The organism is Streptomyces sp. NPDC005761, assembly GCF_040630635.1.
GTDB lineage: Bacteria > Actinomycetota > Actinomycetes > Streptomycetales > Streptomycetaceae > Streptomyces.
Genome location: NZ_JBEXXX010000003.1, coordinates 57,469 through 158,972, shown reverse-complemented (window position 1 = coordinate 158,972; position 101,504 = coordinate 57,469). Strand labels below are relative to the sequence as shown.

The following is a 101,504-nucleotide window of genomic DNA, read 5'->3' as shown; positions in this document are numbered from 1 at the left end:
GCCGCTCGCGGACATCGCGGGGAACCGACCCGGGGCCGCCGGGTGGCGGCCGGGTCAGCCGCCGCTCGCGGACATCGCGGGGAACCGACCCGGGGCCGCCGGGTGGCGGCCCGGTCAGCCGCCGCTCGCGGACATCGCGGGGAACCGACCCGGGGCCCGCCGGGTGGCGGCCGGGTCAGCCGTCGCTCGTGGGACGGACGGTGATGCCGTGCCGCTCCAGCAGGGCCGCGGTGACCCCGTCGCCCTCCCTCAGCTCACCGGCGAACGTTCCGTCATGAACCGTGCCGCGCCCGCAGGAGGGGCTGCGCGCCATGAGCAGCGCCTCGGTGCAGCCCGCCCCCCGCGCGGCCTCCAGCGCCCGCCGGGCGCCGTCCACGAACGCCTCGGTCACATCGTGTCCGGTGTCGTCCACGACGCGGGCAAGGCCGTCCAGCACGTCGTGCCCGTCGCCCCCCACGATCTCGGCGGGGCGGCGGGGCGTGGGCAGTCCCGCGGCGACCTCGGGGCAGAAGGCCACGGGCCGTCGCCCGTCCAGGGCGGTGACCATTTCCGCCGAGGCCTTGCCACGCCCGTCGAACCGGCAGGGCACACCGCGCAGACACGCGCTGACCAGTACGGATTCCATGTTCACGCCCCTCGTCACGGCTCGGAGTCGCACAACAGAGAAAGCCCCCGTCCGAGGGACGGGGGCCTTGCTATGTGGCGGCGCCAGGGTTCGAACCTGGGTAGGCTGAGCCGGCAGATTTACAGTCTGCTCCCTTTGGCCACTCGGGCACACCGCCAAGGGATGTCGCCGTGGGACCCCGCCTTGCGGCGGCGCTCTGTGGCAACGACGTAAACGATACCTGATGCCCAGGGGTGCTACGCCACTGGATTGACCAGCGGCCGGGACGGGCTCGGGTGGCTAGGCTTTGTCGACGGCGTGGTGCCCGCGGGGTGCCGCGACCGCCCCTGTAAGCGATTCGTTTCCGTACCCCGATACAAGGAGCCACACGTCATGGCCGACTCCAGTTTCGACATCGTCTCGAAGGTCGAGCGGCAGGAGGTCGACAACGCCCTCAACCAGGCCGCGAAGGAGATCTCCCAGCGCTACGACTTCAAGGGCACCGGGGCGTCGATCTCGTGGTCCGGCGAGAAGATCCTGATGGAGGCGAACGGCGAGGAGCGGGTCAAGGCGATCCTCGACATCTTCCAGTCCAAGCTGATCAAGCGCGGCATCTCGCTGAAGTCGCTGGACGCGGGCGAGCCGCAGCTGTCCGGCAAGGAGTACAAGCTGTTCTGCACGATCGAGGAAGGCATCTCCCAGGAGAACGCCAAGAAGGTCGCGAAGATCATTCGTGACGAGGGCCCCAAGGGCGTCAAGGCCCAGGTCCAGGGCGACGAGCTGCGGGTCAGCTCGAAGAGCCGGGACGACCTGCAGGCCGTGCAGGCGCTGCTGAAGGGCCAGGACTTCGACTTCGACGTCCAGTTCGCGAACTACCGGTAGGACGCGGTGGTCCGGGCACGGGGTGGGATGTACCGCTCCGGGCCCGGACTGCATGTCCAAATCCCGCCGGTCACGGCGGTTGGGGCGACGCAGACTGGTCCGTGGCAGCCGGCGATCCGGTGGGCCGACGGACGAGGAGAGGGAAGAGTCATGACCATGTACGCGACGGTCGACAGCCCGCTGGGTGAGCTGCTGCTGGTCGGCGAGGGCGCCGCGGGGACCGCGGACGTCGCGCTCCTCTCGCTCTCCCTGCCGGGCCAGAAGGGCGCGGCGGTCGTCATGGACGGCTGGCGGCACGAGCCCTCGGTGTTCGAGGGGGTCGCGGCACAGCTGCGGGAGTACTTCGAGGGACGGCGGACCCGCTTCGACCTCCGGTACGCCGACGGCCGGGGCACGGATTTCCAGCGCCGGGTGTGGGCCGCGCTGGACGGTGTTCCGTACGGGGAGACGGTGTCGTACGGGCAGATCGCCGAGCGGGTCGGCTCCCCGGGGGCGGGGGTCAGGGCCGTGGGGACGGCGATCGGCCGCAATCCTCTGCTGGTCGTGCGTCCGTGTCACCGGGTGATCGGTGCGGACGGGGCGCTGCGGGGCTACGCGGGCGGCCTGGAGCGCAAGGAGCAGCTCCTGGGGCTTGAGGGCGCCCTGGCGGCAGGCTGATGACGGGGCTCTTCCCGCGGCCGCGGGCCGTGGTCGCGCCGGGCGCCGTACACGTACCGGAGTGGCTGTCGGCCGAGCAGCAGCGGGAGTTGGTGGCGGCGTGCCGTGAGTGGGCGCGCGGGCCCGTTCCGCTGCGGCACACGGCGCTGCCGGGCGGCGGGGTGATGTCCGTGCGGACCGTGTGCCTGGGGTGGCACTGGCAGCCGTACCGGTACACCCGCACGGCGGACGACGTGAACGGTGCGCCGGTCGCGCCGTTCCCGGAGTGGCTCGCGGAGCTGGGGCGGGCGGCGGTCACGGAGGCGTACGGGACGGAGAGTCCGGTACGGGCGTACGCGCCCGAAGCCGCGCTGATCAACTTCTATGACGACGCCGCACGGATGGGCATGCACCAGGACAAGGAGGAACGGTCCGGTGCGCCCGTCGTGTCGCTCAGCATCGGCGACACCTGTGTCTTCCGCTTCGGCAATACGGAGAACCGGGGGCGGCCCTACACGGACGTGGAGCTGGCCTCCGGGGATCTGTTCGTCTTCGGCGGGCCGTCACGTCACGCGTTCCACGGAGTGCCGAGGATCCGTCCGGGAACCGCCGTTCCCGGGACGGGGATGACTGGTGGCCGGCTCAATCTGACGCTGCGCGAGACGGGGCTCGGCGGCCCGGGCGACGGCTGAGGTCAGCGTCGTTCGCGGGAGTTGCCGAACAGCAGCCGGTAGCCGATCAGCAGGACGAGGGAACCGCCGATGGCGGAGACCCAGGTCGCCGGGTCGAAGAAGTCCTCGTTGTCGATCGTGCGGTCCAGGAAGCGCGTCGCTATCCAGCCGCCGAGGAAGGCGCCCACGATCCCGATGAGGGTGGTCCCCACGAGGCCGCCGGGGTCGCGGCCCGGGAGCAGGATCTTGGCGATGACGCCCGCGACAAGTCCAAGAATGATCCAGCCAATGATGGTCATGCGCGCCAACCTACCCGTCACTCGGTCCTGGAATCCAAGACGTTCGTGCCGGTCGGGCGGTTGCGGGGCCAGGCTGTGAACTGCCTGGCCCCGCCCGTCGCAGGGATGGGCTACCAGCCGGCGAACTCGTCGTCGGTGCTCACGATCTCCTTGCCGAAGGGCATGAGCGAGACCGGGATCAGCTTGAAGTTCGCGATGCCCAGGGGGATGCCGATGATCGTGATGCACAGGGCGATGCCCGTGGTGATGTGACCGATCGCCAGCCACCAGCCGGCGAGGACCAGCCAGAGCACGTTGCCGACGCAGGAGGGCGCGCCCGCGTCCCTGCGGTCGACGACGCGGTGGCCGAAGGGCCACAGGGCGTAGAGGCCGATACGGAAGGCCGCCAGGCCGAACGGGATGCCGATGATCGTGATGCACAGCAGGAGTCCCGCGAGCAGGTAGCCGAGGAACATCCAGAAGCCGCACAGGATCAGCCAAATGACATTCAGGATTGTCTTCATGGGCGATGACCTGCCATCTGCTCTAGTCGGGCGATGCGCTCCGCCATCGGCGGGTGGGTCGAGAACATCTTGGACATGCCCTGCCCGGGGCGGAACGGGTTCGCGATCATCATGTGGCTCGCGGTCTCGATCCGGGGCTCGGGGGGCAGCGGAAGCTGTTTGGTGCCGGCGTCCAGCTTCCGCAGGGCACTGGCCAGGGCCAGTGGGTCGCCGGTCAGCTGGGCGCCCGAGGCGTCCGCCTCGTACTCCCGGGAGCGGCTGACGGCCAATTGGATCACGGACGCGGCGAGCGGGCCCAGGATCATGATCAGCAGCATGCCGAGGAGGCCGGGGCCCTCGTCGTCGTTGGAGCGTCCGATCGGGATGAGCCAGGCGAAGTTGACCAGGAACATGACGACGGAGGCGAGTGCTCCGGCGACGGACGAGATCAGGATGTCCCGGTTGTAGACATGGCTGAGCTCGTGTCCGAGGACGCCGCGCAGTTCCCGTTCGTCCAGGATCTGGAGGATGCCGTCGGTGCAGCAGACCGCGGCGTTGCGCGGGTTTCGGCCGGTCGCGAAGGCGTTGGGTGCCTGGGTCGGGGAGATGTAGAGGCGTGGCATCGGCTGGCGGGCCGCGGTGGAGAGTTCACGGACCATGCGGTAGAGCTGGGGCGCCTCGAACTCGCTCACCGGGCGGGCACGCATGGCCCGCAGCGCCAGCTTGTCGCTGTTCCAGTACGCGTAGGCGTTGGTGGCGAGGGCTACGAGGAGCGCGACGATCAGGCCCGTACGTCCGAAGAAGCTGCCGATGACGATGATGAGTGCGGACAGGCCCCCGAGGAGTACGGCGGTTCTCAGCCCGTTGTGCCGGCGGTGCACGGTACGCCCTCCAAATGGTGCAGCAGGGGAACCCTTGCTTGGTGGTGCTCCACTCCCCAGTGGAGCCTCCCGTACTGGTCAACGCCAGGCGAGGAGAGCTAGTTCCCTTGTGCTCACGGCCGCGGGGCCCGGCCGCTCCGGGTGTTCGTGCCGGAGCGGGCCGTAGGCCGTACGGGTGGAGGTGTGCGGCCGGGTCAGCGCTGGACGGGCAGTTTCGCGAGCGCGAGAGCCTCGGGGTCGGGCTCGACCTCGCTGGTGCAGTGGGCGCAGCGGGAGGCGACGGCGGGGATCGAGGTGTAGCAGCGCGGGCAGTCACGCAGGGCGGCCTTGATGTCGACCTGCTCCTGCTCCTTCTTGGTGGTGAAGCGGTCCTGGACCTTGGCCATGGGCACGACGACACAGAAGTAGAGGACCGCGGCGGTGATCAGGAAGGCGATGGCGGCGCTGACGAAGAGGCCGTAGGGGAACTTCACCCCGTCGACGTTGAAGGTGGCCTTGCTGAAGTCGCCGGTGCCGCGGGTGATGACGCCGATCAGCGGCACGATGAACGCGTTGCTGAACCCGGTGACGACCGCGGTGAACGCAGCTCCGACGGCGAGGCCGATCGCCATGGAGATCACGTTTCCGCGAAGGATGAAGTCCTTGAACCCGTTCAGCACTGCCTCTGGCTCCTCTGTTGCGATGTGCAGGTTGTATGCGCCGCGCGCGGGCATGACCCTGCCCTGTGCGGGCTGCCCGGGGCAAACCGATCTTGCGGTCGTCGGCGGAGGGCGTCAGAACAGATTGACGTCGGCGAACCTGAGGACGGTCTGCGGGGCGCCCGACAGGGCGATGCCGGCGACCGCGGTGAGGATGATCGCGGCGGTGAGCGGCGCCGGGGTGCGGTGGCGGGCGACGGGCTGCTCCGTACCGTCCTCGGCGGGGCTGCGGAACAGGGCCGCGGTCCACTGAAGGTAGTAGTAGAGCGCGATCACGACGTTCACCGCCATGACGACGGCGAGCCAGCCGAGTCCGGCGTCGACGGCCGAGGAGAAGACCGTGACCTTGGCGAAGAGGCCGATGATGCCCGGCGGCAGTCCGGCCAGGCAGAGCAGGAAGAAGCCCATGGCGAGTGCCGCGAGCGGGCGGGTGGCGTACAGGCCGCGGTAGTCGGCGATGCGGTTGCCCGGGCGGGTTCGGGCGACCAGCGCGGCGACGGCGAAGGCGCCGAGGTTCACGACGGCGTACATCAGCGCGTACGCGACGGTGGAGCCGATCTGGCGGTCTCCGGCGTACGCGGCGGCGGCGATCGGTACCAGGAGGTAGCCGGCCTGGGCCACGGACGACCAGGCCAGCAGACGTACGGCGCTGCGGGCGCGGGTGGCGCCCTGGCGCAGTGCGGCGACGTTGCCGACGGTCATGGTCAGCGCGGCGAGGACGGCGAGGGCGGCGCCCCAGACGTCGGCGTACGACGGGAAGGCGACGACGGTGACGAGGATGAGGCCTGAGAAGCCGACCGCCTTGCCGACCACCGAGAGGTAGGCGGCGATCGGCAGGGGGGCGCCCACGTAGGTGTCGGGGACCCAGAAGTGGAAGGGCGCGGCGGCCGTCTTGAAGGCGAAGCCGACGAGGGTGAGGGCGACGCCTGCCTGGGCGAGGGTGGAGAGCTGACCGGGGACGTCGTCGAGGCGGGCGGCGATCTCCGTGAGGTGGAGGGTGCCGGTAGCCGCGTACACGAAGCTGACGCCGAGGAGCATCACGGCGGTCGCGACGACGGAGGAGAGGAAGAACTTCAGTGCGGCCTCGGAGGAGCGCCGGTCGCCGCGCTTGATGCCTACGAGGGCGAAGGCGGGCAGCGAGGCGACTTCGAGGGCGACGACGAGGGTGGCCAGGTCGCGGGCGGCGGGCAGGAGGGCGGCGCCCGCGGCGGAGGACAGGAGCAGGAACCAGAACTCACCGGCGGGCAGCTTGCGGGTGTCGCCGATGGAGAGCAGTGCGGTGAGCAGGGCGCCGCCGAGGACGAGGCCCTGGATGACCAGGGTGAAGTGGTCGGCGGTGTAGCTGCAGGCGCGGGTGCCGGTGGTGAGGCAGAAGGTGGAGCGGTCACCGTCGTGCAGCGGGATGAGAAGGGCGAGGGCGGCCACGAGTCCGGCGACGGCCCCGTAGCCGAGGAGGGGCTTGCGGGCCGCGGGGACGAAGAGGTCGGCGACCAGGACGACGAGGGCGACGGCCGCGACGGTGACCGGGGGCGCGATCGCGAGCCAGTCGACGGACTGGACGAGTCCGGTGCCGCTCTCGGCCGCTTCATGCACGAGGCTTGTTGCGCCGGCGGCGCTTTCGGCTGCCACGATCACGACTTGCCTCCTGCGAGGAGCTTCTGCACGGCCGGGTCGGTGAGGCCGAGGAGGACGGCGGGCCACAGGCCGGCGAGGACGGTGAGGGCCGCGAGGGGGGTCCAGGCGGCGAACTCGTAACTCTGGACGTCGGCGATCGGGTGCGGTTCCTCGTGTTTGGCACCCATGCAGACGCGGCGGACCACGACGAGGAGGTACGCGGCGGTGAGCAGGGTGCCGAACGCTGCGATGGACATGAAGGTCAGGAAGGCGGCGCGGTTCAGGCCCTCGGCGGGGTCGAAGGCGCCGAACAGCGCGAGCATCTCGCCCCAGAAGCCGGCGAGTCCGGGAAGGCCGAGGGAGGCGACCGCGGCGAACGCGAGGAGGCCGCCGAGGCGGGGCGCCCGGCCGTAGAGCGCGGCGCCGGTGGCTCCCGCGAGGGTGTCGAGGTCGGCGGTGCCGTACCGGTCCTTGACCGCGCCGACCAGGAAGAACAGCAGGCCGGTGATGAGGCCGTGGGCGATGTTGGCGAAGAGCGCGCCGTTGACGCCGGTGGGGGTCATGCTCGCGATGCCGAGGAGGACGAAGCCCATGTGGCCCACCGAGGAGTACGCGATGAGCCGCTTCAGGTCGCCCTTGGCGCCGGGCCGGGCGAGGGCCAGGCAGGCGAGCGATCCGTAGATGATGCCGACGACGGCGAACGCCGCGAGGTAGGGCGCGAACGTGCGCATGCCGTCGGGGGCGATCGGGAGCAGGATCCGGACGAATCCGTACGTGCCCATCTTCAGCATGACGCCGGCGAGGAGGACGGAGCCGACGGTCGGGGCGGCGGTGTGCGCGTCGGGGAGCCAGCTGTGGAGGGGCCACATCGGAGTCTTCACCGCGAGACCGATGCCGATCGCCAGAACGGCAATGACCTGCACGGACGAGGTGAGGCCGCGGCCGTTGTCAGTGGCGAGTGCCACCATGTCGAAGGTGCCGCTCTTCAGCCCGATGAGGAGTAGGCCCAGCAGCATGACGACCGAACCGAGCAGTGTGTAGAGGATGAACTTCCAGGCGGCCGCCTGCTTCTGCGCACCGCCCCAGCGGGCGACGAGGAAGTACATCGGGATGAGCACCATCTCGAACGCCAGGAAGAACAGCAGCAGATCGAGGACGGCGAACGTCGCGAGGGTGCCGGACTCGAGGACGAGGATCAGCGCGACGAAGGCCTTCGGGGAGGGGCCCGCGGCCCGCGGCGTCAGCCGCTCATGTTGCAGCTTGAAGTAGCTGTAGAGCGCGCAGAGGAAGGTCAGGAGCGCGGTCAGTACGAGAAGGGGGAGCGAGATGCCGTCGATGCCGAGATGGATGCGGACGTCGAGCGCCGGGATCCAGCTGATGTCGGTGGTGGCCTGCATCTTCGACGGGTGGTCGTGGTCGAAGCCGGCGGCCAGCACGATCGCCGCGACGAGGATCACGCCGGTGACGGTGACGCCGTGGCGGAGCACGGCCTGGTCGGGGTTGCTGCCCTTCAGCCCGGGCGGTGCCGGGAGCAGAGCGGCCACGGCTCCGACGAGCGGGGCGACGACGACGAACGCCAGAAGGAACTGCATCACGGATGCGCTGATATCGATCACGGCTCACGACCCGGCATTGACGTTGGCGAAGACGACGGCGGCGACCGCCAGGACCAGCGAACCGGCGAGCAGCGCACTGAGGTAGGTCTGCACGTTGCCGGTCTGCGCCCGGCGGACTGCGGTGCCCAGCCAGCGTGCGCCGGTGGCGGAGCCGCGTACGTAGGTCTCGACGACCTCCCGGTCCAGGAAGCGGACGAGACTCGCCGCGGCCTGGACGGGGCGGACGAACAGGGCCGCGTACAGGGCGTCCAGGTGGAAGCCGGTGGCGGCGTGGCGGTGGAGCGGGCCGAGCAGCAGGCGGCCGGGGTCGGCCGGGTCCGGGGCGTCACCGACGTCGCCGTAGGCGGCGATGCGGCTCTCCATGGCTTCGATCTCGACGAGGGCCGGTTCCGCGTCGGGGTGGGCGACGACCGCACCCATGGGGGTGCGGGCGGCGAGTGCCGTGGTGTGGCGCCAGGCCCCGTAGGTGACGAGTCCGCCGACGAGGCCGACCCCGGTGGACAGGACGGCGGTGGTCAGTGACGGGGTGAGGCTGTGGCCGTCGAACCAGTCGGTGATCACGCCGACGGTCAGGCCGAAGGCCATGGTGGGGATGGCCAGTACCCACAGGACCGAGGTCATGGCGACAGGCTGCCTGCCGTGGTCGGGGGCCTCGGCGCCGCGGCCGCGGAAGGTGAGGAGCCAGAGGCGGGTGGCGTACGCGGCGGTGAGCACGGCGGCCAGGAGGCCGGCGACGAGGACGGTCCAGCCGGCGGCGGCCGGGGCGACGTGCCGGTCACCGAGGGCGGTGTGCTCGGCGGCGACGAGGACGGCTTCCTTGGAGAAGAAGCCGGCGAACGGCGGGATGGCGGCCAGCGCGAGGAGGGCGACCGTCATCGTCCAGTAGGCGTCGGGGATGCGCTTGGCCAGGCCTCCCATGCGGGACATGGCGGCCAGTGAGTTGGTACCGGCGGCGTGGATGACGACGCCCGCGGCGAGGAAGAGGACCGCTTTGAAGGCGCCGTGCGAGATGAGGTGGAAGACGGCGGCCCCGCGGTCACCGACGGCCAGGGCGCCGGACATGTAGCCGAGCTGACCGATGGTCGAGTAGGCGAGGACGCGCTTGATGTCGTCCTGCGCGAGGGCGGCGAGTCCGGAGCCGATCATCGTGACGGCGGCCATCACGGCGAGGACGACGAGTGCGGCGCCCGATTCGGCGAAGACGGGAAGGAGCCGGGCCACGAAGTAGATACCGGCGGCCACCATCGTCGCCGCGTGGATCAGCGCGGAGACGGGGGTGGGGCCGGCCATGGCATCGGGCAGCCAGGTGTGCAGCGGGAACTGCGCGGACTTGCCCGCGACACCGGCGAGGAGGAGCAGGGCGATCAGGGTGGGGTGATCGAGGCCGCCGTGGGCGACGGCACCCAGGATGCCGGTGATGCGGAAGGTGCCGGTGTCGGCGGCGAGGGCGAACAGGCCGATGAGGAAGGGGACGTCGCCGAGTTTGGTGACCAGGAAGGCCTTGAGGGAGGCGGCGCGGGCCTCGGGCGTCTCCCAGTAGTGGCCGACCAGGAAGTACGAGCAGATACCCATGATCTCCCAGCCGACCAGGAGCACCATCAGGTCGCCGGAGTAGACGACGAGCAGCATCGCGGAGGTGAAGAGGGAGACCAGGGCCGCGTACGAGGGGTAGCGGGGATCGTCGCGCAGATAGGCGGTCGAGTAGATCTGCACGCAGCTCGCGACGAGGGCGACGAGGACGGCGACGAGGACGGCGAAGCCGTCGAGGTGCAACGCGAGATCGATCGGCACCGAGCCGGTGGGGGTGAGCTGGGTCGCGGCGTCGATGGCCCGCCCGCCGCCCTGGCGTGCTGCGACGACGGCCGCGATGACGAGGGTGGCGAGGGCGGGCAGCACGGCGAGCGGCCGGACGAAGCCCGGTGCGCTGCGGCCGAGGAGGAGGCCGGCCCCCGCACCCAGGAACGGGAGAAGGGGGACGAGGACGGCGAGGGTCGTGGTGGTCACGCGGTGGCCTCAGCCTTCTTTGCCTTCCCTGCCGAAGCAGTGGCCTGGTCTTCGGGGGCGTCGGCGTCACTCTCGTCGTCCGGGAGTTCTTCGGCGTCGTCGGTCTCGGCGGTGTCGCGGAGGCGGTCGATGTCGGAGCTGCCGCGGTTGCGGTGGACGGCGAGGACGATCGCCAGGCCGATGCCGATCTCCGCCGCCGCGATGGCGATGGTGAACAGGGTGAGGGCCTGGCCGGCATGCAGGGCGTCGCGGAGCCAGACGTCGAAGGCGACCAGGTTGAGGTTGACGGCGTTGAGCATCAGCTCGACGGACATGAGGACGAGGATCGCGTTGCGGCGTGCGAGTACGCCGTACAGCCCGGTGCAGAAGAGGAGGGCGGCGAGCACGGCGGGATAGGCGAGGTGCATCAGCTCCGGTCCTCCCGGCTCGTGCCTGCTCGGTCGGCCGCGCGGCTCTTGCCCGCTCGGCTCTCATCCGTGCGGGTCTTGGTTCCTGGGCTCCTGCTCTCGCTGCTCGTGGTCTCGCGGCCCTTGCGGGACAGGACGATCGCGCCGACGAGGGCGGCGAGCAACAGGACGGAGAGGGCTTCGAAGGGCAGCACCCAGTGCCGGAAGAGGAAGGAGCCGGTGGCCTCGGTGGAGCCCTGGGCCGGGCCGTCCAGGTCGATCCAGGTGGTCCGGAAGGCGTCGACGACGACCCAGACGAGGGTGCCGGCCGCGGCGACGGCCACCGCGAGGGCGGCCCAGCGGTTCTCCGAATCGGCGTCCGGGGAGCGGCCGATGGGGGCCCTGGTGAGCATCAGACCGAACAGGAGGAGCACGACGACGGAACCGACGTAGATCAGTACCTGTACCCAGGCGATGAACTCCGCGGTGAGCAGGAGGTACTCGACGGCGAGACCGCCGAGCGCCACGATCAGCCAGAGGGCGGCGTGCACCAGCTGCCTGGTCGTGACGGTGACGAGGGCCGCGCCGAGGGTGGCGATGCCGACGAGGACGAAGGCGATCTCGACCCCGGTCGGGGAGAGGAAGCCGGGGTGGCTCGCGGCAGCGGTGAGAGCGGGGGCGGCTTCGGTGACGATCATCGCTCCTGTCCCTCCTCAGTGGCTCCGCGCTCTGCCGCTTCCTGTTCGCGCTGGGTGCGGAGCTTCTCCGCCGTCTTGCGGGCGGCGGCGATCTCCTTCGGCTCCTCGGCGGCCGGGTCGAGGGCCGGCGGCTCCGGAACCGTCCACATCCAGTCGCGCAGTTTGTCGCGCTCATGGGTGAGTTCGAGGATGTCCGTCTCCGCGTACTCGAACTCCGGCGACCAGAACAGCGCGTCGAACGGGCACACCTCGATGCAGATGCCGCAGTACATGCAGAGCGAGAAGTCGATCGCGAACCGGTCCAGCACGTTGCGGCTGCGCTCGCGCCCGCCCGGGGCCGCGGCGGGCATCGTCTCCTTGTGGGAGTCGATGTAGATGCACCAGTCGGGGCACTCACGTGCGCAGAGCATGCAGACCGTGCAGTTCTCCTCGAACAGCGCGATGACGCCCCGGGAGCGGGGCGGGAGTTCGGGCTGGGTGTCCGGGTACTGGGCGGTGACGGTCTTCTTCGTCATCGTCCGCAGGGTGACGGCGAGGCCCTTGGCCAGACCTGAGCCGGGGATCGGAGGCACTAGTTGATCGCCACCTTCACGATGCCGGTGAGCGCGATCTGCGCCAGGGCGAGCGGGATGAGGATGGTCCAGGCGAGCTTCTGGAGCTGGTCCTCGCGCAGCCGCGGATAGCTCACCCGCAGCCAGATGACGACGAAGGCGAGGATGCCGGTCTTCAGGAGTGTCCAGACCCAGCCGAGTCCGTCGGCGCCCAGCGGGCCGTGCCAGCCGCCGAGGAAGAGGACGGTCGTCAGTCCGCACAGGACGACGATGCCCGCGTACTCGGCGAGCAGGAAGAGCGCGAAGCGGAGGCCGGTGTACTCGGTGTAGGCACCGAAGATGATCTCCGAGTCGGCGACCGGCATGTCGAAGGGCGGGCGCTGCAGTTCGGCGAGCCCGGCCACGAAGAAGACCAGTGCTCCGACGATCTGCCAGGGCAGCCACCACCACTCGAAGGCATCGAGGATGCCGGGGAGCGAGACGGTACCTGCCGCCATCGCCACGGACGCGGCGGCGAGCAGCATCGGCAGCTCGTACGCGAGCAGTTGCGCGGCCGTACGGAGGCCGCCGAGCAGGGAGAACTTGTTGGCGGACGCCCAGCCCGCCATGAGCGAGCCGAGCACGCCGATGCCCATCACGGCGAGCACGAAGAAGATGCCCGCGTCGACGACCTGGCCGACCGCGCCCTCACCGGGCCCGATCGGGATCGCGACGATGACGAGGAGATACGGCAGCAGCGCGACGGCGGGCGCGAGCTGGAAGACCCGGCGGTCGGCCTCGGCCGGGACGATGTCCTCCTTCTGCGCGAACTTCACGCCGTCCGCGACGAGCTGGGCCCAGCCGTGGAAGCCACCGGCGTACATGGGGCCGAGGCGGCCCTGCATGTGGGCCATCACCTTGTGTTCGGCCTGCCCCACGATGAGGGGGACGACCATGAACACCGCGAAGACAATGACGAGGCGGAGGGCGACGTCCAGTACGTCGTTCACTCGGGGTCGCCTCCGGCCGGGGTGTTGGGGGGTTCTTGGCCCTCAGGGTCCTTGAGGGGCTGCTCGGTGGGGGGTTCGCGGTCGGGGGTGCCGGTGTGCGATTCCGCGGGGGTGCCGTCGCCCGATTCCTCGGGGGTGCGGCCGCGCGGGGCGTCGGGGGTGCCGCTGCGCGGGGCTTCTCCCCTGCCCGCCCCTTCCCGAACCGGGGGCTCCGCCCCCGGGCCCCCGCTCCTCAATCGCCGGAGGGGCTGGGAATCACCGGACTCGCCGGACCCGCGGGGATCAACGGACTCACCGGACTCGCCGGACTCGCCGGAGGGCTCATCGAACGCCGGTCGGGCGTCGTGCCACGGCGCGTCCGCGGGCGCGGGCGCAGTCGTGGCCGATGCCTCCGGGGTCGCGGGCGCGGGCGCAGTCGTGGCCGATGCCTCCGGGGTCGCGTCCGGGCCCGTCCCCGGGGCGTTCTGGCTCGCCGAGCCCTGCGATGCGCTGCGGGTACGGCGCGCGGGCGCCGGGGCCGGGGTGGGGGGCGTGGCGTCGCGCGGGGGCGCCGGGTCCGTAGCCGGGGTGGTGGGCGTGGCGTCGCTTGCGGTGCGGGTGCGGCGGGCCGGGCGGTCGGCCGCGGGGCGGGCCGCACGTGCCGGGCGCGCGGGCGCCGGTGGGAGCTGGCCCTTCAGGGGGCCCCATTCGTTCGGGTCGGGGACGCCGGGCGGCAGCATCGTGCGGCGCTTCGGGCCGCCGTGCTCCGACTCGCCCGGCTCCTTGGCTCCCGGCCAGGCCTTCGCCACGCGGGCCGCCAGGACGAAGTCCTTGCGCAGGGGGTGGCCCTCGAAGCCCTCGGGCAGCAGCAGCGGGACCAGGTGCGGGTGGCCGTCGAAGCCGATCCCGAACATCTCGTGGGTCTCGCGCTCGTGCCAGGCGGCGCCTGCGTACACGTCGATCGCGGTGGGCAGGACGGCCGCCTCGTGCGGAACCGTCGTACGGACCAGCAGCCGGCGGACGCTGCCGCCCGCGGCCGGCAGCGCGGCGACATGGGCGCAGACCCGGAAGCCGGTGCCTGGTTCGTCCACCGCGCTCAGCCAGTCGAAGTAGGTGCAGCCGAGCCGGTCGCGCGCCGTTTCGAGGGCGGCGATCCAGGACGTGGGCGGCACGTCCACGGTCAGCAGCTCGTAGGCCTGCTCAGCCGTGGCGCCTTCGCCGAAGATCTCGGTGACGGCGTCCGGCAGCCGGTCGTAGGTCTCGGTGCTCTCGGAGGCGGTCACTTCGCCTCCTCCCCCGGCGAGTCCTGCGAATCCGGCAAGTCCTGCGAACCAGGCGACTCCTGCGAACCCGGCGTCGGGGGTGCGGCGACGAGGCCGCTGCGGAGCGCGGCCGTGGAGGGGCGGCTGTCGCCGCCCGTCGCGTAGCGCTCGCCCAGCGACTCGCGCGCGATCTTCTCCTGGAGCTTGAGAATGCCCTGGAGCAGGGCCTCCGGCCGCGGCGGGCAGCCGGGCACGTAGACGTCGACCGGGATGATCTGGTCGACGCCCTTCGTCACGGAGTAGGAGTCCCAGTACGGGCCGCCGCAGTTGGAGCAGGCGCCGAAGGAGATGACGTACTTGGGCTCGGGCATCTGCTCGTACAGCCGCTTCACCGCGGGCGCCATCTTGTCCGTCACCGTGCCGGAGACGATCATGAGGTCGGCCTGCCGGGGGCCCGGGGCGAAGGGGATCACGCCGAGCCGGATGAAGTCGTGGCGCGCCATGGAGGCTGCGATGAACTCGATGGCGCAGCAGGCGAGTCCGAAGTTGAAGACCCAGAGGCTGTAGCGACGGCCCCAGTTGAGGACCACCTTCATCGGCTCGGGCGCCAGCCGGGACAGCACGCCCAGCCGCTTCGGTTCCGGGAGGAACGTGGGTACGGGGCCGGATTCGGCGCCCGACTCGGAGGACGGCGGGCTCGTCACGTCCATTCGAGGACGCCCTTCTTCCATGCGTAGAGCAGTCCCACGGCCAGGAAACCGAGGAAGATGAACATTTCCACCAGCGTCGTCGCGCCGTATCCGGGCGCGGCGAAGACGGTTGCCCAGGGGAACAGGAAGATCGAGTCGACGGCGAAGATCACGTACAGGAAGGCGTAGACGTAGTAGCGGACCTGGGTGTGTGCCCAGCCCTCCCCCACGGGGTCCACGCCGCATTCGTACGTGAGGAGCTTCTCCGGTGTCGGCACCACCGGGCGCAGCAGCCGGCCGGCTCCGAAGGCGACGGCGACGAACAGCACACCGATCACCGCGAGCAGTCCGACCACCGAGTAGCTGTGGAAGTAGTCCGACGCGAGCACGGTCGATCGCGGCAGTTCCGTCGCGTAGGCCAGGTCCGTCACGTCTCGCAGGACCGTCACGTCGGGCAGCTCCGTCACATCCGGCAGGCCCGCCACGTCCGTCACGTCCGCCCCCTCGCTCCCTCAGAACCTGTCCGACGATCTGTACGCACGGGAGTCTAGGCCCTGTAAAGGGACGGTAAGCAGTTGCGTCGGGCAACTGGTAGGGATATCCCTACTTCGCCCCCACCCACGAGCCCCATGGCGTCCGGGGGCCGGGCCCGGCAGGCTGGTCGCATGACCATGAGCCCCCAGGTACCCGACCACGACGGGCCGCCTCCTGTCCGCTTCGCCTTCGACCCGTGGACGTGGAAGGAGATCGCGCATCTCCTGGCCAATCTCCCGATGGCGATCGCCGGTTTCGTCTACACCGTGCTCATGGTCTCCATCGGCGTGGGGCTTGCGGTCACGGTGGTCGGCCTGCCGCTGCTGGCGATGGGGCTCCAGGGCGCCCGGCTGCTGGGGCGGGCCGAGCGGGGCCGGGCCCGGGGGCTGCTCGGGCTGCGGATCGAGGAGCCGAGCCCGATGGCCCGGGTCCGCCGGGACAAGGGGTTCTTCGCCTGGCTGTGGTCGAGCCTGAAGGACCCGGTCGGCTGGCGCTCGGTGCTGTACTCGTTCATACGGCTGCCGTGGGGCGTGGTCACGTTCGTCGTGACGCTGGTGAGCCTCTTCGTCCTGTGGCCGGTGCTCCCCTATACCGCGCGGCTGCTGACGAACGCCGACCGCGGAATGGTGCGCGGTCTGCTCTCCCCCTCCGACGAGCTGGAACGCCGGATCGCGGAGCTGGAGTCGGACCGCGGTGTCGTCGTGGACACGGCCGCCGCCGACCTCCGCCGCATCGAACGGGACCTGCACGACGGCGCCCAGGCCCGCCTCGTCGCCCTCGCCATGGGTCTCGGTCTGGCCAAGGAGAAGCTCACCGACGACCCGGAGGCCGCGGCCAGGATGGTCGACGAGGCCCATGGAGAGGTGAAGGTCGCCCTCCAGGAGCTCCGCGACCTGGCCCGCGGCATCCACCCCGCCGTCCTCACCGACCGCGGACTCGACGCCGCGCTCTCCGCGATCGCCTCCCGCTGCACCGTCCCCGTCACGGTGGGGGTGGAGCTGCCGGGGAGGCCGGCGCAGGCCATCGAGGGCATCGCCTACTTCACCGTGTCCGAACTGCTGCAGAACGTCAGCAAGCACGCCCGCGCCACCCGCGCCTCCGTCGACGTATGGCGGTCCGCGGACCGGCTCATGCTCCAGGTCACCGACAACGGGCGCGGCGGTGCCTCGATGGACGGCGGTACGGGGATGTCGGGCCTCGCCGAGCGGCTGGGCGCCGTGGACGGGCTGTTCGTGCTCGACTCCCCGGCCGGCGGTCCGACGACCGTCACCGCCGAGCTGCCCTGGCGCGACCGGGAGAGCGAGAAGAGCGCGGTCGGCCCCCGTACGGCCTGACTCCTGCCGGGTGACGGTCCGGGGTGGGGAAAACCCCCGGCCGAAGAGGGAGACCGCCCTCATGGTGCGGGGGCGTGCGGCCCCGCACTCTTGAAGCAGACGTACGGCACGCGGTTGCGGCCCCGCAGCCGCAGATGAAGCAGCAGAAGCAGACGCAGAGAAACGGACGGAACCCCATGGCCACGGCATACGGACCGGACACACGGGACCCCCAGCGGCCGGGTAACGGTCCGGGGGGCCACCTCGCGACGGGGCGCGTCCTGCCGGCCGCGCTGCGAGCCCCCTTCGAGGCCAGGACCTGGCGCGAGTTCGCCTACCTCATGCTGAGCTTTCCGATCAGCACCGTGCTGTTCTGCTTCGCCGTCACCATGACCTCGCTGAGCGCCGGGCTGCTCGTCACCTTCCTGGGGGTCCCCCTTCTGGCCGCCGGACTGGCCGCGTGCCGCGGCTTCGGCATGCTGGAGCGGGCCAGGGCGCGGGGGCTGCTGAAGCTCGACGTGGCCGACCCCGCGCCGGTACGGGGCCGGACCGGCGGTGTGATGTCCTGGGTGGGGGCGGTCCTGAGGAGCGGGGTGTCCTGGCGGCACCTGCTCTACTCGCTGCTGCACTTCCCGTGGGCGGTCTTCGCCTTCTGCGTCTCGCTGTCCCTGTGGGCGTGGGGCTGGGCTGCCCTGACGTACCCCTTGTACGCCTGGGCCTTCCCCGCATACGCGGGGATCGACGGGATTCAGCTGTACGGCGACGGCACGCACAGCGTCTACCTCGACTCGCCCGTCGAACTCGCTCTGACCAGTGCCGCCGGGCTGGCCGTCGTCCTGGGAACGGCGTGGGTCATCCGTGGTCTGGCCGCGGTGGACCGGCTGATGGTGACCGGGCTGCTGGGCCCGTCGCGGCTGGCGACGCGTGTCACGGAGCTGGAGTCGGACCGCGGTGTCGTCGTGGACACGGCCGCCGCCGACCTCCGCCGCATCGAACGGGACCTGCACGACGGCGCCCAGGCCCGCCTCGTCGCCCTCGCCATGGATCTGGGACTGGCCAAGGAGAAGCTGACCGACGACCCGGAGGCCGCGGCCAGGATGGTCGACGAGGCCCACGGAGAGGTGAAGGTCGCCCTCCAGGAGCTCCGCGACCTGGCCCGCGGCATCCACCCCGCCGTCCTCACCGACCGCGGACTCGACGCCGCACTCTCCGCCATCGCCTCCCGCTGCACCGTCCCCGTCACCGTCGAGGTCGACCTGACGTCCCGCCCCGCTCAGGCCATCGAGGGCATCGCCTACTTCACCGTGTCCGAACTGCTGCAGAACGTCAGCAAGCACGCCCGCGCCACCCGCGCCTCCGTCGACGTATGGCGGTCCGCGGACCGGCTCATGCTCCAGGTCACCGACAACGGGCGCGGCGGGGCCGACCTGACGTCGGGCAGCGGTCTGGCCGGTCTGACGGAGCGGCTGGACGCGGTGGACGGAGTCCTCGTCGTCGAGTCCCCTGCGGGCGGGCCGACGAAGGTCACCGCCGAGCTGCCCTGGCGCGGCTGATCTCACCCGCATCCCGTATTCCGTACCGTTCGCCGGGCGCCCGCACCAAGGGCCGCCCGGCGATCCGGTGTCCCGGCCTGCCGGGCCGGCCCGGCACGAGGCAACCCTGCAAAGGTTCGCGACGTCACTGCCGATACTGGGATGCTGGACGGCGTACGGGCGGGACAGCGAACAAGCGGACAGTGGGGGATTCAGCGTCGTGGTGGAGGACAGGGTGCGCGTAGTCATCGCCGAGGATTCGGTACTGCTCCGGGAAGGACTCACCCGGCTGCTGACCGATCTCGGGCATGACGTCGTCGCGGGCGTCGGTGACGCGGAGGCGCTGATCAAGACGGTGGGCGACCTCGCGGGGCAGGACGCACTGCCCGACGTGGTGGTCGCCGATGTGCGGATGCCGCCGACGCACACCGACGAGGGTGTGCGGGCGGCGGTGCGGCTGCGCAAGGAGTATCCGGGGATCGGCGTGCTGGTGCTTTCGCAGTACGTCGAGGAGCAGTACGCCACCGAACTGCTGGCAGGGTCCAGCCGTGGAGTGGGGTATCTGCTGAAGGACCGGGTCGCCGAGGTCCGCGAATTCGTCGACGCGGTGGTCCGGGTGGCTCAGGGCGGTACGGCGCTGGACCCCGAGGTCGTGGCGCAGCTGCTGGGCCGGAGCCGTAAGCAGGACGTGCTGGCCGGCCTGACGCCGCGCGAGCGCGAGGTGCTCGGCCTGATGGCCGAGGGGCGGACGAACTCGGCGGTGGCCAAGCAGCTCGTCGTGAGCGACGGCGCGGTGGAGAAGCACGTCAGCAACATCTTCCTGAAGCTGGGACTGTCCCCCAGCGTCGGGGACCACCGGCGGGTGCTGGCCGTGCTGACCTATCTGAATTCCTGATGCCGCACCACGTAATCTGACATCCTGTCAGATATCTTTAGAGGCACTCCTTGCACCGCCCCGACCAGGCAACCGGCGACTCGCTCCACGCTGACTCAACCAAAGGTCCGACAAGGAACCGAGTGGCTGATGAATCATGACGGAACAGCGCCGAGAAGCGTCTCAAAACGCCGTCCACCATGTGATCGGCCAGAGGAAGGCGACCCTTACAGACGTAGGGTGGGGCTGGGGACCGCCGGCGGGCCGGATGGTTCCGAGCCGCCGCGCCGAGGGAGGTCCAGTAAGTGACCAGCCAGGTCAGTAGCCCAGCCGAACAGGCCGATGAGGCCAGTGAGGCACTCGTAGGGGGACAGCGTGCCCCCCAGTCCGCAACAGCAGGCCCCGGCGAGAAAGAGATCCGCCGCCTGGACCGGGTGATCATCCGCTTCGCGGGTGACTCCGGAGACGGTATGCAGCTCACGGGTGACCGTTTCACCTCGGAGACCGCGTCCTTCGGGAACGACCTCTCCACGCTGCCGAACTTCCCCGCCGAGATCCGCGCCCCCGCAGGAACCCTGCCGGGCGTGTCCTCGTTCCAGCTCCACTTCGCCGACCACGACATCCTGACCCCCGGCGACGCCCCGAACGTCCTGGTGGCGATGAACCCGGCCGCGCTCAAGGCCAATATCGCCGATGTGCCGCGCGGCGCCGAGATCATCGTCAACACCGATGAGTTCACCAAGCGGCCGATGGCGAAGGTGGGTTACGCGACCAGCCCGCTGGAGGACGGCTCGCTGGAGGCGTACCACGTCCATCCGGTACCGCTGACCACGCTCACCATCGAGGCGCTGAAGGAGTTCGGGCTCTCCCGCAAGGAGGCCGAGCGCTCCAAGAACATGTTCGCGCTGGGCCTGTTGTCGTGGATGTACCACCGGCCCACCGAGAACACGGAGAAGTTCCTGCGGACCAAGTTCGCCAAGAATCCGCAGATCGCCGAGGCGAACGTGGCGGCGTTCCGGGCCGGCTGGAACTTCGGGGAGACCACGGAGGACTTCGCGGTCAGCTACGAGGTGGCCCCCGCCTCGCAGGCCTTCCCCGCCGGCACGTACCGCAACATCTCGGGGAACCTGGCCCTGTCCTACGGCCTGATCGCCGCGGGCCGGCAGGCGGATCTGCCGCTGTACCTGGGCTCGTACCCGATCACCCCGGCCTCGGACATCCTGCACGAACTGTCCCGGCACAAGAACTTCGGCGTGCGCACCTTCCAGGCCGAGGACGAGATCGCCGGGATCGGCGCCGCGCTCGGCGCGGCCTTCGGCGGCAGCCTCGCGGTCACGACCACGTCGGGGCCTGGCGTGGCGCTCAAGTCCGAGACGATCGGGCTCGCCGTATCCCTCGAACTTCCGCTGCTCATCGTCGACATCCAGCGCGGCGGGCCCTCCACCGGGCTGCCGACCAAGACCGAGCAGGCCGACCTGCTCCAGGCGATGTACGGGCGCAACGGCGAGGCCCCGGTGCCGATCGTGGCCCCGAAGACCCCGGCGGACTGCTTCGACGCGGCGCTCGACGCCGCCCGGATCGCCCTGGCCTACCGCACCCCGGTCTTCCTGCTCTCCGACGGCTACCTGGCCAACGGCTCCGAGCCGTGGCGCATCCCGGAGGTCGACGAACTCCCCGACCTGCGCGTCCAGTTCACCCAGGGCCCGAACCACGAGCTGGCCGACGGCACCGAGGTCTTCTGGCCCTACAAGCGCGACCCTCGGACGCTGGCCCGCCCCTGGGCCGTCCCGGGTACACCCGGTCTCGAACACCGCATCGGCGGCATCGAGAAGCAGGACGGCACCGGCAACATCTCGTACGACCCCGCCAACCACGACTTCATGGTCCGCACCCGCCAGGCCAAGGTGGACGGCATCGAGGTCCCGGACCTGGAGGTCGACGACCCGGCAGGGGCGAAGACGCTGGTGCTCGGCTGGGGATCGACGTACGGCCCCATCACCGCCGCCGTCCGGCGGCTGCGCGCCGCAGGGCACCCCATCGCGCAGGCCCATCTGCGCCACCTCAACCCGTTCCCGCGGAATCTCGGCGAGGTGCTGAAGCGTTACGACAAGGTGGTCGTCCCCGAGATGAACCTCGGGCAGCTGGCCACGCTCATCCGGGCCAAGTACCTGGTGGACGCGCACAGTTACAACCAGGTCAACGGCATGCCGTTCAAGGCCGAGCAGCTTGCGACGGCCCTCCAGGAGGCCATCGATGCCTGAGACCAACGAACTGCTCCAGCTGGTGCCGAAGACCGAGGCCAAGCAGTCCATGAAGGACTTCAAGTCCGACCAGGAAGTGCGCTGGTGCCCCGGTTGCGGTGACTACGCGGTCCTTGCCGCGGTGCAGGGCTTCATGCCCGAGCTGGGACTGGCGAAGGAGAACATCGTCTTCGTCTCCGGCATCGGCTGCTCCTCCCGCTTCCCGTACTACATGAACACCTACGGGATGCACTCGATCCACGGCCGCGCCCCGGCGATCGCCACCGGACTCGCCTCGTCCCGGCGGGACCTGAGCGTCTGGGTGGTCACGGGGGACGGCGACGCGCTGTCCATCGGCGGCAACCACCTCATCCATGCGCTGCGCCGCAACGTGAACCTGAAGATCCTGCTGTTCAACAACCGGATCTACGGGCTCACCAAGGGGCAGTACTCCCCCACATCCGAGGTCGGCAAGATCACCAAGTCGACGCCGATGGGTTCGCTCGACGCGCCCTTCAACCCGGTGTCACTGGCGATCGGTGCGGAGGCCTCGTTCGTCGCCCGCACCGTCGACTCCGACCGCAAACACCTCACGAGCGTGCTGCGCGCGGCGGCCGACCACCCCGGTACGGCGCTGGTGGAGATCTACCAGAACTGCAACATCTTCAACGACGGCGCGTTCGAGGTCCTGAAGGACAAGGACCAGGCCCAGGAGGCGGTCATCCGGCTGGAGCACGGGCAGCCGGTCCTCTTCGGCACGGACGACTCCAAGGGTGTCGTACGGGACTCGCTGACGGGTGATCTGAAGGTGGTCGCCGTCACCGAGGAGAACCGTTCGCAGATCCTCGTCCACGACGCGCACGCCGCATCGCCGACCACCGCCTTCGCGCTCAGCAGGCTGGCCGATCCGGACACCCTGCACCACACCCCGATCGGGGTCCTGCGCGATGTCGAACGGCCGGTCTACGACACCCTCATGGCCGACCAGCTGGACACGGCCGTCGAGCAGCACGGCAAGGGTGACCTCGGCGCACTCCTCGCGGGCAACGACCACTGGACGGTCGCCGGTTAGAACCCGCTCGGCCCGAAGCGCCGGCCCTTCCCGTCACGGGGAGGCCGGCGCTTCGCCGTGGGCGCCCCCGGACGAGCCCGATCAGGCGGTACGGCCCTCCTTGCGCGCGTCGTACGCGGTGCGCGAGGCGTCCACCGCGTCCAGGCTCCGCTCCGACCAGCGGGCCAGGGCCCACACCTGCTCGGCGGCTTCGCGGCCCAGGCCGGTGAGGGTGTAGTCCACCCGCGGCGGGATCACCGGCTTGGCGTCCCGGTCGACGAAGCCGTCCCGCTCCAGGGTCCGGAGCGTCTGCGCGAGCATCTTCTCGCTGACTCCGCCGACCTCGCGGCGCAGTTCGCTGAAGCGGTACGGGCGCTCCAGCAGGGCGGCGAGCACCAGGACGCCCCAGCGGCTGGTGACGTGTTCGAGGACCAGCCGGGAGGGGCACATCGGCTCCCGCACGTCGGGCCGCCCGGCCGGCCGCCCCTGGGAAAGCACCTCAGGCCGTCGCTCCACGTTACTTACGCTCATACCAGTACCTTACTTCAAAGTGGGTACTTTCGTTTGGTTAGTGCCGCCCTTAAGGTGAGCGTCAGAACGCATGAACAGGAACATGAGCACCTGAAGAGGAGAAACACCCCATGAGCATCGTCGTCACCGGAGCCACCGGAGAGCTCGGCCGCCTCGTCGTCGAGCAGCTGCTGACCACCGTCCCCGCCGACGGGATCGCCGCCGTCGTCCGCGACAAGGAGAAGGCCGCCGACCTCGCCACCCGCGGCGTCGAGCTCCGGATCGCCGACTACAACCACCCCGAGACGCTGACCGAGGCTTTCCGGGCCGGCGACCGGGTGCTGCTCATCTCCGGCAGCGAGGTCGGCAGCCGCGTCGCGCAGCACGCCGCGGTCATCGACGCGGCGAAGGCGGCGGGCGTGGCCCAGCTCGCGTACACCGGCGTCCTGGGCGGCCCCGCAGCGGACTTCCGGCTGGCCCACGAGCACAAGGTGACCGAGCAGCTGATCCTCGACTCCGGCCTGCCGTACACCTTCCTGCGCAACGGCTGGTACACCGAGAACTACACCGCGAACCTGGCCCCCGTCCTGGCGCACGGAGCCGTCGTGGCCAACGCGGGCGAGGGCCGGGTGGCCTCGGCCACCCGCGCCGACTACGCCGCCGCGGCCGCCGCCGTCCTGACCGGCGAGGGCCACATCGGCAAGGCCTACGAGCTGAGCGGGGACGTCGCCTGGTCGCTCGCGGAGTACGCCGCCGAGATCACCGAGGCCTCCGGCAAGGAGATCGTCTACAAGGACGTCCCGGCCGCCGCCCACCAGGACATCCTGGTCGGCGCCGGTGTCCCCGAGTCCTTCGCGGCGATCCTCACCGACGTGGACGAGGGCATCCGGCGCGGGCTGCTGGCCGGCACCAGCGGCGACCTGGCCCGACTGATCGGCCGGCCGACGACTCCGCTCGCCGAGACCGTCGCCGCGGCGGTCGCAGCCCGGTAGCGGCTCGGGCGCGACACGCCCTCGCAGGCACTCGTGCACAGAGCACGCCACGGGGCCCGGAGCCCGGTGTCATGACCGTCTGGCGATACGGCAATGACACCGGGCCGCGTCGGCGCTACCTTCGTCAGGTTGACGAAGCCGTCGACGGACACCTGCCAGGAGGGGCCCGTGAAGGGAAAGAACGAACAGCGGGCCGGGCTCCTGTCCGGCGTGACGGCGTACGGGCTGTGGGGGATCGTCCCGCTCTTCTGGCCCCTGCTGAAGCCGTCCGGCGCGGTCGAGATCCTCGCCCACCGCATGGTCTGGTCCCTCGGCGTCGTCGGCATCGCCCTGCTCGCCCTGCGTCGCTGGGCCTGGATCGGCGAACTGGTCAGGCAGCCGAAGAAGCTGGGCCTGATCACCGTCGCCGCGGCCGTGATCACCGTCAACTGGGGCCTGTACATCTGGTCCGTCAACCACGGGCACGTCGTCGAGGCCTCCCTCGGCTACTTCATCAATCCGCTGGTGACCATCGCCATGGGTGTCCTGCTCCTCGGCGAACGACTGCGCCCCGCGCAGTGGGTCGCGGTCGGCACGGGCCTCGCGGCGGTGCTCGTGCTGGCGATCGGTTACGGGCAGCCGCCGTGGATCTCGCTGGTCCTGGCCTTCTCCTTCGCGACGTACGGCCTGGTGAAGAAGAAGGTCGGCATGGGCGGCCTGGAGTCGCTCACGGCCGAGACGGCGGTGCTGTTCGTGCCCGCGCTGGGCTACCTGGTGTGGCTGGGCGCACAGGGAGACTCGACCTTCACCTCCGAGGGCCCCGGCCACGCGGCGCTGCTCGCGGCGACCGGCCTGGTGACCGCCGTCCCGCTGGTCCTGTTCGGGGCGGCCGCGATCCGCGTACCGCTCTCCACGCTCGGCCTGCTGCAGTACCTTGCGCCGGTCTTCCAGTTCCTCCTCGGAATCGTGTACTTCCACGAGGCGATGCCCCCGGAGCGGTGGGCCGGCTTCGCGCTGGTCTGGCTGGCCCTCGCCCTGCTGACCTGGGATGCGCTGCGGGCGTCACGGCGCACGCGGATGCGGGTGCAGGCCGCGCGACTGGCCGCGGCCAGGCAGGGGGACCCGGTGACGGCGGAGGCCGTACCGGTGGTGACGGAGACCGCCACCACCACCCACACCGTTACCTAGTTGCTTTTTTAACTCGGTTGCGTTTCCCTGGGGTCAACGGACACGCACCCGAGGAGCACGCATGCCCACTTCCCCGACCACCGTGCTGATCGTCGGCTCCGGGCCGACCGGCCTGACCCTGGCCATCGATCTCGCCCGGCGGGCCGTCGACGTGACGATCATCGACAAGACGCCGCAGTTCCCGCGCAGCTCACGGGCCAAGGGCCCCAACCCCCGCTCCCTGGAGGTCCTGGAGGACCTCGGCGTCGTCGAGGAGGTGCTGGCCGCCGGGTCCGCACCACTGCCGATGCGCAAGTACCGGGGCGGGGTGGCGATCGCCGACGCCGCCCCCTTCGCCGACGCACGCCCGACACCGGACTCCCCCTACGACCGGCCGTGGATGATCGCCCAATGGCGCCTCGAGGAGGCGTTGCGGAACCGGCTCGCCGCCTACGGGGTTCGGGTCGGACTCGGCCGCGAACTCGTGGGACTGGCACAGGACGACACGTCCGTGACCGCCACGCTCGCCGACGGCGAGGAGATCGAGGCACGGTACGTCGTCGGCTGCGACGGCGGCCACAGCGCGGTGCGCAAGCTGCTGGGCGTCCCGTTCGAGGGCAAGACGGACGAGACGCAGATGATGGTCTGCGGAGACGTCGAGGTGCAGGGACCGGACCGCGGGTTCTGGCACCAGTGGTTCGACGAGGACGGGGCCGTGATGCTCTGCCCGATCCCCGGCACCCGGTCGGGCTGGTGGTTCCAGGCCGGCCCCGAGACCGACGCCTCCGGCACCCCCGTACCCCCGTCACTGGAAAGCTTCCAGCGGCTGTTCGCCACACACACGGGACTGCCGGGCGACCTGCTGTCGGAGGCCACGCTGCTCTCGACCTACCGCGTCAACGAGCGCATGGCCGACCGCTACCGGGTGGGCCGGGTGTTCCTGGCGGGTGACGCCGCGCACGTGCACTCGATCGCGGGCGGGCTGGGCATGAACACCGGCATCCAGGACGCGTACAACCTCGGCTGGAAGCTCGCCCGGGTCGCCTCCGGCCAGGCCGATCCGGCTCTGCTCGCCACGTACGAGGAGGAGCGGCTGCCCGTCGCGGCGGATGTCCTGGACCTCAGCGCGGAGCGGCTGCGGGCCACGCTGGAAGCGATCAAGGAGCCGGGCGGCGGGCTGGACACGGCGATCACCCCGCGCACCAACGGCCTGGGCGACGGCTACCGGTGGAGCTCGCTCGCCCGTCTCGGCGCCACATCCCGGTTGCGGGCGGGCGACCGCGCCCCCGACGCGCCCTGCCGCGACGTGGCCACCGGCGCTCCCCGCCGGCTGTTCGAGGCCTTCGCGGGCCCGCACTTCACCCTGCTCGGTTTCGGTGCGGGCACGGCACCCGCGCTGCGGGAGGCATCGGCGGCGCACGAGGGCGAACTGCTCGCGTACGGGGTGGACATGGGCGGCACGCCGGGCCTGGCCGACGACGGCGGCCACGCCCGCTCGGCGTACGGCATCGGGCCCGGCGAGGAAGCCCTGGTCCTGATCCGCCCGGACAACCACGTCGGACTGATCACCTCTGCCGGAGACCTCCGGGAGGTCGGGCACTACCTCCGCGCTGCGGCATTGGAGCGAGCTTGACATCATCACGGCGGGTCATCGCACGCTGACGCACGGTTTATAATTTCCTCACACTTATGACCCGACCTCTGCGCACCTACGGGACGTCACGCACGCTCCTGCGCACCGCGACCACCACCGCCGCCCTGTCCGCCCTGACGCTCCTCGCCTGCGGTATCGCTCCCACCGCAGGCGCGGACGACACGGTGCAGACCGTCCACCCGTCGGGCCTCGGCCCGGCGGGTCCCTGGTTCCGGCTCCAGGAAACGACCCCCGACCGGGACCCCGGCATCCACGAGGTCTCCCCGAAGCCCGACCCGGTCCATCTCAACGGCAGCCTCCACCTGGCCATCGGCCCGGGCGAACAGGCCCAGGCCGCTCACAACTTCAACGCGACCTGGACGCCCGAGCCCATGCAGCCACTGCTGGACGCGGGCATCTCGTACTGGGCGTACACCTCGACCGAGGGCTCCACCGCCACCAACATCGGCGCCAACCTGCAGCTCCCCGCATCCTGCGGCGGGTTCACCACCCTGTCGTTCGAACCCGGCAGCAACACGGACGTGCGGGGCGAGGCGCTGAAGCCGGACACCTGGCAGAAGTACCGGTTCACCGGTGACTCCGTGATCCGGACCTCGAACGCCGTGACCGGCATCCCGGCGGGCGGAAGCGCCCCGCTGTCGCACTTCATCGCAGAGTGCGAGGGGGCGTACGGGGTGATCGCCAACATCGGCCGGCTCGGCGACGCCGTGAACGGGAAGCTCAACACGTACGTCGACAACATCACCGCCGACGGCACCACCTGGGACTTCGCCGTCACCGGCCGAGCGACGGCCGCGCTCACCGTCCCCGAGAGGATCGAGGCAGGGGACGGCCCCCGCCCGGCGGACGCCTCCTACACGGACCCGGCCGACGGACCGCAGTACCCCGGCATCGGCACGCACCTGACGCTCAAGGGGCCGGCCGGCCTCCGGGCGGACCAGCTGACGGTCATGTCCGAGGGCTCCGAGGTCCCCCTGGCCCAGGGGACGGACGGGACACTCACCGGCGAACTGCGGACCAACCTGCGGGCGGGCGGCACGCTGGAGCCCGGCGGAAAGGCCGGCGCCGCGTTCACCCTCGCAGCCGCCGAGGGCGCACCCACCGGACCGCTCGACGTGACGACCGAACTGACCGTCGTCATCGCCGGTGTCGACGGGCCGCAGCGCACCGGCGTCAGCGCGACGGACCGCACCCGGATCACCGCACGGGACGTGGAGGCCAGTCCGTCGCCCAGCCCCACGCGCCCCCACCACCCCAAGCCCACCCCGTCCGGCGGCCACGGCAACGGCGGCGGCCACTGGGGCGGCGGCCACGGGAACGGAAGCGGTGGCAGCGGAAACGGCGGCAGCAGCGGTGGCCACGGGAACGGCCCGATGCCCGACGGCCCGGTCGACGCCGGTGACGGCTCCACCGCCCTGACCGGTGGCGGATCGTCCGGCTTCTCCGGTATGGGTATCGCGGCCGGCGCGGCCGGGCTGCTGGCAGCGGCGGGCGCCGCTCTCGGCGGGCTCCGCACCGTCCGGCGCCGACGCGGTTGAGCGCGCGCACCCCGCGGGAACGGCCGTCGCGGCGGCCGTTCCCGCGCCTGATCGCGGCGGCCGGGCTGATCCCGGCCGCCGCGGCGGCACTCGTCCTGCTCCTGGGCTCGCCCCTGACGGAGCCCGGCGCCACCCCCGCCGCCCCCCGGCCCGGCGCCGCCCCCTCGACGGCGGCGCCCCTGCCCGGCGCCCGGCCCCTCCGCGTCGACATCCCCGCCCTCCACGTCAGCGCGCCCCTGGTGGACCTGACCCTCGACAGCCGCGGCAAGCTCGGCGTGCCCGACCCGGCGGAACGCAATCTGGCCGGCTGGTACCGGGAAGGGGTGGCCCCGGGCTCCCCCGGCACCGCGATCGTGGTGGCCCACGTCGACACCCCGACCGGCCCGGCCGCCTTCGCCGGACTCGACACGCTGGCCGCCGGCGCGACGGTCGACGTGCGCCGGGCGGACCGGACGGTGGCGGCCTTCCGCATCTACGCGATCGAGGAGTACGAGAAGAGCGACTTCCCCAGCGCCCGCGTCTACGGCCCGACGAAGGACGCCCAACTCCGCCTGCTCACCTGCGGTGGCGACTACGACCCCACGGCGGGCGGCTACCAGTCGAACGTGGTGGCCTTCGCCCGGCTGGTGTCGGTTCGGCCCGCGGAACCGGGCGTTGCGGGCGAGAATGGCTCGCATGACTCTTGAGTGGAAAGTCGTCGTCGACGCCGCGGACCCGCACGCCCAGGCCGGCTTCTGGTCCGCGGCCCTCGGCTACGAGATCGAGGACAACAGCCCCCTGGTCGAACGCCTCCTGGGCCTCGGAGCCGTGCCCGACGCCATCACGACCACCGCCCACGGCCGGAAGGCCTGGCTCGACCTGGCTGCGGTACGGCATCCGGACGACCCCTTCGAGGAGGAGAGCGGGACGGGACTGGGGCGCCGGCTGCTCTTCCAGCGCGTACCGGAGCCCAAGACGGTGAAGAACCGCCTCCACCTGGACCTCCACGCCGGGCCGGACCGCCGTGACGCGGAAGTGGCCCGGCTGGAGGGTCTGGGCGCGAAGGTACTGCGCAAGGTGGCGGAACCGGGCGGGACATGGACGGTGCTCAGCGACCCCGAGGGCAACGAGTTCTGCGTGCAGTAGCGGGCGGCAGGCGAGTACTCCTCCCCCGCCGGCCGGCCGTCGTCGAACTACTCGCGGGCCTGCCGGGCGTTCACCGGGGAAGGCGCGTCGCCGCCGTCCGCGCCCAGGCCCGCGAGAAGGCGAAGCCCGTCCTCGGTGGGGCTGCCGGGAGCAGCCGACAGCACCAGCAGCTCCATGCCCGACCCGTCCGGGAGCGCGAAGTTCTCCTGGTGCAGCTCCAGCAGGCCGACCAGCGGGTGCCGGTACGCCTTGCGGCCATGGGTGCGGGCGCGCACGTCCGCCCGTGCCCAGAGACGGCGGAAGCGCTCGCTGCCCATCGCCAGCTCGCCGATGAGCGAGGCCAGTCGGGGGTCCTCGGGGTACTTGCCGGCGGCCAGGCGCAGGTGTCCGACCACGTCGAGGGTGCAGGTCTCCCAGTCCGCGTAGAGGCCGCGCCCGGTCTCCTCCAGGAAGATGTGCCGCGCGGTGTTCAGGCCCGGCACGGGCCGGCCGTAGAGGAGCCCGGCGAGGCGGTTCCCGGCGAGCACGTCCAGCCGGTGATCCATGATCAGCGCCGGCGCGTCGGGGACCAGGTCGAGCACGCGCAGCACCTCGGGCCGGACCCGCCCGCCCGGCACCTTCGCACGGCGGCGGCGCTGCCGGGCGAGCCGGTGCAGGTGCCCGCGTTCGGTCTCGTCGAGGCCGAGGACGCGGGCGAGCGCGTCGAGGACCTGGGCGGAGGGCTGGGTCGCGCGGCCCTGCTCCAGGCGGACGTAGTAGTCGACGCTGACTCCGGACAGGTGGGCGACCTCTTCACGGCGCAGCCCCTCGACGCGGCGGCGGCTGTCGGCCGGAATGCCGACAGCCGCCGGATCGACCCGGGAACGCCGGGTCCGCAGGAAGCCCGCGAGATCGTCCATTCCTCCAGTATCACCTCGGTGCCGCCCACGAAGGTGGCCCTGCCGATACCAGGAAGTCCGGTCCGACGGTAAGGGCACCCCTGAACGCCGGGAGCCCCGGCGTCTTGAATCGAAGGAGCCAGGTCCCCTTCGAAGGAGTCCCCATGAAGACGCTGATCGTCCACGCCCACCCGGAGCCGAAGTCGCTCAACAGCTCGCTGAAGGACCTCGCGGTGTCCACCCTGGAGGCCGCAGGACACGAGGTACGGGTGAGCGATCTGTACGCGATGGGCTGGAAGGCGGTCGTGGACGCCGCGGACTACGGCCCCGACGCCTCGAACCCGCTGAGGGTCGCCCGGGACTCGGGCCGGGCCTTCGACGCCGGGACGCTCACCCAGGACGTCCGCGCCGAGCAGGAGAAGCTGCTGTGGGCCGACACGATCATCTTCCAGTTCCCGCTGTGGTGGTACTCGATGCCCGCGATCCTCAAGGGCTGGGTGGACCGGGTGTTCACCTTCCACTTCGCGTACGGGGTCGGCGAGCACAGCGACACCAAGTACGGCGAGCGCTTCGGCGAAGGCACGCTCGCCGGCAGGCGGGCCCTGCTGTCGGTGACGGTCGGCGGCCAGGAATCGCACTACGCCGCGCGCGGGATCAACGGCCCCATCGACGACCTGCTGTTCCCGATCCAGCACGGCATCCTCTACTACCCGGGCATCGAGGTGCTGCCGCCGTTCGTGCTCTACGGCACCGACCGGATGACCGGCGACGACTTCCCGGACGCCGCCAAGGCCTGGGAACAGCGCCTGCTCACCCTGGAGTCGACCGAGCCGATCGCGTTCCGGCGACAGAATTTCGGCGACTACGAACTCCCCTCCCTGCACCTGAAGGACGGCCTGGAGCCCGAGGGCCGCGCGGGTTTCGGACTGCACGTGCGCGGCTGACCACGGGCGGAAGGGCTCCGGACACGGCGGGTTCGGCACCGTCCGACCGTCACCGCAGGTCAGGGCCGTACAGCGGAAATCGTGGAACCATAGGCTTGGGCCATGCCTTTCCCACCCGCATATGCCCTCGTCGCCACGGACCTGGACGGCACCCTGCTGCGCCGCGACGACACCGTGAGCGCCCGCTCCCGCACCGCGCTCGCCCTCGCCGCAGCCGCCGGGGCCCGGCATCTCGTGGTCACCGGGCGGCCTGTCCCGGGGGTGCGGGACCTGCTCGCGGGGCTGGGGTACCGGGGGCTCGCGGTCTGCGGCCAGGGCACGCAGCTGTACGACGCCGGGGCGGGGCGCATCGTGCGCACGGTCACGCTGGACCCGGAGTCGGCCCATGCCGCGCTCGGCAAGATAGAGGCGCAGGTGGGGCAGGTGTTCGCGGCGGTGGATCAGGCCGGGGCCGACGGGCAGACGCTGATCGAGCCGGGCTACCTGATGCCGCACCCCGCACTGCCGGCCCAGCGGGCGCTGCACCGGGACGAGTTGTGGGCCGCCCCGGTCATCAAGGTACTGATCCGGCACCGGGAGCTGGACGACGATGTGCTGGCAGCGGCGGCGCACGCGGCCGTCGGGGATCTGGCCACCGTGACGCACTCCGGCCCGGGAACGGTCGAGCTCCAGCCGTACGGCGTCGACAAGGGCGCCGGGATCACGCTGGCCGCCGAGCACCTGGGGCTGGACCCGGCCACCGCGATCGCCTTCGGGGACATGCCCAACGACCTGCCGATGTTACGCAGTTGCGGCTACGGGGTGGCGATGGCCAACGCCCACCCGCTCCTGCGGGCCGCTGCGGACGAGGTGACGCTGTCCCATGAGGACGACGGGGTCGCGGTGGTCCTGGAGCGGGTGTTCGGCAACTGACCCACGCCTCCCTGGCCGGCTGCGACGGTCCGCACGGGATCGTCGCGTGCTGCTCGTCCGGGTCCCGGGCATGAGCCGGCCGAAGAGGTGTCGGTCGCCGCCGACCTCCGGTCAGCCGGCCGGGAGCCGGTCTTGCAGAACGGGCGCCGGCCCGCCGGCCGTTCCCCGGACGGAGGCGTCAGGTGCTTCCGGGTCCTGGCCGGACGTGTCGGCCGGTGTGGTGCCGCTGCCTCCCCGTCAGCCCCGCGCCGCCCCCACCGACCGCAGCACGTGGTCGACCAGGTCCGCCACCGTCTGCGCGTCCTGCATCGGCTTGCGCAGGACATGGCGGTAGTAGACCGGGCCGTAGAGCATCTCCACCGCCAGCCTCAGATCGGCACCCGGCGGAATCTGGCCCCGTTCCTGGGCGCCGCGCAGCCGGCCGACCGCTGCCTCGAAGCGCGGGTCGATCAGTTGCGTGCGGACCGTTTCGGCCAACTCGTCGTCGTGGTGGAGCTCGGAGAGTATTCCGGCGTACGCGGGGCCGAATGGCGGTTCGGCGAGGAACTTCACCGCGCCCGTCACATGCGTGCGCAGGTCCGTGGCGATGTCGCCGGTGTCCGCGAAGGGGGTGGCGGTGACCAGGGCCTCCGTGAACGCCTCCAGCAGTACCGCGCTCTTCGACGGCCACCAGCGGTAGATCGTCTTCTTGCTGACGCCGGCCCGGGCCGCGATGGCCTCGACCGTGACGCGGCCGTATCCCTTCTCCGTACAGAGGTCGAGGGCGGCCTCCAGCGTCGCCCTGCGTGAGCTCTCGCTCCGGCGCAGCGAACTCGGCGATGTGATCATTCGGTGAGCATAGGTCTGTTCGAGCCAATCCTTGTTGACAGCCCGTCGCCAATAGTCGAACAATGCTCAGGCGGGAAACGGAACGTACCGTGTCGGCTCGTTCCTTGCCTTTCGCACCGTTCGTGCCGTTCGTGCCGCGACGAGCCGATCGGGGGACGGCTCGCCGGCCGACGGTACGGGTGCCGGACCCCCGTCAGGCGGTGATGTCCTTCCCCGTGAACCGCGCCCAGGCCGCCGAGCCGAACACCGCCGCGTACAGCGCCTGCAGTTCCAGGTTCTTCAGCACCTCGTCCCAGTAGAAGGGCTCGCGCAGCAGGTCCGAGAAGGACAGCCAGTAGTGCGGGAAGAAGTACGGGGAGACTCCGCTCAGCTGCGGAATGGCGTTCAGGATCTGCACGGTGATCAGCACCCCGACCGTCGCCGCCATGGCCGCGATCCCGCTGCTGGTCAGGGTCGACACGAAGAGCCCCAGCGCCGCGAAGCCGACCAGGGATGCCGCGACGGCCACCGCGACGAGCCCTGCCCGCAGCAGCCCCTCACCGAAACCGATCCGGGTCCCGGAGATCGTCGTGAGCTCGTCCACGGGGAAGAGCAGCGCGCCCACGGCCAGCGCGGAGGCTGCCACGACGAGGGTCGCGACCAGGCAGAAGACCAGGGTGGCGGCGTACTTGGCGAGCAGCAGCCGGGTCCGGCCGGCCGGTGCGACCAGCAGGTAGCGCAGTGTTCCCGCGCCGGCCTCGCCGGCGACGGAGTCGCCCGCCACGACGCCCACCGCCATCGGGAGGAAGACCGGGAGGACCGCGGCGAGGGAGGCGAAGACCAGGAAGAGGCCGTTGTTGGTCACCTGGGACAGGAACGCGGGCCCCGACCCGCCGCCGTCGGGCCCGGCGGGCGAACCGTCGGCCGTCTCGATGCGGACCGCGATCCCGATCAGTACGGGTACGGCGGCCAGCACGCCGAGCAGGGCGAGGGTGCGCCATCGGCGCAGGGTGGTGGTCAGTTCGGAGCGCAGGATGCCGAGCGTCCACAGCGGGTTGTGCCGGTCCGTGGCGGTCCCGGCGGGTGCGAGTTCAGCCTGCGACATCGAATCCCTCTCCGGTGAGTGCGACGAACGCGTCCTCCAGCGAGCCCCGTTCGACGCCGAAGGAGCGGACCCGGACCCCGCCGTGGACCAGTGCGGCGTTCAGGTCAGCGAGTTCGACGGAGCCGGCCGGGGGGTCGGCCCGTACCCGGTCGCCGTCGAGGGTGATGCCGGTGATTCCGTGCTCCTTCAGGATGCGGGCGGCGTCGGCCGGATCCGGTGTGGTGACGGCGAGCCGGCCGAGCGCGCCCGCGGCGAGGTCGGCGACGGGCCCCTGGGTGAGCAGCCGGCCCCGGGCCATGACCGCAGCGTGGGTGCAGACCTGCTCGATCTCGTCGAGGAGGTGCGACGAGAGGAAGACCGTGGTGCCCTCGGCGGCCAGCTCCCGGACCAGGGCGCGGATCTCCCGCATGCCCTGCGGGTCCAGACCGTTGGTCGGCTCGTCCAGGACGAGCAGCCGGCGCGGCCGGAGCAGAGCGGCGGCGAGGCCGAGCCGCTGCTTCATGCCCAGTGAGTAGGCCCGGGCCTTCTTGCCGCCCGCCGCGGCCAGCCCGACCCGCTCCAGGGCGTGGCCGACGCGGGCACCGCGGGTGCGGGGGTCGGCGGTGGGGTCGGCGCAGTCGAAGCGCACGAGGTTGTCCCGGCCGCTCAGGAACCCGTACAGCGCGGGGCCTTCGATCAATGCCCCGACCTGCGGCAGTACGGTGCGGACCGCGCCCGGCATGGGGCTGCCCAGAACGCTCGCGGTGCCGGACGTCGGGTCGATCAGGCCCATCAGCATCCGGATGGTCGTGGTCTTGCCCGAGCCGTTGGGCCCGAGGAAGCCGAAGACACTGCCGCCCGGGACGGTGAGATCGAGCCCGTCGACGGCGAGCTGGCCGCCCCGGTAGCGCTTGGTGAGACCCCGGGTCTCGATCACGGGCACGGTCTCGGCCCCTGTCATGTGTGCTCCCCCCAGATCGCGTCCGCCCCGCCCCACCGTACGGCGGGGCGGGGCGGTGCCGGTGCGCGCAACGGCGTACGAAGTGGTGTCAGCCGGCCGTGTTCGCCGCGTTCACCAGCGCGTCCTTGGTGACCGCGCCGACGTACACCCGGCCGTCGTCCGTCATCAGGGCATTGACCAGGCGGGTCTTGAAGACCGTGCCCGAGCCGAACTTTCCGGTGACCTTGTCGCCGAGGGCGTCCAGGAACTGCTGTGCCCCGGCCGGCATCTCACCCGATCCCTCCGACGGGAGGGTCGCCCCGTCGGGGGTCTTGATCTCGGCGACGGTGGTCCAGCCCTTGCCGATCACGTTCATGCCGTTCATGCCCTCGAGCGCGCTCAGGTCGCCCTTCGCCTTCTCGGCCCCGGCCTTTCCACGGCCCTCCGCCTCGTCCGCCTCGGTGACCTCGGCGCCCTTGGGCGGGGTGAAGTCGAACGAGGACGCGTCGGGCTTCGTGAAGTCGACCGAGGTGAACCCTGCGTCGATCGCCGCCTTGCCGCCGCTGCTGGGCCGCAGGGTGAACTTGAGCGGTACGCCGTTCTCCGCGTCCACCGCGACGGTGACCGAGCCGATCGTGGAGCCGCTCTGTTCGGGCTTGATGACCAGCCGGTACGCGTCGCGCCCGGCGACCTGCGCGGTGCCGTCGACCGTGACGGACGTCGTGCCGTCGGCGGTCTTCAGCGCCTGCTCGGCCAGCGCCTTCGGGGTCGTGGGCACACCGTCGGGAGCGGCCCGATGCTCGCCGCGGCCGGCCTTGTCCTCGGCGTGGTGGACGGCGTTCGACTTGCTGTCGTAGGCCCAGACCTGGTCCCCGTTGCGGATCAGGCTGTACTCGGACGCGTCGTCCAGGACGGACACGCGCTGCTTGTCGGGGCCGTCGGCGGCCACACGGAGGGTGTGCGTGCCGGAGGCCAGCTCCGTGAGCTTCTTCTGCGGGTCGGCGCTCGCCGCGCCCTTCTCTCCCGCGCCGTCCGGGACGAAGGAGCCGGCCAGACCGCCCAACGACGGGATGCCGAGGTCAGTGGTGATCTTCACCGTGCCGGACAGCTGCTCCGTGTCCGAGGCGGCGATCCTCTCGATGAGTTCCTGCGCGGTGATCTTCGGCAGATCGGGGTCGCCCGAGCTGGCGAGCGCCGGGACCAGCCCGATCGTCGCGGCCGCCACCCCCGCCACCGCGACCGGGACGATGTAGCGCACCGCCTTCCGGCGGCCCACGCCCCCTGCGCCCTGCGCTGCCGTGCCGTTGGTGTCTGCGCTGTCGTTCGGTGCCATGTGTGCCCTACCTCCGTGGTCGGCGGCTTCCGTCCGGATGCACTCGTCCACTCCGTGCCGCCATTCTCACCCGTTTTGGTCGGGAGTGGTTGTTCTCCATCTGACCAAATCGGGCGGCTCCAGGCGTCAGCCCGCGGGAGCAACTCCGCGTACCTCTCCGGGATGACAGCGCGGGGGCGTTCCTCCGCCAACCAGTAAGGGTCGCGGCAGGAGGCGTTCAGCCCGCGCGGTGCACCACGGCGTCGCACATCTCTTCCAGCGCTTCCTTGGCGTAGCACAAGGGCAGCGGCATCAGGGTGGCCCGCGCCTCCTGCGCGTACCGGACCGTGTCACGTCGTGCCTGGTCGAGAGCCGGGTGGGCGCGCAGCCGGCGCAGTGCCTCGTCGAGCCTGCCGGGCTCGTTCAGGTCGCCGTCGAGCAGCTCGACGAGCTCCAGGTCGTCCGGCTTGCCGTCGGCAGCGGCCTGCGCCCTCAGGTGGAGGACCGGCAGGGTCGGGATGCCTTCGAGGAGGTCGGTGCCGGGTGTCTTGCCCGACTCGTGGGAGTCGGAGGCGATGTCGAGGACGTCGTCGGCGAGCTGGAAGGCGACGCCGAGGCGCTCGCCGTACTGGGTGAGGATGTCGGTCGTCGACTCGTCCGCCCCGGCCATCATCGCGCCGAAGCGGCAGGCCACGGCGATCAGCGATCCGGTCTTGCCGCGCATCACGTCGAGGTAGTGCTCGACCGGGTCGCGCCCGTCGCGCGGGCCGGCGGTCTCCAGGATCTGGCCGGTGACCAGGCGCTCGAACGCCTCGGCCTGGATGCGGACGGCCTCGGGGCCGAGGTCGGCCAGGATGTGCGACGCGCGCGCGAAGAGAAAGTCGCCGGTCAGCACGGCCACCGAGTTCCCCCAGCGGGAATTGGCGCTGTCCACGCCCCGCCGGACGTCGGCCTCGTCCATCACGTCGTCGTGGTAGAGCGTCGCGAGGTGGGTCAGCTCGACGACCACGGCGGCGGGCACGACGCCCGGGGCGTCGGCGTCACCGAACTGGGCGGCCAGCATCGCCAGCAGGGGACGGAACCGTTTACCGCCGGCGCGCACCAGGTGCTGCGCGGCCTCCGTGATGAAGGGGACCTCGCTCTTGGTGGCATCGAGCAGCCCCGACTCGACAGCAGCCAAACCGGCCTGGACACCGGCTTCAAGCGCCTGGTCCCGCACGCTCAGTCCGAACGGCCCGACGACGGTCACGAGGGGATCTCCTGTCTGCTGACGATCACACGGAATGTCGATGTGTCGCTGTCATCACTCAAGTCAGCGTATCCGGTCCCCTTTGGATCACCGTGGGCGCCTTCCCGCCACCGCCGGTATGTTCGGGATCAGCTCATACGATCAGGAGTTGTCCCTTTGTCCCACACCGCCGCAGACACGGAACCGGACCAGCCCCCTCCCGTCGACGACCACGCCTTCTTCGGCCAGCCGCGGGGTCTGATGACCCTGTCCGGCCTGGAGGTCTGGGAGCGGTTCTCGTTCCTCGGCATGCAGGCGATCCTGGTCCTCTACTTCGCCGACTCGGTCGCGAACGGCGGCATGGGGATGGAGGCGGGTACCGCCGCCTCGGTCTCCGCCGCGTACGGCACCCTCGTCTACCTGGTCTCCGTGGCCGGCGGCTGGCTGGCCGACCGGATCCTCGGCTCGTACCGCGCCGTCCTGTACGGCGGCATCCTCATCGCCTGCGGGCACTACGCCATGGCGGTGCCCACCGACGTCATGACCTGGGTCGGCCTGGGCCTGATCAGCGCCGGAACGGGCCTGCTCAAGCCCAATGTCGCCACCATGGTCGGCAAGCTCTACCGCACCGACGACGAGCGCCGCGACGCCGGCTTCGCCCTCTACTACATGGGCATCAACATCGGCGCGTTCCTCGGCCCGCTGGTCACCGGCTGGCTCGGTGACCATGCGAGCTGGCACTGGGGCTTCTCGGCCGCCGCCTTCGGTATGACCCTCGGCCTGATCCAGTACGTCCTGGGCCGCCGTCACCTGGCCGGGCGAAAGAACGCCGCCGAGTTCGCACTGGCCCCGGGCCCCATGCGCCGGGCCCTCCGGCTCATCGCCGCCGGCGTCGTCGTGGTCGCCGCCGTCGCCACCGCACTGGCCCTGGCGGGCTGGCTGACGATGGACCGCTTCGTCGACCTGCTCACCCTCGTCTCCGTGATCGCACCGGTCGTGTACTTCGCGGTGATGTTCAGGAGCCCCCGGGTCACCGCGGAGGAGCGCGGCAGACTGCGCCCCTACGTGGTGCTGTTCCTGGCCTCGGTCGTGTTCAACTTCATCCTCTTCCAGGCGTACTCGACGATGATCCTGCTCGCGTCGACCAACGCCCGCACGGAGATCTTCGGCTTCCACTTCCCGTCGAGCTGGTACGCCTCGGCGCTCGGCGCCTTCGAGGTGGCTCTGGCCCCAGTGGTCGCCGCCGTCTGGGCGAGGATGGGGCCCCGCCAGCCGCACGCGTCCAACAAGATCGCGATCGGGGTCATCCTCGGCGGGCTCTCGTTCCTGCTGATGGTCCTGCCCACCTCCGGGCACTCCGACGACACCTACCGGATGGCCGCCTGGTGGATCGTCGGCTCCTACCTGCTGCTCGGCCTCGGCGACGTGCTGCTGGAGACCTCCGGCATGTCCGCGACCACGAAGCTCGCCCCGAGGGCGTTCGCCAGCCAGACGATGGCGCTCTGGTTCCTCTCCCTGGCCCTCGCGAACGGCATCCAGGCACAGATCGTGAAGCTGTACGGCGAGGTCTCCAACCCCGTCTACTTCGGTGTCAACGGCGCCGTCGCGGTGGTGGCCGGTCTGGCCGTCATCGCCGCCGCCCCCTGGCTCAGGCGCACCATGCACCCCGTCCACTGAGGAACGAGGTATCCCCCCATGCACGTCCAGACCACGTTCCCCTACGAGACGACCCGCGAAGACCTCTACATCCCGCTGCCCGGAGGCACCCAGCTCTACGCCCGGATCTGGCGGCCGGTCACGGACGAGCCCGTCCCCGCGCTGCTGGAGTACCTGCCCTACCGGCTGAGTGACTGGACCGCGCCGCGCGACTGGCAGCGTCACCCCTGGTACGCGGGCCACGGCTACGCCTCCGTCCGGGTCGACGTGCGCGGCCACGGCAACAGCGAGGGCATGCCGGGCGACGAGTACGACGCCACGGAGCTCGCCGACGGGGTCGCCGTCATCCACTGGCTGGCGCAGCAGGAGTGGTGCTCGGGCCGGGTCGGGATGTTCGGGATCTCGTGGGGCGGCTTCAACTCGCTCCAGATCGCCGCGCTCGCCCCCGAGCCGCTGAAGGCGATCGTCACCGTGTGCTCGGCCGACGACCGCTACGACAACGACGTCCACTACATGGGCGGATCGGTCCTGGCCGTGGACATGCACGCCTGGGCGGCGACCATGCTGGCCTTCGTCTGCCGGCCGCCGGACCCGGCGGACGTCGGCGACGACTGGCGGGAGATGTGGCTGAACCGGCTCGAGGCCGTGGACCCCTTCATCCACACCTGGCTGGCCCATCAGACGCGCGACGACTACTGGAAGCACGGCAGCGTCTGTGAGGACTACTCCGCGATCGAGGCCAGCGTCCTCGCGGTCGGCGGCTGGCACGACCCGTACCGCGACACCGTGCTCCGGCTCGTCGAGCACCTCGACCCGGCGAAGGTCCGCGGCCTCATCGGCCCCTGGTCGCACCAGTACCCGGACCGTGGGCTGCCGCCCGGGCCCGGCATCGGCTTCCTCCAGGAGACCCTGCGCTGGTGGGACCAGCACCTGAAGGACGAGGACACCGGCGTCATGGCGGAGCCCCTGCTGCGGTCCTGGATCAGCGAGTCGCACCGGCCCGCCACGGTCTACGAGACGCTGCCCGGCCGCTGGGTCGGGGACACCGGCTGGCCCTCGGAGAACGTGGCGCCGGTCGCGTACGCCCTCCAGGGCGGACCGCAGATCGTCCACTCACCGCAGCAGACCGGGCTGGACGCCGGACGGTTCTTCCCGTTCGGCAACGACGCCGACCTGCCGCCCGACCAGCGTGACGAGGACGCCAGGTCGGTGTGCTTCGAGTTCCCCGTGGAGGGCGCCCCGATCGAGATCCTGGGCCGTCCCCGGGTGAAGCTGCGGATCCGGATGGACGTCCCGCGCGGCCAGGCCGTCGCCCGGCTCTGCGACGTGGCCCCGGACGGCTCCTCCACCCTCGTCACCCGCGGCGTCCTCAACCTCGCCGCCCGCAACGGCCGGGACCGCACCGAGGACTGGCCGGTCGGCTCGACCGAGGACGTCACCTTCGAGCTGAACGGCATCGGGCACACCTTTCCGCCCGGCCACCGGATCAGGCTCGCCGTCTCCTCCTCGTACTGGCCCTGGATCTGGCCGCAGGCCGGCTCGGCGGGCTTCACCCTGCACGCCGACGGCAGCGTCGTCGAGCTCCCGGTGCGCAGGCACACCGAGGACCCCTCGATCCGCTTCGAGGAGCCCGAGCAGTCCGAACCGCTCGGTGTCGTCTTTCCCGCCACGCTCGACGAACAGCGCCCCGAGCGGCTGATCGTCCGGGACGTCGCCAAGGGCGAGTGGCGGATGGAGGTCGACCCGCGGTACGGCGGCACGCGCGTCTACCCGGACGGCCTGGAGTTCACCGAGGACGCGGTGGAGACGTACACGATCCAGGAGAGCGATCCGCTCTCCGCGCACACCCGCTCCGACTGGACGATCCGGCTGCACCGGCCGGAGATGCCGTGGGACGTGCTGATCGAGACGCGCTCCGAGATCTCCGCCGACGCGGACGACTTCATCACCTCCAACGAGGTGGTCTGCAAGGAGGGCGGCGAAGTCGTCTTCCACCGGACCTGGGAGAAGCGCATCCCGCGCACGGCCGGATAGGCGGCACCACGACGGACCACAGCGTCACTTTCCAGGGCATTGGGGATGGTTCAGGCACTGCCGCGCGGGGATGTCCCCCACGTAACGTGTCCCCCAAGCGACCTGGAAAGCGAGGCAGCAACAGATGCCCGAGCAGAGCAGCCCGCTCGAACTGGCCGAGGGCGATCCCTTCGGTCCGCACCACCTTCCGTACGGTGTCTTCTCCACGCCCGACCGGCCCGGCGAGCGGCGGGTCGGTGTGCGCATCGGCGGCCATGTGCTGGACGCCGGGGCAGCCGCGCACGCACTGGGTTCGCCCTATGCGCAACTGCTGGCCCAGCCCGACCTGATGGCCCTGCTCGCGGCCGGCCGCACCGCCTGGAGCGATGTGCGCCGCGCCCTGACCGCCTGGGTGACGGTGCCGGCCCACCGTGCGGACATCGAGCCGTTGCTGCACCCCGTCGACTCCGTGACGCTCCACCTCCCCTACCGGGTCGCGGACTACGTGGACTTCTACGCGAGCGAACACCACGCCACCAACGTCGGCCGCATCTTCCGCCCGGACGGCGACGCGCTCACGCCCAACTGGAAGCACCTGCCGATCGGTTACCACGGCAGGGCGGGCACGGTCGTGGTCTCCGGTACGGACGTGGTGCGCCCCTCGGGACAGCGCAAGGCCCCCGCCGACCCGGCTCCCGTCTTCGGTCCGTCCGTCAAGCTGGACATCGAGGCCGAGGTCGGATTCGTCGTCGGCGTCGGTTCGGAGCAGGGACGGCCGGTGCCGCTCGCCGACTTCCGCGAGCACGTCTTCGGTCTGTCGCTGCTCAACGACTGGTCGGCGCGGGACATCCAGGCCTGGGAGTACGTCCCGCTGGGCCCCTTCCTCGGCAAGTCCTTCGCCACGTCCGTCGCGGCCTGGGTGACACCGCTGGAGGCCCTGGACGCCGCCCGGACCGCGCCGCCCGCGAGGGACTTCCCGCTGCTGCCCTACCTCGACGACACGGACGAGGAGGAGCCCGGCGGTTTCGACCTGCGGCTCTCCGTCGCGATCAACGGCCAGGTCGTCTCGGAGCCCCCGTTCTCCACCATGTACTGGACGGCGGCCCAGCAGCTGGCGCAGATGACGGTCAACGGCGCCTCGCTGCGCAGCGGTGACCTGTACGGCTCCGGCACGATCAGCGGCGCCGAGCCGGCCCAGCGGGGCTCCCTGCTCGAACTCACCTGGAACGGCCGCGACCCGCTGGAACTCCCCGAGGGCAAGCGGACGTTCCTGGAGGACGGCGACACGGTGACGCTGACGGCGTGGGCTCCGGGCCCGGACGGTACCCGCGTCGGCCTCGGCGAAGTCACGGGACGAATCGTGCCCGCGGCATGACCCAGCCGCCCGGACCCACCCTGCCCGAGGAACTGCTGCTGCTCGCGCTGGACCCCCGGCGCGGCAGGCCGTACTGCCGCAACCGGTTCCTGGAGTACGCGATGGCCGGGGCCGCCCTGGCGGAGCTGGAGCTCCAGGGACGGATCACCGAACAGCGCGGCGAGATCCAGGTGGTCAACCCGTTGGAGCCGGCCGACCCGGTGCTGGCCGCGTTGCTGCGGAGTCTGCCCGCGCCGGGCAAGGGCCGCTCGGGCGTGACGACCCGGGGCTGGGTCCGGGACGCCGGCCGGCCGGCCGCGGACATGTGTCTGGAGTCCCTGGTGCAGCGCGGTGTCCTGATCCAGGAGACCCGCCGCTTCCTCGGCCTGCTGCCCTACCACCGCCACCCGGCGGGCCCGCAGAGCTACGCGGGGCCGGTGCGGGAGCGGTTCGCGGCCGCCGAGCGGGCCGGGCTGCCCGACCACCGCAGCCGCGCACTGGCCGCACTCGTGGCGGCGGCCGGCCTCGATCCGCACGTGCCCGGGGCCGGGTTGTCATCCCGCTCGGCGATGCGGTCGCTGATCCACGAGCGGTGGCCCGCCCACGCGGTGTACCGCAACGTCCGCCAGGACAAGTCGGATGCGTCCGGAAGGCGGGCGGCGGGAGGGGCGCCGATGAACACGGGCAGCGGTTCCTGACACCACGCCGGTGGCGGATCTTTCTGCCGGCTATCACATCACCGCAGGTCAAAGGCGTTGCGCCAGGGCCCCGAAGTGGCGCAACACTGCGGCAACACCATCTGCCCCACGGCGTCGGTATGGTCCACCGCATGCCAGCCGAACGCATCCGTGAGCACACCGTGCCCGTCGCCGCCGCCCGCCGGCGCCGACTGCGCGCGGACGGCGCCCGGCTCCTCGCCGACCTGCTGCGCCACCAGGTGCGCACGGGCGCGTTCCCGGGTGGTGTCCTGCCGTACGAGGACACGATCGGCACCGACTACCGCGTCTCGCGCAACACCGTCCGCCAGGCCCTCGATCTCCTGCGCGGCGAGGGAATCGTCGAACGGCAGCCGGGCGTCGGCACCGTCGTCGTCGGCGAGCGGTACCCGCATGCCCTGGACCGGCTCCAGGGACTGGCCGAGACCCTCCACGAACACGGCAGGGTCACCAACGAGGTCCGTACCGTCGGGCCCGTCCCCGCACCCGCGCCCGTCGCCCGGCGGCTGGGCGTGGCGGAGCACACCGACGTGCTCTACATCGAGCGCCGCCGACTGCTGAACGGACTGCCGCTCTCCCTCGACCTCACCTACGTCCCGATGGACCTCGGGGCCGGGCTGCTCGGCGCCGACCTGGAGAACACCGATGTGTTCAGGCTGCTGGAGTCCCTGGCCGGGCAGCCGCTGGGCTGTGCCGACATCACCCTGGAGGCCGTCAACGCCGACGCGCACTCCGCCGCCGTACTGGAGATCCCGCGCGGCTCCGCCGTCCTGATGCTGGAGCGCCTCACCCATCTCGCCGACGGGCGCCCCGTCGACCTGGAGTTCATCCGCTTCCGCGGTGACCGCATCAGCATGAACGCCCTTCTGCACCGGTCCTGCTGACCAACCTCCCTCTCGAACACCCCCTTCCCTGGAGCCCCGCCATGCCTCTGGCGCCCCAGCGGGCCGACGTGCCCGTGACGATCGACGAGTCGAAGTGCATCGACGGCTGCACGCTCTGCGTCGACATGTGCCCGCTCGACTCGCTCGCGATCCACCCGGACAGCGGCAAGGCGTACATGCACGTCGACGAGTGCTGGTACTGCGGCCCGTGCGCGGCCCGGTGCCCGACCGACGCGGTGACCGTCAACATGCCCTACCTCCTGCGCTGAAAGGCCCGACTCCCATGCGAAGCAAGGCATTCGGCGCCCTGGCGGGCGCCGCGCTGCTCGTCACCCTCACCGCGGGCTGCGGTGGCGGGGCGAGCGCCGACGACAGCGGCACGGTCACGGTGACCGTCGGCTACCAGTCCAGGACGATCAACACGGTCACGGCCGGCACGCTGCTGCGCTCCCTCGGTTACTTCGAGGAGGAGCTGCGCAGCCGCGGCGAGCGGGACGGCGTCACGTACAAGGTGAAGTGGCAGGACTACGCCACCGGCGCCCCCATCACCGCGCAGATGACCGCGGGGAAGATCGACATCGGCTCGATGGGCGACTTCCCGCTGCTGATCAACGCGGCCCGGGGCACCCAGCTGAACCGCCCCACCCGCCTCGTCTCGGTCACCGGCTACAACCTGGCCGGTGGGCTCAACACGGTGGTGACCGCCCGCGACTCGAAACTGGACTCCCTCACCGGCCTGCGCGGCAAGAAGGTCTCCACGAGCGTCGGCTCGGCGGCCGACGGCACGCTCGTCCGCGCTCTCCAGCAGGCCGGACTCGACCCGGAGAAGGACATCCGCAAGCTCAACCAGCAGCCTGCGGTGGGCGCTTCGGCCCTCCAGGCGGGCAGCGCGGACGCCCTCTCGCAGTTCGTCGCCTGGCCCGGCCTGCTGGCGTTCCAGGGCCGCGCGAAGGCGCTGTACGACGGCGCCGAGCTGAACCTGCCGACCTTCCACGGTGTCACGGTCCGCCAGGACTTCGCGAAGAAGCGGCCTCCCGTGGTGGAGGACTTCCTGCGGGCGCAGGGCCGTGCGACGGAGTATCTGCACGCACACCCGGTGGCGGCCTCCGAGTCGGTCGCGAAGGCCACCGGCCTGCCGGCCGAGGTCGTCCACCTCTACAACGGCGCCCAGGGCATCGCCACGTTCGACACCACGCTGAAGCCCGCACTGATCGCGGCGCTGAAGAAGGACGTCCCGGTACTGCGTTCGGCCGAGCTCGTCGGCGACGTCGACGTGGACGCCTTCGTCGACGACAGCTACCTCAGGCGGGTGTACGGATCCGGCTACGCCAAGGCCCTCGCCGCCGGCCCGCCCGCCCGGCGCGGGGGTGAGGTGTGGCTGAAGGCCGAGGACACCACGACGGCGTTCGCCACCCCCGCCGAAGTGCTGCGGTACGTGGCCACGCACCGCGACGCGGTCCGGACGGCGTACGTCCCCGACGCGTCGACCGGCACCCTCTGGTTCGCGGACCGGGCGGTGTGGGTCTCGGACGGTGACGCGCTGCGGCCCTACGTCACCGGGTCCGCCGCCCGCGCCGACGTGAAGGCCCACCCCGGCGCCCGAACGGTCCCGTACGCCACCGCGCTCGCCCTGGCCCGGGGCGCGTCATGAGGGGCCGGTGGTCCCTCGTGCGACGTACGCTCTCGCTGGCCGCGGCGCTCGGTCTGTGGCAGGCGCTGACCGCCTACGACATCAATCTGTGGCTGCGCTTCGAGCAGTTCCCCACGGTCACGGAGGTGGCCCGGGCCTACGCGGACCGGATCACGGGCGACGCGTACTGGCAGGACCTCACCGACAGCCTGACCAGGATCGTCACCGGGTTCGCGCTGGCCGCCGTCCTCGGCGTCACCGTCGGCACGGCCGTCGCCCGCTCGCGGCTCGCCGCCGATCTCCTCGGCCCGGTCCTCGAGGTGCTGCGTCCGGTCCCGGCGATCGCGCTCGTCCCGGTCGCGATCCTGCTCTTCCCCAGCAACGAGCAGGGCATCGTCTTCATCACCTGCACCGCGGCGTTCTTCCCCGTCATGGTCTCCACCCGGCACGCGGTGCGGGCCCTGACGCCGGTGTGGGAGGAGGCCGTCCTGACGATGGGCGGCGGCCGGTGGCGCGTCCTGTGGTCCGTCGTGCTGCCCGGGGCGCTCCCCGGCATCCTCGGCGGGCTGTCCGTCGGCATCGGCGTCTCATGGATCTGCGTCATCTCGGCCGAGATGATCTCCGGCGAGTACGGCGTCGGCTACCGCACCTGGCAGGACTACACGGTCGTCGACTATCCGGGCGTCTTCGTCGGCATGGCCACCATCGGTCTGCTCGGCTGGCTGACCTCGACGGCGGTGGAACTGCTGGGCCGCAGGCTGACCCGTTGGCTGCCCCGTACGGAGAACCGTCCGGTCGCCCCGGCACGCCGCGGGCCCGCCCCGGCGGCGACCGCCGCCCCCTCGGTCCGTACGGCACAGGAACGGGTTCGATCATGACCACCACCCCCCGCGGACTCCACCTCACCCTGCGCGGCGCCACGCTGGGCCGGGCCGGTGCGCCCGTCCTGGACGGGATCGACCTCGACATCGTCCCCGGCGAGATCCTCACCGTCGTCGGCCCGTCCGGCTGCGGGAAGTCGACGCTGCTGCGCACCCTGGCGGGGCTGCTGCCGGCACTCGGCGGCGAGGTGAGCGAGGACGGCGAACCCGTCACCGCGCCCCGCGCCGAACGGGCCCTCGTCTTCCAGGACGACGCGCTGCTGCCCTGGCGCACCCTCCGCGCCAACGTCGAACTGCCCCTGGCCATCCAAGGGGTGGCCCGCGCCGAACGACGGGAGCGGGCCGGGGACTGGCTGGCCCGGGTCGGCCTCGCCGAGCACGCCGCCAAGCTCCCGCACCGGATCTCCGGCGGCCAGCGCCAGCGCGTGCAACTCGCGCGTGCCCTGGCGGCCGGGCCCCGCGCCGTCCTGATGGACGAGCCGTTCGGCGCCCTCGACGCCCAGACCAGGGCCGGAATGCAGCAGCTGCTCGTCGACGTGCTCCGGGGCACCGGCGCCACGGTCGTCTTCGTCACGCACGACGTGGACGAGGCACTGTTCCTCGGTGACCGCGTGGCGCTGCTCTCCACGGGCCGGGTGCTGCCCGTCCCGCGCCCGCGCGAACGCGCCGCCCACGCCGATCCGGCGACGGTCGCGCTGCGCCGCGAGGTCCTGGAATCCCTCACCCCCGCCCCTGAACCCCCTTCCTCCGAAAGGCATCCCCGTGCAGATCCCCGCCCTCGCCGACGCCGAGGAACTCTCCTGCGACGTGCTGGTCGTCGGCGGCGGCACGGCCGGCACGATGGCGGCCCTCACCGCAGCCGAGCACGGCGCCTCGGTCCTCCTCCTCGAGAAGGCGCACGTCCGCCACTCCGGTGCGCTCGCCATGGGCATGGACGGCGTGAACAACGCCGTGATCCCCGGCCGCGCCGAACCCGACGACTACGTCGCCGAGATCACCCGCGCCAACGACGGCATCGTCGACCAGTCCACCGTCCGCCGGACCGCGACGCGCGGCTTCGCGATGGTGCAGCGGCTGGAGTCGTACGGGGTGAAGTTCGAGAAGGACGAGCACGGCGAGTACGCGGTGCGCCAGGTGCACCGCTCCGGCTCGTACGTCCTGCCGATGCCCGAGGGCAAGGACGTGAAGAAGGTCCTCTACCGGCAGCTGCGCCGCCGCGAGATGCGCGAGCGCATCCGGATCGAGAACCGTGTCATGCCCGTGCGCATCCTCACCGGCGACGACGGCCGGGCCATCGGCGCGGCCGGCTTCAACACCCGGACGGGACAGTTCGTCACGGTGCGGGCAGGCGCCGTCATCCTCGCCACCGGGCCGTGCGGGCGGCTCGGACTTCCGGCCTCCGGTTACTTGTACGGGACGTACGAGAACCCCACCAACGCCGGTGACGGCTATGCCATGGCGTACCACGCGGGGGCCGAACTGACCGGCATCGAGTGCTTCCAGATCAACCCGCTGATCAAGGACTACAACGGCCCGGCGTGCGCGTACGTGGCCAATCCCTTCGGCGGCTACCAGGTGAACCGGCACGGCGAACGCTTCGTGGACTCCGACTACTGGTCCGGGCAGATGATGGCCGAGTTCGCGGCCGAGGTGGCCTCCGACCGCGGCCCGGTGTACCTGAAGCTGAGCCATCTGCCGGAGGAGTCCGTCAGCGCGCTGGAGTCGATCCTGCACACCACCGAGCGGCCCACCCGCGGCACGTTCCACGCGGGGCGCGGACACGACTACCGCACCCATGACATCGAGATGCACATCTCGGAGATCGGACTGTGCGGCGGGCACTCGGCCTCCGGCGTCCGGGTGGACGACCATGCCCGCACCACCGTGGACCGGCTCTACGCGGCCGGGGACCTGGCCTGCGTGCCGCACAACTACATGATCGGCGCGTTCGTCTTCGGTGACCTGGCGGGCGAGGACGCGGCCCGGTTCACGGCGTACGAGGGCGAGTTGCCGGCCGAGCAGGTGCTGGCGGCCCACGAGCTGGTCTACCGGCCGCTGCGCAACCCGGACGGGCCGCCGCAGCCGCAGGTCGAGTACAAGCTGCGCCGCTTCGTGAACGACTACGTGGCACCGCCCAAGTCCGGTGCCCGGCTCTCCATCGCCCTGGAGTCGTTCGAGCGGATGCGCACGGACCTCGCGGAGATGGGCGCGAAGACCCCGCACGAACTGATGCGGTGCGCCGAGGTGTCGTTCATCCGGGACTGCGCGGAGATGGCGGCCCGCTCCTCGCTGGCCCGCACGGAGTCCCGCTGGGGCCTCTACCACGAGCGCACGGACCATCCGGAGCGCGACGACGCGGACTGGTTCCACCACCTGGACCTGTACAAGTCGGCCTCCGGGGCGATGGAGTTCACGGCCCGGCCGGTGGCGCCCTACCTGGTCCCGGTGGAGGGTTTCGACCCGGTCGGGGGGCCGGTACGGCGGATCGGGGAGGTGGAGCCGGAGGGGGTGGGTACGGCGGGCCCGCGGGACGCGGCGCCGGTGTCCGGCTCCGCGCGCACGGCGTCGCCTTCGCCCACCGTGGCCGACGCCGTCCCCTCCACCTCGCCGCGCATCCTGGAGCTGCTTGCGCTCAACGAGGGCGAACCCGAGCTGGCGGCCCTCACGCCCTACCTGACCGACTCCGACCCTGCCGTCCGCCGGGCTGCCGTCGCCGCGCTCACCGAGTCGACCCCGCCGGGCGCGGGCCCCGCGCTGGCCACCGCGCTCGCCGATCCGGCCCGGGCCGTCCGCGCGGCCGTCGCCGCGTCCCTGCGGGAGCTGGTCGAGGTGCTGGAGCCCTCGCCGGCCCTCCGCGCGCCTCTGGTCACCGCTCTCTCCTCGGCCGACCCGGTGGTCCGTGCCGCCTCCCTGGACACCCTGCGCGCACTGCGTCTCGGTGACGCGGAGCTGTACGCCCGCACGCTCACCGACCCGGATCTCCCTGTGCGGGTCGAGACCGTCAGGGCCCTGGTGTCCGTGGACGCGGTGGACGGGCTCGTCCGGGCGGCCGCCGACCCTGCCCGGGAGGTGCGCGTCGCGGTGGCGAAGGGCCTCGCCGCCGTCCGCTTCCCCGCGCCGGGGCCGCTCGGGCCGCTGCTGGACGACCGGGACGTGCTGGTGCGGGCGGCGGCGCTGGCAGCCCTCGCTGGGACGGGGTGCCCGCCCGCGTACGCCGAGCGGGCGGTGGCGGCGCTTGCGGACCCGGCCTGGCAGGTGCGCGCGGGCGCGGCGACGGCGCTGTCCTCGGCGGACCCGGAGGGGGCGACCGGCCCGCTGGCCGGTGCGCTGGACGACCCGAACGCCGATGTGCGCAAGGCGGCGGTGCTGGCGCTGCTGCGTCACCCGGGCGACGCCGCGGCGCGGGAGGCCCTGGCGGGGGCGGTGGCGGACCGGGACGCGGATGTGCGGGCGTACGCGGGGCGGGGGGTGGGGGTCAGCGACGCATGAAGCGATCACACGTTCGAGGGAGCCTCATCCGGTTCCCCGCGAGCAGCGTGCTGCTCGCGATCGAGGTCGTGTCCGACGAGACCGTCAGCCGTGACCGGGAGACCAAGCCGTGAAGTACGCGCGGGCGAAGATCCCGCACTACTGGCGGGTGGAGAATCAGGACGGCCGCGCGGTCGTGTACGTCTTCGAGCTGGAGCCGGCGACCGGGGCCTACACCTCCACCGGGATCTTCCACGACCGCATGAAGGTGTCAGCGCCCTTCACCGTCGACCTCGACCTGACCGCGATCGTCTCGCGCCCCCGGGCGCCGGCCTCCGAGTAGACCGCCCGCCGCACCCCGGGCCCCGTCTCACTCGTACTCCGGCGGCTCCTCGTCCCAGCCGAACTCCGGATCGGCCGCCGGATCGGACGTCCGGGCCGGGGCTGGAGCCGAGGCCGGGGCACGGACAGCTGACTGGGCCGGAGCCGCTGCCGGGGCAGCCGGCTGGGCCGGGGCCGAGGCAGCCGCCGGAGCCGCAGGCGGGTCCGAGGCAACCGCCGGGGCCGGTTCCACGTCGCCGAGGGACGCCAGCACCTCCAGCACCCCTTCCCCGTACGTCGCCAGCTTCTTCTCGCCCAGCCCGCTGATTCCACCCAGCTCACCGAGCGACGACGGACGCAGGGTCGCGATCTCGCGCAGCGTGGCGTCGTGGAAGATCACGTACGCCGGGAGGCCCAGCTCCTTGGCCTGGGCGCCGCGCCAGGCGCGCAGCGCCTCGAAGACCGGCAGCGCCTCCGGCGGGAGTTCGGCGGCGGCCGCCGAGGACTTGGCCTTCCGCTCGCCCTTCGAGGAGGAGCGGGACGCCGTGGGCTTCTTCGGCTCCTTGCGGAGCAGCACCTCGCGCTCCCTCCCGAGGACGGCACCGCTCTCCTCCGTCAGCACCACCGTGCCGTACTCGCCCTCGACGGCGAGCAGGCCCTGCGCCAGCAACTGCCGGACCACGCCCCGCCATTCCGCCTCGGCAAGCTCCTCGCCGATACCGAACACCGAGAGCTGGTCGTGGTCGAACTGGATGACCTTCGCGGTCTTGCGGCCGAGCAGGATGTCGATGATCTGTCCCGCGCCGAACTTCTGCCCGCGCTCCCGCTTCAGCCGCACCACCGTGGACAGCAGCTTCTGGGAGACCACCGTGCCGTCCCAGGTCTCGGGAGGGCTCAGGCAGGTGTCGCAGTTTCCGCAGGCGGACTCCGTGGGGTCCTGGCCGAAGTACGTCAGCAGCTGGGCCCTGCGGCATTCCACGGTCTCGCAGAGCGCCAGCATGGCGTCCAGGTGCGCGGCCGCCCGGCGGCGGAACGCCTCGTCGCCCTCACCGCCCTGGATGAGCTTGCGCTGCTGGACGACGTCCTGGAGTCCGTACGCCATCCAGGCCGTGGAAGGGGCTCCGTCACGGCCGGCCCGGCCGGTCTCCTGGTAGTAGCCCTCGACGGATTTGGGCAGGTCGAGGTGGGCGACGAAGCGCACGTCCGGCTTGTCGATGCCCATGCCGAAGGCGATCGTCGCGACGACGACGAGGCCCTCCTCGCGCAGGAAGCGGGACTGGTGGACCGCGCGGGTCCCGGCGTCCAGACCCGCGTGGTACGGGACGGCCTCGATGCCGTTGCGGCAGAGGTACTCGGCGGTCTTCTCCGTGGAATTGCGCGAGAGACAGTAGACGATGCCCGCGTCCCCCGCGTGCTCCTCCTTGAGGAACGTCAGCAGCTGCTTCTTCGGGTCGGACTTCCCCACGATGCGGTACTGGATGTTGGGCCGGTCGAAGCTCGCCACGAAGTGCTTGGCGTCGGGCATGCCCAGGCGCTGGGTGATCTCCCGGTGCGTGGCGTCGGTCGCCGTGGCCGTCAGGGCGATGCGCGGGACGTCGGGCCAGCGCTCGCCCAGCACCGACAGGGCCAGGTAGTCGGGCCGGAAGTCGTGGCCCCACTGGGCGACGCAGTGCGCCTCGTCGATCGCGAAGACGGAGATCTCACCGCGGGAGAGCAGGCCGAGCGTGGAGTCCAGGCGGAGGCGTTCAGGAGCCAGGTAGAGCAGGTCCAGCTCGCCGGCGACGAACTGGGCCTCCATCGAGCGGCGCTCGTCGAAGTCCTGCGTGGAGTTGATGAATCCGGCCCGCACGCCGAGCGCCCGCAGTGCGTCCACCTGGTCCTGCATCAGGGCGATCAGCGGGGAGATGACGATGCCCGTGCCCCGTCTGACCAGGGCGGGGATCTGGTAGCAGAGGGACTTGCCACCGCCGGTCGGCATGAGCACGACGGCGTCGCCGCCCGCCACCACGTGGTCGACGACCGCTTCCTGCTCACCGCGGAACGTCTCGTATCCGAAGACCCGGTGGAGCGTCCGCTGCGCATCGCTCTCGGTCACGTCCGTGGTCATGTCCGTCACGCCTGTCCCGCCCGTCCTGCTCATCGCTCTGTTCCCCCGACGGCTGTCCCGTTCTGTCCCTGCGCTCTCCCCTGCCACGATAGGCGCCGCCTACGACAACGCCGGACGGGCTCGACTTCCAAGCCCGTCCGGCGCTGTCCCAGCAGTGGTGCGTCCCGCTACCTCACGAACACTCCCGCCTGGCTCGCCAGGTCCAGGAAGTACTGCGGGGCCAGGCCCAGCACCAGTGTGACGGCGACGCCGACCGCGATCGTGGTCATCGTCAGCGGCGACGGCACGGCGACCGTGGGGCCGTCCGCCTTCGGCTCGCTGAAGAACATCAGCACGATGACCCGGATGTAGAAGAAGGCGGCGATCGCCGAGGAGATCACACCGACGACGACCAGTCCGCTCGCACCGCCCTCCGCCGCGGCCTTGAACACCGCGAACTTCCCGGAGAAGCCCGAGGTGAGCGGGATACCGGCGAACGCCAGCAGGAACACCGCGAAGACCGCGGCGACCAGCGGGGAGCGCCGGCCGAGCCCGGCCCACTTCGACAGGTGCGTCGCCTCGCCGCCCGCGTCGCGCACCAGGGTGACGACGGCGAAGGCGCCGACCGTCACGAAGGAGTACGTGGCCAGGTAGAAGAGCACCGAGGAGATGCCCTGCGGGGTGGCCGCGATGACACCGGCGAGGATGAATCCGGCGTGCGCGATCGAGGAGTAGGCCAGCAGTCGCTTGATGTCGGTCTGGGTGATGGCGACGACCGCGCCGCCCACCATCGTGACGATCGCGATGCCCCACATGACCGGGCGCAGGTCCCAGTTGAGGCCCGGCAGCACCACGTACAGCAGGCGCAGCAGCGCACCGAACGCGGCGACCTTCGTGGCCGCGGCCATGAAGCCGGTGACCGGGGTCGGGGCGCCCTGGTAGACGTCCGGGGTCCACATGTGGAACGGGACGGCACCGACCTTGAAGAGCAGACCGGTCAGGATCATCGCGCCGCCGATCAGCAGCAGCACGTCGTTGCCCATGGTGTCGGCGAGCGCCGGATCGATCTGCTGGATGGAGCCGTCGACGACGGTGGCGATCTCGGCGTACGAGACGGAGCCCGCGTACCCGTAGAGGAGGGCGATCCCGAAGAGCAGGAACGCCGAGGAGAAGGCGCCGAGCAGGAAGTACTTCACCGCTGCCTCCTGCGACATCAGCCGCTTGCGGCGGGCGACGGCGCACAGGAGGTAGAGCGGGAGCGAGAAGACTTCCAGGGCCACGAAGAGCGTCAGCAGGTCGTTGGCCGCCGGGAAGACCAGCATGCCCGCCACCGCGAAGAGGAGCAGCGGGAAGACCTCGGTGGTGGTGAACCCGGCCTTGACCGCGGCCTTCTCGCTGTCGCTGCCGGGGACCGAGGCGGCCTGCGCGGCGAACGAGTCGACGCGGCTTCCGTGCGACTCGGGGTCGAGCCGCCGCTCGGCGAAGGTGAAGACGGCGACCAGGGACGTCAGCAGGATCGTGCCCTGGAGGAACAGGGCGGGCCCGTCGACGGCGATGGCGCCCATCGCGGCGATGTGTGCCTTGGTCGTGCCGTATCCGGCGGCCGCCAGGCCGATCACCGCGGCGAACGCGGCGACCAGTGCGGCGACGGTCAGGAACACCTGCGTGTAGTAGCGGGCCCGGCGCGGCACGAAGGCCTCGACGAGCACGCCCAGGACGGCGACGCCGATCACGATCAGGACCGGCGTCAGCTGGGTGTACTCGATGACGGGCGCCTTGAACTTCTGGTCCGGGGCGGCCGATGTCACCCCGCCCGCCGTCATCCACAGGCTGTGGACAGCTGTTGCGCTCACTTGGCGGCCTCCACCTCGGGCTGGGGGTCCTTCTTCTGTACGTCCGACATGGTGTGCTGCACCGCCGGATTGACGATCTCCGTCAGCGGCTTCGGATAGACGCCCAGGAAGATCAGCAGAGCGATCAGCGGGACGACCACCACCAGCTCACGGACCTTGAGGTCCGCCATGCCCTGGACCTCGGCCTTGACCGGCCCCGTCATCGTCCGCTGGTAGAGGACGAGGACGTAGATCGCGGCGAGCACGATGCCGGTGGTGGCGATGATGCCGACCGCCGGATACGCGGCGAACGCGCCGACCAGGACGAGGAACTCACTGACGAACGGGGCGAGCCCCGGCAGTGACAGTGTGGCCAGGCCACCGATCAGAAAGGTGCCGGCCAGGACCGGGGCCACCTTCTGCACTCCGCCGTAGTCGGCGATGAGCCGCGATCCGCGCCGGGTGATCAGGAAGCCGGCCACCAGCATCAGCGCGGCGGTCGAGATGCCGTGGTTGACCATGTAGAGCGTCGCGCCCGACTGGCCCTGGCTGGTCATCGCGAAGATGCCCAGGATGATGAAGCCGAAGTGCGAGATGGACGCGTAGGCGATCAGTCGCTTGATGTCGCGCTGACCGACGGCGAGCAGCGCCCCGTAGATGATGCTGATCAGCGCCAGCACCAGGACGACCGGCGTCGCCCACTTGCTGGCCTCCGGGAAGAGCTGGAGGCAGAAGCGCAGCATCGCGAAGGTGCCGACCTTGTCGACGACCGCGGTGATCAGCACGGCGACCGGGGTGGTCGCCTCACCCATGGCGTTGGGCAGCCAGGTGTGCAGCGGCCACAGCGGGGCCTTCACCGCGAAGGCGAAGAAGAACCCGAGGAAGAGCCAGCGCTCCGTGCTCGTCGCCATGGACAGCGAGCCGTCGGCCCGGGCCGCGGCGATCTCGGAGAGCGAGAACGTCCCCGCGACCACGTACAGCCCGATCACGGCGGCCAGCATGATGAGTCCGCCGACGAGGTTGTAGAGGAGGAACTTCACCGCGGCGTAGGAACGTTGGGCTGCCGCGTTCTCGTCGCTCCCGGAGTGGGCCCGGTCCCCGAAGCCGCCGATGAGGAAGTACATCGGAATGAGCATGGCTTCGAACAGGATGTAGAAGAGGAAGACGTCGGTGGCCACGAAGGAGAGGACCACCATCGCTTCCACCATCAGGATCAGGGCGAAGAAGCCCTGAGTGGGGCGCCAGCGCGAGGAGTTCGTCTCCAGGGGGTCGGCGTCGTGCCAGCCGGCCAGGATGACGAAGGGGATCAGCAGGGCGGTGAGCGCCATGAGCGCCAGCCCGATGCCGTCCACGCCCAGCTCGTACCGCACGCCGAAGTCCGCGATCCAGGCGTGCGATTCGGTGAGCTGGTAACGGCTGCCGCCGGGCTCGAAGCGGGCGAGCGCGATGCCCGCCAGGACGAGGGTGCCCAGCGAGAAGGCGAGTGCCAGCCATTTGGCGGCGGTGCGCCGGGCTGCCGGGACGGCGGCGGTGGCGACCGCGCCGATCGCCGGGAGCGCCGCCGTCGCTGTCAGGAGGGGAAAGGACATGTGATCAGACCGCCCTCATCAGCAGGGTCGCGGCGATGAGAACCGCCGTACCGCCGAACATCGAGACCGCGTAGGTGCGGGCGTAGCCGTTCTGCAGTTTGCGCAGCCGGCCCGAGAGCCCGCCCATGGAGGCGGCCGTGCCGTTGACGACGCCGTCGACCAGGGAGTGGTCGACGTAGACCAGGGAGCGGGTGAGGTGCTCGCCGCCGCGGACCAGGACCACGTGGTTGAAGTCGTCCTGGAGGAGGTCGCGGCGGGCCGCCCGGGTGAGCAGCGAGCCGCGCGGGGCGACCGCGGGCACCGGCCTGCGTCCGTACATCGCCCAGGCGATCCCGACACCGATGACGAGCACCACCATGGTGGCGGCCGTGACGGTGGTCGCACTGACCGGGGCGTCCCCGTGCTCGTGGCCGGTGACGGGCTCCAGCCAGTGCAGGAAGCGGTCGCCGATGGAGAAGAACCCACCGGCGAGGACCGAGCCGAACGCCAGGATGATCATGGGGATCGTCATCGACTTCGGGGACTCGTGCGGATGCGGGTCGTGGCCCTCCGCGTCGGGCTGCCAGCGCTTCTCGCCGAAGAAGGTCATCAGCATCACGCGCGTCATGTAGAACGCGGTGATCGCGGCACCCAGCAGCGTGACCGCGCCGAGGATCCAGCCCTCGGTGCCGCCCTTGGCGAACGCCGCCTCGATGATCTTGTCCTTGGAGAAGAAGCCGGACAGGCCGGGGAAGCCGATGATCGCGAGGTAGCCGAGACCGAAGGTGACGAAGGTGACCGGCATGAACTTCCGCAGGCCGCCGTACCTCCGCATGTCGACCTCGTCGTTCATGCCGTGCATGACCGAACCGGCGCCGAGGAAGAGCCCGGCCTTGAAGAAGCCGTGCGTCACGAGGTGCATGATCGCGAAGACGTAGCCGATGGGGCCGAGCCCGGCGGCCAGGATCATGTAGCCGATCTGCGACATCGTCGACCCGGCGAGGGCCTTCTTGATGTCGTCCTTCGCGCAACCGACGATGGCCCCGAAGAGCAGCGTGACCGCTCCGACGACCACGACGACCAGTTGCGCGTCGGGCGCGCCGTTGAAGATCGCGCCGGAGCGGACGATCAGGTAGACGCCCGCGGTGACCATGGTGGCGGCGTGGATCAGGGCCGAGACCGGGGTCGGGCCCTCCATCGCGTCACCGAGCCAGGACTGCAGCGGCACCTGGGCGGACTTGCCGCAGGCGGCGAGGAGCAGCATCAGGCCGATAGCCGTCAGCTTGCCCTCGCTCGTCTCGCCGGTCGCTTCGAGGACAGGGCCGAAGGCGAAGGTGCCGAAGGTGGTGAACATCAGCATGATCGCGATCGACAGGCCCATGTCGCCGACCCGGTTGACCAGGAAGGCCTTCTTGGCGGCTGTCGCCGCGCTGGGCTTGTGCTGCCAGAAGCCGATGAGCAGGTACGACGCCAGACCGACGCCCTCCCACCCGACGTACAGCAAAAGGTAGTTGTCGGCGATGACCAGGATCAGCATCGCCGCGACGAACAGGTTCAGATAGCCGAAGAAGCGGCGCCGGCGCTCGTCGTGCTCCATGTAGCCGATCGAGTAGATGTGGATCAGCGTGCCCACACTCGTGATCAGCAGCACGAAGGTCATCGACAGCTGGTCGAGCTGGAAGGCCACATCGGCCTGGAAGCCCTCGACCGGAATCCAGCTGAACAGCTTCTGGTGCAGCGCGCGGTCGTCGGTGCTCTTCCCCAGCATGTCGGCGAAGAGCACCACGGCGACGACGAAGGAGGCACCGGCGAGCGCAGTGCCCAGCCAGTGGCCCACGCGGTCGAGGCGTCGGCCGCCGCAGAGCAGCACCACCGCTCCGAGCAGGGGCGCCGCTACAAGCAGCGCGATCAGGTTCTCCACGATTCAAGCGCCCCTTACAGCTTCATCAGGCTGGCGTCGTCGACCGAGGCCGAATGGCGGGAACGGAACAGCGACACGATGATCGCGAGCCCGACCACGACCTCCGCGGCGGCGACGACCATCGTGAAGAAGGCGATGATCTGGCCGTCGAGATTGCCGTGCATCCGGGAGAAGGTGACGAACGCGAGGTTGCAGGCGTTGAGCATCAGCTCCACGCACATGAACACCACGATCGCGTTCCGCCTGATCAGCACCCCGGCCGCGCCGATGGTGAACAGCAGAGCGGCGAGATAGAGGTAGTTGACCGGATTCACTTGGCGACCTCCTCTTCTTCTGCGGTGTCCCGGCCGAGCCGCTCACCGGAGCGCTGCTCCAGTGCCTTGAGGCCGGCCAGCGACTCGTCGGACACATCGCGCATCTGGCCACGCTTGCGCAGCGTCTGCATGACGGTGAGTTCGGACGGAGTGCCGTCCGGGAGCAGGCCGGCGACGTCCACGGCGTTGTGCCGGGCGTAGACGCCGGGTGCGGGCAGCGGCGGCAGGTGGTTGCTGCGCACGCGGTCCTCGGACATCTCCCGCTGTGTTCTGGCCCGTTCGGTGCGCTCGCGGTGCGTGAGCACCATCGCGCCGACCGTGGCGGTGATCAGCAGGGCGCCCGTGATCTCGAAGGCGAAGACGTACTTGGTGAAGATGAGGCTGGCGAGCCCCTCCACGTTTCCGCCGTGCTCGGCGTTGGCTGCGCCCAGCCCGTTGAAGCTGTTCAGCGAGGCGTTGCCGATTCCTGCGACCAGGAGGACGCCGAAGCCGAGCCCGCATCCCGCGGCCAGCCAGCGCTGGCCCTTGAGGGTCTCCTTCAGCGAGTCCGCCGCCGTGACACCGACGAGCATGACCACGAAGAGGAACAGCATCATGATCGCGCCGGTGTAGACGACGACCTGGACGATGCCGAGGAAGTAGGCACCGTTGGCGAGGTAGAACACCGCCAGGACGATCATGGTCCCGGCGAGGCTCAGGGCACTGTGCACCGCCCTCCTCATCAGTACGGTGGACAGGGCGCCGATCACGGCGACCGTGCCGAGCACCCAGAACTGGAAGGCCTCGCCGGTCGAGGTCTGGGAGGCCGCTGCGGCCAGGCCGTTCATGCGTCCACCTCCTTCGCGGCGCCGTTGCTCTCGTTGTCCCCGTCGTCCGGCTTCTCGCCCTTGGAGACGGCGATCTGGCGCTCCGTACCGGGGGCGGCCTCGGTCACCAGGCCCCGGTAGTAGTCCTGTTCGTCGGTGCCCGGGAAGATCGCGTGCGGGCTGTCGACCATGCCTTCCTCCAGTCCCGCGAGCAGCTCGTCCTTGGTGTAGATGAGGCTCTCGCGGGTGGTGTTGGCGAGCTCGAACTCGTTGGTCATCGTCAGCGCCCGGGTCGGGCAGGCCTCGATGCACAGTCCGCAGAGGATGCAGCGCGCGTAGTTGATCTGGTAGACGCGGCCGTAGCGCTCCCCCGGGGAGTAGCGCTCCTCGTCGGTGTTGTCCGCGCCTTCTACGTAGATCGCGTCCGCCGGGCAGGCCCAGGCGCACAGCTCGCAGCCGACGCACTTCTCCAGTCCGTCCGGGTGGCGGTTGAGCTGGTGCCGGCCATGGAAGCGCGGCGCCGTCACCTTCGGCGTCTCCGGATACTGCTCGGTCAGCCGCTTCTTGAACATGGCCTTGAAGGTCACGCCGAAGCCGGCCACGGGATTCTGGAACTTGTCCTCCGAGGACTCCGAGGACTGCGAAGACCGGGAGGACTGCGAGGACCCGGAAGCCCCCGAGGCCCCCGAGGACGCGGTCGGCCCCGTCGGTCCGGTGGACTTCGCCGGCCTCTTGGACCCCGGCGACTCAGGCAGTTCAGACACCGCCGGCCTCCTTTCCGTCACTCGGATTTTCGTCACTCTGAGTATCCATGCCACCACTGACAACGAGCTCCCGCTCGCGGTGCGGCCTGCGCCGCGGCACGGGCGGCAGGGTCTGTCCGGGCAGCGGAGGCACCGGGAATCCGCCCGCCATCGGGTCGAACGCCGGCTCCGGTTCCGCGTCGGCCGCGGCCTCCCGGCCCTTCTTGTCGCGGAAGATGTCGACCACGAAGGAGATCAGCAGGACCGCGATCACGGCACCGGCCACGTAGAGCAGGATCTTCGAGAAGTCGTAGCCCTCGTTGCGCAGCGCCCGCACGGTGGCGACCATCATCAGCCAGACGACGGAGACCGGGATCAGGACCTTCCAGCCCAGCTTCATCAGCTGGTCGTAGCGGACGCGGGGCAGCGTGCCGCGCAGCCAGATGAAGAAGAACAGCAGCAGCTGGACCTTGAGGACGAACCAGAGCATCGGCCACCAGCCGTGGTTCGCGCCCTCCCAGAAGGTGCTGATCGGCCACGGGGCCCGCCAGCCGCCCAGGAACAGGGTCACGGAGACCGCGGAGACGGTCACCATGTTGACGTACTCGGCGAGCATGAACATCGCGAACTTGATCGACGAGTACTCGGTGTTGAAGCCGCCGACCAGGTCGCCCTCGGACTCCGGCATGTCGAACGGGGCGCGGTTGGTCTCACCGACCATCGTGACGATGTAGATGATGAAGGAGACCGGCAGCAGGATGATGAACCAGCGGTCCTCCTGCGCCTCCACGATCTTCGAGGTCGACATCGACCCGGAGTAGAGGAAGACCGAGGCGAACGCGGCGCCCATCGCGATCTCGTACGAGATCATCTGCGCGCAGGACCGGAGCCCGCCGAGCAGCGGGTACGTCGACCCGGAGGACCAGCCCGCCAGCACGATGCCGTAGATACCGACCGAGGCGACCGCGAGGATGTAGAGCATCGCGATCGGCAGGTCGGTCAGCTGCATCGCCGTACGGTGCCCGAAGATCGAGACCTCGTTGCCGGACGGTCCGAACGGGATGACCGCGATCGCCATGAACGCGGGGATCGCCGCGATGATCGGAGCGAGGACGTAGACGACCTTGTCCGCCCGCTTGACGATGACGTCTTCTTTCAGCATCAGCTTGATGCCGTCGGCGAGGGACTGGAGCATGCCCCAGGGGCCGTGCCGGTTGGGGCCGATGCGCAGCTGCATCCAGGCGACGACCTTGCGCTCCCAGACGATGGAGAAGAGCACGGTCACCATCAGGAACGCGAAGCAGAAGACCGCCTTGATGACGACGAGCCACCACGGGTCGGTGCCGAACATCGACAGGTCCTCGGCGGCGAGCACGGCGCCGTGCGGGGCCGTGGCCAGTTGAGCGAAGGCACTCACGCCCCCACCTCCGGTGTGACGTCGGAAATGCCGGGTGCGGCGGGGCCGATCCGGACCGGACCGCCGGGCTGGACACCGGTGTCGGCCGGGACCCCTCGCCCGACGGAGTTCAGCGGCACCCAGACCACCCGGTCAGGCATCTCGGTGACCTGGAGCGGCAGTCGGACACTGCCCGCCGGGCCGGACACGTCCAGCAGATCGCCGTCCTTGACGCCGGTCTCGGCCGCGGTGGCCGCGGAGAGCCGGGCGACCGCGGCGTGCCGGGTCCCGGCCAGCGCCGTATCGCCCTCCTGGAGCCGTCCCAGGTCGAGGAGCATCCGGTGACCCGCCAGGATGGCCTCGCCGTCGCCGGGCCGGGGCAGCGGCTGGGCGGAGGCGCGCGGGTCGTCCGCGTGCGTGCCCTGCCATCCGCCGAGCCGGTCCAGCTCGCGGCGTACGGACTTCAGGTCCGGCAGCGCGAGGTGGACGTCCAGGGCATCGGCCAGCATGTGCAGCACCCGGGCGTCGCCCGGGGCGAGGTTGCGGGTCATCTGCTCGGGCTTCAGCGCGGCCTCGAACATCCGCGCCCTGCCCTCCCAGTTGAGGAAGGTGCCGGACTTCTCGGCGACCGCGGCCACCGGGAACACCACGTCGGCACGGTCGGTGACCTCGCTGGGCCGGAGCTCCAGGGAGACCAGGAAGCCGACCTGGTCCAGGGCCTCCAGGGCCCGTGCCGGATCCGGCAGGTCATCGGCCTCCACACCGGCGACGAGCAGCGCGCCCAGTTCGCCGGTGGCCGCGGCCTCGATGATCTGGCCGGTGTCGCGGCCGAATCGGGACGGCAGTTCGGCGACGCCCCAGAGCGCCGCCACCTCGTCCCGGGCCCGCGGGTCGGTGGCCGGGCGGCCGCCGGGCAGCAGCGACGGGAGCGCGCCCGCCTCCACCGCGCCGCGCTCGCCGGCCCGGCGCGGGATCCACACCAGGGTGGCCCCGGTCGCGGTCGCCGCCCGTACCGCGGCGGTCAGCCCGCCCGGCACACCGGCCAGCCGCTCACCCACCACGATCAGGGCGCCCGCACCGCGCAGCGCCTCGGCCGCGACGGCACCGTCGCCGTCCAGGCCGACACCGCCCGCGATGGCGTCCAGCCACTCCGTCTCGGTACCGGGGGCGGCCGGCAGCAGCGTGCCGCCCGCCTTCGTCAGACCGCGGGTCGCATGCGAGGCCACGGCGAAGGTGCGCTGTCCGTGCTTACGGTTCGCCTTGCGCAGCCGCAGGAAGACGCCGGGCGCCTCCTCCTCGGACTCGAACCCGACCAGCAGGACGGTCGGGGCCTTCTCCAGAGCGGTGTACGTGACACCCGAGCCGTCCAGGTCGTGGCCGCGGCCGGCGACGCGGGCGGCCAGGAAGTCGGCCTCCTCGCCGCTGTGCACCCGGGCCCGGAAGTCGATGTCGTTGGTGTCCAGGGCGATCCGGGCGAACTTGCTGTACGCGTACGCGTCCTCGACGGTCAGCCGGCCGCCCGTGAGGACACCGGTCCTGCCGCGCGCGGCGGAGAGACCGGCAGCCGCGGCGGCCAGCGCCTCGGGCCAGCTCGCCGGCTCCAGCACGCCCGCCTCGCTCCGGACCAGCGGGGTGGTGAGCCGGTCGCGCTGCTGGGCGTATCGGAAGCCGAAGCGGCCCTTGTCGCAGAGCCACTCCTCGTTGACCTCCGGGTCGTTGGAGGCGAGGCGCCGCATGACCTTGCCGCGCCGGTGGTCGGTGCGGGTGGCGCAGCCCCCGGCACAGTGCTCGCACACCGAGGGGGTCGACACCAGGTCGAAGGGGCGGGAGCGGAAGCGGTACGCCGCCGAGGTCAGCGCCCCGACCGGGCAGATCTGGATGGTGTTGCCGGAGAAGTACGACTCGAACGGGTCGCCCACACCGGTGCCGACCTGCTGGAGCGCGCCGCGCTCGATCAGCTCGATCATCGGGTCGCCCGCCACCTGGTTGGAGAACCGGGTGCAGCGCGCGCAGAGCACACACCGCTCACGGTCCAGCAGCACCTGGGTGGAGATCGGGACGGGCTTCTCGTACGTCCGCTTCTTGCCGTCGAAGCGGGAGGTCGCGTCGCCGTGCGACATCGCCTGGTTCTGGAGCGGGCACTCGCCGCCCTTGTCGCAGACGGGACAGTCCAGCGGATGGTTGATGAGCAGCAGCTCCATCACACCGCGCTGCGCCTTGTCGGCGACCGGCGAGGTGATCTGCGACTTGACGACCATGCCGTCGGTGCAGGTGATGGTGCAGGACGCCATCGGCTTGCGCTGGCCCTCGACCTCGACGATGCACTGGCGGCAGGCGCCGGCCGGGTCGAGGAGCGGGTGGTCGCAGAAGCGCGGGATCTCGATGCCGAGGAGTTCGGCGGCCCGGATGACCAGGGTGCCCTTGGGCACGCTGATCTCGATGCCGTCGATGGTCAGCGTGACCAGGTCCTCGGGCGGGAGCGCCGCCTCGCCGCCCCCGGAGGGCGCACTCGTGGTGACTGTCATGCGTTCACCCCCTGGGATGCGTTCTTGTCGTCGGCCCAGACGGTCGACCTGGCGGGATCGAAGGGGCAGCCCTTGCCGGTGATGTGCTGCTCGTACTCGTCGCGGAAGTACCTCAGCGAGGAGAAGATCGGCGAGGCGGCGCCGTCGCCCAGCGCGCAGAAGGACTTGCCGTTGATGTTGTCGGCGATGTCGTTCAGCTTGTCGAGGTCGGCCATCTGTCCCTTGCCGGCCTCGATGTCGCGGAGCAACTGGACGAGCCAGTACGTGCCCTCGCGGCACGGCGTGCACTTGCCGCAGGACTCGTGGGCGTAGAACTCGGTCCACCGGGTGACGGCGCGCACGACGCAGGTCGTCTCGTCGAAGCACTGGAGTGCCTTGGTGCCGAGCATGGATCCGGCGGCGCCGACGCCCTCGTAGTCGAGGGGCACGTCGAGGTGCTCCTCGGTGAACATGGGGGTGGAGGACCCGCCGGGGGTCCAGAACTTCAGCCGGTGACCGGGGCGCATACCGCCGCTCATGTCGAGGAGCTGGCGCAGGGTGATGCCGAGCGGGGCCTCGTACTGACCGGGCCCTGCGACATGGCCGCTGAGCGAGTACAGCGTGAAGCCCGGGGACTTCTCGCTTCCCATGGACTTGAACCAGTCCTTGCCCTTGTTCAGGATCGCGGGAACCGAGGCGATGGACTCGACGTTGTTCACCACAGTGGGGCAGGCGTACAGACCGGCGACCGCGGGGAAGGGCGGGCGCAGCCGGGGCTGGCCGCGGCGTCCTTCGAGCGAGTCGAGCAGCGCGGTCTCCTCACCGCAGATGTACGCGCCGGCGCCCGCGTGCACGGTGAGTTCCAGATCGAGTCCGGAGCCCATGATGTTCGTACCGAGATAGCCCGCCTCGTACGCCTCGCGGACGGCTTCGTGCAACCGTCGCAGTACGGGGACGACTTCGCCGCGCAGGTAGATGAAGGCGTGCGAGGAGCGGATCGCGTAGCAGGCGATCACGATGCCTTCGATCAGGCTGTGCGGGTTGGCGAAGAGGAGCGGGATGTCCTTGCAGGTCCCGGGCTCCGACTCGTCGGCGTTGACCACCAGGTAGTGCGGCTTTCCGTCGCCCTGCGGGATGAACTGCCACTTCATCCCGGTGGGGAATCCGGCGCCGCCGCGGCCGCGCAGACCGGAGTCCTTGACGTACGCGATGAGGTCGTCCGGGGACATGGCCAGCGCCTTGCGCAGTCCTTCGTACCCCTCGTGGCGGCGGTAGGTCTCCAGGGTCCAGGAATCCGGCTCGTCCCAGAAGGCGGACAGGACAGGCGCGAGGATCTTCTCGGGACTGGTCCCGTTCTTGTCGATTTCGGCGGCCAACGTCATCACTCCCCCTCCTCGGCGGCGGGACCGGCCGGGTGGTCCGGGTCGGACGCCGAGGTCTGCTGCGGTGCGTCGTGGGAGCTGAGGTGTTCGGCGCCCTTCTGCGGTTCGTCGCGCGGCGCCTCGCCGCGCGGGCCCACCACGCGGGGCTGCGGCGTGGTCTCGCCCTTGGCCAGCTTCAGGCCGATGAGCGAGGCGGGGCCGGCACCGCCGGACGCCGCTACGGCGCCGGGGCGCTCGTCGGGGAAGCCGGCCAGGATCCGGGCGGTCTCCTTGTACGAGCACAGCGGGGCGCCGCGGGTCGGCTCGACGGTGCGGCCGGCGATCAGGTCGTCGACGAGCCGCGTCGCGCTCTCGGGCGTCTGGTTGTCGAAGAACTCCCAGTTGACCATCACGACGGGCGCGAAGTCACAGGCCGCGTTGCACTCGATGTGTTCGAGGGTGACCTTGCCGTCCTCGGTCGTCTCGTCGTTGCCGACGCCGAGGTGCTCCTTGAGCCGGTCGAAGATCGCGTCGCCGCCCATCACCGCGCAGAGCGTGTTGGTGCAGACGCCGACCTGGTAGTCGCCGCTGGGCCTGCGCCGGTACATCGTGTAGAAGGTGGCGACCGCCGTGACCTCGGCGGTGGTGAGGCCGAGCACCTCGGCGCAGAACGCCATGCCCGTACGCGAGACGTACCCCTCCTCCGACTGCACGAGGTGCAGCAGGGGCAGCAGCGCGGAGCGGCTGCCGGGGTAGCGGGCGATCACCTCCTTCGCATCCGCTTCGAGCCTGGCGCGCACCTCGGCCGGGTAGGCGGGGGCGGGGAGCTGCGGCATCCCCAGACTGACTTCGCTACGTGCTTCGGTCACCGGTCGACGCCTCCCATCACGGGGTCGATGGATGCGACGGCGACGATGACGTCGGCGACCTGGCCGCCCTCGCACATCGCCGCCATGGCCTGGAGGTTGGTGAAGGACGGGTCACGGAAGTGGACCCGGTACGGGCGCGTGCCACCGTCGGAGACGACGTGCACGCCGAGCTCGCCCTTGGGCGACTCGACCGCGGTGTACGCCTGGCCGGCCGGGACCCGGAAGCCCTCGGTCACCAGCTTGAAGTGGTGGATCAGGGCCTCCATGGAGGTGCCCATGATCTTCTTGATGTGGTCGAGCGAGTTGCCGAGCCCGTCCGGTCCGAGCGCGAGCTGCGCGGGCCAGGCGATCTTCTTGTCGGCGACCATGACCGGTCCCGGCGCGAGCCGGTCGATGCACTGCTCGACGATCCGCAGCGACTGGCGCATCTCCTCCAGGCGGATGAGGAAGCGGCCGTAGGAGTCGCAGCTGTCGGCGGTGGGGACGTCGAACTCGTAGTTCTCGTACCCGCAGTAGGGATCGGTCTTGCGCAGGTCGTGCGGGAGTCCGGCGGAGCGCAGGACCGGTCCGGTGGCGCCGAGCGCCATGCAACCGGTGAGGTCGAGGTAGCCGACGTCCTGCATGCGGGCCTTGAAGATGGGGTTGCCGGTGGCGAGCTTGTCGTACTCCGGCAGGTTCTTCTTCATGGTCTTCACGAACTCGCGCAGCTGGTCGACCGCGCCCGGGGGCAGGTCCTGGGCGAGTCCGCCGGGGCGGACGAACGCGTGGTTCATCCGCAGGCCGGTGATCAGCTCGAAGAGATCGAGAACGAGTTCACGATCGCGGAAGCCGTAGATCATGATCGTCGTGGCGCCGAGCTCCATGCCGCCGGTGGCGATGCACACCAGGTGCGAGGAGATCCGGTTGAGCTCCATCAGCAGCACGCGCAGGACGGTGGCCCGGTCGGGGATCTGGTCCTCGATGCCGAGGAGCTTCTCGACCCCCAGGCAGTACGCCGTCTCGTTGAAGAACGGCGTCAGGTAGTCCATGCGCGTGACGAAGGTGGTGCCCTGCGTCCAGTTCCGGAATTCGAGGTTCTTCTCGATGCCGGTGTGGAGGTAGCCGATCCCGCAGCGGGCCTCGGTGACGGTCTCGCCGTCGATCTCCAGGATCAGCCGGAGCACGCCGTGCGTGGAGGGGTGCTGGGGGCCCATGTTGACGATGATGCGCTCGTCGTCGGACTTGGCCGCCGACTCGACGACCTCGTCCCAGTCTCCGCCGGTGACTGTATATACAGTCCCCTCGGTCGTGGCCCTGGGCGTTGCGTGGGGAGTGGTCATCAGGAGTACGACCTCCGCTGGTCCGGAGCCGGGATCTGGGCGCCCTTGTACTCGACGGCGATGCCGCCGAGCGGGTAGTCCTTGCGCTGCGGGAAGCCCTGCCAGTCGTCCGGCATCATGATCCGGGTGAGGGCGGGGTGCCCGTCGAAGACGAGCCCGAAGAAGTCGTAGGTCTCGCGCTCGTGCCAGTCGTTGGTCGGGTAGACCGGGACGAGGGACGGGATGTGCCGGTCGTCGTCCGGCGCGGACACCTCCAGCCGGACGAGCCGGCCGTGCGTGATCGAGCGCAGGTGGTAGACGGCGTGCAGCTCACGCCCCTTGTCACCGGGGAAGTGGACGCCGCTCACCCCCGTACAGAGCTCGAAGCGCAGTGCCGGGTCGTCGCGCAGGGTCCTGGCGACGGTGGGCAGGTGCTCGCGCGCGATGTGGAAGGTGAGCTCGCCGCGGTCGACGACCGTCTTCTCGATGGCGTTGCCGGGAAGCAGACCCTGTTCCTCCAGGGCCCCTTCGAGCTCGTCGGCCACCTCGTCGAACCAGCCGCCGTACGGGCGCGCGGTGGCGCCCGGCAGGGCGACGGTACGGATGAGCCCGCCGTAGCCGGAGGTGTCGCCGCCGTTGTCGGCGCCGAACATGCCCTTGCGTACGCCGATGACCTCGCCGTGCTCGTCGCGCGGGGTGGGCACGCCGCCCGCGCCGGGCTCCTTCTCGCTCATCGCAGCAGCCCCTTCATCTCGATCAGGGGCAGTGCCTTGAGTGCCGCGTCCTCCGCCTCGCGGGCGGCCTCCTCGGCGTTGACCCCGAGCTTGGAGCCCTGGATCTTCTGGTGCAGCTTGAGGATCGCGTCCATCAGCATCTCGGGCCGCGGCGGGCAGCCCGGCAAATAGATATCAACCGGGACAATATGATCAACACCTTGAACAATGGCGTAATTGTTGAACATTCCGCCTGATGACGCGCAAACGCCCATGGAGATGACCCACTTGGGGTTCGGCATCTGGTCGTAGACCTGCCGCAGGACGGGCGCCATCTTCTGACTGACCCGCCCTGCCACGATCATCAGGTCCGCCTGCCGCGGCGATCCGCGGAAGACCTCCATGCCGAACCGGGCCAGGTCGTAGCGCCCGGCCCCGGTCGTCATCATCTCGATGGCGCAGCAGGCGAGGCCGAAGGTGGCCGGGAAGACGGAGGACTTCCGTACCCAGCCGGCGGCCTGCTCGACAGTGGTCAGCACGAAGCCGCTGGGCAGCTTCTCTTCGAGTCCCATGTGTGCCCCTCAGCCCCTCAGTCCCATTCCAGGCCGCCGCGACGCCATACATACGCGTAGGCGACGAAGACGGTGAGCACGAAGATCAGCATCTCGACGAGCCCGAAGATCCCTAGGGCGTCGAAGGTGACCGCCCAGGGATAGAGGAAGACGATCTCGATGTCGAAGACGATGAAGAGCATCGCCGTCAGGTAGTACTTGATGGGAAAACGGCCGCCTCCGGCTGGAGTCGGGGTGGGTTCGATACCGCACTCGTACGCTTCGAGCTTCGCCCGGTTGTACCGCTTGGGGCCGATAAGCGTGGCACTGACCACGGAGAAGATCGCAAACCCTGCCCCGAGGGCGCCGAGCACGAGGATGGGCGCGTAGGCATTCACGCTCCTCGCTCCTTCCAGTCGTCCTTGACCGTTGGACCGCATCGGGCGACCTGGCTCGCCACCTCACCAAGATCGTGCACATGTGAGGCAGTTCACAAGCCCGACTGCCCCGCATCCTATGCCTGCCGTCCTGTGATCTGCGACACGGGGTACGACAACGTCTTTGTGATCTCCACCACCTGACGAACGATCATGAAGTCGGATGAGCGGTGATCTTCGTACACGAAGCGGCCGAGTGATCACGAGACGTGACATCTGTGGCCGTTACCGCTGGTCAAAGGGGTGTCGCCCTATCAAGCCACGGCACCCGGCGCCAAATTGGCGATGGACGCGATCGGGTGATAAAGGGATCTGCCCCACTCTGGGATCAGGGCGGGGTCACCCTCACGGGGGGCCGCCCGGAGCGAAGTGGACGCATTCCGGCATACGCCCCCTATCGGGCGAACGGCTCGCCGCCCGCCGCCGGTTCGCCGCCATCCGTTCCGAGCCGGCGGGGCACTCCGCGCGCGGGGCGCTCGTATGCCCGTCACGTGGAGACCATGTGGTGACCTGCGTCACTCGTCGGAGGTCGCCGGAGAAGCGGGCTTGGCCAACGGTGTGAACGGATGGTAAGTGACGGGCAATTCGGGCGTATTGCTGATAACCCGTGATCACAGCGGTGATCAGCCATGCCCGGTTTGCCCGTTACGGCGTCAATAAAGGCCCTCAGAAAGCGGATTCACAGATTCCGGACGTAACTGTGTCGCAACACACGTTTCTTGATGGGACCCCTGAGGCCCTGATAGCGCTAGTACCCATGTCCCACACCGCTCTCATACCCAGCCACCGGAAGCCCCGCCGAAACGCCTCGAAGACGGCGCTGCGGGCCGGAGTTGCCGGTGGCGTCCTCAGCACCATCGCGGTCGCAGGCGCTGCCGGTCCGGCCCAGGCCGAGCCGGTGACCCAGACCATCGAGATGCCCACCATCACGGCCGGGCTCTCCACCACCGTCGCGGCGTCCGCCGAGGCCACGCAGCAGGTCGCCCTGGACCTGGAGACGCAGGCCCACGAGGAGGCAGCGGCCACGACCGCCGCCAAGGACGCCAAGAAGGCCAAGGCCGAGGCGGTCCGCAAGGCCGAGGCCAAGAAGAAGGCCGAAGCCGCCGCGAAGGCCAAGGCGGAGGCCGCCGAGCGCGCCTCCCGCGCCGCCGCACGCACGACCCTGAGCGCGGACACCGGCTCCTCCGGCTCCTCCACGACCTCCGCGACGACGTCGTACTCCTCCACCGCCACGGGCTCCGCGGCCTCCGTCGTCGCGTTCGCGCAGGCACAGGTGGGCGACGCCTACGTGTCCGGCGGCACCGGCCCCAACTCCTGGGACTGCTCCGGCCTCGTCCAGGCCGCGTTCCGCTCGGTGGGCGTCGACCTGCCCCGCGTCTCGCAGAGCCAGTCGACCGCCGGCACCCAGGTCTCCCTGAGCAACCTCCAGCCGGGCGACATCCTGTACTGGGGCGGCGCGGGCAGCGCGTACCACGTCGGGATCTACGTGGGCGGCGGCCAGTTCGTCGGTGCGCAGAACTCCTCCACCGGTGTGGTGCAGAAGTCCCTGGACTACGACCCGCCGTCGGGCGCGGTCCGCGTCCTCTGAGTTCACGGATTCACAAGCGCCTCGGCGCACGTCGAAGGGCCGCGGCTCCCCCGCTCGGGAGCTGCGGCCCTTCGCCGTTCCGGCAGGTTCGCGACCTCACCCCCGGCGGCCACGGGTGAGGTCGCGAACCTGCCGGACTCGGTGGCTCCGGAGCTTGTGAACTGGGGCGAACAGCCCCCGCGCCACCGAACACAGGACGGCCCCGCCATGTCCACCACCGTCTCCGCCCGCCCCGACGTCACCTCCCGCACCCCCTTACGCGGCCGTCTGGCCGTGCTCTCCGTGACGCTGGGCATCTTCGCCGTCGTCACCACCGAGATCCTGCCGATCGGTCTGCTGACGCCCATCGGGGCCGCCTTCGGCGTCGCGGACGGCACGGCGGGCCTGATGATGACGATGCCGGGCCTCCTCGCCGCCGTCGCCGCCCCTGCGGTGACGCTCGCGACGGCCCGCGCCGACCGGCGGCTGATGCTCGGCGCCTTCGTCCTGCTGCTCGCGGTGGCCAACTTCCTCACCGCCGCCGCGACCTCCTACTGGGTCGTACTGGTCGCCCGGGTCCTGGTCGGCATCACCATCGGCGGCTTCTGGTCGATCGGCGCCGGCCTGGCCGGCCGGCTGGTCCCCGCGCGCCGGGCCGCACGGGCGACCGCGGTCATCTTCGCCGCCGTTCCCCTCGGTTCCGTGCTCGGCGTCCCCGCCGGCACCCTCATCGGCGATCTGGCGGGCTGGCGCACCGCGTTCGTCACGATGGGCCTGCTGTCCACGGGCGTGCTGGCCCTGCTGCTCCTGACCCTGCCCGCCCTGCCCCCGGAACGCGTCACCCGCCCCGCCGTGCTCCGCGCCCTGCTGCGGGCCCCGGGCACCCGGTTCGCCCTGCTGATGACGTTCCTTGTCGTACTGGCGCACTTCGGTACGTACACATACGTGACACCCCTCCTGCGAGAGGTCACCCACGCAGGTCCGGGAATGATCACCGGCTTCCTGCTCGCCTACGGTGCGGCGGGCGTCGTCGGCAACTTCCTCGGAGGCGCCCTGGTCACGCGCCGGCCACACCTCGCGTTCGTGGCGGCCGCCGCCACGATCGCCGCAGCGACGGCCCTCCTGCCCGTCCTCGGGCGGTCCGGAGCGGGAGCGCTCGCCCTCCTCGTCCTGTGGGGGCTCGGTTACGGCGCGGTCCCGGTCTGCTCACAGACCTGGTTCGCCCGCGCCGCGCCCCGGGCACCCGAGGCGGCCTCGGTCCTGTTCACCGCGTCGTTCCAGGCGACGATCGCCGCCGGCGCGCTGGCCGGCGGTCACGTCGTCGACCACGCCTCGCTCCGCGCGGTCATGTGGCTCGGAGCCGCGACGGCCGCTCTCGTGGTGGTCCCGGCAGCGGCCCACTTCGTACGGACCAGGGCCGGGCGCGCCTCCGGCCCGCTCTTCGGAGACACCCTCAGGCGCGGGGCGCGACCTTCGTCAGGCCGTTGATGATGCGGTCCATCGCATCGCCGCCCGTCGGGTCGGTGAGGTTGGCGAGCATCTTCAGGGTGAACTTCATCAGCAGCGGATGGGTGAGGCCGCGCTGGGTGGCGACCTTCATGACCTTCGGGTTGCCGATCAGCTTCACGAAGGCGCGGCCCATCGTGTAGTAGCCGCCGTAGGTCTCCTTGAGCACCTTCGGGTAGTTGTTCAGGGCCAGTTCCCGCTGGGCCGGGGTCGCGCGGGCGTGGGCCTGGACGATGACGTCCGCGGCGATCTGGCCCGACTCCATGGCGTACGCGATGCCTTCGCCGTTGAACGGGTTGACCATGCCGCCCGCGTCACCGACGAGCAGCAGGCCCTTGGTGTAGTGCGGCTGGCGGTTGAACGCCATCGGGAGGGCGGCGCCCCGGATCGGCATCGTCATGTTCTCGGGGGTGTAGCCCCAGTCCTCCGGCATGGAGGCGCACCACGCCTTGAGGACCTCACGCCAGTCCAGCTCCTTGAACGCGGCGGACGAGTTGAGGATGCCGAGGCCGACGTTGGAGGTGCCGTCGCCCATGCCGAAGATCCACCCGTAGCCGGGCAGCAGCCGGTCCTCGGCCCCGCGCCGGTCCCAGAGCTCCAGCCAGGACTCCAGGTAGTCGTCGTCGTGCCGGGGAGAGGTGAAGTACGTGCGGACCGCGACACCCATGGGGCGGTCCTCGCGGCGGTGCAGGCCCATCGCCACGGAGAGCCGGGTCGAGTTGCCGTCGGCGGCGACGACGAGGGGGGCGTGGAAGGTGACCGGGGTCTTCTCCTCGCCGAGCTTGGCGTGCACCCCCGTGATCCGGCCCGTGCGCTCGTCCTTGATCGGGGCCCCGACGTTGCAGCGCTCGTACAGCCGCGCACCGGCCTTCTGTGCCTGACGGGCCAGCTGCTCGTCGAAGTCGTCGCGCTTGCGGACCAGCCCGTAGTCCGGGTACGAGGCGAGATCCGGCCAGTCCAGCTGCAGCCGGACGCCGCCGCCGATGATGCGCAGGCCCTTGTTGCGCAGCCAGCCGGCCTCTTCGGAGATGTCGATGCCCATGGAGACGAGCTGCTTGGTGGCGCGCGGCGTGAGGCCGTCGCCGCAGACCTTCTCGCGCGGGAAAGCCGTCTTCTCCAGGAGGAGGACGTCGAGTCCGGCCTTGGCGAGGTAGTACGCGGTGGTGGAGCCGGCTGGCCCTGCCCCGACGACGATCACGTCCGCGCTGTGTTCGGACAGGGGCTCGGTCACGGTCGGATCTCCCGAAGACTCGAAATCGCGTGCCGCGCGGCACATGTCCCGTGCAGTCTATGGGGGCCTGCTGATCAACCCTCCGAAGGGCTCCCCGATGTCGCTCGCACCTCCCGCACTCCCTGTCGTACAGCTGCGTGTCCCCACCGACGAGGACGCGGTGGCCTGGCACCGCGTCTTCGACGACCCGGAGGTGATGGAGTTCTTCGGTGGTACGCCGGACGAGCTGTCGTTGTACGAGGAGTGGACCGCCAGGCAGCGCAGACACGACGCCGAACTCGGCTTCTGCCTGTGGACCGTGCTCGACGGGAACGGCCAGGTGCTCGGCTTCACGGGTGCGCAGCCGTGGCCGCACAGTACGTACGGCCCGGTCGGCGAGATCGAGATCGGCTGGCGGCTGGCCCGGCCGGCCTGGGGGCGCGGCTACGCCACCGCGGCCGCGCGCATCACGCTGGAGCGGCTGCGGGCGGCCGGGGTGGAGCGGGTGGTGGCCACGATCGACGCACTCAACGAACGGTCGGTCGCCGTGGCCCGGCGCCTGGGCATGGAGCAGGCGGAGAGCTTCACGACGCCGCGGGAGGGGCAGGAGGCACATTGCTTCCGGCTCGAGCTGGCACGGTGACGTCCCGGCCTGTGCGACGGCGCCCCCGCACCGGGGGCGTCAGTCGCGCACGCCCCGGTGCAGCGCGACGATGCCACCGCTGAGGTTGCGCCAGGCGACCTTCGACCAGCCGGCCCGCTGGAGCCCGGCCGCCAGCCCGGCCTGGTCGGGCCAGGCGCGGATCGACTCGGCGAGGTACACGTACGCGTCGGGGTTGGACGACACCGCGCGCGCGACCGGCGGCAGCGCCCGCATCAGGTACTCGGTGTAGACGGTCCTGAACGGTGCCCAGACCGGGTGGGAGAACTCGCAGATGACCACCCGGCCGCCCGGCTTGGTCACCCGGTACAGCTCGCGCAGCGCCGCGTCCGTGTCCTGGACGTTGCGCAGCCCGAAGGAAATGGTCACCGCGTCGAAGGTCTCGTCGCGGAACGGCAGCTTCGTGGCGTCGCCCGCGGTGAACGGCAGCCAGGAGTTGCGCTTCTTGCCCTCACGCAGCATGCCGATGGAGAAGTCGCACGGCACGACGTACGCACCGGTCGCGGCGAACGGCAGCGAGGACGTCGCCGTCCCGGCGGCCAGGTCGAGGACCTTCTCCGCGGGCCGGGCGTGCACCGCCTTCGCGACCTCCTTGCGCCACAGCCGGGCCTGGCCGAGCGAGAGCACGTCGTTGGTGAGGTCGTAGTTCGCCGCCACGTCGTCGAACATCGAGGCGACTTCGTGCGGCTGCTTGTCCAGGGAGGCTCGGGTCACCCGTCCATTCAAGCAGCCCGCCCGGGCAACGCCGGGGCGGGCCCGCTGTCGGGGAACCTGGGCGTGAAAGTGCCCAGCTGGTTCCGCGGGAGTCGGCGGGCAGGGCGACCGGCCCCTGAGCACGCGGGCCACTGCCCGCGTGCCGGCGTTCGGACAGCGATCGCGAACCGGCTTCAACCTTTTCGGCCCGTCGGTACTCAGTAACAGGCGTAGTGACCACCAACCGACCGCAGAGGAGGCTGGATGACCGCCCGACGCAGACCGGACTCCGCCGGCATCGAGGAATTCGCCCGCGCGAGTCAGCGCCGGCTCTACCGCACCGCGTATCTGCTGTGCGGGGACGCCGACACCGCCCGTGATCTGACCCAGACGACCCTGGCGAAGCTGTTCCAGCACTGGGGCCGGGCGAGCGCGGCGGACCATCCGGACGCCTACGCCCGCACCGTGCTGACCCGTACCTACATCGCCGAACGACGGCGTCGGCTGCGTGACTTCCGCGCCCACACACCGATCACCGCGCCCCCGCCCGCGGTCGGCCCCGAGCTGACCGTCACGCTGCTGTCCGCGCTCGCCGAACTCCCCGCCCGCGCCCGGGCGATGGTCGTCCTTCGGTACTGGGAGGACCTGAGCGTGGAGACGGTCGCCGGGCTGCTGCGATGCAGCCCTTCCACCGTGAAGAGCCAGTGCTCGCGCTCGCTCGCCACCCTGCGCGCCCGACTGGGCGACGCACGTCTCTACACCACCCGAAGCTGAGGAGACCGCCGTGAACATGTTTACCGACCGCTCCCCCGGCAGGGGCCCGGACCCCGAGGCCGAGGACCTGCTGATCAGGGTGGCCATGGAGCAGGCCGCCGAGGGCGTGCCGGCCCTGCCCGACCTGGTGCCCGTGGCCCTGGTCCAGGGCCGCAGGCGCCGCAACCGCGCCCGTGCGGCCGTCGGAGCGGGAGTCACCGGCGTAGTGGCCCTGGGCGTGTTCGGCGCGGTGCTGCCGATGTGGGGCTCGGGCGGGGGCTCGCAGCCGTCGCGGACCGGGTCCGTCGCCTCGCAGCCCACGAGCGCCGCCCCGTCACCGACCACCTCCCGCGCGCCCGTGCCCGTGCACGTCGAACCGACCGCCGGCGAGACGCCCATGGCCGCCCTGCCGGCGGCCGAACGGTCCCGGCAGGAGGAGTTCCAGCGGCAGGCCGCGGCACTGCTCGACGAACTGCTCCCCGAGCTCGGCACCGTCCGCCCGGTCGACCTGGCGGTGAACCTCTACCAGGGCGGGTCGGACGGGAACACCTTCCCGCTCGTCTTCTCCGTACGGCCACAGCCCGGTTCGGGCGCCGTTCCCGCAGATCCACCGTGCCACGACATCCCGTCGAAGGGGTTCCGGTGCAGGACGGCCATGCTGCCGGGCGGTATCAAGGTCCGCGCCACCAGTGCGGAAGGGAACGAGAGCGGCGGGCGGACGATCACCGGTGTCGACGTCCGGTTCGTCTACCGCGACAGCACCGTCAGGCTCTCGGTCGACGGCGACGACTCCTCGATGGTGTCGGCGCCGGTCACCGTGAGCCAACTGGCGGCCGTGGCGGGCGACTCCAGGTTCCTGGAGCTCGTGAAGTACGCGGACGGGCACCCGATGGAGGACAAGGAGCACACCGTACGTGGCGGCTGAGGGGGTCGGACACCAGGCACAGCGACGGGGGCGGGCGAACAGCCGGCGTTCCCGGCGGGACCGCCGGCGTCGCGGCCGGATACGGGTGCTGGCGGCGGTCCTCGTCCCGGCGGCGCTGATCGGCGTCGCCGTGGTCGCCGCTCCCCGATGGACCGGCGGGGACGACCTGTCGGCAGCGGCGGCCGCACCGAGGTCCCCGGAACCCCGACGGGACCCGGGCCTTGCCGGCACGTCGTCCTCCCCCGCCCCGAAGCCGGGCACCACCGCGTCCGCCCCTCCCTCCCCTTCCGCGACCGCCCGGCCTCCCCGTGTCCCGGCGTCCGGCCCGGGTACGTTCGCCGTCGCCGGCGCGGGTGCCTCGTCCGGGGGCGGGAACGCCTACCGGGTCGAGGTCGAGGACGGTTCCGGCGTCGACCCGGACGCGGCGGCCGCCCAGATCGCCGGGTTCCTGGCCGCGCCGCGCGGCTGGGCGCACGGCGGGGCGCGCTCGTTCCACCAGGTGACGACGGGGCCGGCCGGGCTGGTGATCCGTATCGCCACCGCGGCGACCACCGACCGCGTCTGCGGGGCGCAAGGACTCAATACCCGTGGCGAGGTCAACTGCCGGGTGGGCGAGACGGTGATGGTGAACCTCAAGCGCTGGCAGACCGGTTCGCCGGAGTTCGACGGCCCGCTCGCCGACTACCGCGCACTGATCATCAACCACGAGGTCGGCCACTGGCTCGGCCACGGGCACGAGACCTGCCCCGGCAGGGGCCGCCCCGCCCCCGCGATGATGCAGCAGATCTACGGCCTCAAGGGATGCGTCTCCAACGCCTGGCCCTACGACGCCGAGGGGCGGTACGTCGGCGGCCCCTCCGTACCGTGACGCTCCGGCCGGACGCGCCTTGAGCAATCCATTTGTGTGTGGACTGAACCAATCGGCTCCGGCGCGGGTCCTTATAGCGGGGAATGCACACCGCAGAGGACTGGGGAGGGGCGCGGATGTCCGCAGGGGAGGTGCGCCGGGGCGGGTGGCGGGAACGCGGCCCGAACCGGCTGTTCGTCAAGGCCGTCGTGCCGGTGATGCTGATCGCGGCCGCGGTCGTGGGCATCCGGTGGCACGGCGGGCACGACCCGGGCCCGTCGTCCGCTTCCGCGACGTTCACCGTCGCCCGCGCGGGCGTCCCGGAGACCGGCGAAGGACACGCCTACCGGGTCGAGGTGGAGAAGGGCTCCGGTCTGGACGCGGACGAGGCAGCCGCCGAGGTCGCGCGGGTCCTGGCCGCACCGCGCGGCTGGTCGCAGCACGGCCGGCGCGCCTTCCGCCAGGTCGCCGACGGCCGGGCGGGCCTGGTCATCAGGATCGCCACGCCCGCGACCACCGACCGCATCTGCGGGAAGGGCGGTCTCGACACGCACGGCGAGGTCAACTGCCGGGTCGGCATCGATGTCATGGTCAACCTGAAGCGCTGGCAGACCGGTTCGCCGGAGTTCGACGGCCCGCTCGCCGACTACCGCGCCCTGATCGTCAACCACGAGGTCGGCCACTGGCTGGGCCACGGGCACGAGACCTGCCCCGGCAGGGGCCGCCCCGCCCCCGCGATGATGCAGCAGATCGACGGCCTCAAGGGATGCGTCGCCAACGCCTGGCCCTACGACGCGAACGGAAAGTACCTCGGCGGTCCTTCCGTCCCGTGACACCCGGCCGGGCCCGGCCTACCGCCCCCGGTACACCAGTCGCCCCGCCGCGATCGTCGCCACGCAGCTCGCCGCACCCGCCGCGAGCAGTGCGCCCTCGTCCGGGACGTCGAAGGCCGCGAGGTCGGCCCGCCCTCCGACGGTGAGCGGGGACGCCGTCGCACCGGCCAGCGCCTCGGCCCCGGCCAGCGGGTCGAGCCGGGGTGTGCCGCCCGGGTGCGACGGAGCGCCGACGACCAGCAGCCCGGACCGGCGCATGGCCGTGACCAGGGCGGGCGGTGCGGTGGGGGCGGCGGCCGCCGCGGTCGTGCCCTGACGGAGCATCCGGTGCAGCCCGCGCCGGACGCTGCCGGCCCGCCAGGTGTCGTCCGGCCCGAGCGCGTCGAGCTCCTCGCCGGTCAGCGGTGCCGTGCCCAGGGTGTCCGCCTCACGCGGATCGGGGAAGTACGACTCCTCCAGCAGCCGGACCGCGTCCGGCTGCAGGAGCCCCGGGGTCAGGACGCCCGGCCAGCGGCGGACCCGGGCGGCGGGGTGGGCCGCGGCCACGTCCCCGTACCGGCCGAAGGCCACGGTCACCGCGTCCTGCACGGCCACCGCCCCGTCGGCGACAGGTGCACGGCCGCCGCCCGGCAGGAGCAGGGCGGCGGTGTGGATGGTCAGCAAGGCGGAAGGCCCTAGTTGGCGTCGAGGAGCTTGAGCTCGGGGTGCGCGGTGCCGCCCTCGATCGCGGTGGACGAGATGTGCGAGACGACGCGCTCGTCGACGGGGTCGTTCGCCGGGTCGTCGTGGACGACCAGGTGCTCGTACGTGGTGGCGCGCTGGGCCGGCACCCGGTCCGCCTTGCGGATCAGGTCGATGATCTCCAGGCGGTTGGAACGGTGCTTGGCACCGGCGGAGGAGACGACGTTCTCCTCCAGCATGATCGAGCCGAGGTCGTCCGCGCCGTAGTGCAGCGACAGCTGACCGACTTCCTTGCCGGTGGTGAGCCAGGAGCCCTGGATGTGGGCGACGTTGTCCAGGAAGAGCCGGGCGATGGCGATCATCCGCAGGTACTCGAAGAGCGTGGCCTGCGTCTGCCCCTTCAGCTTGTTGTTCTCCGGCTGGTACGTGTACGGGATGAAGGCGCGGAAGCCTCCGGTGCGGTCCTGCACGTCCCGGATCATGCTCAGGTGCTCGATGCGCTCGGCGTTCGTCTCACCGGTGCCCATGAGCATGGTGGAGGTCGACTCGACACCGAGGCGGTGGGCGATCTCCATGATCTCCAGCCAGCGCTCGCCGGACTCCTTGAGCGGGGCGATCGCGGTGCGCGGCCTGGCCGGGAGCAGTTCGGCGCCGGCGCCGGCGAAGGAGTCGAGGCCGGCGGCGTGGATCCGCTGGATGGCCTCCTCGGCGGAGACCTTGGAGATCCGGGCCATGTGCTCGATCTCGGAGGCGCCGAGCGAGTGGATGACCAGCTGCGGGAACGCCTTCTTGATCGCGGAGAAGTGCTCCTCGTAGTACTCCACGCCGTAGTCCGGGTGGTGCCCGCCCTGGAACATGATCTGCGTGCCGCCGAGCTCGACCGTCTCCGCGCAGCGGCGCAGGATGTCGTCGAGGTCGCGGGACCAGCCCTTGGCGGTGTCCTTGGGCGCGGCGTAGAAGGCGCAGAACTTGCAGGCGGTGACGCACACGTTCGTGTAGTTGATGTTGCGCTCGATGATGTACGTCGCGATGTGCTCCGTACCGGCGTAGCGGCGCCGGCGCACGGCGTCCGCGGCCGCGCCCAGGGCGTGCAGGGGCGCCGACCGGTAGAGGTCGAGGGCCTCCGCCGGAGTGATCCGGCCGCCGTCGGCGGCTCGGTCGAGGATGGGCTGGAGGTCGGCCTTCTCGGTCACCGGGCTGTCACCTTTCGGCGGTTTTTCAACGGATCTACGGACCGGTTCAGCGTACGCCAGCCCTGCTCCGGGTCATCGGCCGGACCGGGTCAGCGTGCCGTAGGGAAGTCCGGCGCCCCGTTCGTCCGACCGGTACCGCAGGGTGCCGTCGGCCGCGAGGGTGAAGTGGACGTCGGAGACGGTGCTCGTGCACAGGCCCCTGGTGCCGGGGCGGTCCGGATCGGCACGTTCCCGCAGCGTCAGCTCCTTGTCGGTGCCGGAGGTGAGGGAGGCGATGCTGCTGCAGCTGACCTCGATGCCGAGAGTGGAGAGCGTCGTGTTCATCCTGACCACGTCGGCCCCCTTCTTCCCTTCCTCGAACACCGCGGTGAGCGTGCCGTGCGCCTGACCGCTCGTCTTCTCGGTGACCGGGCCCTTCCACGTGCCGACGAAGGCCTTCGGAACCTCGGTGACCTGACGTGGGCCGCCGGTGGCCGAACCGGCGGGTGCGGGCTCCTTGTCCGAGGGGGTGGCGGCCGGCGGGGTGCCGGTGTCGCCGTGCTCGGCGGTGTCGGAACCGCTGCCTCCCGGCATCAGGTCGAAGAGGAAGGCGCTGCCCACCGTCACCGCGGCAAGAGCACCTGCCACCGCGAGGGCGACGGTGCAGCTCATCCTCCGGCCCCCACGCTCCCCCGGCCCGGAGTCGGCACTCACTCCTACGGTGAACCGGGGATCGGGGGTGCGCTGTCCCGGCACCCCGCCCGTCCCGGCCCCGGACGGATGGGGCGGCAGGGCCGGACCGGCCGTGTGGGGCGGTTCCACCGGCGGGCCGAACACACCCAGGGCGGGGCCCCCGTTGTACCCGAACGACGCGCTGGTGAACGGCACGGGGCCCGACTGGACGGGGGCGTCCTGAGGTTCCAGGTCGAGCAGCGCGACCGCCTCCCGGCTGACCTCGCGGACCAGCGGACCGGGCAGCCAGCCCGCGGCCACCGCGGCCGCCGCGCCGCCGGGTGTCAACTGCCGGGCGAGCTCCGCCGGGGTGGGCCGCCCGGCCGGGTCCTTCGCCAGGCAGGAAGCGATGACATCGCGCAGCCCGCCCTCCAGTTCACCCAGTTCGGGCTCCTCGTGCACCACCTTGTAGAGCAGTACGGCGGAGGAGTCGCCGAGGAAGGGGGCGGCACCGGTGGCCGCGTACGCGAGAACCGCGCCCAGCGAGAAGACGTCGGCGGCACCCGAGATCTCCAGACCACGGATCTGCTCCGGCGCCATGTAACCGGGCGAGCCGACCGAGACCCCGGTGAAGGTGAGCGAGGCGGTGGCGTCGATGGCCCGGGCGATACCGAAGTCGATCAGCCGGGGCCCGTCGAGGGCGAGGAGCACGTTGGACGGCTTCACGTCCCGGTGGATCAGGCCCTGCCCGTGGACCGCGGCCAGCGCCTCGGCGAGCCCGGCACCCAGGGTGCGTACCGCCTGCTCGGGCAGCGGCCCGTGGTCGGTGACGGCGGCGGAGAGCGGTGGCCCGGCCACGTAGCCATGGGCCACCCACGGAACGGGCGCGTCCGGGTCGGCGTCCAGGACGGGGGCGGTCCACTGCCCGCCGATCCGCCGTGCCGCGTCGACCTCGCGCCGGAACCTTGCACGGAACTGTTCGTCGAGCGCGAAGTGCGGGTGGACGACCTTGACCGCGACGGTCCGGCCGCCCGCGCTGCGCCCCAGATACACGCGGCCCATGCCGCCCGCGCCGAGGCGGCCGAGCAGCCGGTAGGCACCGATGCTCAGCGGTTCGCCGGCTTCGAGCGGCTGCATATGCGTGACTCCCCTTGTGGACCGGCCGGACCTCCGACCGAAGCCTAGGGGCGAAGGTCATCGGGTCACAGGGGAAACCATCCGCCGATTTCGGCCCCAAGGGAACGAACGACGCCATTCGCCACAACAAAAGGCGTGAATGTGCCGTTCCCCGGGGGGATTACGGGAGGCAACGGGGACGTACTCCCGAGGCCTCCCGCCAATCGGCCATTCAACGCGAATTCACCCGAACCGATATCCGTACGTCCGCACGGGGTACCGAGTTGTCCCGACCGGCACGCGGCGGGAGAGCCCGTGGGTTGTCAGCCGCCGAGAAGTTCGACGTTCACGTCGGCGGGGAAACCCGTCGTCGGACCGGTCCGGCGGGCGAACTCCGTGACGCCGGCCAGCTGGGCCGGGCCGAAGCGGAAGTCGAGGGTCGTGAAGTAGCGCTCCAGCACCTCCGCGTCGAAGGCCTCCCAGCGCGCGGCCTGCTCCGCGACCTTGGTGACCTCCTCCAGGGACACGTCCCGCGAGGCCAGGAACGCCTCGTGCACCTTCTTCACCGCGAGGGGCTCGGCGGCCAGGTAGTCCTTGCGCGCGGCCCAAACGGCGAAGACGAACGGCAGTCCCGTCCACTCCTTCCACATCGCGCCCAGGTCGTGGACCTGGAGCCCGAGCCGGGGGGCGTCGTGCAGATTGGCACGCAGCGCGGCGTCACCGATGAGGACGGCGGCGTCCGCCTCCTGCATCATCACGCCCAGGTCGGGAGGGCAGGTGTAGTAGTCGGGGGTGACTCCGAACCGCTCGGCGAGCAGCAGCTGCGCCAGCCGTACGGAGGTGCGGGAGGTCGAACCGAGGGCCACCCGGGCCCGGTCGAGGTCCTCCAGGGGCCGCTGCGACACGATCACGCACGACATGACGGGCCCGTCGCACCCGACCGCGATGTCGGGGAAGGCGACCAGGTCGTCGGCGTTGCGGAGGAACTCCACCAGGGTGACGGGACCGATGTCCAGACCGCCTCTGATCAGCTGCTCGCTGAGCTTCTCCGGGGTGTCCTTCGAGAGCTCCAGGTCGAGCAGGGTTCCGGTCCGTGCGAGCCCCCAGTAGAGGGGCAGGCAGTTGAGGAACTGGATGTGGCCGACGCGCGGCCGGCTGCGACGGTTGTCGCCTGCGACGGTTGAGACGGTTGAATTGTCCACATCGTGAGGCTAGACCCGCGACCGCCGGACGGCCGCACCGGGGGCGCGCGGCGCCGCTTCGGCCCCTCTTCCGGCGCCCCCGCAATGGACGCCGAAGGCTTCTCGGGGCGGACCCGGGAGTGAACCGGAAGGCCTTTCGGGAAGGGTCCGGCAGCCACCCGGAAGGGCCTTCGGAGCGCCCATCCGCGCGACTGCCAAACATCCGGATGAAGTGATCTTTCCCTCTACCCTTGGCCACACGCTGCGTGCTAGGCTCATCGCCAAGTTGCAGTTTGGTTTCCCTTGCAGTACAGAGCCTGCGGAGCATGTAACCCGCAGGCTTTTGTAGTTTTCAGACTTCTTTGCAGGTTCTGGAGCAGGGCAACCCTTTGGCCCAAGGAGGGCTTATGGCTACCGGAACCGTCAAGTGGTTCAACGCTGAAAAGGGCTTCGGCTTCATCGCCCAGGACGGCGGCGGCCCGGATGTCTTCGTCCATTACTCCGCGATCAACGCGTCCGGGTTCCGCTCCCTCGAGGAGAACCAGGTCGTGAACTTCGACGTCACTCAGGGACCCAAGGGTCCGCAGGCTGAGAACGTCACCCCGGCCTAGTTGCCCGGGTCGGCCGATCGCGGCCGGTAACGCAGTACCCAAGGAGCCCCGCTCCCCCGCCCCGGCGGAGGAGCGGGGCTCCTGCCTTTGTGTCCCGGTCCCCCGGGCCGCTGCGAGCCTTGACCTTGACGCCGTGTGAGGCCTTGCACTGGGAGACATCATGTTCACCATCGGAGACTTCGCCCGGTACGGGCGGGTGTCGGCCCGGATGCTGCGTCACTACGACGCGGTCGGGCTGCTGCGCCCGGACCGTACCGACCCCGCGTCCGGCTACCGCTACTACGGCGCCGCCCAGCTCGCCCGGCTCAACCGGATCATCGCCCTCAAGGAACTCGGCTTCACGCTCCAGCAGGTGCGGGCCGTCCTGGACGAGGAGGTGGGCCCGGAGGAGCTGCGCGGCATGCTGCGGCTGCGCCGGGCGGAGCTGGAGGCGGCGATGGCGGCGGCGGCCGCCGGCCTGGTCCAGGTCGAGGCGAGGCTCCGGTCGATCGAGAGCGAGGGACACATGTCCGTGCACGAAGTCATGATCAAGAGCGTTCCGGCGGTACGCGTCGCGGAGCTGACCGGTGTGGCAGGCAGCTACGAGCCGCAGGACATCACACCGGTGATCGGCCCCCTGTACGAGCGGCTCTTCCCGCTGCTGGGCGAGGCCGGGGTCTCCCCGACGGGCCCCGGCATCGCGCGCTACGAGGACGTCCCGGAGGGCGGCGGCGCGGTCGTCGTCCACGCCGGGGTGACGGTCTCGGCGCCGGTCGGGCCGCTGGGTGACACCGGGGTCACGGTGGTGGAACTGCCGCCCTTCGAGGCGGCGACCATCGTCCACCGGGGCTCGATGGCCGGGATCCTGCCGACGGCCCAGGCCCTGGCCCGGGGGATCGACGAGAGCGGCTACCGCTCGGCGGGATACGCGCGCGAGGTCGGTCTGGAGTGCCCCGAGGACGAGGACAAGTGGGTCACGGAGCTCCAGGAACCGGTGACCCGGGCCTGATCGAGGTGGAGGGGGCGTGCCTTCCGGCCGCCCCCTCCACCCCCTGTCACACTCCCGTACCGGGCCCCGCCCACAGTCCGTCGGCGGTCAGCCCCAGCAGGTCGATCGCGTTACGGCGCACGATGCGGTCCACGACGTCGGCGTCCAGGTGCCCCATCTGTGCCTCGCCCACCTCGCGGGACCTGGGCCAGGTCGAGTCGGAGTGCGGGTAGTCCGTCTCGTACAGGACGTTCCCCACCCCGATCGCGTCCAGGTTCTTCAGCCCGAAGGCGTCGTCGAAGAAGCAGCCGTAGACGTGCTCGGTGAACAGCTCCGACGGCGGACGGTGGACCTTGTCGGCCACCCCGCCCCAGGCGCGGTTCTCCTCCCAGACGACGTCGGCCCGTTCCAGGATGTACGGGATCCAGCCGATCTGGCCCTCCGCGTACATGATCCGCAGGTTCGGGAAGCGTTCGAACTTCCCGCTCATCAGCCAGTCGACCATCGAGAAGCAGCAGTTGGCGAAGGTGATGGTCGAGCCGACGGCCGGCGGTGCGTCGGCGGAGGTGGACGGCATCTTCGAGGACGAACCGATGTGCATGGCGATCACCGTCCCCGTCTCGTCGCAGGCCCGGAGGAACGGGTCCCACTCGTCCGTGTGGATGGACGGCAGTCCCAGGTGGGGCGGTATCTCGGAGAACGCCACGGCACGCACCCCGCGCGCGGCGTTGCGCCGCACCTCGTCGGCGGCCAGCCGCGCGTCCCAGAGCGGGATCAGCGTGAGCGGGATGAGGCGGCCGTGCGCGTCGGGCCCGCACCACTCCTCGACCATCCAGTCGTTGTACGCGCGCACCCCGAGCAGCCCGAGTTCGCGGTCCTTCGCCTCGGTGAAGGTCTGGCCGCAGAAGCGGGGGAAGGTCGGGAAGCAGAGGGCGGACTGGACGTGGTTGACGTCCATGTCGGCGAGCCGCTCGGGCACCGAGAACGAACCGGGACGCATCTGCTCGTAGGTGATGACCTCGAGCTTGATCTCGTCCCGGTCGTAACCGACGGCGGTGTCGAGCCGGGTGAGCGGGCGGCGCAGGTCCTCGTACACCCACCAGTCACCGATCGGCCCGTCGTCCCCCTTCGCGCCCATCACGGGCGCGAACCTGCCGCCCATGAAGGTCATTTCCTTGAGCGGCGCCCGGACGACGCGCGGTCCCGAGTCCGCGTACCTGGACGGGAGCCGGTCCCGCCAGACATGAGCGGGCTCCACCGTGTGGTCGTCCACCGAGATGATCTTCGGGAAGGTCTCCATGCGTACCACGGTAGCGTCGATCTGACGAACCGTCAGCTCTTCGGACGAGGCCTCGTTCCACAATCGTTGTCGAGGGCTTGTGCAGAGAGTCACCCACTGCTGACGCGCCCCCCATTCACAAGGCAGACTGTTGACGGCGATACCAACGGTATGGAGCAATCCGGATGGCCCAGGCGGAATCCGGACATGTGCCACAGTGCCGGGCAGCGCACAGAGCAGGACAGGAGACAGCAATGGGCCGTGACGACGGGCCACGGGTACGTGTTCCGGAGCAACGCGCCCCGGAACAGGGGGCGACGGAGGAATCCGGGCTGCGCTTTTCCCTGCTCGGTCCGGTGAGGGCCCGGCGGGGCGACGAGACACTGCCCTCCGGCTCACCGCAGCAGCGCGCCCTTCTGGCGGCCCTGCTGCTCCGGGGCGGCCGCACCGCCACGGCCGCCGAACTCATCGACGCCATCTGGGGCGAGGACCCGCCCTCCCAGGCCCTGGCCGCGGTACGCACCTATGCCTCCCGGCTCCGCAAGACCCTGGGCCCGCTCACCCTGGCGAGCGATTCCGGCGGCTACGCGATGCGGATCGGGCCCCAGGCACTCGACCTGACCGTCGCTCAGGACCTCGCGGCCGACGCGGAGAAGGCCCGGGCCTCCGGCGACCGCTGCCGGGCCCGGACACTGCTGAACGAGGCGCTCGGCCTCTGGGACGGCGAGGCGCTGGCCTCGGTGCCCGGCCCGTACGCGGAATACCAGCGCTCCCGGCTGGAGGAGTGGCGGCTCCAGCTCACCGAGACCCGCCTCGATCTGGACCTGGAAGTCGGATGCCACGCCGAGGCGGTCTCCGAACTGACCGCGCTCACCGCGGCCCACCCGCTGCGCGAACGGCTGCGCGAGCTCCTGATGGTGGCCCTGTACCGCAGCGGCCGCCAGGCCGAGGCGCTCGCCGTCTACGCCGACACCCGGCGACTGCTCGCCGAGGAGCTGGGCGTCGACCCGCGGCCCGAACTCGCCGCGCTCCAGCAGCGGATCCTGCGGGCGGACGAGGAACTGGCCCGTCCGGTGGACGAACCGGCCCCGGCCGCCGCCCCGGTCCGCCCGGCCCAACTTCCCGCCACAGTGCCGGACTTCACCGGGCGCTCCGCCTTCGTCCGCGAACTGGGCAACCGACTGGCCACCGCGGAGGGCTCGGTCATGGCCGTCTCCGCTCTGGCCGGCATCGGCGGCGTGGGCAAGACGACCCTCGCCGTGCACGTCGCCCACCAGGCCCGCCCGCACTTCCCGGACGGCCAGCTCTACGTCGACCTCCAGGGCGCGGGCGCCCGTGCCGCCGAGCCGGAGACGGTCCTCGGCGCGTTCCTGCGCGCCCTCGGCACCGCGGACTCGGCGATCCCCGACTCCCTGGACGAACGTGCCGCGCTCTACCGCTCCACGCTGGACGGCCGACGCATCCTCGTCCTCCTGGACAACGCCCACGACGCGGCCCAGATCCGGCCCCTGCTCCCCGGCACCGCGGGCTGCGCCGCGCTGGTCACCAGCCGGGTCCGGATGGTCGACCTCGCGGGCGCGCACCTGGTCGACCTGGACGTGATGTCACCGGAGGAAGCCCTCCAGCTCTTCACCCGGATCGTGGGAGAGGAGCGCATCAACTCCGAGCGCGAGGCGGCCCTCGACGTGGTGGCCGCGTGCGGCTTCCTCCCCCTCGCCATCCGCATCGCGGCCTCCCGCCTGGCGGCCCGCCGCACCTGGACCGTCTCGGTCCTGGCCGCGAAACTCGCGGACGAGCGCCGCCGGCTGGACGAGCTCCAGGCGGGCGACCTGGCGGTGAAGGCCACGTTCGAACTCGGCTACGGCCAGCTGGAGCCGCCCCAGGCCCGCGCCTTCCGTCTCCTGGGCCTGGCGGACGGCCCGGACATCTCCCTGGCCGCGGCGGCGGCCCTGCTCGACCTGGAGGCCCACACGGCGGAGGACCTCCTGGAGGCGCTGGTCGACACGAGCCTGGTGGAGTCGGCCGCGCCGGGCCGCTACCGCTACCACGACCTGGTGCGCCTCTACGCGCGTTCGTGCGCGGACCGGGACGAGCAGCTGCCGGAGGAGAAGGAGCGGGCGTTGTCGCGGCTGCTGGACTTCTACCTGGCCACCGCGGCGGCGGTGTACGCGCTGGAGCGGCCGGGGGAGCGCGTGCTCGACCACTTCGAGCCGACGAGCCGCCCCGGTCTGTCGTTCCCGACATCGGCGGAGGCGCTGGACTGGCTCTTCAGCGAGTCCAGCGGGCTGCTGGCGTGCGCCCGGCAGTCGGCTGCGAAGGGCACGCTCCGCAAGGCCGCCGATCTCCTCATGGCCGCCGTGGACCTCGGGGAATCGGGTGCCAATTCGCACCAGTTCACCCAGGCTGCGACCGCGGTCTCCGAGGCGGCCCGAGCAGCGGGAGACGTGCAGGCGGAGGCCCGTGCCCGCACCATGCTGACGCATGTCCACAGCATCTCGGGGCGGTTCGCCGACGCGCAGAGCGATGCTCGACGTGCCCTGGAACTGGGCCTGGCCGCCGATGATCCGGTCTCGTCCGGCCAGGCACCCAACCAGCTCGGGATCATCGCCCTCTACGAGAACCGACATGCTGAGGCCGAGGCACACTTCGCCCAGGCCCTGAGCGCCTTCCGGGCGGACCACAACAAGTCCGGCGAGGCCTCGGCGCTGTGCAACATGTCCAGGGTCCACCTGGCCACGGACCGCAAGACGAGCGCGGTCAGCCTGGCCCAGCAGGGCATCGCCCTCTACGCATCGGACGGAGTGGGACAGGCTCTTCGTCTGGCCAACGGGAAGTACGCCCTCGGGCTGGCCTTCACCGGGGCCGGCCAGACCTCCGAGGCCCGGAAGGTACTCACCGAGGCCCTGACCGTCTTCCGCGAGAGCCGACAGCGCTTCTGGCACGGTATGACACTGTTCCGCTTGTCGGAAGTGGACCTGGCCGACCACAAACACGCGCAGGCCGCGGCGCAGGCGGAGCAGGCACTCGCCGTACTGCACGGAATCGGTGGGGAGTGGCGGAGGGCGAACGTTCTGACCGTGCTCGGTCTCAGCCTCATGCCACTCGGCCAGACCGATCGGGCGAAGGCCTGTTGGCGCGAGTCACTCACGGTCTTCGAGGAGTTGGGTTCGTCCGAGGCCGACGACGTGCGTGCCCTCCTCCACCCGGCTTCCGTGCTCTGACGTCGTCCGGACCGCGCGTTCATCATTCGTTTATCGCCCCACGCCACTCTCTGACTCATCGATCCGTCGCGTCGGGGGGCAGACGGATCGGCGTGTGGCCTCACCACTAAGGTGAACGGCCCTGGAATGCCCGTCCGGCGATCCACGGGGGAACCGCCGGACGGGCACACCATCCACCACGTCCACGCTTTCAGGAGCTGACCTCTATGGCAGACAACAGCGGCATCACCAAGCCGACCGACGCCCACGCCTCGGGCGAGGAGCTCACCACCCAGGACGCTCACGCTTCCGGCGAGCCCCTCAAGCCGACCGACGCCCACGCCTCGGGCGAGGAGCTCACCACCCTCGACGCCCACGCGTCGGTGCCGAAGCCCAACTAGTCCAACCAGCACGGGGGGAGCGGCCGCGGCGGCGCGGAGGGGGAGCCGTCGCGGCCGCTGCATGTCCGGGGTACGCCGCGGAAGCGTCCACGTTCGGACGCGCGCCGCGGACCGGGACGGGCCGAGGGCATCAGAGCCCCCGCAAGTCCCCCTTCACCACCTTGCCGCTCGCATTGCGCGGGAGCTCACTGACGAACTCCACCGCCCTCGGCACCTTGTAGTTCGCCATCTCGCGCCGGGACCAGGCGATCAGGTCGTCCGCCGTCACCGTCGCGCCCGGCCGGCGCACCGCGTACGCCTTGCCGACCTCGCCGAGACGGGGGTCGGGGACGCCGATCACCGCGACGTCCGCCACGTCGGGGTGCAGGCCCAGAAGCTGTTCGATCTCCGCGGGGTAGGCGTTGAAGCCGCCGACGATGAACATGTCCTTGATCCGGTCCGTGATCCTGAGGTTGCCCTCCTCGTCGAGGACCCCCACGTCACCGGTGTGCAGCCAGCCGTCCGCCGTGATCGTGGCGGCCGTGGTCTCCGGGTCCTCGAAGTAGCCGCTCATCACGTTGAAGCCCCGGACCAGGATCTCGCCGGGGGTTCCGGGGGCGGCCAGGACGCGCAGTTCCGTGTCGGGGATGGCGCGGCCCGAGGTGGCGGCGATCACCTCGTCCGGGTCGCCGCGGCGGCACATCGTGACGATGCCGCTCGCCTCGGAGAGGCCGTAGGCGGTCAGGACCGTGGCGATGTCCAGTTCCGTGCGGAGGCGGTTCACCAGTTGGAGCGGGACCACCGCCGCTCCCGTCACCACGAGGCGCAGCGCCGACAGGTCGTGCAAGGCGCGGGCCGGGTGGTCCAGGAGGGACTGGTGGAGCGTGGGCGGGCCGGGGAGGACCGAGATGCGTTCGGCCGCGATGTTGGCGAGGACCGTGTCGACGTCGAACACCGGCTGCGGGACCATGGTCGCGCCCCGCATCAGGCACGCGATGATGCCCGCCTTGTAGCCGAAGGTGTGGAAGAACGGGTTCACGATCAGATAGCGGTCACCCTCGCGCAGACCGGCCAGCTCGCTCCAGATCGCGTAGCAGCGCAACGTCTGGGCGTGGCTGATGACGGCGCCCTTCGGCCGGCCCGTCGTGCCCGAGGTGTAGATGATGTCGGAGGGGGAGGCCGGGTCGACGGCCTCGGTCCGTTCGCGTACCTGCCGGGCGGATATCCGCTCCCCCGACGCCAGGAAGTCCTTCCAGGTGACGTAGTCGTCGGGAGCGGAGTCGGCCAGCACCACCACCGCTTCCAGGTGCGGGAGTTCGGCCTCGGCCCGGCGCAGGGACGCCACGTACGACGTACCGAGGAAGGTGCCCGTGACGAAGAGCAGCTTCGCCCGGCTCCGCTCCAGGACGTACGCCGCCTCCGCGCCCTTGAAGCGGGTGTTGAGCGGGACGAGGACCGCGCCCGCGGTCACCGCCCCCAGTGCGGAGACGATCCAGTCCAGGGTGTTGGGCGCCCAGACCGCGACCCGGTCCCCCGGCTCCACGCCCGCGGCCATGCACGCGGCGGCGGCCCGCTCCACTCGGTCGCCGAGTTGCGCGTACGTGATCCGGGTGCGGCCCTCGACCACCGCCTCCCGCTCCCCGTAGCGCCCGGCCGCCAGCCGTACCAGGTCCGGGACGGTGGACCATTCCTCGTCGCCGCGCATCTCGTGCCCTCCCGCCGAACCGCAACACCGCAGTGGCCGCCTCGTAGCTGACTATCCGTCAGATTAGCTGTAGCCTCCTCCGCTGTCAGCAGTCATGACGGTCTCGGAGGTGGCGGGTGGCGACGCTCAAGGACAAGGCAGCGATAGCCGGTATCGGGCAGACGGAGTTCGCGAAGCACCTGCCCGAGTCCGAGAAGACCCTGGCGTGCCGGGCCATCCTCGCGGCGCTCGACGACGCGGGCATCGCCGCGTCGGAGGTGGACGCGTTCGCCTCGTACACGATGGAGGAGACCGACGAGGTCGAGGTCGCGAAGGCGGTCGGGGCCGGGGACGTCACCTTCTTCAGCAAGGTGGGGTTCGGGGGTGGTGGCTCCTGCGCGACCCTTGCGCACCTGGCCGCCGCCGTCGCCACCGGACAGGCGAGCGTGGGGGTCGCCTGGCGGTCACGCAAGCGCGGATCGGGGCCGCGGCCCTGGAAGAACACCGCCGTGCAGCTGCCCACCCCCGCCCAGTGGACCCGGCCGTACGGGCTGCTGCGGCCCGCCGACGAGATAGGCATGCTGGCCCGGCGGTACATGCACGAGTACGGGGCGACCCGCGACCACCTCTTCAACGTCGCGCTCGCCTGCCGCAACCGCGCCAACCAGAACCCCGCCGCGGTGATGTACGAACGGCCGCTGACGCGCGAGATGTACATGACCTCGCGCTGGATCAGCGAACCCCTCTGCCTCTTCGACAACTGCCTGGAGACGGACGGGGCACTGGCCTGCGTGATCGTCTCCGCCGAACGGGCCCGTGACTGCCGGCAGAAGCCCGTCTACCTCCACTCCGTCGCCCAGGGCCTGCCGGCCCAGCACCACGGCATGGTCAACTACTGGAACGACGACCCGCTCACCGGGCCCGCCTGGACGGCGGCCCGACAGCTCTGGAAGCAGGCCGACTTCGGGCCCGAGGACGTCGATGTCGCCCAGATCTACGACGCGTTCACCCCCCTCATCCCGCTCTCCCTGGAGGGGTACGGGTTCTGCGGGCGCGGCGAGGGAGCCGCGTTCACCGAGGGCGGCGCGCTGGAGAGCGGCGGGCGGCTGCCGGTCAACACGGGCGGCGGCGGGCTCAGCGAGGGGTACGTGCACGGCTTCAACCTCATCAACGAGGGCGTGAAGCAGTTGCGGGGCATCTCCACCGCCCAGGTCCCCGGGGCCTCGACCTGCCTGGTCACCGCCGGGGAGGGCGTGCCCACGTCCGCCGTACTGCTGAGGAATTGAGGAGCTGACCGAGATGGATGGACTGCTGCTGCCCGTCGTCGACGAGGACGGGGCGCCCTTCTGGGAGTACGCGGCCCGCGGCGAACTGCGCGTCCAGGCGTGCGCCGCCCCGGACTGCGGCCGGCTCCGCTTCCCGCCCCGGCCGTGCTGCCCGCACTGCCAGTCGTTCGAGAGCGAGTGGCGGGTGATGAGCGGGCGCGGCCGCATCTGGTCGTACGTGCTGCCGCATCCGCCGCTGCTGCCCGCCTACGCCGCCCAGGCCCCGTACAACGCCGTGGTGGTCGAGCTGGCCGACGCCCCGGAGATCCGGCTGGTCGGCAACGTGGTCAGCGGGCCCGACGCACCGCTGAACTCCGTCGATCCGGCGCGGCTGAGAATCGGGGCGGTCGTGAAGGCGGTCTTCTGCCCCGTCCCGCCCGACGCGACGCTGGTCCGCTGGACGCTGGAGCGGTGACCTGAGATGGCGCTCCGCACGGAGAGCGACCAGGGGACCGGGGTCGCGCTGCTCACTCTGGACCGGCCGGAGAAGCACAACGCGATCGATCTCCAGACGGCCGCCGAACTCACCGCCGCCTGGCAGGCGTTGCGGTACGACGACGAGGTCCGGGCCGTCGTGCTCACCGGCGCGGGCGGACGGGCGTTCTGCACCGGGATCGACCGGGGCGTGGACGTCCCGCAGCCCTCTTCCCCGTACACGATCGACGACCCGCTGCTCAGGATCGGTCCGAAGGCCAACGACCTGTGGAAGCCGGTGATCGCGGCCGTGGAGGGGATGGCCTGCGGCGGGGCGTTCTACCTGCTGGGCGAGGCGGAGTTCGTCATCGCGTCCGAGGAGGCGACGTTCTTCGACCCGCACACCACGTACGGCATGGTCAGCGCGTACGAGGCGATCGCCATGGCGCACCGGATGCCGTTCGGCGAGGTGGCCCGGATGTCCCTGATGGGGACGGCGGAGCGGGTCACGGCTCGTCGCGCGTACGAGACCGGGCTGGTCAGCGAGGTGACCCCGCCCGGCGGCGCCGTGGCTGCCGCGCTGCGGGCCGCGGCGGTCATCGCCTCGTACCCGACCGGTGGGGTGCAGGGCACGGTACGGGCGCTCTGGTCCGCGAAGGAGGCGGCCAGGGCCCAGGCCTTCGCCCATGCCCCGCATCTGATCGCGCTCGGGAACCTGCCGCAGGGGGAGCAGGCGGAGCTGTTCAGGGGGCGGGGCGGGGGCGGCGGATTCCGGCTGCGGTGAAGGCGGGGGCCGGTGCCGGTCAGTAGCTCAGCTCGGCGGTGACCGAGCACTTCCTCACGCGGGACACCTTGCCCGGGCCGGACATCCGGACGGAGACGGTCTTCGTCTCGCCGCCGTCCGCCTCCACCGTCGCCTCACCCGTGTCGACGGTGTTGCCGGCCGCGTCGAGGAAGGTCACGTCGACCTCGTACGAGTGGCTGCCGGGCGCGTTCGCGGTGAGCCGCACCGTCGAGGTGGTGACGGCCTTGCGCTTGCCCTTGCGGGGGCTCGCGCAGCGGAAGACGTACGCCTGCGGGGCGTCCGTGGCGGTGGCGGTGGGGGTGACGCTCGTGGAACCCGAGGAGCCGCTCGACGAGCTGTAGTCGTCGTAGTCCGAGTCGGTGTCGTGGTACGTGCCGTTGCTCTTCTTGGAACTGGAGCACCCGCCGCCGCCGCTGCTGCTCGACTTGCTCTTTCCGCTCCTGCTCTTGCTCCCGCCCTTGCCGCCGCTGCTCGAGCTGGAGAAGCCGGTGAGCGCGAGTACCACCGCGACCAGGACCACGGTGAGTTTCACGTGCTGCCGCACCATCGGTACGTCCCCCTTGTGTTGACCCTCGTGTGCGCCGCGTGCCGGACCCGTCGCCGGACGGCCGCGCGACACCGTAACGCACAGCATGGCGGGCCCCCTCCGGCGGTCCGGTCATGACCCTGTCACGGTCTCGTCATCATCTGTCTGGTGGCGTGGGCCCTGGGCCGGGCGTAGCGTCGAGTCGAGAGCGGTGAGGATCGCGTCGCCCGATCCGCGTCGCCGCCGGCGGCGCCTCTCACGCCCGCGGGAGGTACCGGACATGATCCGTAACGTCCTCGGCTCGATCGTCGCTCTCCTAGGAGCGGCGGCCGCCGTGCTGAGCCCCTTCCGTGACTGGTACGACGGCCGCCTCGGTCGTCACTACGAGGTCGACGACCTGTTCACCGGCGTCACCGGGGCCCACCCCGGTGTGTTCGGCTCGATCCTGCTGCCCTTCCTCTTCGCCGCGGTCCTCGCGGTCGTGGGCGTCGTGCTCCGCTTCCGGCCGATGGTCGCCCTCGCGGGTGTGCTGGTGCTCGGGTTCACGGTGTTGTGGATGGTGCGCCAGGGGCAGGCGGAGGGCAGCCTGACCGTCGCGGGCGCCGGTTCGGGCCTGCAGCAGGGGGTGGCGAGCGCGGCCGGTGGTGGGGTGCTGCTCCTGCTGGGCGCCGCCCTGATGTCGGGGCGCGGCCACCGGATCCGGGCGGGCCGCCGCGAGCGGCCCTACGCGGCACCGGGGTCGGCGGATCCGGACACGTGGCCGCCGACGCGGGAGCCTGGGCCGTCGGTGCAGACGAGTCCGTGGCCGGAGCCGGAGCCGGAGCCGTACGTGGGTCCGGGGTCGGGCGCGCCGTCCGGACCACCGCGGGGTTCGCCCTCCGGCCCGCCGTCCGGCCCCCCGCCGAGCCCGCCCTCCGGGCCGCCGCGCGACCCCGATACGGAGCCGACCGCGACGTACCCGGTCCAGGACCGCCCGGACGGGCCCGGCAGATCCAGCCCGCCCGATGCCTGAGGACGAAGCCGCCACCCACTCCCAGCCCGTCCGGCACTTGAGGACGAAGCCGCCACCCACCCAAGCCCGTCCGACGCCTGACGACGAAGCCGCCACCCACCCAAGCCCGTCCGGCGCTTGAGGACGAAGCGGCCCCCACTCAGGCCCGTCCGGCGCATGACGGCGAAGCCGCCACCCACTCCCAGCCCGTCCGATGCCTGACGACGAAGCCGCCACCCACTCCCAGCCCGTCCGGCGCTTGAGGACGAAGCGGCCACCGGGCGCCCCCGGACCCTTCGTGCGCCGTCCACCGCATCACCGGTTCCGTCCTCGAACCTGGTCGGCCGAGCTCCGGACCCGGCCGGGGGCGGGTCGCCGAGCACCGGACCGGCCGGGGGGGGGCCGTGCCCCGGCCGGGCAGGACTACGCGCGGGCCCTGTTGCCCGTGCCCGTACCCTTCTGCGCGTCCAGCGCGTACACGCAACGGTCCTTGCTGCACGCATAGACCACCCCGCCCTGCGCCACCGGCGAACCCGTGATCTCGCCGCCCGTGGCGAGCTTCCAGCGGAGCTGGCCGCCCGCCGCGTCCAGCGTGTACAGGACGTGGTCGGCGGAGCCGAAGTGGACGCGGCCGTCGGCGACGACCGGCGCGCCCACCACCTCGCCGCCCGCGGCGAACCGCCACTTGGGGGTGCCCGTGACCGCGTCCAGCGTGTACAGCGCGCTTCCGCTGCCCACGTGTACGTTGCCCGCCACCACCAGGACCGGCTCGGTCGACTGGCGCGACTCCGTGGCGATGCGCCAGCGGTCCTTGCCGGTCGAGGCGTCGAGGGCGTACACCGTGCCCAGGTAGTCCGCGAGGTACACCCCGCCGCCGGTGACCGCAGGGCCGGGGGCGAAGGCGGGCGGGGAGAGGAAGACCGCCGGTGACTCGAAGTGCCAGCGCACCCGGCCGGAGGCGACGTCCACGGCGAGGACGCGGGTGCCTGCGGAGATGTACACGTAGCCGTCCGGCGCCGGGGTCACCCGGACCGGCACCCCGCCGCAGGAGGCCGCGTCGCCGACCGGATAGGACCAGCGCTCGGTGCCGGTGCGGGCGTCGACGGCCCGCAGCCGGGCGTCCTGCCAGAGGTAGACCGTGCCGTCGTGGAGCACCGGACCGGCCTCCGCCGTCTCGAAGTCCGTCTGTGCGCCCTGGATCTCCCAGAGCCGCTCGCCCGTGGACGCCTCCCACGCCTGGACTCCGCCGCCCCGGGTACCGGTGACGACCGTGCCCCGGCCGGCCTTCAGCGAGTACACCCACGCGTCGGACTGCAGCCGCCACCGCTCGGTGCCGGTCGTGGCGTCCAGGGCGTAGAGCGAGGGGCCGTCGGAGGCGAGGATGCTGCCGCCGTCCACAGCCATCGCCCAGGCCACGTCGCGGGTCTTGAACTGGCGCCGCCCGTTGCCGGTGTCCAGCGCGTGCACCTCGAAGGAGGTGACGTACAGCAGGTCGCCGACCACGACCGGGGTCCCCCACACGTCGTTCGACATCCGGAACCGCCAGGGCCGCCAGCGCCCCGGGTCTGCGGGCGCGGCGTCGGGCGCCTGAGCGGGAGCGGGAACGGGGGCGGTCGGGGCGGTGACCGCCCCGGCCGCTCCGGCGGGCGGGCGCACCCAGCCGGTCGCCGGACCGGCCTCCGCCGCGGCGGCCGAAGCGCGTACGTCCTGCGCGCGCGGGCCCGGACCGATCGGCACGTGCACGCCGGACAGCCGCACCGGGCCACCCTCGGACACCGGTGCCGACTGCGGGGGCGGCGCCACGGGCGCGGGCGGAACGGGCGGCGGGGCGGCGACCGCGCGGCCGCCGCCGCGGCGCTGCTCGATCATCGCGGTGGCCGGGGCCGGCAGCCAGGCCGAGGCCGTGCCGCTGTCGTCGCTGCCGGAGGCGAAGAGGTGCGGGGAGAGCTGGGACTGCAGTTCGGCGGGGGTGGGCCGCAGCGAGGCGTCCATCTGCATGCACGACTCGATCAGCGGCCGCAGATCGTCCGGCAGACCGCTCACGTCGGGGCCCTCGCGCAGCAGCATGAAGACCGTCTCGACCGGGTTGGCCCCGTGGAACGGGGCGTGGCCGGTCGCGGCGAAGACGAGGGTCGAGCCGAGCGAGAAGATGTCGCTCGCGCCGGTGACGCTGCGCGAGTCCCGCGCCTGCTCGGGCGACATGTACGCGGGCGTTCCCACAGCGACGTTCGTCATGGTGAGCCGGGTGTTGGAGACCCCGGACGCGATCCCGAAGTCGATCACCCGGGGGCCGTCCTCGACGACGAGCACGTTGGACGGCTTCATGTCGCGGTGGACGAGCTTCGCCCCGTGGATGGACTGCAGGGCCTCCGCGATGCCTGCCGCCAGCCAGCGCACGGCCTGGGTCGGCATCGGCCCGCACTCATTCACTATCTCTTCGAGCGAGGGCGCGGGCACATAGGCGGTGGCGAGCCACGGCACGGCGGCGCGCGGGTCGGCGTCGACCACGGCGGCCGTGTAGAACCCGCTGACGGCGCGGGCGGCCTCCACCTCGCGTGTGAAGCGGACCCGGAACAGTTGGTCCTCGGCCAGTTCCGTACGAACCGTCTTGATCGCCACCCGCCGGCCGGACGCCGAGCGGGCGAGATAGACCAGCCCCATGCCGCCGGCCCCGAGTCGTCCCAGCACCTCGAACGGGCCGATCCGCCTCGGGTCGTGCTGCGTCAGCTGCTCCACCACTTGCCTGCCACCTCCCCGTACGGACCTCCGTGAGGAGAGATCCGCGAAAAACCCGCCGTGTGCAGCGTCTCATCAGTGGGCACCACCCGGCGGTGCGCACCCTGATTCTTCCTGGCCGAGGCGCCGGTTGCGAACCCGGGGGCGGATCGGGGTGTCCTGGCTCACTTTGTGCCGTATCAGGACACCGGCGGCTGAAGTACGGCGAACACGGCGCCCTGGTCGTCCTGGAGTACCGCCATCCGCCCGTAGGGGATGTCGAAGGGCGGCTCGGAGACCCGGCCGCCGAGCCGTTTGACGGTCTCGGCCGACGCGTCGCAGTCCGCGACGGCGAAGTAGCTCAGGAAGTAGCTGGGCATCTCGGCGGGGAACGCGTCCGTGATGACGCTGCGCCCGCCGACGGCGGTGTCGGGCCCCGGTTCGCTGCCCGCCGGGGACCACATGCGGAAGTCGACGCCGGACTCCGCGGTGCCCGGAGCGCCGGCGCCGGACTCGTCGGCCTGCGCGGAGCGGAAGCCGAAGACCTCCTCGTAGAAGGCGTCGACCCGGTCCTTCTGCCGGGTGTAGACCTCGGTCCAGCAGAAGGAACCGGGTTCGTTCTGCTTCTGGAAGCCCTTGCGCTCACCGGCCTGCCAGAGTCCGAACACCGCACCTCCGGGATCTGCGGCCTGGGCGAGCACACCGGACCGGCCGGCCCGGACGGGATCGGTGATCACCTGTCCGCCGTGCTCGCGGATCTTGGCGACGGTGGCGGCGATGTCGTCGGTGGCGAAGTAGACGCCCCAGGCCGTCGGCATCCGGCCGTCCTGCTTGGCGGCGAGTGCGGCCACGAGGGCGCCGTCGCTGAGAGCGTCGGCGTACGGCCCGTCGCCCGCCCGGAAGGTCCAGCCGAAGAGCTCACCGTAGAAGCGCTTGCCCGCTTCCAGGTCGGGGAGCTGCACATCCACCCAGCAGGGGGCGGACCGCGCGAATGCGGCCATGGGCCCGGATCCTTCCGTCGGGGAGCCACTCATCGGTGGTGACGCTCGTCACACCCAACGTAGCCGCGCCCCGGTCCATTCGCGCCTCAGCACCTCCGATGCGAACACATTTTCGATACACATGCCCCGAGCACCCTTGTCACGGAAAGTTATCCACCGAAGTTGTCCACAGGCTGTTGATAACACTAATCAGGCTGTGGGAAATCGGCAGGGTCCCCCTGGGGCGCATCCCCCGAAATCCGCCCACTCCCCCCACCGCACCTGCCGCACTCCCCATTTGCAGTCGGCCGAATCGCGCTCCGATCACCCGTCGGTAAGCTGACGGCATGACAGGACAAGTACGCACCGTCGACGGCCGCGTGGCCGGTCGACGCGGACAGGCGACGCGGCAGAAGCTGCTCGACTGCCTCAGCGAGATGCTCAGCTCCTCGCCGTACCGGGACGTCAAAGTCATCGACGTCGCCCGGAAGGCGGGGACTTCACCCGCGACCTTCTACCAGTACTTCCCCGACGTCGAGGGCGCCGTCCTCGAGATCGCCGAAGAGATGGCCAAGGAGGGTGCCGGCCTGACCGAACTGGTCGCCGGACGCTCCTGGGTCGGCAAGTCGGGTTGGCAGGCAGCCGAGGAACTCGTCGAGGGATTCCTCGACTTCTGGCGGCGCAACGACGCCATCCTTCGCGTGGTCGACCTCGGCGCGGCCGAGGGCGACAAGCGGTTCTACAAGATCCGCATGAAGATCCTGAACTCCGTCACCAACTCCCTTACGGATTCGGTGAAGGAGCTCCAGGCCAAGGGCAAGGTCGACAAGGACGTCAGCGCCGCGGCGATGGCGGGCTCCCTGGTCGCGATGCTGGCCGCCGTCGCCTCGCACCAGAAGGGCTTCACCACCTGGGGCGTCAAGCAGGCCGAACTCAGGCCGAACCTTGCACTGTTGGTGCATCTGGGCATCACCGGCAAGAAGCCGACGAAGTAGCGCCCGCGCCGGAACCCCGTACTGGGTGACGCGCGGTGATCCCGGGCGCCCCAGGTCCTGTCTCACCGACGGCGGACCACGCATGTGGTCCGCCGTCGGCGTTCCCGGACGGGGCACGGACCCGCACGTCAGGCGCGACCGTCACGCCCGGCCGTCATCGGGCCCCTGCGCCGGATCCAGTCTGAACAGCCGGATCTCCCGCTCGATCCGGGCCTGGTAGACCGCGTAGGGCGGCCAGAACCTCAGCGCCGTCTCCCACACCCGGGCCCGCTCCTCCCCTGCCAGCAGCCTTGCCCGTACCGGAATGTCACGACCCTTCCAGTTGATGACGGCCTCCTCCGGATGGGCCAGCAGATTCGCCGTCCAGGCCGGATGCCCGGGGCGGCCGAAGTTGCTGCCCACCAGGACCCAGCTCCCCGGACCGCCGTCACCCGGCTGCGGCATGCAGGCCAGCGGGGTCGTCCTGAGCTGCCCGCTGCGCGCCCCCGGCACCTTCAGCACCACCCCCGGCAGCATCTGCGCGCTGAGCAGCACCCGGCCGCGGGTCAGCCGGTGCACCGCGCGGTCCATGGCGGGCACCACGTGCGGGGCCATCCGCGCGAAGACGCGGGTCGAGGACACCTTCTGGACGAGCCGGACCCCGGGCGCCATCAGACCGCCACCCGCCCGGCCGGCCCGCGCCCCGCCGCACCGCCCCGCCCCTCGGGTCCGAACAGTCCGGCCCGCTGCGCCGCGTGATCGCGCAGCCGGTGCGCGGGGCCGAGGAGCAGCTCGTCGGACGCGGCCCTGTTGAAGTACGACCGCGCCTCGTCCTCCCAGGTCGACCCGGTGCCGCCCGGCAGCTGGACGGCCTCGGCCGTGGTGACCCGCAGCGCTTCCAGCGCCTGGGCGAGCGCGAGACCGCCGGACTCCGGTTCCCGGGCGGCGTAGTACGCGGCGGAGCGGGCCGACCGCACGCGCACGTACAGGTCCGCCAGCCGGAGCTTCACGGACTGGAAGGAACCGGCCGCCCGGCCGGACCGTTCGCACTCCCCGACGTGGTCGACCGTCCGCTCCAGCGCGCTCGCCGCAGCCCCGGCCGCCTCGGCGGCGAGCGCGACGGCCGCCGTGCGTCCGGTGGCCGCGAGCGTGTCGAGCACGTCCGCGGCGTCGTCGGCGCCGAGGAGTTCGGCCTCGGTGTCGCGCAGCTGGATCCGGGCGAGCGGCCGGGTGGCGTCGAACGAGGCCTGCCGGGTGCGGACGAGCCCCGCGGGCGGTTGCGGCCCGTCGGTCCGGACCAGGAACAGCAGGGTGCGGCTGCGCGGGAAACCCCCTGCGTGGGCGGCGATCAGGAGCAGTCCGGCGCTGTGCCCGTCCAGCACCTGGGCGGCCTCGCCGTAGAGGCGCCACCCGCCGTCACCCCCGGCCGGCCGCGCCTGCACACCGCCCGCCCGGCCGCCGCCCGCCCAGGCGCCGCCGGTGAGATCGCCGGTGAGGCCGAGGGCGGTGGAGAGCGAGCCGCCGGGGACGGCCAGTGCCGCGGTCAGCTCGCCCGCCGCGAGGGGCGGCAGCAGCGCGGAGCGCTGCTCCCCGGTGCCGAGGGCGAGTACCAGGGGTGCGGCGAGTACGGCGGTGGCGAGCAGCGGGGACGGCAGCAGGGCGCGGCCGGTCTCCTCCAGGGCGACGGCGAGCTCGGCCGGCCCGCACCCCCCGCCTCCGTACTCCTCCGGGAGGGCGAGCCCGGGCAGCCCGAGGTCCCGGGAGAGCCGGCGCCAGAGCGCAACGTCGTACCCCTCCGGTGCGGCCGCGGCGCTCCCGGCGCCATCAGGTCCATCCGGTGCGGCCGCGGCGCTCGCGGCCCCGTCGGGTCCGCCGCGTCCGGCCAGCAGTTCGCGCAGGGCGCGGCGGATCTCGTCCTGTTCCGCGGTGAAGGCGGCATCCATCGTCGGGCTCCTTCCC

At 71.2% G+C, this 101,504-nt stretch carries 91 protein-coding genes, 1 tRNA gene and 2 pseudogenes; 43 read left to right on the top strand and 51 right to left on the bottom strand.

Annotated elements, in window-relative coordinates; all coding sequences use genetic code 11:
• Positions 1-175: 175 nt before the first annotated feature.
• Positions 176-625: a DUF523 domain-containing protein gene (locus tag ABZ434_RS04615; protein WP_359132051.1), complete on the bottom strand. Its 450-nt coding sequence runs from the start codon at positions 623-625 to the stop codon at positions 176-178.
• Positions 626-700: 75 nt separating this feature from the next.
• A tRNA-Tyr gene (locus tag ABZ434_RS04610) sits at positions 701-782 on the bottom strand.
• 215 nt (positions 783-997) lie between these two features.
• On the opposite strand from ABZ434_RS04610, the gene ABZ434_RS04605 reads away from it, so the two are divergent.
• The 3 genes from ABZ434_RS04605 to ABZ434_RS04595 all read left to right on the top strand — a co-directional run bounded on the left by ABZ434_RS04605 (position 998) and on the right by ABZ434_RS04595 (position 2,814).
• Entirely contained in the window at positions 998-1,486 is a 489-nt protein-coding gene (locus ABZ434_RS04605) for a YajQ family cyclic di-GMP-binding protein (protein WP_352123418.1), read from the top strand.
• Between the two features lie 150 nt (positions 1,487-1,636).
• Positions 1,637-2,143: a methylated-DNA--[protein]-cysteine S-methyltransferase gene (locus ABZ434_RS04600; protein ID WP_359132050.1), complete on the top strand. Its 507-nt coding sequence runs from the start codon at positions 1,637-1,639 to the stop codon at positions 2,141-2,143.
• A complete protein-coding gene (locus ABZ434_RS04595) occupies positions 2,143-2,814 on the top strand; it encodes an alpha-ketoglutarate-dependent dioxygenase AlkB (RefSeq protein ID WP_359132049.1) in 672 nt (223 codons plus the stop codon). Before ABZ434_RS04600 ends, ABZ434_RS04595 begins: the two co-directional genes overlap by 1 nt.
• A 2-nt stretch (positions 2,815-2,816) precedes the next feature.
• Here ABZ434_RS04595 and ABZ434_RS04590 read toward each other — a convergent pair whose 3' ends face one another.
• The 14 genes from ABZ434_RS04590 to ABZ434_RS04525 all read right to left on the bottom strand — a co-directional run bounded on the left by ABZ434_RS04590 (position 2,817) and on the right by ABZ434_RS04525 (position 15,381).
• On the bottom strand, positions 2,817-3,092 hold the full coding sequence (locus ABZ434_RS04590; RefSeq protein ID WP_148020198.1) for a GlsB/YeaQ/YmgE family stress response membrane protein: 276 nt from the start codon (positions 3,090-3,092) through the stop codon (positions 2,817-2,819).
• A 110-nt stretch (positions 3,093-3,202) separates the two neighbouring features.
• Entirely contained in the window at positions 3,203-3,595 is a 393-nt protein-coding gene (locus tag ABZ434_RS04585) for a YccF domain-containing protein (RefSeq protein ID WP_359132048.1), read from the bottom strand.
• On the bottom strand, positions 3,592-4,455 hold the full coding sequence (htpX, locus tag ABZ434_RS04580) for a zinc metalloprotease HtpX (protein WP_359132047.1): 864 nt from the start codon (positions 4,453-4,455) through the stop codon (positions 3,592-3,594). Before htpX ends, ABZ434_RS04585 begins: the two co-directional genes overlap by 4 nt.
• A gap of 194 nt (positions 4,456-4,649) precedes the next feature.
• Positions 4,650-5,114, bottom strand: coding sequence for a large conductance mechanosensitive channel protein MscL (mscL, locus tag ABZ434_RS04575; protein ID WP_359132046.1), 465 nt, complete (start codon positions 5,112-5,114; stop codon positions 4,650-4,652).
• Positions 5,115-5,228: 114 nt separating this feature from the next.
• The gene (locus tag ABZ434_RS04570) at positions 5,229-6,746 is read right to left on the bottom strand and encodes an NADH-quinone oxidoreductase subunit N (protein ID WP_359132231.1); all 1,518 of its coding nucleotides are present in this window, start codon (positions 6,744-6,746) and stop codon (positions 5,229-5,231) included.
• Between the two features lie 38 nt (positions 6,747-6,784).
• Positions 6,785-8,359, bottom strand: coding sequence for an NADH-quinone oxidoreductase subunit M (locus ABZ434_RS04565; protein ID WP_359132229.1), 1,575 nt, complete (start codon positions 8,357-8,359; stop codon positions 6,785-6,787).
• Between the two features lie 27 nt (positions 8,360-8,386).
• Positions 8,387-10,387: an NADH-quinone oxidoreductase subunit L gene (locus tag ABZ434_RS04560; protein ID WP_359132045.1), complete on the bottom strand. Its 2,001-nt coding sequence runs from the start codon at positions 10,385-10,387 to the stop codon at positions 8,387-8,389.
• Positions 10,384-10,794, bottom strand: coding sequence for an NADH-quinone oxidoreductase subunit NuoK (nuoK, locus tag ABZ434_RS04555; RefSeq protein ID WP_359132043.1), 411 nt, complete (start codon positions 10,792-10,794; stop codon positions 10,384-10,386). Before nuoK (ABZ434_RS04555) ends, ABZ434_RS04560 begins: the two co-directional genes overlap by 4 nt.
• Positions 10,794-11,471 carry an NADH-quinone oxidoreductase subunit J gene (locus ABZ434_RS04550; RefSeq protein WP_359132042.1) on the bottom strand — a complete coding sequence of 226 codons (678 nt, stop codon included), beginning with the start codon at positions 11,469-11,471 and terminating at the stop codon, positions 10,794-10,796. The genes nuoK (ABZ434_RS04555) and ABZ434_RS04550 overlap by 1 nt, the downstream gene beginning before the upstream one ends.
• Positions 11,468-12,043, bottom strand: a complete 576-nt coding sequence (locus tag ABZ434_RS04545; protein WP_359132041.1) for an NADH-quinone oxidoreductase subunit I — start codon at positions 12,041-12,043, stop codon at positions 11,468-11,470. The genes ABZ434_RS04550 and ABZ434_RS04545 overlap by 4 nt, the downstream gene beginning before the upstream one ends.
• The gene (locus tag ABZ434_RS04540) at positions 12,043-13,011 is read right to left on the bottom strand and encodes a complex I subunit 1 family protein (RefSeq protein ID WP_359132039.1); all 969 of its coding nucleotides are present in this window, start codon (positions 13,009-13,011) and stop codon (positions 12,043-12,045) included. The genes ABZ434_RS04545 and ABZ434_RS04540 overlap by 1 nt, the downstream gene beginning before the upstream one ends.
• Positions 13,008-14,273 (bottom strand): NADH-quinone oxidoreductase subunit C, encoded by a 1,266-nt coding sequence (locus tag ABZ434_RS04535; RefSeq protein WP_359132038.1) that lies wholly within the window; start codon positions 14,271-14,273, stop codon positions 13,008-13,010. Before ABZ434_RS04535 ends, ABZ434_RS04540 begins: the two co-directional genes overlap by 4 nt.
• Entirely contained in the window at positions 14,270-14,962 is a 693-nt protein-coding gene (locus ABZ434_RS04530) for an NADH-quinone oxidoreductase subunit B family protein (RefSeq protein WP_359132037.1), read from the bottom strand. The genes ABZ434_RS04535 and ABZ434_RS04530 overlap by 4 nt, the downstream gene beginning before the upstream one ends.
• Positions 14,953-15,381 (bottom strand): NADH-quinone oxidoreductase subunit A, encoded by a 429-nt coding sequence (locus ABZ434_RS04525; protein WP_359132226.1) that lies wholly within the window; start codon positions 15,379-15,381, stop codon positions 14,953-14,955. The genes ABZ434_RS04530 and ABZ434_RS04525 overlap by 10 nt, the downstream gene beginning before the upstream one ends.
• Positions 15,382-15,606: 225 nt before the next feature.
• Between ABZ434_RS04525 and ABZ434_RS04520 the strand changes: the two genes are divergently transcribed.
• From ABZ434_RS04520 to ABZ434_RS04500, 5 genes are all read left to right on the top strand, one after another.
• Positions 15,607-16,809 (top strand): sensor domain-containing protein, encoded by a 1,203-nt coding sequence (locus ABZ434_RS04520; RefSeq protein ID WP_359132035.1) that lies wholly within the window; start codon positions 15,607-15,609, stop codon positions 16,807-16,809.
• Positions 16,810-16,985: 176 nt separating this feature from the next.
• Positions 16,986-18,341, top strand: coding sequence for a sensor histidine kinase (locus tag ABZ434_RS04515; protein ID WP_359132033.1), 1,356 nt, complete (start codon positions 16,986-16,988; stop codon positions 18,339-18,341).
• A gap of 214 nt (positions 18,342-18,555) precedes the next feature.
• Positions 18,556-19,215, top strand: a complete 660-nt coding sequence (locus tag ABZ434_RS04510) for a response regulator transcription factor (protein WP_359132224.1) — start codon at positions 18,556-18,558, stop codon at positions 19,213-19,215.
• Between the two features lie 284 nt (positions 19,216-19,499).
• Positions 19,500-21,455, top strand: coding sequence for a 2-oxoacid:acceptor oxidoreductase subunit alpha (locus ABZ434_RS04505; protein ID WP_359132032.1), 1,956 nt, complete (start codon positions 19,500-19,502; stop codon positions 21,453-21,455).
• Positions 21,448-22,506 (top strand): 2-oxoacid:ferredoxin oxidoreductase subunit beta, encoded by a 1,059-nt coding sequence (locus tag ABZ434_RS04500; protein WP_359132031.1) that lies wholly within the window; start codon positions 21,448-21,450, stop codon positions 22,504-22,506. Before ABZ434_RS04505 ends, ABZ434_RS04500 begins: the two co-directional genes overlap by 8 nt.
• An 81-nt stretch (positions 22,507-22,587) precedes the next feature.
• Here the strand turns inward: ABZ434_RS04500 and ABZ434_RS04495 are convergent, their stop codons facing one another.
• On the bottom strand, positions 22,588-22,935 hold the full coding sequence (locus ABZ434_RS04495) for a helix-turn-helix domain-containing protein (protein WP_359132222.1): 348 nt from the start codon (positions 22,933-22,935) through the stop codon (positions 22,588-22,590).
• Positions 22,936-23,126: 191 nt separating this feature from the next.
• Here ABZ434_RS04495 and ABZ434_RS04490 point away from each other — a divergent pair, with 191 nt between their 5' ends.
• The 6 genes from ABZ434_RS04490 (at position 23,127) to ABZ434_RS04465 (ending at position 29,450) form a co-directional block, all read left to right on the top strand.
• Positions 23,127-23,987, top strand: coding sequence for an SDR family oxidoreductase (locus tag ABZ434_RS04490; RefSeq protein WP_359132030.1), 861 nt, complete (start codon positions 23,127-23,129; stop codon positions 23,985-23,987).
• A 168-nt stretch (positions 23,988-24,155) separates the two neighbouring features.
• Positions 24,156-25,154: an EamA family transporter RarD gene (gene rarD / locus ABZ434_RS04485; protein ID WP_359132028.1), complete on the top strand. Its 999-nt coding sequence runs from the start codon at positions 24,156-24,158 to the stop codon at positions 25,152-25,154.
• A gap of 61 nt (positions 25,155-25,215) precedes the next feature.
• Complete coding sequence (locus ABZ434_RS04480) at positions 25,216-26,766, top strand: FAD-dependent monooxygenase (protein ID WP_359132027.1); 1,551 nt, start codon at positions 25,216-25,218, stop codon at positions 26,764-26,766.
• 56 nt (positions 26,767-26,822) lie between these two features.
• Complete coding sequence (locus tag ABZ434_RS04475) at positions 26,823-28,325, top strand: hypothetical protein (RefSeq protein WP_359132026.1); 1,503 nt, start codon at positions 26,823-26,825, stop codon at positions 28,323-28,325.
• Positions 28,322-29,011, top strand: coding sequence for a class F sortase (locus tag ABZ434_RS04470; RefSeq protein ID WP_359132025.1), 690 nt, complete (start codon positions 28,322-28,324; stop codon positions 29,009-29,011). Before ABZ434_RS04475 ends, ABZ434_RS04470 begins: the two co-directional genes overlap by 4 nt.
• The gene (locus ABZ434_RS04465; protein WP_359132024.1) at positions 28,992-29,450 is read left to right on the top strand and encodes a VOC family protein; all 459 of its coding nucleotides are present in this window, start codon (positions 28,992-28,994) and stop codon (positions 29,448-29,450) included. Before ABZ434_RS04470 ends, ABZ434_RS04465 begins: the two co-directional genes overlap by 20 nt.
• A 47-nt stretch (positions 29,451-29,497) precedes the next feature.
• On the opposite strand, the gene ABZ434_RS04460 is transcribed toward ABZ434_RS04465, so the two are convergent.
• A complete protein-coding gene (locus tag ABZ434_RS04460) occupies positions 29,498-30,349 on the bottom strand; it encodes a helix-turn-helix transcriptional regulator (RefSeq protein ID WP_359132023.1) in 852 nt (283 codons plus the stop codon).
• A 143-nt stretch (positions 30,350-30,492) separates the two neighbouring features.
• Here ABZ434_RS04460 and ABZ434_RS04455 point away from each other — a divergent pair, with 143 nt between their 5' ends.
• Complete coding sequence (locus tag ABZ434_RS04455) at positions 30,493-31,272, top strand: NAD(P)H-dependent oxidoreductase (protein ID WP_359132021.1); 780 nt, start codon at positions 30,493-30,495, stop codon at positions 31,270-31,272.
• A 102-nt stretch (positions 31,273-31,374) separates the two neighbouring features.
• The gene (locus ABZ434_RS04450; RefSeq protein ID WP_359132020.1) at positions 31,375-32,184 is read left to right on the top strand and encodes an HAD family hydrolase; all 810 of its coding nucleotides are present in this window, start codon (positions 31,375-31,377) and stop codon (positions 32,182-32,184) included.
• A 237-nt stretch (positions 32,185-32,421) separates the two neighbouring features.
• On the opposite strand, the gene ABZ434_RS04445 is transcribed toward ABZ434_RS04450, so the two are convergent.
• The 5 genes from ABZ434_RS04445 to ABZ434_RS04425 all read right to left on the bottom strand — a co-directional run bounded on the left by ABZ434_RS04445 (position 32,422) and on the right by ABZ434_RS04425 (position 37,576).
• The gene (locus ABZ434_RS04445) at positions 32,422-33,012 is read right to left on the bottom strand and encodes a TetR/AcrR family transcriptional regulator (RefSeq protein ID WP_359132018.1); all 591 of its coding nucleotides are present in this window, start codon (positions 33,010-33,012) and stop codon (positions 32,422-32,424) included.
• Between the two features lie 193 nt (positions 33,013-33,205).
• On the bottom strand, positions 33,206-34,096 hold the full coding sequence (locus ABZ434_RS04440) for an ABC transporter permease (RefSeq protein WP_359132017.1): 891 nt from the start codon (positions 34,094-34,096) through the stop codon (positions 33,206-33,208).
• Complete coding sequence (locus tag ABZ434_RS04435; RefSeq protein WP_359132016.1) at positions 34,083-35,036, bottom strand: ABC transporter ATP-binding protein; 954 nt, start codon at positions 35,034-35,036, stop codon at positions 34,083-34,085. The genes ABZ434_RS04440 and ABZ434_RS04435 overlap by 14 nt, the downstream gene beginning before the upstream one ends.
• An 88-nt stretch (positions 35,037-35,124) precedes the next feature.
• On the bottom strand, positions 35,125-36,348 hold the full coding sequence (locus ABZ434_RS04430) for a DUF2092 domain-containing protein (protein WP_359132014.1): 1,224 nt from the start codon (positions 36,346-36,348) through the stop codon (positions 35,125-35,127).
• 217 nt (positions 36,349-36,565) lie between these two features.
• The gene (locus tag ABZ434_RS04425) at positions 36,566-37,576 is read right to left on the bottom strand and encodes a polyprenyl synthetase family protein (protein WP_359132013.1); all 1,011 of its coding nucleotides are present in this window, start codon (positions 37,574-37,576) and stop codon (positions 36,566-36,568) included.
• Positions 37,577-37,732: 156 nt separating this feature from the next.
• Between ABZ434_RS04425 and ABZ434_RS04420 the strand changes: the two genes are divergently transcribed.
• From ABZ434_RS04420 to ABZ434_RS04370, 11 genes and pseudogenes are all read left to right on the top strand, one after another.
• Positions 37,733-39,232, top strand: coding sequence for a peptide MFS transporter (locus ABZ434_RS04420; RefSeq protein WP_359132012.1), 1,500 nt, complete (start codon positions 37,733-37,735; stop codon positions 39,230-39,232).
• An 18-nt stretch (positions 39,233-39,250) separates the two neighbouring features.
• Positions 39,251-41,245: a CocE/NonD family hydrolase gene (locus tag ABZ434_RS04415; protein ID WP_359132011.1), complete on the top strand. Its 1,995-nt coding sequence runs from the start codon at positions 39,251-39,253 to the stop codon at positions 41,243-41,245.
• A 124-nt stretch (positions 41,246-41,369) separates the two neighbouring features.
• Positions 41,370-42,599 carry a fumarylacetoacetase gene (gene fahA / locus ABZ434_RS04410; protein WP_359132010.1) on the top strand — a complete coding sequence of 410 codons (1,230 nt, stop codon included), beginning with the start codon at positions 41,370-41,372 and terminating at the stop codon, positions 42,597-42,599.
• Positions 42,596-43,276: a GPP34 family phosphoprotein gene (locus ABZ434_RS04405; protein ID WP_359132008.1), complete on the top strand. Its 681-nt coding sequence runs from the start codon at positions 42,596-42,598 to the stop codon at positions 43,274-43,276. Before fahA ends, ABZ434_RS04405 begins: the two co-directional genes overlap by 4 nt.
• A 131-nt stretch (positions 43,277-43,407) precedes the next feature.
• A complete protein-coding gene (locus ABZ434_RS04400) occupies positions 43,408-44,178 on the top strand; it encodes a GntR family transcriptional regulator (RefSeq protein WP_359132007.1) in 771 nt (256 codons plus the stop codon).
• A 41-nt stretch (positions 44,179-44,219) separates the two neighbouring features.
• The gene (locus ABZ434_RS04395; RefSeq protein WP_033297536.1) at positions 44,220-44,447 is read left to right on the top strand and encodes a ferredoxin family protein; all 228 of its coding nucleotides are present in this window, start codon (positions 44,220-44,222) and stop codon (positions 44,445-44,447) included.
• Positions 44,448-44,461: 14 nt separating this feature from the next.
• Positions 44,462-45,829 (top strand): ABC transporter substrate-binding protein, encoded by a 1,368-nt coding sequence (locus tag ABZ434_RS04390; protein WP_359132006.1) that lies wholly within the window; start codon positions 44,462-44,464, stop codon positions 45,827-45,829.
• A complete protein-coding gene (locus ABZ434_RS04385) occupies positions 45,826-46,686 on the top strand; it encodes an ABC transporter permease (RefSeq protein ID WP_359132005.1) in 861 nt (286 codons plus the stop codon). The genes ABZ434_RS04390 and ABZ434_RS04385 overlap by 4 nt, the downstream gene beginning before the upstream one ends.
• Positions 46,683-47,414: pseudogene (locus ABZ434_RS04380) on the top strand (ABC transporter ATP-binding protein); the annotation flags it as partial. The gene ABZ434_RS04385 and the pseudogene ABZ434_RS04380, both read left to right, overlap by 4 nt.
• 37 nt (positions 47,415-47,451) lie before the next feature.
• Complete coding sequence (locus ABZ434_RS04375) at positions 47,452-50,178, top strand: fumarate reductase/succinate dehydrogenase flavoprotein subunit (protein ID WP_359132004.1); 2,727 nt, start codon at positions 47,452-47,454, stop codon at positions 50,176-50,178.
• 29 nt (positions 50,179-50,207) lie between these two features.
• Positions 50,208-50,500: pseudogene (locus ABZ434_RS04370) on the top strand (Uma2 family endonuclease); the annotation flags it as partial.
• A 27-nt stretch (positions 50,501-50,527) separates the two neighbouring features.
• Here the strand turns inward: ABZ434_RS04370 and recQ are convergent.
• From recQ to ABZ434_RS04295, 15 genes are all read right to left on the bottom strand, one after another.
• Positions 50,528-52,585, bottom strand: coding sequence for a DNA helicase RecQ (recQ, locus tag ABZ434_RS04365; protein ID WP_359132003.1), 2,058 nt, complete (start codon positions 52,583-52,585; stop codon positions 50,528-50,530).
• 167 nt (positions 52,586-52,752) lie between these two features.
• Positions 52,753-54,417, bottom strand: coding sequence for an NADH-quinone oxidoreductase subunit NuoN (gene nuoN / locus ABZ434_RS04360; protein WP_359132002.1), 1,665 nt, complete (start codon positions 54,415-54,417; stop codon positions 52,753-52,755).
• On the bottom strand, positions 54,414-55,985 hold the full coding sequence (locus tag ABZ434_RS04355; protein WP_359132000.1) for an NADH-quinone oxidoreductase subunit M: 1,572 nt from the start codon (positions 55,983-55,985) through the stop codon (positions 54,414-54,416). Before ABZ434_RS04355 ends, nuoN begins: the two co-directional genes overlap by 4 nt.
• 4 nt (positions 55,986-55,989) lie before the next feature.
• A complete protein-coding gene (gene nuoL, locus ABZ434_RS04350; protein ID WP_359131999.1) occupies positions 55,990-57,885 on the bottom strand; it encodes an NADH-quinone oxidoreductase subunit L in 1,896 nt (631 codons plus the stop codon).
• Positions 57,886-57,899: 14 nt separating this feature from the next.
• Positions 57,900-58,199 carry an NADH-quinone oxidoreductase subunit NuoK gene (nuoK, locus tag ABZ434_RS04345; protein WP_018101339.1) on the bottom strand — a complete coding sequence of 100 codons (300 nt, stop codon included), beginning with the start codon at positions 58,197-58,199 and terminating at the stop codon, positions 57,900-57,902.
• Complete coding sequence (locus tag ABZ434_RS04340; RefSeq protein ID WP_359131998.1) at positions 58,196-59,026, bottom strand: NADH-quinone oxidoreductase subunit J; 831 nt, start codon at positions 59,024-59,026, stop codon at positions 58,196-58,198. Before ABZ434_RS04340 ends, nuoK (ABZ434_RS04345) begins: the two co-directional genes overlap by 4 nt.
• Positions 59,023-59,769: an NADH-quinone oxidoreductase subunit NuoI gene (nuoI, locus tag ABZ434_RS04335; protein WP_359131997.1), complete on the bottom strand. Its 747-nt coding sequence runs from the start codon at positions 59,767-59,769 to the stop codon at positions 59,023-59,025. Before nuoI ends, ABZ434_RS04340 begins: the two co-directional genes overlap by 4 nt.
• Positions 59,762-61,165 (bottom strand): NADH-quinone oxidoreductase subunit NuoH, encoded by a 1,404-nt coding sequence (gene nuoH, locus ABZ434_RS04330; protein ID WP_359131996.1) that lies wholly within the window; start codon positions 61,163-61,165, stop codon positions 59,762-59,764. Before nuoH ends, nuoI begins: the two co-directional genes overlap by 8 nt.
• Positions 61,162-63,669 carry an NADH-quinone oxidoreductase subunit G gene (locus ABZ434_RS04325; protein ID WP_359131994.1) on the bottom strand — a complete coding sequence of 836 codons (2,508 nt, stop codon included), beginning with the start codon at positions 63,667-63,669 and terminating at the stop codon, positions 61,162-61,164. Before ABZ434_RS04325 ends, nuoH begins: the two co-directional genes overlap by 4 nt.
• A complete protein-coding gene (gene nuoF / locus ABZ434_RS04320) occupies positions 63,666-65,033 on the bottom strand; it encodes an NADH-quinone oxidoreductase subunit NuoF (RefSeq protein WP_359131993.1) in 1,368 nt (455 codons plus the stop codon). Before nuoF ends, ABZ434_RS04325 begins: the two co-directional genes overlap by 4 nt.
• Positions 65,030-65,845: an NADH-quinone oxidoreductase subunit NuoE gene (gene nuoE / locus ABZ434_RS04315; RefSeq protein ID WP_359132219.1), complete on the bottom strand. Its 816-nt coding sequence runs from the start codon at positions 65,843-65,845 to the stop codon at positions 65,030-65,032. The genes nuoF and nuoE overlap by 4 nt, the downstream gene beginning before the upstream one ends.
• Before the next feature lie 29 nt (positions 65,846-65,874).
• Positions 65,875-67,197, bottom strand: coding sequence for an NADH-quinone oxidoreductase subunit D (locus tag ABZ434_RS04310; RefSeq protein ID WP_350991962.1), 1,323 nt, complete (start codon positions 67,195-67,197; stop codon positions 65,875-65,877).
• Positions 67,197-67,910, bottom strand: coding sequence for an NADH-quinone oxidoreductase subunit C (locus ABZ434_RS04305; RefSeq protein ID WP_359131992.1), 714 nt, complete (start codon positions 67,908-67,910; stop codon positions 67,197-67,199). Before ABZ434_RS04305 ends, ABZ434_RS04310 begins: the two co-directional genes overlap by 1 nt.
• On the bottom strand, positions 67,907-68,461 hold the full coding sequence (locus ABZ434_RS04300) for an NADH-quinone oxidoreductase subunit B (RefSeq protein ID WP_030926341.1): 555 nt from the start codon (positions 68,459-68,461) through the stop codon (positions 67,907-67,909). The genes ABZ434_RS04305 and ABZ434_RS04300 overlap by 4 nt, the downstream gene beginning before the upstream one ends.
• A 17-nt stretch (positions 68,462-68,478) precedes the next feature.
• Positions 68,479-68,838, bottom strand: coding sequence for an NADH-quinone oxidoreductase subunit A (locus ABZ434_RS04295; protein ID WP_136328529.1), 360 nt, complete (start codon positions 68,836-68,838; stop codon positions 68,479-68,481).
• A gap of 796 nt (positions 68,839-69,634) precedes the next feature.
• Between ABZ434_RS04295 and ABZ434_RS04290 the strand changes: the two genes are divergently transcribed.
• On the top strand, positions 69,635-70,465 hold the full coding sequence (locus ABZ434_RS04290; RefSeq protein ID WP_359131990.1) for a C40 family peptidase: 831 nt from the start codon (positions 69,635-69,637) through the stop codon (positions 70,463-70,465).
• A gap of 207 nt (positions 70,466-70,672) precedes the next feature.
• Positions 70,673-71,932, top strand: a complete 1,260-nt coding sequence (locus ABZ434_RS04285; RefSeq protein WP_359131989.1) for an MFS transporter — start codon at positions 70,673-70,675, stop codon at positions 71,930-71,932.
• On the opposite strand, the gene ABZ434_RS04280 is transcribed toward ABZ434_RS04285, so the two are convergent.
• Complete coding sequence (locus ABZ434_RS04280; RefSeq protein ID WP_359131987.1) at positions 71,898-73,181, bottom strand: geranylgeranyl reductase family protein; 1,284 nt, start codon at positions 73,179-73,181, stop codon at positions 71,898-71,900. The two genes, ABZ434_RS04285 and ABZ434_RS04280, sit on opposite strands and share 35 nt — an antisense overlap.
• A gap of 97 nt (positions 73,182-73,278) precedes the next feature.
• On the opposite strand from ABZ434_RS04280, the gene ABZ434_RS04275 reads away from it, so the two are divergent.
• Positions 73,279-73,803: a GNAT family N-acetyltransferase gene (locus tag ABZ434_RS04275; RefSeq protein WP_359131985.1), complete on the top strand. Its 525-nt coding sequence runs from the start codon at positions 73,279-73,281 to the stop codon at positions 73,801-73,803.
• Positions 73,804-73,842: 39 nt separating this feature from the next.
• On the opposite strand, the gene ABZ434_RS04270 is transcribed toward ABZ434_RS04275, so the two are convergent.
• Complete coding sequence (locus ABZ434_RS04270; RefSeq protein ID WP_359131984.1) at positions 73,843-74,535, bottom strand: demethylmenaquinone methyltransferase; 693 nt, start codon at positions 74,533-74,535, stop codon at positions 73,843-73,845.
• A 243-nt stretch (positions 74,536-74,778) separates the two neighbouring features.
• On the opposite strand from ABZ434_RS04270, the gene ABZ434_RS04265 reads away from it, so the two are divergent.
• From ABZ434_RS04265 to ABZ434_RS04250, 4 genes are all read left to right on the top strand, one after another.
• Positions 74,779-75,288, top strand: a complete 510-nt coding sequence (locus ABZ434_RS04265; protein ID WP_359131983.1) for a SigE family RNA polymerase sigma factor — start codon at positions 74,779-74,781, stop codon at positions 75,286-75,288.
• A 16-nt stretch (positions 75,289-75,304) separates the two neighbouring features.
• Entirely contained in the window at positions 75,305-76,192 is an 888-nt protein-coding gene (locus ABZ434_RS04260; RefSeq protein WP_359132217.1) for a hypothetical protein, read from the top strand.
• Complete coding sequence (locus ABZ434_RS04255) at positions 76,182-77,060, top strand: DUF3152 domain-containing protein (protein ID WP_359131982.1); 879 nt, start codon at positions 76,182-76,184, stop codon at positions 77,058-77,060. Before ABZ434_RS04260 ends, ABZ434_RS04255 begins: the two co-directional genes overlap by 11 nt.
• Positions 77,061-77,257: 197 nt before the next feature.
• On the top strand, positions 77,258-77,872 hold the full coding sequence (locus ABZ434_RS04250; protein WP_359132215.1) for a DUF3152 domain-containing protein: 615 nt from the start codon (positions 77,258-77,260) through the stop codon (positions 77,870-77,872).
• 18 nt (positions 77,873-77,890) lie between these two features.
• On the opposite strand, the gene ABZ434_RS04245 is transcribed toward ABZ434_RS04250, so the two are convergent.
• The 4 genes from ABZ434_RS04245 to ABZ434_RS04230 form a co-directional block, all read right to left on the bottom strand.
• On the bottom strand, positions 77,891-78,535 hold the full coding sequence (locus ABZ434_RS04245) for a hypothetical protein (protein WP_359131980.1): 645 nt from the start codon (positions 78,533-78,535) through the stop codon (positions 77,891-77,893).
• An 11-nt stretch (positions 78,536-78,546) separates the two neighbouring features.
• On the bottom strand, positions 78,547-79,746 hold the full coding sequence (gene mqnC / locus ABZ434_RS04240) for a cyclic dehypoxanthinyl futalosine synthase (protein WP_359131979.1): 1,200 nt from the start codon (positions 79,744-79,746) through the stop codon (positions 78,547-78,549).
• A gap of 72 nt (positions 79,747-79,818) precedes the next feature.
• Positions 79,819-81,534 (bottom strand): serine/threonine-protein kinase, encoded by a 1,716-nt coding sequence (locus ABZ434_RS04235; RefSeq protein ID WP_359131977.1) that lies wholly within the window; start codon positions 81,532-81,534, stop codon positions 79,819-79,821.
• Positions 81,535-81,836: 302 nt separating this feature from the next.
• On the bottom strand, positions 81,837-82,715 hold the full coding sequence (locus ABZ434_RS04230; protein WP_359131974.1) for a menaquinone biosynthesis protein: 879 nt from the start codon (positions 82,713-82,715) through the stop codon (positions 81,837-81,839).
• A 386-nt stretch (positions 82,716-83,101) separates the two neighbouring features.
• Between ABZ434_RS04230 and ABZ434_RS04225 the strand changes: the two genes are divergently transcribed.
• Both ABZ434_RS04225 and ABZ434_RS04220 read left to right on the top strand, forming a co-directional pair.
• The gene (locus ABZ434_RS04225; protein WP_003967102.1) at positions 83,102-83,305 is read left to right on the top strand and encodes a cold-shock protein; all 204 of its coding nucleotides are present in this window, start codon (positions 83,102-83,104) and stop codon (positions 83,303-83,305) included.
• Positions 83,306-83,465: 160 nt separating this feature from the next.
• Entirely contained in the window at positions 83,466-84,293 is an 828-nt protein-coding gene (locus ABZ434_RS04220; RefSeq protein WP_359131973.1) for a MerR family transcriptional regulator, read from the top strand.
• 46 nt (positions 84,294-84,339) lie between these two features.
• Here the strand turns inward: ABZ434_RS04220 and ABZ434_RS04215 are convergent, their stop codons facing one another.
• Positions 84,340-85,572: an amidohydrolase family protein gene (locus ABZ434_RS04215; protein WP_359131972.1), complete on the bottom strand. Its 1,233-nt coding sequence runs from the start codon at positions 85,570-85,572 to the stop codon at positions 84,340-84,342.
• A gap of 233 nt (positions 85,573-85,805) precedes the next feature.
• On the opposite strand from ABZ434_RS04215, the gene ABZ434_RS04210 reads away from it, so the two are divergent.
• Together ABZ434_RS04210 and ABZ434_RS04205 are read left to right on the top strand one after the other, a co-directional pair.
• Entirely contained in the window at positions 85,806-88,772 is a 2,967-nt protein-coding gene (locus ABZ434_RS04210; protein ID WP_359131970.1) for a BTAD domain-containing putative transcriptional regulator, read from the top strand.
• Between the two features lie 206 nt (positions 88,773-88,978).
• A complete protein-coding gene (locus tag ABZ434_RS04205; RefSeq protein ID WP_359131969.1) occupies positions 88,979-89,152 on the top strand; it encodes a hypothetical protein in 174 nt (57 codons plus the stop codon).
• A 130-nt stretch (positions 89,153-89,282) separates the two neighbouring features.
• Here the strand turns inward: ABZ434_RS04205 and ABZ434_RS04200 are convergent, their stop codons facing one another.
• On the bottom strand, positions 89,283-90,836 hold the full coding sequence (locus ABZ434_RS04200) for a FadD3 family acyl-CoA ligase (RefSeq protein ID WP_359131968.1): 1,554 nt from the start codon (positions 90,834-90,836) through the stop codon (positions 89,283-89,285).
• Between the two features lie 116 nt (positions 90,837-90,952).
• Here ABZ434_RS04200 and ABZ434_RS04195 point away from each other — a divergent pair, with 116 nt between their 5' ends.
• From ABZ434_RS04195 to ABZ434_RS04185, 3 genes are read left to right on the top strand one after another with little or no spacing between them, the layout of a single operon-like run.
• A complete protein-coding gene (locus ABZ434_RS04195) occupies positions 90,953-92,101 on the top strand; it encodes a lipid-transfer protein (RefSeq protein WP_359131966.1) in 1,149 nt (382 codons plus the stop codon).
• Positions 92,102-92,114: 13 nt separating this feature from the next.
• On the top strand, positions 92,115-92,555 hold the full coding sequence (locus tag ABZ434_RS04190) for an OB-fold domain-containing protein (protein WP_359131965.1): 441 nt from the start codon (positions 92,115-92,117) through the stop codon (positions 92,553-92,555).
• A 6-nt stretch (positions 92,556-92,561) separates the two neighbouring features.
• On the top strand, positions 92,562-93,338 hold the full coding sequence (locus tag ABZ434_RS04185) for an enoyl-CoA hydratase/isomerase family protein (RefSeq protein ID WP_359131964.1): 777 nt from the start codon (positions 92,562-92,564) through the stop codon (positions 93,336-93,338).
• A gap of 19 nt (positions 93,339-93,357) precedes the next feature.
• Here ABZ434_RS04185 and ABZ434_RS04180 read toward each other — a convergent pair whose 3' ends face one another.
• Complete coding sequence (locus tag ABZ434_RS04180) at positions 93,358-93,906, bottom strand: hypothetical protein (RefSeq protein WP_359131963.1); 549 nt, start codon at positions 93,904-93,906, stop codon at positions 93,358-93,360.
• A gap of 259 nt (positions 93,907-94,165) precedes the next feature.
• Here ABZ434_RS04180 and ABZ434_RS04175 point away from each other — a divergent pair, with 259 nt between their 5' ends.
• Positions 94,166-94,897: a hypothetical protein gene (locus tag ABZ434_RS04175; protein WP_359131962.1), complete on the top strand. Its 732-nt coding sequence runs from the start codon at positions 94,166-94,168 to the stop codon at positions 94,895-94,897.
• Positions 94,898-95,299: 402 nt separating this feature from the next.
• On the opposite strand, the gene ABZ434_RS04170 is transcribed toward ABZ434_RS04175, so the two are convergent.
• Positions 95,300-97,612 carry a serine/threonine-protein kinase gene (locus ABZ434_RS04170; RefSeq protein ID WP_359132213.1) on the bottom strand — a complete coding sequence of 771 codons (2,313 nt, stop codon included), beginning with the start codon at positions 97,610-97,612 and terminating at the stop codon, positions 95,300-95,302.
• A 179-nt stretch (positions 97,613-97,791) separates the two neighbouring features.
• Complete coding sequence (locus ABZ434_RS04165; protein WP_359131961.1) at positions 97,792-98,592, bottom strand: VOC family protein; 801 nt, start codon at positions 98,590-98,592, stop codon at positions 97,792-97,794.
• A 326-nt stretch (positions 98,593-98,918) separates the two neighbouring features.
• On the opposite strand from ABZ434_RS04165, the gene ABZ434_RS04160 reads away from it, so the two are divergent.
• Positions 98,919-99,566: a TetR family transcriptional regulator gene (locus ABZ434_RS04160; protein WP_359131959.1), complete on the top strand. Its 648-nt coding sequence runs from the start codon at positions 98,919-98,921 to the stop codon at positions 99,564-99,566.
• A gap of 141 nt (positions 99,567-99,707) precedes the next feature.
• On the opposite strand, the gene ABZ434_RS04155 is transcribed toward ABZ434_RS04160, so the two are convergent.
• Together ABZ434_RS04155 and ABZ434_RS04150 are read right to left on the bottom strand one after the other, a co-directional pair.
• On the bottom strand, positions 99,708-100,217 hold the full coding sequence (locus ABZ434_RS04155) for a nitroreductase/quinone reductase family protein (RefSeq protein ID WP_359131958.1): 510 nt from the start codon (positions 100,215-100,217) through the stop codon (positions 99,708-99,710).
• A complete protein-coding gene (locus ABZ434_RS04150) occupies positions 100,217-101,488 on the bottom strand; it encodes an acyl-CoA dehydrogenase family protein (protein ID WP_359131957.1) in 1,272 nt (423 codons plus the stop codon). The genes ABZ434_RS04155 and ABZ434_RS04150 overlap by 1 nt, the downstream gene beginning before the upstream one ends.
• Positions 101,489-101,504: the final 16 nt, after the last annotated feature.

What these genes read in the sequence shown, in the direction of transcription:
- ABZ434_RS04615 (WP_359132051.1), bottom strand. Translation starts at nt 625, where the DNA reads ATGGAATCCGTACTGGTCAGCGCGTGTCTGCGCGGTGTGCCCTGCCGG.
- ABZ434_RS04605 (WP_352123418.1), top strand. Translation starts at nt 998, where the DNA reads ATGGCCGACTCCAGTTTCGACATCGTCTCGAAGGTCGAGCGGCAGGAG.
- ABZ434_RS04600 (WP_359132050.1), top strand. Translation starts at nt 1,637, where the DNA reads ATGACCATGTACGCGACGGTCGACAGCCCGCTGGGTGAGCTGCTGCTG.
- ABZ434_RS04595 (WP_359132049.1), top strand. Translation starts at nt 2,143, where the DNA reads ATGACGGGGCTCTTCCCGCGGCCGCGGGCCGTGGTCGCGCCGGGCGCC.
- ABZ434_RS04590 (WP_148020198.1), bottom strand. Translation starts at nt 3,092, where the DNA reads ATGACCATCATTGGCTGGATCATTCTTGGACTTGTCGCGGGCGTCATC.
- ABZ434_RS04585 (WP_359132048.1), bottom strand. Translation starts at nt 3,595, where the DNA reads ATGAAGACAATCCTGAATGTCATTTGGCTGATCCTGTGCGGCTTCTGG.
- ABZ434_RS04565 (WP_359132229.1), bottom strand. Translation starts at nt 8,359, where the DNA reads ATGCAGTTCCTTCTGGCGTTCGTCGTCGTCGCCCCGCTCGTCGGAGCC.
- nuoK (WP_359132043.1), bottom strand. Translation starts at nt 10,794, where the DNA reads ATGCACCTCGCCTATCCCGCCGTGCTCGCCGCCCTCCTCTTCTGCACC.
- ABZ434_RS04550 (WP_359132042.1), bottom strand. Translation starts at nt 11,471, where the DNA reads ATGATCGTCACCGAAGCCGCCCCCGCTCTCACCGCTGCCGCGAGCCAC.
- ABZ434_RS04530 (WP_359132037.1), bottom strand. Translation starts at nt 14,962, where the DNA reads ATGGACGTGACGAGCCCGCCGTCCTCCGAGTCGGGCGCCGAATCCGGC.
- ABZ434_RS04520 (WP_359132035.1), top strand. Translation starts at nt 15,607, where the DNA reads ATGACCATGAGCCCCCAGGTACCCGACCACGACGGGCCGCCTCCTGTC.
- ABZ434_RS04515 (WP_359132033.1), top strand. Translation starts at nt 16,986, where the DNA reads ATGGCCACGGCATACGGACCGGACACACGGGACCCCCAGCGGCCGGGT.
- ABZ434_RS04500 (WP_359132031.1), top strand. Translation starts at nt 21,448, where the DNA reads ATGCCTGAGACCAACGAACTGCTCCAGCTGGTGCCGAAGACCGAGGCC.
- ABZ434_RS04495 (WP_359132222.1), bottom strand. Translation starts at nt 22,935, where the DNA reads ATGTGCCCCTCCCGGCTGGTCCTCGAACACGTCACCAGCCGCTGGGGC.
- ABZ434_RS04490 (WP_359132030.1), top strand. Translation starts at nt 23,127, where the DNA reads ATGAGCATCGTCGTCACCGGAGCCACCGGAGAGCTCGGCCGCCTCGTC.
- ABZ434_RS04480 (WP_359132027.1), top strand. Translation starts at nt 25,216, where the DNA reads ATGCCCACTTCCCCGACCACCGTGCTGATCGTCGGCTCCGGGCCGACC.
- ABZ434_RS04475 (WP_359132026.1), top strand. Translation starts at nt 26,823, where the DNA reads ATGACCCGACCTCTGCGCACCTACGGGACGTCACGCACGCTCCTGCGC.
- ABZ434_RS04465 (WP_359132024.1), top strand. Translation starts at nt 28,992, where the DNA reads ATGGCTCGCATGACTCTTGAGTGGAAAGTCGTCGTCGACGCCGCGGAC.
- ABZ434_RS04460 (WP_359132023.1), bottom strand. Translation starts at nt 30,349, where the DNA reads ATGGACGATCTCGCGGGCTTCCTGCGGACCCGGCGTTCCCGGGTCGAT.
- ABZ434_RS04455 (WP_359132021.1), top strand. Translation starts at nt 30,493, where the DNA reads ATGAAGACGCTGATCGTCCACGCCCACCCGGAGCCGAAGTCGCTCAAC.
- ABZ434_RS04450 (WP_359132020.1), top strand. Translation starts at nt 31,375, where the DNA reads ATGCCTTTCCCACCCGCATATGCCCTCGTCGCCACGGACCTGGACGGC.
- ABZ434_RS04445 (WP_359132018.1), bottom strand. Translation starts at nt 33,012, where the DNA reads ATGATCACATCGCCGAGTTCGCTGCGCCGGAGCGAGAGCTCACGCAGG.
- ABZ434_RS04440 (WP_359132017.1), bottom strand. Translation starts at nt 34,096, where the DNA reads ATGTCGCAGGCTGAACTCGCACCCGCCGGGACCGCCACGGACCGGCAC.
- ABZ434_RS04435 (WP_359132016.1), bottom strand. Translation starts at nt 35,036, where the DNA reads ATGACAGGGGCCGAGACCGTGCCCGTGATCGAGACCCGGGGTCTCACC.
- ABZ434_RS04430 (WP_359132014.1), bottom strand. Translation starts at nt 36,348, where the DNA reads ATGGCACCGAACGACAGCGCAGACACCAACGGCACGGCAGCGCAGGGC.
- ABZ434_RS04415 (WP_359132011.1), top strand. Translation starts at nt 39,251, where the DNA reads ATGCACGTCCAGACCACGTTCCCCTACGAGACGACCCGCGAAGACCTC.
- fahA (WP_359132010.1), top strand. Translation starts at nt 41,370, where the DNA reads ATGCCCGAGCAGAGCAGCCCGCTCGAACTGGCCGAGGGCGATCCCTTC.
- ABZ434_RS04405 (WP_359132008.1), top strand. Translation starts at nt 42,596, where the DNA reads ATGACCCAGCCGCCCGGACCCACCCTGCCCGAGGAACTGCTGCTGCTC.
- ABZ434_RS04400 (WP_359132007.1), top strand. Translation starts at nt 43,408, where the DNA reads ATGCCAGCCGAACGCATCCGTGAGCACACCGTGCCCGTCGCCGCCGCC.
- ABZ434_RS04395 (WP_033297536.1), top strand. Translation starts at nt 44,220, where the DNA reads ATGCCTCTGGCGCCCCAGCGGGCCGACGTGCCCGTGACGATCGACGAG.
- ABZ434_RS04390 (WP_359132006.1), top strand. Translation starts at nt 44,462, where the DNA reads ATGCGAAGCAAGGCATTCGGCGCCCTGGCGGGCGCCGCGCTGCTCGTC.
- ABZ434_RS04385 (WP_359132005.1), top strand. Translation starts at nt 45,826, where the DNA reads ATGAGGGGCCGGTGGTCCCTCGTGCGACGTACGCTCTCGCTGGCCGCG.
- recQ (WP_359132003.1), bottom strand. Translation starts at nt 52,585, where the DNA reads ATGACCACGGACGTGACCGAGAGCGATGCGCAGCGGACGCTCCACCGG.
- ABZ434_RS04355 (WP_359132000.1), bottom strand. Translation starts at nt 55,985, where the DNA reads ATGTCCTTTCCCCTCCTGACAGCGACGGCGGCGCTCCCGGCGATCGGC.
- ABZ434_RS04340 (WP_359131998.1), bottom strand. Translation starts at nt 59,026, where the DNA reads ATGAACGGCCTGGCCGCAGCGGCCTCCCAGACCTCGACCGGCGAGGCC.
- ABZ434_RS04325 (WP_359131994.1), bottom strand. Translation starts at nt 63,669, where the DNA reads ATGACAGTCACCACGAGTGCGCCCTCCGGGGGCGGCGAGGCGGCGCTC.
- nuoE (WP_359132219.1), bottom strand. Translation starts at nt 65,845, where the DNA reads ATGCCGCAGCTCCCCGCCCCCGCCTACCCGGCCGAGGTGCGCGCCAGG.
- ABZ434_RS04310 (WP_350991962.1), bottom strand. Translation starts at nt 67,197, where the DNA reads ATGACCACTCCCCACGCAACGCCCAGGGCCACGACCGAGGGGACTGTA.
- ABZ434_RS04305 (WP_359131992.1), bottom strand. Translation starts at nt 67,910, where the DNA reads ATGAGCGAGAAGGAGCCCGGCGCGGGCGGCGTGCCCACCCCGCGCGAC.
- ABZ434_RS04300 (WP_030926341.1), bottom strand. Translation starts at nt 68,461, where the DNA reads ATGGGACTCGAAGAGAAGCTGCCCAGCGGCTTCGTGCTGACCACTGTC.
- ABZ434_RS04290 (WP_359131990.1), top strand. Translation starts at nt 69,635, where the DNA reads ATGTCCCACACCGCTCTCATACCCAGCCACCGGAAGCCCCGCCGAAAC.
- ABZ434_RS04285 (WP_359131989.1), top strand. Translation starts at nt 70,673, where the DNA reads ATGTCCACCACCGTCTCCGCCCGCCCCGACGTCACCTCCCGCACCCCC.
- ABZ434_RS04275 (WP_359131985.1), top strand. Translation starts at nt 73,279, where the DNA reads ATGTCGCTCGCACCTCCCGCACTCCCTGTCGTACAGCTGCGTGTCCCC.
- ABZ434_RS04265 (WP_359131983.1), top strand. Translation starts at nt 74,779, where the DNA reads ATGACCGCCCGACGCAGACCGGACTCCGCCGGCATCGAGGAATTCGCC.
- ABZ434_RS04260 (WP_359132217.1), top strand. Translation starts at nt 75,305, where the DNA reads ATGTTTACCGACCGCTCCCCCGGCAGGGGCCCGGACCCCGAGGCCGAG.
- ABZ434_RS04250 (WP_359132215.1), top strand. Translation starts at nt 77,258, where the DNA reads ATGCTGATCGCGGCCGCGGTCGTGGGCATCCGGTGGCACGGCGGGCAC.
- ABZ434_RS04235 (WP_359131977.1), bottom strand. Translation starts at nt 81,534, where the DNA reads ATGCAGCCGCTCGAAGCCGGCGAACCGCTGAGCATCGGTGCCTACCGG.
- ABZ434_RS04225 (WP_003967102.1), top strand. Translation starts at nt 83,102, where the DNA reads ATGGCTACCGGAACCGTCAAGTGGTTCAACGCTGAAAAGGGCTTCGGC.
- ABZ434_RS04220 (WP_359131973.1), top strand. Translation starts at nt 83,466, where the DNA reads ATGTTCACCATCGGAGACTTCGCCCGGTACGGGCGGGTGTCGGCCCGG.
- ABZ434_RS04215 (WP_359131972.1), bottom strand. Translation starts at nt 85,572, where the DNA reads ATGGAGACCTTCCCGAAGATCATCTCGGTGGACGACCACACGGTGGAG.
- ABZ434_RS04210 (WP_359131970.1), top strand. Translation starts at nt 85,806, where the DNA reads ATGGGCCGTGACGACGGGCCACGGGTACGTGTTCCGGAGCAACGCGCC.
- ABZ434_RS04205 (WP_359131969.1), top strand. Translation starts at nt 88,979, where the DNA reads ATGGCAGACAACAGCGGCATCACCAAGCCGACCGACGCCCACGCCTCG.
- ABZ434_RS04200 (WP_359131968.1), bottom strand. Translation starts at nt 90,836, where the DNA reads ATGCGCGGCGACGAGGAATGGTCCACCGTCCCGGACCTGGTACGGCTG.
- ABZ434_RS04190 (WP_359131965.1), top strand. Translation starts at nt 92,115, where the DNA reads ATGGATGGACTGCTGCTGCCCGTCGTCGACGAGGACGGGGCGCCCTTC.
- ABZ434_RS04185 (WP_359131964.1), top strand. Translation starts at nt 92,562, where the DNA reads ATGGCGCTCCGCACGGAGAGCGACCAGGGGACCGGGGTCGCGCTGCTC.
- ABZ434_RS04180 (WP_359131963.1), bottom strand. Translation starts at nt 93,906, where the DNA reads ATGGTGCGGCAGCACGTGAAACTCACCGTGGTCCTGGTCGCGGTGGTA.
- ABZ434_RS04175 (WP_359131962.1), top strand. Translation starts at nt 94,166, where the DNA reads ATGATCCGTAACGTCCTCGGCTCGATCGTCGCTCTCCTAGGAGCGGCG.
- ABZ434_RS04165 (WP_359131961.1), bottom strand. Translation starts at nt 98,592, where the DNA reads ATGGCCGCATTCGCGCGGTCCGCCCCCTGCTGGGTGGATGTGCAGCTC.
- ABZ434_RS04160 (WP_359131959.1), top strand. Translation starts at nt 98,919, where the DNA reads ATGACAGGACAAGTACGCACCGTCGACGGCCGCGTGGCCGGTCGACGC.
- ABZ434_RS04155 (WP_359131958.1), bottom strand. Translation starts at nt 100,217, where the DNA reads ATGGCGCCCGGGGTCCGGCTCGTCCAGAAGGTGTCCTCGACCCGCGTC.
- ABZ434_RS04150 (WP_359131957.1), bottom strand. Translation starts at nt 101,488, where the DNA reads ATGGATGCCGCCTTCACCGCGGAACAGGACGAGATCCGCCGCGCCCTG.